Genomic DNA, 97,121 nt, shown 5'->3' with positions numbered 1-97,121 from the left:
GTCTCGCGAACCAGCTCGATGGCCCGCCCCAGGGTCGCCAGCCTGTCGTTCATCGTGTCCCCCGCGGGATACAGCCGAACCGTGTCGACCCCGGCGTCGCGCCAGACCGCGAGCCGTGCCCGGATCATCTCCTCGGTTCCGATCAGCGTGGTGGCCAGCACCATCTCGTCGGTCACCACCCCGGCGGCGCCGTCGCGGTCGCCCCGCTGCCAGCGCTCCCGGACCTCGGCCGCGGCCTCGGCCCAGCCTTGCCGGCTGTACGCCTGGTTGTAGAAGTTCGTGCTCGACGACCCCATGCCGCCGAGGCTGAACGCGAGCTCCTTCTTGCGGCCCGCGACCATGCCGCGCAGCTCGTCCTCGTCGGCGGCGAAGGCGACCTCGGCGCCCTGGCAGATGTCGATGTCGGAGCGGGCGCGACCGGCGGCCGCCAGTCCCTCGTCGAGGTGGGAGAAGAACGCGTCGCCCGCGCCCTCCGGAACGAAGCTGGTGCCCAGCCAGCCGTCGGCGATGCGCCCGGTCAACCGCAGCATGGCCGGTGACAGCGCCGCGAGGTAGATCGGAATGGTGTGTTCGGCCCGGGTCGACAATCGCATGGGCACGGCCTCGCCGCCGGCTCGGGGAATCTGAAATTCCTTGCCGGAGTGCGAGATTTTGCCACCCGCGAACACCTGCCGCACAATGTCGACCGTCTCGGCCATCCGGGCCAGCGGCCGGCCGAACGAGACGCCGTGCAAGCCCTCGATGACTTGCGGGCCCGACGCCCCCAGCCCGAGCAGGAACCGCCCGCCCGACAGGTTCGACAACGTGATCGCGGTCTGGGCGACCAGGACGGGCGATCGGGTGCCGACTTGCAGGACGCCGGAACCGAGCAGCATCTTCCCGGTCCGCGCCGCGATGAAGCCGAGCGCCGAGGGCGCGTCGGCGCCCCACGCCTCGGCGACCCAGCACACGTCGAGACCCAGCTTCTCCGCCTCGACCACAAACTCGGCGACTCCGCTTGCGGCGCTGGATAATTCGACCGTCGTCGCGGTGCGCATCAGCGCACTCCGCGTTCGGCCAGCCTCTTGATCGCGGCGAGCGTCTTGCCGATCGCGGCCTCGAACTCCCGCATCCGCACGAATACAATCTTTTCTTCTTTGTCGGGCATCGAGTCGATGGCCACCGACAGCCCCGAGCGTCCCGGTCCCATCTGCATCCAGAAGCTCAGCAGGGTGCCGCCGTCGCGGGGCGTCAGGCGGAACCGCCAGGTCGCGGAGGGGTGGTCGGGTTCGCCGACCGCCCAGGCGAATTCGCGCGGCGCATCGCAGGCGACGATCTGCGAGGTGCTGGTCCACTGACCGAACGCGTCATGCTCGTTGTGTCCGACGAACCGGGCACCGACGCGGGGCCGGTCCGAGCCATCGGCCCATTGCACCGCCTTCAGCTCATTGCTGAATGTCGGCATCAGCTCGATGTCGGAGACCAGATCCCAGACCCGCTCGGGGCGGGCGTCGATCCACGCCGACACCTCCACCGTCGGGGTATCCGCGTAGCGCGCGCCGGTCCATTCCACGCACCTCATTGTCCCCCCGAACGGTCCCGAGGCAATGCCTCGGGACCGAAGCGGGACTCATACGTTATGCGGCGACCGGAACCCGATCGGCGGGCCGGTTGCCACCGGGTTTCGGCAGCAAGGAGTCCGGGAAGGTCAGCTTGACGATCTTGCGCACGACCGTGCCGAACTGGCGCATCAGCGGCCCGCGGTTGTAGGGGATGCCGTAGCGCTGGCAGATCTCCTGCACCTCGGGCGCGATGTCGGCGTACCGGCGCGCCGGCATGTCCGGGAACAGGTGGTGCTCGATCTGGTGCGACAGGTTGCCGGACAGCAGGTGAAAGAGCTTGCCCCCGGTCAGGTTTGCCGATCCCAGCACCTGGCGGAAGTACCACATGCCGCGGGATTCGTCCTTGGTCTCCTCGACGGTGAATTCCTGGGTGCCGTCCGGGAAGTGCCCGCAGAAGATGATCATGTACGACCACACGTTGCGCATCAGGTTGGCGGAGAGGTTCCCCGCGAAGACGAACGGCGCGAACGGCCCGGCCAGCAGCGGGAAGGCGACGTAGTCCTTGAGCGTCTGGCGCCGGGTCTTCTTCCAGATGTCCCGCAGCACCTCACGCTTGTCGCGCAGCCGGATCTCGCCCGAGCGGATGCGCTCGGTTTCCAGTTCGTGCAGCGCGACGCCGTACTGGAACAGCACCATCAGCAGGAACGCGTAGACCGGGTTGCCCAGATAGTAGGGGTGCCAGCGCTGGTCTTCGCTCATCCGCAGGATGCCGTAGCCGATGTCGCGGTCCATCCCCACGATGTTGGTGTGGGTGTGGTGCATGTAGTTGTGCGAGTGCCGCCATTGATCGGCGGGGCAGGCCGTATCCCACTCGAACGTGCGACCCGAGATCGCCGGGTCGCGCATCCAGTCGTACTGACCGTGCATGATGTTGTGCCCGATCTCCATGTTGTCCAGGATTTTCGACACGCCCAGCAGCACGGTGCCCAGCGGCCACGCCGGCGGCAGGAACAACAGAGCGCGCCCGCCGACCTCCAGCGCACGCTGGGTCTTGATGACGCGGCGGATGTAGTCGGCGTCCTCTTCGCCCAGGTCCGCCATCACGCGCTCCTTGATGGCGTCGAGTTCGCGGCCGAACGCCTCGGCCTGCTCGGGTGTCAGGGTGATCGTGTTGTGTGTCATGGCTTCTCCTTTCAAGTCCATTGATTTTCGAAAAGCTAGAGCGACAGGCCGACGTCGCCCACTGGGACGGACACGCAGATCTGCACGTCCTCGTCGGGCTGGGTCGACACCGCGCCGGTGACCAGGTTGCGCACGGTTCCGGCGGTCTTTCGCCGCGTGCAGGTGTGGCAGATGCCCATCCGGCAACCGTTCTGCGGCGTGAGCCCGGCCGACTCGGCCTGCTCCAGCAGCGATCGGCCATCGTCAACGACGTCGATGCCGCTGTCCGCGAACGTTATTCGCCCGCCCGACGGATTCGCCGGTACATCGAAGACCGGCGGCACGAAGCTTTCGGTGGACACGTTGTCGCAGTGTTCCCGCACGGCCTCGACCAAAGTCGTCGGCCCGCAGACGAACACGGCGTCCGGGTTGGGCATCGCGGCGGCCAGGTGCTCCGGCCCGAAGCGTCCGACGAGCTCGCCGGCGTCCGAGCGGGTATAGCCGTGCAGGACGCGGACGCCGGGCCGATCGTTATGGGCGGCGAGTTCCTCGCGGTAGCACGCCTCGGCGGGGGTGCGGGCGTAGTGCACAAACGCGACCTCGCCCCAATGGCCCTCGGCGATCAGCGTGCGCAGCATCGCCATCACCGGGGTGACGCCGCTTCCGCCGGAGACGAACAGGATGCGCCGCGGGCGCGCCGCGGGCAACACGAAGTCGCCGCCGATCCCGGCCAGGCCGACCACCATGCCACGGCGGGCCCGCTCGTACAGATAGCTCGACACCAGCCCGCCGTCGTGGTGCCCGATCGTCAGCTCGAGGGTCGCGCTGCCTTCGGCGCCGGCCGGTGAGTAGCAGCGGGTGTGCCGGCGACCGTCGATGTCGACGGTGAGGTTGACGTACTGGCCGGCCTTCAGGGTGTGCGCGGACAGGAAGGCGTCGTTGGGGGCGAGCGTGAGGGTGACGCTGCGCGGCGCTGCGCGGCGCACGTCGATGACCTTCGCGCGGGCCTCGCCGAGCGTCCAGGTCGGCGCCACCAGCTCGGTGTAGCGGTCTACACCGTGCGGCCCGGTGAGGAGGTTTAACAGGTCTGAGCCCAGGACGCGCTTGCGCAGGGATTGCGCGAGGTTCCGGGTCGAAGTCTGAGTGAACATATGTACACCGTGCGTCCGCGCCCCGCAGGTAGTCAAGGGTTTAGTGCCGGTTTGTGGTAGGGTTCACATAGTGAACAGCCGTACTCCTAGCTCACGTCCGCATCGGTCGGGCCGAGAGCGCTCGCGCGAGAACCCGTCGCGCGAGGAGCGCAAGGAGGCCACGCGCCGCGCCATCATCGCCGCGGCCCTCAAGCTGCTGCAGGACCGCAGCTTTTCCAGCCTGAGCCTGCGCGAGGTGACCCGGGAGGTCGGGATCGTGCCCGCGGCCTTCTACCGTCACTTCGAGTCGATGGAGGCCCTCGGGCTGGTGCTGATCGACGAATCGTTTCGCACCCTGCGCGACACGTTGCGGGGGGCGCGGACCGGCCGGCTCGACCCGAACAGGGTGATCGAGTCGTCGGTCGAGACCGTCATCGCCAGCATCACCGATCGCCGCGAGCACTGGCGGTTCATCTATCGGGAGCGCTCGGGCGGAGTCACCGTGCTGCGCTACGCCATCCGCACCGAGCTGCGGCTGATCACCTCCGAACTGGCCACCGACCTGGCCCGCTTCAACAGGCTCAACGAGTGGAGCACCGAGGACCTCAACGTTCTGGCGACCCTGTTCGTGAACTCGATGATCGTCATCGCCGAGGCGATCGAGGACGCCCAGACCACCGAGGCCCTGGAAGACATTCGACGGCTCGCCGTCAAACAGCTGCGGATGATCACCATCGGCATAGCCGGCTGGCGAAGCGCTCCGTAGGTTACTTCGTCGCCGGAGTGAACAACCGAGCACTGATTTCGGTCTACTCGTCGACGACCTCGTAGAGCGAATCGCCGTCTTCGGGTGCGCCGTCGACCTGGCCGCGGTGGGCGCGCCGGGGTCCGTCGTCGGTCGCGTCGAGCGTCTGACCGGATACATCCGGCTCCTCCTCGGACAGCCGGTCGTCGAGGGATTCGCCCTGCCGCTCCTCGCGCGCCGTCATCCCGAACCGGTCGGCTTCGCTCCAGCCCTCGGGTGGGTCGACGACATCCCAAGTCGGCGTCGTCGCTTGCGCAGCTCATCGGAGTCGGTGCTTTCGCTGGGGTTGAGGGTGTCGCCCGGGCCGCCTTCCGCCGGGAAGTCGCCGTTGTCGTTAGCCATGCAGATCGGTTGCCCCGGGCCCCGGCGATTAAACTTTCCCAATTCCCCATGTGACTCGCCCCTTTGCCGCATACGCTGCGATCTTCGGGCAACTTCACAGAGCGAGAGAGTCTCGGCACATGTTCTTCCGCGCATCTCCCGTCGCGGCCGCCATCTTGGCCGCCGGGTCGCTGATCGGCGGGGTCGGGTTGGCGCCGACGGCGCAGGCGGACGTCGCCGACGACTCCTTCCTCCAGGCCCTCGATGGCAACGGCATCCCGTACGGCACCGTCGACAACGCGATGTTCGTGGCCAGGGCCTACGTTTGCGACCAGTTCACCGCCAACCCGGGCGAACCGATGAACGACGTCGTTGCCGGCGTGGCCGGTTATACCAACTGGTCGAACTCCGACAGCGCGTTCTTCACCGCGTCGGCCATCACCGCATATTGCCCGCAGTACCAATACATGGCCAGTGGGCCGACCAACGTGCCGATTTCTTAGGGACCTACCGCGGGTCCCGCCACATCGCCCACAGCGTCGGGCCGCCGTCGGGCAACGTGATCTCTCGGGTGACGGTGAACCCGAAACGTTCGTAATACGGGACGTTTTCGGGCTTGCTCGACTCGAGATACGCCGGGCAATATTCGGCATCGCAGCGATCCAGCCGCGACCGCATCAGGGCCTGGCCGAAGCCCTGGCCGCGGACCGCCGGATCGCTCCCGAGCACGGCCAGATACCAGTGCGGTTCTTCGGGGTGTTCGGTCTTCATGAATTCCTGCACCGTGCGCGCCCGCGCCGAATGCAGGCCGAACACCCGGATGAAGTTCGGCATCATCGCCAGCTCTTCCCGGCGTGAATGCCGCCACCGATTCGGCGGATCCCAAAGCGCCGCGGCACCGATGCCCGGCCCGTCGCAGGCCACCTCCACGCCGCCGCCGGCCAGATGGTGGCGGCGCGTCATCGTTGCGAACAGCCGGATCAGCTGTGCTGGCCGCGCGTCGTCGTCGGGCAGCATCCACGTGGTGACCGGATCGTCGTAGAACGCCCGGGCCAGGGTGCGTGACAGCTCGCGAATGTCGGCTTTGCGCGCCGGACGCGCCTGCGGGGCCACCCACGCCACGTTAGTGGGTGTGACGCGCCCCGTGAGGGGTATGCCGATCCGGTGACCGGCATCTCGCGGCGAAAGCTCGGGCGGATGGCGGCCGGTGCGGGCGTGCTCGGCGCGGTCGCGCTACCGCAGGGCTGCGACAAGCCGCGGGCCGACCACAACAAACCGACCGGTCCGCCGCCGGCGGCGGGTAAGGGCGTGGGGGTCGTGCTCTCGCACGAGCAGTTCCGCACCGACCAGCTGGTCGCGCAGGCCCAGGCGGCCGAGCAAGCCGGCTTTCAGTACGTGTGGGCCAGCGATCACATCCAGCCGTGGCAGGACGACGAGGGCCATTCGATGTTCCCATGGCTGACCCTGGCCCTGGTCGGCAATGCCACCAGCCGCATCTCGTTCGGCAGCGGGGTGACCTGCCCGACCTATCGCTATCACCCCGCCACCGTGGCCCAAGCGTTCGCCTCGTTGGCGATCCTCAATCCGGGCCGGGTGTTTCTCGGATTGGGCACCGGCGAACGGCTCAACGAACAGGCGACCACAAATGCGTTCGGCAACTACGCCGAGCGCCACGACCGACTCATCGAGGCGATCGGACTGATCCGCCAACTCTGGAGCGGTTCGCGAATCTCGTTCCCCGGCCGGTACTTTCAGACCAACGCATTGAAGCTCTACGACACGCCCGCTACGCCGCCACCGATTTTCGTCGCCGCCGGCGGGCCCAGGAGCGCACGGCTGGCCGGTCAGTACGGCGACGGCTGGATCACCCAGGCTCGCGACGTGAGCGACGCGAAGCTGCTCGCCGCATTCAGCGCGGGGGCGCAGGCCGCCGGGCGGGACGCCGCAGCATTGGGGAAGCGCGCCGAACTTTTCGCGGTCGTCGGCAGCAACGACGTGGCCGCCCGCGCAGCCACCCTCTGGCGCTTTACCGCCGGCGCTGTCGACCAGCCCAATCCCGTCGACATCCAACGCGCCGCGGAGTCCAATCCCATCGACAAGGTGCTGGCGAACTGGGCGGTCGGCACCGATCCCGCCGCCCACGTCAACGCCGTGCAAAAGGTTCTCGACGCCGGGGCGATCCCCTTCCTGCACTTCCCCCAGGACGACCCCGTGACCGCGATCAACTTCTACGGCGGCAACGTCTTGCCCAAGCTGCGCTGAACCGGCCCGGGTAAGTTCGGGCGACGGCGGGTACCCGAGGGGTTGCGGACAAGCCGCAACCGCACACCATGGACCCTTCACACACAGCCTCCAACCACGAGCTGGCCGTGCGTATGGCCGAGCTCGCTCGTGAGATCTTCGCCCCCCGCGCGCTCGAGCAGGTGCTCGCCGATGTGACCGCCACGGCGGTGCAGCTCGTACCGGGAGCCGACGTCGCGGGCGTGCTGCTCGTGAAACAGGGCGGCGACTTCGAGTCGCTCGCCGACACCGCCGACGTGGCCGGACAGCTCGACAAGCTGCAACACGATTTCGGCGAAGGGCCCTGCGCCGACGCCGCTCTCAAGCAAACGGTGGTGCGGACCGATGACCTCCGCAACGAGCCGCGCTGGCCGCGATACGCCCCGGCGGCGGTGCGGCTGGGCGTGCTCAGCAGCCTCTCGTTCAAGCTGTACACCGCCGACCGCACAGCCGGCGCGCTGAACTTGTTCAGCTACCAGGCCGGCGCCTGGGATACCGAGGCCGAAACCATCGGGTCGGTGTTCGCCGCGCACGCAGCCGCGGCGATCATGGCCGGGCGCCACGGTGAGCAGATGGAATCGGCGCTGTCGAGCCGAGACCGCATCGGCCAGGCCAAGGGCATCATCATGGAACGTTATGGCGTGGACGAAGTTCGGGCCTTCGAGATGCTGCGAGCGCTGTCGCAGGAGAGCCAGGCGAAGCTCGTCGACATCGCCCGGCGCGTCATCGAGACCCGCGGCGACACCTGACCCCCCGCCGCGGCGATCTAGGATGGGGTGGCTTATCAACGAGTCCGGTGCGGCGCTGCGCCGGGGAACGGTTGGCCACGGTGTGGGACTTCGAAACTGACCCGGAATACCAGGCAAAGCTGGACTGGGTCGAAAAGTTCATGGTCGACGAGCTGGAACCGCTCGATCTGGTCGCGCTCGACCCGTATGACAAGAAGAACGCCGAGATGATGGCGATCCTGCGGCCGCTGCAGCAGCAGGTGAAGGACCAGGGACTGTGGGCGGCGCATCTGCGGCCCGAGCTCGGCGGTCAGGGCTTCGGTCAGGTCAAGCTCGCGCTGCTCAACGAGATCCTCGGGCGGTCCCGCTGGGCACCCTCGGTCTTCGGCTGCCAGGCGCCCGACTCGGGCAACGCCGAGATTCTCGCGCTGTTCGGCACCGACGAACAGAAGGCCCGCTACCTGCAGCCGCTGCTGGATGGCGAGATCACCTCGTGCTATTCGATGACCGAACCGCAGGGCGGTTCGGATCCCGGGATGTTCGTGACGGGCGCGACCCGCGATGGTGACGACTGGGTCATCAACGGCGAGAAATGGTTTTCCAGCAACGCCCGGCACGCGTCGTTCTTCATCGTCATGGCGGTCACCAAACCCGACGCCCGCACGTACGACAAGATGTCGCTGTTCATCGTTCCGGGCGAGACACCGGGCATCGAGATCATCCGCAATGTCGGGGTCGGAGGCGAGTCGGGCAAGCACGGCTCGCACGGCTACGTCCGGTACAACGACGTGCGGGTGCCGGCCGATCACGTGCTGGGCGGCGAGGGTCAGGCGTTCATGATCGCGCAGACCCGACTCGGCGGCGGCCGCATCCACCATGCGATGCGCACGATCGCGTTGGCGCGCAAGGCATTCGACATGATGTGCGAGAGGGCGGTGTCGCGCAAGACCCGACACGGCCATCTGTCGGACTTCCAGATGACCCAGGAGAAGATCGCCGACAGCTGGATCCAGATCGAGCAGTTCCGGCTCCTGGTGCTGCGGACGGCGTGGCTGATCGACAAGCACCACGACTACCAGAAGGTGCGCCGCGACATCGCGGCGGTGAAGGTGGCCATGCCGCAGGTGCTGCACGACGTCGCGCAACGGGCCATGCACCTGCACGGCGCGCTCGGCGTGTCCGACGAGATGCCGTTCGTCAAGATGATGGTGGCGGCGGAGTCGCTGGGCATCGCCGACGGCGCCACCGAGCTGCACAAGATGACGGTGGCCCGACGGACGCTGCGCGAATACCAGCCGGTGACAACGCCGTTCCCGTCCGCGCACATACCGACGCGGCGAGCCGAGGCCGAGGCCAGACTGGCCGAGCGCCTGGAACACTCGATCGCCGAGTTCTAGCCGAGCAGACGCAGAATCGCACTCGCCAGGCGAATGCGATGCGATTCTGCGTCTGCTCGCCAACTTTCAGGAGATGTAGCGAACGATGCTTTCGGCCACGCACGCCGGCTTGGGAGAACCCTCGATCTCGACGGTGGTCGACACGGTCGCCTGCGCGGTGCCGTCGCCGAGGTCGTCGACGCTAACCAACGAGCTCTGGGCGCGAACCCGCGAGCCGACCGGGACCGGGGCGGGAAAGCGAACCTTGTTGAGGCCGTAGTTGATTGCCAGCTTGATGCCGTTCACGGTGTACATCTGGTGCTGCAGGCGCGGCAACAGCGAAAGGGTCATGAAACCGTGGGCGATGGTCGTGCCGAACGGGCCGGCCGCCGCCCGCTCCGGGTCGACGTGGATCCACTGGTGATCGCCGGTCGCGTCGGCGAACATGTTGACGTCTTCCTGGGTGATGGTCACCCAGTCGCTCTGCCCGATGGTCTCGCCCGCCGCGGCAGCGAGGTCGGCCACTGAATCGAAGGTGCGCATTGGTTCTCCTCGGGATGCTGACGATGCCCGCATGCACCCTATCCGAGCCGATCATGGCCGTTTCGCGCGACGCTGCGTGGGAAACCCGGATCCATGCCGGAAAACAAGGGCCACAGGGCCGAGGAAGACGTAGAACCCGAAGTGCACGAGGCTCGATCGCGGGCCGCCGAAGGGGACGACGACGGGTCGTATGTGGGGGCGGCGGGTTCCGACGACACCTTCGACGCGGGCGAGACGGGCGCCGAGGCGCGCAGTCAGGACGGCCGGCGGTAGCGCAAGATGGCGGCGTGAGGCTGCTGCTGATCGCCGACACCCACGTGCCACGGCGCGCCCGCGACCTGCCCGCCCGGGTATGGGACGAGGTCGCGCGGGCCGATGTGGTGGTGCACGCCGGCGACTGGGTATCGACCGACTTGCTGGACGCGCTGGAAACCAGGGCCGCGCGGCTGATCGCGTGCTGGGGAAACAACGACGGGCCGGCGTTGCGGGCGCGGCTGTCTGAACGCGCCGGCGCCACGCTGGACGGGCTGCGCCTGACCGTGGTCCACGAGACCGGCGCCACCGCCGGCCGGGACGCGCGCATGTCGCGGCTCTACCCGGACACCGACGTGCTGGTGTTCGGCCACAGCCACATTCCGTGGGACACGACGACAAAGACCGGATTGCGCCTGCTCAACCCGGGATCGCCGACGGATCGTCGGCGGCAACCGTTCTGCAGCTACATGACCGCCGGCATCGACAACGGTGAGTTGACCGACGTGGCCCTGCATCTGCTCGAAAAGTAGCTGGGAGCTAGCCCACACACAGCTCACACCCACATTTAGCTCGTAAACAGAGGTATATGGCCGCTCTGACGTCCAGCACCGATGTGGTCGCCGAGCTGTTCGGCGTCGTCGGCAGGTTTCGCCGGCAACTTCGCCGGTCGGCCGGTGGCGGGCTCGATTCCGCGCGGCTGTCCGAGGCCCAGGCGGAGCTGTTGTGGCTGGTCGGACGGCGACCCGGAATCTCGGTCAGCGCCGCCGCCGCTGAGCTCGGACTGGTGCCCAACACCGCATCCACCCTCGTGTCCAAGCTCGCCGGCAAGGGCTTGCTGATCCGGACCGTCGGCGAGTCGGACCGCCGCGTTGGCGAGCTGCGACTCGCCGAGCCCACCCAGCAGCTCGTCGACGCGTCTCGGGCCGCGCGCCGGGCGCTGGTTTCCGACGTGCTCTGCGAACTCGACGACGACCAAATCGAGTCCCTGACAAAGGGATTGGAGGTACTCGACACGATGACACGACGACTGCAGGAGCGGCGATCATGAGCGAACGACTGCCGATGGCGATCGACTGCCGGAACCTGACCTACCGCTACGGCCAGTTCACCGCGGTCAACGACGTGACGTTGCAGGTGCGGCCGGGCGAGACCATGGGCCTGCTGGGACCCAACGGAGCCGGAAAGACGACGCTGGTCCGCATGCTCACCACGTTGACGCCGGTGCAGCGCGGCGAGTTGCGCATTTTCGGCATGGACGCCCGCGAGCAGACGATCGACATCCGCAGCAACATCGGCTATGTGCCACAACAACTTTCCGTCGAGCCCGCGTTAACCGGGCGCCAGAACGTGCAGTGGTTCGCGCGGCTCTACGGGGTGCCCCGCGCCCACCGGGCCGAGCGGGTGGAACAGGCGCTGGGCGCCATGCAGCTGCTCGACGTGGCCGACCGGCGGGCGGGCGCCTACTCCGGCGGCATGGTGCGCCGCCTGGAAGTGGCGCAGGCGCTGGTCAACCGCCCGTCGTTGCTGGTGCTCGACGAGCCGACGGTCGGGCTGGACCCGATCGCCCGAGACGGTGTCTGGCAGCAGGTGCAGAGCATGCAGGCCCAGTTCGGCATGACGGTGCTGCTCACCACCCACTACATGGAAGAGGCCGACGCGCTGTGTGATCGGGTCGCGCTCATGAACCGCGGTCAATTGCGGGCCGTAGGAACGCCCGCCAAGCTCAAATCGACCGTGTCGCCCGGCGCCACGCTCGAGGACGTGTTCCGCCACTACGCGGCCGAGGACCTGTCCGGCCAGACGGAATCGCCGGGCTCGTTCCGCGAGATCCGTTCCAGCAGAAAGGTTGCCAGCCGTGCCAGTTGACATCGCCCCCGACTCCCCGGCGGCCACCCTGGTTCGCGCCCCGCGCGGGTGGCAACGGGTCCAGGCAACACTTGCGCGGGTCGGTGCGTTCGCGATCGTCGAACTGCAGAAGCTGCGGCACGACCGGACCGAGCTCGTCACCCGGATGGTGCAGCCCGCGCTGTGGCTGCTGATCTTCGGCACCACGTTTTCCAAGTTGCACGTCATCCACACCGGGTCGGTGTCCTATCTCGCCTTCCTGGCGCCCGGGATCATCGCGCAGTCGGCGCTGTTCATCTCGATCTTCTATGGCATACAGATCATTTGGGACCGGGACGCCGGCGTGCTGGCCAAGCTCATGGTGACGCCGGCGCCCGCGTCGGCGCTGATCACCGGCAAGGCGTTCGCGGCCGGCGTGCGGTCGGTCGCCCAGGTCGTCGGCGTGATGGCGTTGGCATACCTGATGAACGTCGGCCTGACGGTCAACCCGCTGCGGATACTGGCGGCGATGGCCGTCGTCATGCTCGGCGCGGCGTTCTTCGCCTGCCTGTCGATGACGCTGGCCGGCCTGGTTCTCAGCCGTGATCGCCTGATGGGGATCGGCCAGGCCATCACGATGCCGTTGTTCTTCGCGTCCAACGCGCTCTACCCCGTCGACGTGATGCCCGCGTGGCTGCACGCGCTGAGCAAGGTCAACCCGCTCAGTTACGAGGTGGACGCGCTGCGGGCGCTGTTGATAGGCAGCCCGTTCAACCCGGCCGACTTCATCGTGCTGGTGGTATCCGCTTTGATCGGAATCGCCATGGCCTCAACACTTTTGCGCCGACTCGTCGCGTAGGCCGCTGAATCGCAATAGCTGCGTGAGCCATTCGTGACCCGAATGTGACGATTCCTGGCTGACTCCCAATCGTTAGCCAACCGCGATCTCCCACCTCGGCCGTGACAGCCCAATTACGCCCTCCCCCTGTGTTTCACTGCGCAGGCGAACAGATTCGACCGTAGTCGTGCGGCATCGAACAAGCGATGAAAGTTGGGATGGGTAGGGAGCTATGTCGTTCTTCGAAGAGGTGCGGAAGGTGAGTGGCGTTGCAGCGAGGATGCCGCGCCGGCTGGCCATCGCGGCTGTGGGCGCTGCCCTGTTATCCGGTCTGGTCGGCGCCGTCGGCGGTGCGGCTACCGCGGGCGCGTTCTCGAAGCCGGGACTCCCGGTCGAATACCTGGAGGTGCCATCGCCGTCGATGGGCCGCAACATCAAGGTGCAGTTCCAGCCCGGTGGACAGCACGCGGTCTATTTGCTCGATGGCCTGCGGGCACAGGACGATTACAACGGCTGGGACATCAACACCCCGGCCTTCGAGGAGTTCTACCAGTCCGGCCTGTCGGTGATCATGCCGGTCGGCGGCCAATCCAGCTTCTACAGCAACTGGTACCAGCCGTCGTCCGGCAACGGACAGAACTACACCTACAAGTGGGAGACGTTCCTGACCCAGGAAATGCCCGGCTGGCTGCAGGCCAACAAACAGGTGTCGCCGTTCGGCAACGCCGCCGTGGGCCTGTCGATGTCTGGCGGTTCGGCAATGATCATGGCCGCCTACTACCCGCAGCAATTCCCCTATGCCGCTTCGCTATCCGGCTTCCTCAACCCGTCCGAGGGCTGGTGGCCGACCCTGATCGGTTTGGCGATGAACGACTCCGGTGGCTACAACGCCAACAGCATGTGGGGCCCGTCCAGCGACCCGGCGTGGAAGCGCAACGACCCGATGGTCCAGATTCCGCGGCTGGTCGCCAACAACACGCGAATCTGGGTCTACTGCGGTAACGGCACCCCCAGCGACCTCGGCGGCGACAACATGCCGGCGAAGTTCCTGGAAGGCCTCACGCTGCGGACCAACGAAACCTTCCAGAACAACTACGTGGCCGCGGGCGGACGCAACGGGGTGTTCAACTTCCCGACCAATGGCACGCACTCGTGGCCCTACTGGAACCAGCAGCTGGTCGCCATGAAGCCCGACATCATCCAGGTGCTCAACAGCATCAACACCACTGCTCAGCCGGCACAACCAGCACCACCAGCCGCCTGAGCCCCTCCCAAGACGGCATGGGCAGCAGCGCACCGGTCAGCGCTGCTGCCCATGCTTTTTGTCCGACCTGTCCTCCAGCAGCGCGCGCCGGTCGGAGTGGAAGTACGTGTACCCGGTCGTCAACGCACACACGGACGTGGCGACCACCAGCATCCACGTGCCGTTGACGACCAGGCTGATGCAGCCGCCCACCACGGCGCCCAAGACGAAACTGCTGAACAGCAGGAAGTAGCCAAGCCAGTCCGCCGCGGTGCCGCCGGCGATGTGACGCTCGATGCCCTGGCCCATCTTGACCAGCGTGCCGGTCACGTAGCTCAGGGGCACGGACACCTCGCCGTCCTTGACGAACGACGTGTTCAACGCGCCAATGGCGAAGGCGACCAACATGATTGGCGCGAAATCCAGGAGGTTTTCTTCCCATCCCTCGTCGAGCACGTCCACCACGGTGGCGGCCAGCAGGCTGAAGGTGGTGAGCACGGTGGGGCCGTGCGGATGCGCGACCCAGAAATGCCTGCGGCACACCGATGCGATCACCACGCCGGCGACGAAGCACACGATCAGCAGCGCCGCCGACACCGACAGCACGATGTCGCCGCGGAAAAAACCCAGCGCGCCGCGCTGGGCATTGCCGGTCATGAAGGTGACGAAGTACCCGGCCGAGTGCGTGAATGCCGTGGCGCCCAGCACGCCGGCCAGCCCGGCCAGCACCCACGACAACCTCGCCTCGCTGTTGAAGGTCTCTCTCCCCACGCGGGACATGCTTTCAGACACGGCCCGTCGGCGCAGCCGCACCTAGGCGGCCGTCAGTCGGGCGATGGATCGCAGCGGGATCGGCAGCCAGCTCGGCCGGTGTCGCGCCTCGTAACCGGCCTCGTAGACCGCCTTGTCCAGCTCGTAGGCGGCCAGCAGCTCCGCCGAATCGCGTGGGTCGGTGCCGGACACCGCGGTGTAGCCGTCGCAGAACGCGGCGCAGTTGCGCTCGACCCATTCCCGGGCGCGGGCGGCCAGCTGCTTGTCGGCGCCCTGGTCGATCAGCGGCCCGTAGGCGGCGTACTCGAACGAGCGCAGCACGCCGGCCACGTCGCGCAACGGCGAATCGGGCGCGCGCCGCTCGTCGAGCGGCTGTCCCGGTTCGCCTTCGAAGTCGATCAGCAGCCAGCTCTCCGGCGTCCGCAGCACTTGGCCCAGATGCAGGTCGCCGTGCACCCGCTGCATGGTGATCGTCTCGCCCGCGAGCTTTTGGAAGCGCTCCTCGATGGTCGCCGCGTACTCCTCGAGCTCCGGAACCTTGGCGACGGTCGACGCCAGCCGGGCCAGCACGGTTTCGACCGGGAACGTGGCCTCCGCCGTGCCGAGGCACTCCGCCAGGGTGGCGTGCACGGATGCCACGGCCTCGCCGAGCCGGCCGGATTCGGCGGCGAAGTCGCCGCCGACCTCGTACGCGTACAGGTCGCCCTCCGCGAACAGGTCGCGCACGCTGGCGGTGGCCATGGCCCAGCCCTCGGCGGCGTTGGACGCGAACTCGGTCACCATGCCCAGGGGCCACGGGTCGCCGTCCGGCGGGAGCATCTCGTAGGTGCCGAGCAACCGCGCCACGTGCGGGTTGCCGGCGCGGGCGAGCGCCCGGTTCAGTTCGATGTCGGGGTTGATCCCGCTGCTGACCCGCCGAAAGACCTTGAACATGGCGTCTCGATCGAAGATCACACTAGTGTTGCTCTGCTCGGCGTCGGAGACGTGCGGCAACGCGTCCAACGGCAGCTCGACGTCCGGCTCCTTGGTAAACGTCACCTCGTCGCCGGACGAGCCGCGCACGGCGCCCGCGTCGATGAGCGAGAGCAGAAACCGCGGCGCGTCGGTGTCATACAGGGCGTCGAACCCGGTGCGGTCGTCGGCCGCCCCGATGGTCGCTACGGTGCTGTACTCGGACACGGGCGCCGAGTCCCACCTGATGATCACCTGGTAGCGCTCCGACGAGCCGTCGGTGTAGCGGGCATCGACGAGGACCAGGTCAAGGTCCTCGCGCAGCGGCACGACGACGCCGGGCTCGGCGCCTGACAGCTCGCGGTTGCGTCCCGCGTACCACCGTTGCTGGGGGAGCCACTCAGACCACGGCAGCTTGCCTGGGTGGGTCATGAATTCTCCTCACATCCGGTCAACTGGAACCAGTAGAACCCGTGTCCCGGCAGTGTCAGCAGGTAGGGCAGGTGACCGATGCGCGGAAACTCCACGTGACCGGTCAGCTCCACCGGCGTGCAACCACTCCATTGCTGGAGGTTCAGTTCGATGGGCTGGGGGAACCGCGACAGGTTGTTGACGCACAGCACGGTGTCCCCGTCGTCCGCCGAGTGCCGCACGAACGCCAGGACCGACGGGTTCGACCCGCCCAGTTCCTCGAATCTTCCGATCGCGAAAGCCTTGTGTCGGCCTCGCACCGCCAGCATCACCCGGGTGAAGTTGAGCAGGGACGTCGAGGTGTCGCGTTGCGCCTCCACGTTGACGGCCTGGTACCCGTACACCGAGTCCTGGCTGGGCGGCAGGTACAGCCGGCCCGGGTTGGCTTTGGAGAAGCCGGCGTTGCGGTCCGGCGTCCACTGCATCGGGGTGCGCACCCCGTCGCGGTCCCCCAACCAGATCACGTCGCCCATGCCGATCTCGTCACCGTAGTAGAGGACCGGCGAGCCGGGCAGCGACATCAGCAGCGCGGTGAACAACTCGATCTGATTGCGGTCGTTGTCCAGCAGCGGCGCCAGGCGGCGGCGGATCCCGACGTTCGCCTTCATCCGCGGATCCTTGGCGTACTCCGCGTACATGTAGTCGCGCTCTTCGTCGCTGACCATCTCCAGCGTCAGCTCGTCGTGGTTGCGCAGGAAGATGCCCCACTGCGCCATGTCCGGGATCGCCGGCGTCTGCGCGAGGATCTCGGAGATCGGGAACCGCGATTCCCGGCGGACCGCCATGAAGATGCGCGGCATCAGCGGGAAATGGAAGGCCATGTGGCACTCGTCGCCGCCGGTGCTGGGATCCCCGAAGTACTCCACGACGTCGCCCGGCCACTGGTTGGCCTCGGCCAGCAGCACCCGGCCGGGGAACTCGTCGTCGACGACCTTGCGGACCCGCCTGAGGAACGCGTGCGTCTCGGGCAGGTTCTCGCAGTTGGTGCCCTCGCGTTCGAACAGGTAGGGCACGGCGTCCAGGCGAAACCCGTCGATCCCCAATCCCAGCCAGAAGCGGATGACGTCGATCATCGCCTCCTGAACGGCCGGGTTCTCGTAGTTCAGGTCGGGCTGGTGGGAGAAGAACCGGTGCCAGTAGAACTGGCGGCGGACCGGGTCGAAGGTCCAGTTCGATTCCTCGGTGTCGACGAAGATGATGCGGGCGTCGGTGTACTTCTCGCTGGTGTCGCTCCACACGTAGTAGTCGCCGTATGGCCCGTCGGGATCGTGCCGAGACTCCTGAAACCACGGGTGTGACTCGGAGGTGTGGTTCATCACCAGGTCGGTGATCACCCGGATTCCCCGCTCGTGGGCGGCGTCCAGCAACGCGACGAAGTCGTCGACCGTCCCGAACTCGGGCAGCACCTTGTAGAAGTCCCGGATGTCATAGCCGCCGTCCCGCAGCGGCGAGTCGTAAAAAGGGGGCAGCCAGATGCAGTCGATGCCGAGCCACTGCAGGTAGTCCAGGCGTTCCATCAGCCCGCGCAGGTCACCGGACCCGTCGGCGTTGGCGTCGAAGAACGCCCGGACCAGCACCTCGTAGAAGACCGCGTGTTTGAACCAGGTCGGGTCGGCGGGCAGCGCGGCGGCATTGTCGAAATCCTCGGCGTTTGGATGCTCGACCACGCCGCCCTCGACGTGGCTGCCCCCCGCGGGATCGTGTTCGACTGCGTCTCTTGCGTCGTTCATCAATTCCACGATGCCACGGGTACCCGACCGGGCGCATCCGGAATCACGGCCGCGATCGGACGGCCAATCGCGATGTGCCGCAAGCGGATCCGACCGGAGGCGGGCATTATCCGCGCGGCATCAGGCCGGCGGCCCGTCCGCCAGCGTCACCGGTCCGCTGCGATCTCCGTCACCTTTGGCGCGCCAGTGCAGGGTGATGGTGTCGCCGGGGTGATGCGGGACGAGCACATCCGTCATCGACGTGGCTCCGGTGATCGGGACGTTGTCGACCCCGGTGATCACGTCGCCGGCCGAGATTCCTGCCGACGCCGCGGGACCGCTGCCGACGACGCGTTCGACGCGGGCGCCGTTGCCGCCGTTGTCCGTCACGCCCAGGCCCAGGAAGGCCGTCGGCCCGATGTGCACCGTGTTCGACGCGGCGCCGGAGCGGATCTGTCCGGCGACCCCCATCGCCGTGCCGATCGGAATGGCGAAACCCTGCCCGCCGGACATCTTGTAGCTGTCGGTGGCGGCGGTGTTCATTCCGATCACCTGGCCGGCCTGGTTCACCATGGGGCCGCCCGAGTCACCGGGCCGGATCGCGGCGTCGGCCTGGATCAGCCCGCCGAGGTTCTCCTCCGCGCCGGTCAGGGTGTCGGTCGCCGAGACGCTCTGGTTGAGTCCGACGACCTTGCCGGCGACCGCGCTGGGCGTCCCGCCCTGACCACCGGCGTTGCCCAGCGCCACGATCGGCTCGCCGATCGAGACCCCGCCCCCGATGTTGGCGGCCGGCAGGCCGCCCCCTCCGCGAAGCTGCAGGACCGCCACGTCCGCCGTCCGGTCGTAGCCGATGACGTCGACGGCGTAGGTCTGGCCGTTGCCGACGGCGAACGCGCTGATGTCGGTGGCCCCCGAGATCACGTGGTTGTTGGTCAGGATGACACCGCCCGGATCGATGACGATGCCGGTTCCCGCCCCCACCGCGTTGTTGTAACCGAACTTGGTGCTGATGTCGACGACCTGCGGCCCGACCTTGCCGACGATGCCCGACGGGTCCAGCGGTGCCAGGGGCCGGTCGTATGCCGGCGACGCGGATGCCGGCGCCGCGGCCATGCCGAGGCCCAGCCCCACCGCGGCCAGCACGCCGACCACCCCTGACCACCGGACGGAGCGGTGGTGCGATTTGCTCATCCCGTCACCTCCTGCGACGCAGTAAGAACCAGAATTCGGCCCAGCCTCCCGGTCTGGGTAACACGACTCGATGGGTATAACCGTAATGCAGATAGCTATTCACAACAGTGGTCAGGCCCCTTGGGCCGGCGCGACGGGATGGGCCAGGTGCTGGCTGACGTCGCCGACCATGTCGATGAGCGTGAGATCGCGGTAGCAAAACCGCCACCGACCGTCGACGCATTCGAATCGGTCGTGATAGCGACCCGTGACGATGGTCTGTAGTGGCAGCTCGTCGGTCTGCTGCAGCACCGTGTAGTAACTGCGGCAGGACGCGGTGCCGGCCTGCTCATCGACCTCGATGATCGGATTGGTCGTCACGTGCTTGGTTCGCGGCGTCCCGTCCGCGTGGAGCACGATCAGCGATTTCCAGATCCCCAGCAGCCGGGCCGAGTCGACGGTGTCCGGGTCGGCCGCCGAGCCGCCGATGCGGATACGAGCGTGTTGGAAGAGCTCCGCAGCACCCGCCAGATCACCGGCGTCGATGCATTCGGCGTAGCGATACAGGAGGTTGGCGATCTGGGTCTCAGCCGGCATGCGGTTAACCTAGCGCGGCGACGATGCCGACCGGAACGGTCGGAGGAGGAGGCGGGCAATTCAACCTAGCGCGGCGCCGGCCCTAGTCTGAGGCAGTGGGCGAATTCGACCCGAAGGCCAGATTCTCACAGTCCCCGATAGCCCGCCTGGCCACCGCCACGCCCGATGGCGCGCCGCACCTGGTGCCGGTGGTCTTCGCCGTCGGCGCGAATGACGTCGTCTACACGGCCGTCGACGCGAAACCCAAGACGACGCGACGGCTGCGGCGCCTGGCCAACATCGAACGCAACCCACAGGTCAGCCTGCTCGTCGACCACTACGACGACGACTGGGCGCGGTTGTGGTGGGTCCGCGCCGACGGTCTCGCCTCCATCCACACCGACGGCGAGGCGCTGGAGAGCGGCTCGCGGCTGCTGCGCGCCAAATACCGCCAGTATCAATCGGTTTCGCTGGATGGCCCGGTCATCGCGGTTGCCGTGCGGCGCTGGTCGAGCTGGCACGCCTGACCGGGCGGGCGACGGCATCGATCCGGCGGGGACAACCCGCCCGCAATTGTGGCCGGCCGGTGGCCTTGTGTTGGGCGGCAGTTGGGGGAAAAGTTGCCTACAGGCGTCCTGTGGTCTGCAACACACCGCGCTACAGCGCGCCGCGGCGCTGCGGAACTGGAGGAAAGTCATGGCGGACAAGGCGAACGCTTCCCTGGGCGCGGCGGCCGCTCCCACCGCAAACGGTCCCGGCGATGTTCGCAACGTGGTCCTGGTCGGGCCCTCCGGTGGCGGCAAGACCACCCTGGTCGAGGCGCTGCTGGTCGCCGCGGGCGTGCTGACCCGGCCCGGCTCGGTCACCGACGGCAGCACCATCTGCGACTACGACGAGGCGGAGATCCGCCAACAACGCTCCGTCGGGGTCGCGGTGGCATCCCTGTCGCACGACGGCGTCAAGATCAACCTGGTCGACACGCCCGGGTACGCCGACTTCGTCGGCGAGCTGCGCGCCGGGTTGCGCGCCGCGGACTGCGCGCTGTTCGTGATCGCCGCGAACGAGGGCGTCGACGAACCGACCAAGTCGCTCTGGCAGGAGTGCAGCCAGGTCGGCATGCCCCGCGCCGTGGTGATCACCAAGCTCGACCATGCGCGCGCGAACTATCAGGAGGCGCTGGCCGCCGCCCAGAACGCGTTCGGCGACAAGGTGTTACCGCTTTACCTGCCGCTCGAGGGCGGCCTGATCGGCTTGCTGTCACAGAAGCGCTACCAGTATTCCGGCGGCAAGCGGACCATCGATCCGCCCGACCCGGCGGACGCCGACCGGATCGAGGAGGCGCGCGGCAGCCTGATCGAGGGCATCATCGAGGAATCCGAGGACGAGTCCCTGATGGAGCGCTATCTGGGCGGCGAATCGATCGACGAGTCGGTGCTCATCGAGGACCTGGAGAAGGCCGTCGCCCGGGGCTCGTTCTTCCCCGTGATCCCGGTCTGCAGCGGCACCGGCGTCGGCACCCTGGAATTGCTGGAGATCGCCACCCGCGGCTTCCCGTCCCCGATGGAACACCCGCTGCCGGAGGTCTTCACGCCGAACGGTGCGACGCACGCGACGCTGGCGTGTGACGCCGATGCGCCGCTGCTCGCGGAGGTGGTGAAGACGACGTCGGACCCCTACGTCGGCCGGGTGAGCCTGGTCCGGGTGTTCTCCGGCACCATCAGGCCCGACACGACGGTTCATGTGTCGGGCCATTTTGCGTCGTTCTTCGGCGAGGGCTCGAATGGGAGCGGACATTCGCACCCCGATCACGACGAGGACGAACGCATCGGCGTCCTGTCCTTCCCGCTCGGCAAGCAGCAGCGCCCGGCGGCCGCCGCGGTGGCGGGCGACATCTGCGCCATCGGCAAGCTGAGCCGCGCCGAAACCGGCGACACCCTCTCGGACAAGTCCGAACCGCTGGTCCTGCGGCCGTGGACGATGCCCGAACCGCTGCTGCCGGTGGCCATTCAGGCGCACGCCAAGACCGACGAAGACAAACTGTCGGTCGGCTTGGGCCGGCTGGCGGCCGAAGACCCGACGCTGCGGATCGAGCAGAACCAGGAAACGCACCAGATCGTGCTGTGGTGCATGGGCGAGGCCCATGCCGGCGTGGTCCTCGACGCCCTGGCCAACCGGTACGGCGTCACCGTGGACACGGTCGAGCTGCGCGTCCCGCTGCGAGAAACGTTCGGCGGCAAGGCCAAAGGACACGGCCGCCACATCAAGCAGTCCGGCGGGCACGGCCAGTACGCGGTGTGCGACATCGAGGTGGAGCCGCTGCCGGAGGGCTCCGGGTTCGAATTCGTCGACAAGGTGGTCGGCGGGGCGGTGCCACGGAACTTCATCCCGAGTGTGGAGAAGGGTGTCCGCGCGCAGATGGAGAAGGGTGTGCACGCGGGTTACCCGGTGGTCGACATCCGCGTCACGTTGTTCGACGGCAAGGCCCACAGCGTCGACTCATCGGACTTCGCGTTCCAGGCCGCCGGTGCGTTGGCGCTGCGGGAGGCGGCTGCGGCGACGAAGGTCACCCTGCTCGAGCCGATCGACGAGATCTCGGTGCTGGTGCCCGACGATTTCGTCGGCGCGGTGATGGGCGACCTGTCGGGGCGGCGCGGACGCGTGCTCGGCACCGAGGCCGCGGGGAACGAACGCACGCTGGTCAGAGCCGAGGTGCCCCAGGTCGAGCTGACGCGCTATGCGATCGACCTGCGTTCGCTGGCGCATGGCGCCGCGTCGTTCACCCGCTCTTTCGCCCGCTACGAACCCATGCCCGAGTCGGCGGCGGCCCGGATGAAGACCACGGCGTGACGCCTCACGGCACTCTCGGCGCGCATCTCAGGGTTGATTCGCGCGCCCGAATTTCTCGGCCACGGCGCGGCGGTCCAGCGAGCCCTTCGCGGTGTGCGGCAGGGCGCCGGCTTCGGTGAAGGTGGCCGGCACCTCGAAGGCCGCCAGCCGCTCGCGACACAACACCGCCAGCTCGGCGGTTGTCGGCGCGGGCGATTCGCGGGGCACGATCACCGCGGCCACCGTCTCCCCGTACATCTTGTCCGGCCGGCCGAACACGGCCACCTCGAGCACGTTGGGATGGGTGGCCAGGACGCCCTCGACGCGCTCCGGCGAAATCTTCTCGCCGCCCCGGTTGATGAGCTCCTTGATCCGGCCCCGGATCGTCAAATCGCCGGCGGCCGAGAGCGATCCCAGGTCGCCGGTGCGCAGCCATCCGTCGGTGAAGTTCGCGGCGGTTATCGCCGGGTCGCCAAGGTAGCCGCGCACCACGGTGGTGCCGTGCAGCCAGACCTCCCCGACGGCCCCCGCGGGCAGGGGCTGGCCGTCGGGGCCCGCGATCCGGATTTCGGGCCCGGTGGACCGGCCGACGAGACCCGGTGTGGCGGCCGGGTTTTCGCTCTGACCGGCTCCGGTGGTGGCAACTTGGTGAGTGGCCTCGGTCATGCCGAAGGCGCACACCACCGGCGCCGAAAACGTCTCCTGCAGCGCCTGGGCGGTCTCCGCGGTGAGCGGGGCGCTGCAACTGCGGATGAAGCGCAGCGCGGCCCGCTTGTCGCCCGCCTGCTCGGTCTTGTTGCGCTCCAACAGGATCTGATGAATCGTCGGGACCGCGGTGTACCAGGTGGCCCGCACGGCGTCGATGTCGTCCCAGAACGTGTGCGCGGAGAACCGCCCGCCCGCCGGCAGGAGCGCCGTGCCCCCGGAGGCCAGCGTCGAGAGCAACGCGGCGATCAGCCCGTGACCGTGGTAGAGCGGCATCACCGCGACCGTCGCATCCTGTGGGCCCAGCCCGTAACCGGCGACGACCGCGCGCACCGAGTCGGCGATGTTCTGGTTGGTCCAGGGCACCATCTTGGGCACGCCCGTGGTTCCGCCGGTGAACATGATCATCGCGTCGTCGTCGGAAAGCCCCTGCGGCGCCGAAACGTCCTGCCCCGGCGGCGTCGCGGCGTCCAGTTGTACCGCCGGCGTGCCCTGCCCGGGGCCGACGGTCACGGCGATCGGCCACCGGCGCAAGTCCGCCTCCCGGTCGTCGCCGGGAGCCACGCCGTCGACCAGCACGGCCCGCGCCCCCACCGCCTCGCTTCGGGTGCGCTGCTCGCCGGCGGGCAAGGCCGGGTCCAATGGAACCGCGATCAGGCCGGCCCGCAGCACCGCCAACAACCCGACGACGAACTCCGCGTTGCTGCCCGCGCGGAGCGCCACGCGATCACCGGCCCCCAGCCCGTTCCGCCTCAGTTGTCCCGCCAGGTCGTCGGCGAGGCGCACCAGGTCGCGGTAGCTGACCGGGGTGCGATCGGAGCCGACGACGAGCGCCGGCGCGTCCGGCCGCCGGCTCGCCGCCACCTCGACCAGATCGGCGACCGTGTGATTGCCTGTCTTCATCGCCAAACGCCTTTCGTTGAATGTGCGAGCTCCTGCTCGAACCATGCCGCGAGACCTCGGTGTACGTCCAATACCGATCCGCTCACTATCGATAACCGCGCGCTATCGATAGACGGCGTGAATCGCTGCATAGCGGCTTAGTCTTGGACACCTGCGCGCACCGAGACGACAGTGATGACTGACCTTAGGTAGCTCACGAGGAGGCCGCCACCATGACAGGTTTGACCGACGGCTTTCACCTCGTCGTCGATGCCCTGAAGGCGAACGACGTCGACACCATCTACGGGATCGTCGGCATCCCGATAACCGACCTCGCCCGCACCGCGCAGGCAGCGGGCATCCGCTACATCGGCTTTCGGCAGGAGGCCTCGGCCGGCAATGCCGCCGCCGCGGCCGGGTTCCTCACCCGCCGCCCGGGCGTGTGCCTGACCACGTCCGGTCCGGGGTTCCTCAACGCCTTGCCCGCGCTGGCCAACGCCACCACGAACTGTTTCCCGATGATCCAGATCTCGGGTTCCAGCAATCGCGCGATGGTCGACCTGCAGCGCGGTGACTACCAGGACCTCGACCAGCTCGACGCCGCAAGGCCTTTCGCGAAGGCCGCATACCGGATCGGCCGCATCGAGGACATCGGGCGCGGCGTGGCGCGCGCGATGCGCACCGCCGTCTCCGGGCGCCCCGGCGGCGTCTATCTCGACATCCCCGCCGATGTTCTGGGTCAGGCCATGGAGGCGTCCGCCGCGTCCGCCACCGTTTGGCGGGTCGTCGACGCGGCTCCGCGGCAGTTGCCGGCGCCGGAGTCGGTCGATCGCGCGCTGCAGGTGCTCAGGCAGGCGCGCCGGCCGCTGATCGTGCTCGGCAAGGGCGCCGCGTACGCCCAGGCCGACGGCGCGATCCGGAAATTTGTGGAGGACACCGGAATTCCGTTCCTGCCGATGTCGATGGCCAAAGGGCTGCTGCCCGACTCGCACCCCCAGTCGGCCGCGGCCGCGCGTTCGCTGGCGATCGCCCGCGCCGACGCCGTCTTGCTGGTCGGCGCCCGGCTGAACTGGCTGCTCGGCCACGGGGAGGCGCCGCAATGGTCCCGCGACGCCAAGTTCGTCCAGATCGACATCGCGGCGTCCGAATTCGACAGCAACCGGCCGATCCAGGCACCGCTGGCCGGCGACGTCGGCTCGGTGATGTCAGCGCTATGTGACGCGGTGGCCGCGGATCCCGTCGCCGCGCCCACCGAATGGGTCGACGAGCTGGCCGAGCGCAGGGCCCGTAACGAGGCCAAGATGCTCGAGCGACTCGCCGACGACCCGCACCCCATGCGGTTTTACAACGCGCTGGGCGCCATTCGCTCTGTGCTGCAAGAAAACCCGGGAGTATACGTGGTCAACGAGGGCGCCAACGCGCTCGATCTCGCCCGCAACGTCATCGACATGGAGTCGCCGCGGCACCGGCTGGACACCGGCACGTGGGGCGTGATGGGCATCGGCATGGGATACGCCATCGCCGCGGCGGTGGAGACCGGCGACCCCGTCGTCGCGATCGAGGGCGACAGCGCGTTCGGTTTCTCCGGCATGGAAGTCGAGACGATCTGCCGCTACCGGCTGCCGGTGACCGTCGTCATCCTCAACAACGGCGGCGTTTACCGCGGCGACGAAGCTCCGGCCGGCTCGGCCCCTCAGAGGGAGGACCCCGCGCCGACCGTGCTGAACGCGCGGGCGCGTCACGAGCTGATCGCAGAGGCGTTCGGGGGCAAGGGATATCACGTCACCACGCCCTCCGCGCTGCGCTCAGCGCTGGCCGAGGCGATCGCCGGCAAGGGGCCGTCGGTCATCGACTGCGAGCTCGACCCGGCCGCCGGTGTGGAAAGCGGACATCTGGCGGGGCTCAACCCGAGCAGCGCGGCGACAGCACCGCCGGTGGTCAGCGCCGGCGCGTGATGCCCAGCAGTTGCGCGTCGAAGAACTCGTTGAGCTGCAACTGTTGCGCGGACGCGGTCAGCGCACGAGCGACCGGCGAGCCCGGCCCGGAGGAGTTTGTCACCAGCGCGATCTCGGCCTTCAGCGCCGGGTCGACCATCTCGACCGCGCGGACATCCGTTCCGAGCGGCGACGTCCACAGCCAGGTGTGCGGGACGATGCAGGCCCAGTTGCCCGTGGCCACCTGCGCCAATAGCGAAGCGACGGAGTCCGTTTCGACCTGTGGGGTGGCGGTGATGCCGTGACCGGCGAAGGCCTCGTCGATGATCTGACGATCCCGCATGTCGGCGGTGAGCAGCGCCAGCGGCAGCTGCGCCGCCTCGGGCCACGTCAGCGTCGACGTGCCGGCGGGCAACATGCTGGCCGTCGACAGCAGCACGTAGTGCTCTTCGTAGAGCGGCACCAGGTTTGCGTCGTGGGCGTCGTCGGTGGCGGTGTGCACGATGGCGGCATCCAGCTCGAACTCGCGTACGCGCCGGTACAGCTCGGTGGCCGCCAGCCGGGAGAGGATCTGCACCTTCACCAGCGGATGCTCCGAACAGAACGCCGAGAGCACCAGCGACGCCGTCGTGGAGGCGGTGGGCACCGTGCCCAGCCGTAGCGTTCCCGCGATGCCGGATCGCACGGCGTGCACCTCGGCCTTGAACGCGTCATGTTCGGCGAGAATCCGTTTGGCCCACACGACCAGTCGCTCGCCCTCGGGCGTGAGGCCCTCGAAGCTGTGTCCACGGTTGATCAGCGTGACGTTGAGCTCGCGTTCGAGCTTGCCGATCGCCGCGGAGAGCGCGGGTTGCGAGACGTAGCACTTCTCGGCCGCCCTGGCGAAGTGGCGTTCCTGGGCGACCGCAACGAAGTACTCCAGTTGACGGAAAAGCACCCGCGCCCTCCTTGGTGTTCGGGCTAGGCCTTCGGGCACCGGCCTGGCTGAGGCTAACACGGCTTTGCTGCCGCGAAAGCCGTTGTGCTGCCACCGGTTTTGCGCGGCCGCCGACGGTTCAACGCTTTTCGGGCGTGGGCGGCGCCGCCACCCGTGCCACGGGCCGGCCCGAGCGGCGGTGGGCACGGGGTACAGCGAACATGTCAATGTTTGCTGAAAACCGGAATGCGCCGACAACCAGTAGAATATCGTTGTGTCCGTCCAACCATCGCAAAGGGTAAGCGCAATGCGTCGAGCGGTTCGTTATCTATTCGTTATGGTAGCGATCATCGGCATGGGCGCGTTGGGCAGCGGCGCCCGCACCCTGGCCGCCGTCCCACTGCCCGAGCCGGTCCCCGGAGTTGCCGCCGTTTTGCCCGCTAACGGAGCCCTGGTGGGGGTGGCGCACCCCGTCGTGGTCACGTTCACCGCGCCGGTCGCCGACCGTCCCGCCGCCGAACGGACCATCCACGTCACGTCGCCGAACGACATGCCCGGCCATTTCGAGTGGGTCGAGAACAATGTGGTCCAGTGGGTTCCGAACCACTACTGGCCCACCCACACACATGTCTCGGTGGGGGTGCAGGCCCTGACGACGGGTTTTGACACCGGTGACGAGTTGCTCGGGGTTGCCAGCCTGTCCGGGCACACCTTTACCGTCAGTCGCAACGGCGAAGTGCTGCGCACGATGCCGGCATCGATGGGCAAGCCCAGCCGTCCCACCCCGATCGGCAACTTCACCGCCCTGGAAAAGGAGCGCAGCGTCGTGATGGACTCGCGGACCATCGGCATCCCGCTGAGTTCGCCCGAGGGCTACAAGATCACCGCGCAGTACGCGGTGCGGGTCACGTGGGGCGGCGTGTATGTGCACTCGGCACCGTGGTCAGTCGACTCGCAGGGCCACGCCAACGTCAGTCACGGATGCATCAACCTGAGCCCGGATAACGCGGCCTGGTACTTCAACCAGGTCAACGTCGGCGATCCCATCCAGGTCGTGTCCTGACCGACCGGCCGAAACCAGTGCGCACCAAGGACATTCCGCGCCCCTGTGACTGCGGCCCGTCGGGCTAGGCGGGCAAGGCGCCCTTGATGGCCGCGTCCTGCTTGCGGCCGATGTCCATCGCCACGCCCGGATCGATGGGATCGTTGGGCGCGCTGTCGAATTCGAGGTTGACGAGCGCCTTGCCCTCGTTGAAGAGCAGCACCGTGATCGCCTGGGAATTGCCGGGGCTGCTACCGGAAATGATGGCCCCGTTGGTTCCGATGTCGACGGGCTGCCACGTTCCGCTGACCTTGCCCGCGTAGTTCGCCTTGGTGTTCTCGATTCCCGCCGCGGCGACCTTCGGGTCGGCGACGATCAGAATCGTGTCCCCGATCCGGCGGCTATTGTCGGCATTGGCGAAAAGCTGCGCGACGCCCGCGGCGTTGTTCGGGTTCAGCACGGGTGGCTGGGGCGTGGTGAAGTCGCCGCCGATGTCGCCGGCCTTGATGAGCAAGTTGCTGTAATCGGTCTGCTGCCCCGGGGAAGGGCTCGTCACCGCGCTCGAACCGGTGGACGACGCGGCCCCGGTCGGCAGCGACGCGGAGGGGGACGAATGGTGGTAGTCGCCGCAGCCGGTGGTCGCGGCGCCGACTGCCCCGGCGACCGCCCAGCCGGCGACGGTGATCCGAGCGCGCTTCATGGGTTCCCTCCGTGTCCATCCCTGTCCCGTCCGCGGCGCCTGACGCTACTGCGAAATGTGGACGGTAACAAGGGGACGGCACACGCCTATGCTGGCCGGAGGCGGAGCCTATTCGTGGGGCAAGGGGGACAGATGGCGGCTGGGGTGGCGCGAGCGGTTCGATTCGACCGCTATGGGGGTCGCGACGTGTTGTACGTGGCGGATGTGGACATGCCGTCGCCCGGCCCGGACGAGCTGGTGGTCGAGGTTCGCGCCGCCGGGATCAACCCCGGCGAGGCGGCCATCCGAAGCGGGGCGCTGCACGACATGTTCCCCGCCACCTTTCCGTCGGGTGAGGGCAGCGACCTCGCCGGCGTGGTGACCGCCGTGGGATCTGGGGTCACCGGGTTTGCCGTCGGCGACGAGGTCCTCGGCTTCAGCTTCCGGCGGTCCAGCCACGCCACGCACACCGCCGTCCCGGAAAACCAACTCATTCGCAAGCCCCCCGAATTGAGTTGGGAGGTCGCGGGTTCGCTGTACGTGGTCGGTGTGACGGCCTATGCCGCGGTTCGCGCCGTCGACCCCCAACCGGGCGAAACGATCGCCGTTTCGGCGGCCGCCGGCGGAGTCGGCGGCCTCGTCGTGCAGCTGTTGGCCCTGCGCAAGTCGGTGGTGCTCGGCATCGCCGGCCCCGGCAACGCCGACTGGCTGCGCGCACACGGCGTCACCCCCGTCGAATACGGGGAGGGCCTGGCCGACCGGCTGCGAGAGGCCGCGCCCGACGGGATCGACGCGTTCATCGACCTGTTCGGCCCCGACTACATCCAGCTCGCATTGGACCTCGGCGTCGCACCCGAGCGGATCGAGACCATCATCTCGTTCGAGAAGGCCGGCGAGGTCGGCGCCAAAGCAGAGGGCAGTGTGGACGCGTCGACGCCGGAAGTGCTCGCCGAGATGGCCGACCTGATCGCCACGGGCGCCATCGATTTCGAGGTCGCCGGAACCTACTCGCTGGACCGCGTCGCCGATGCCTTCGAGGAACTGGAAAAGCGGCACACCCGCGGCAAAATCGTTCTGCTGCCGAACGGTTCACAATGACGTGGCCGGACCGATTATTCCGGCCTGCACGATCTTGATGATCACGAACACGACGGCCACCACCAGATAGCCGCGCAGGGTAAGCAACCCGGCCCGCCGGATCGGTGACATGATCGGCCGGTCGAGCATGGCGACGTTGGGGGTTTGCCAGTGCGCCCGGTCCTGTCGGCGCACGGCCCGCCGTTCGGCGCGCGTGAGGAGCGGTGCGTCGTCGAGCTCGTCGACCTCATTGGGATCCAGGCCGCCGCCGAGCGCCCCCGCGATCGCTTCCGCGTCCCGCAGGTCGCGGTAGCGCCGGCCGGCGATGATCGCGACGGCTCCGCCCACGATGCCGATCGCGGCGCCGGCCGCGAGTCCGGCCTCGATGGTGGCCGTGGATAGGCCAGGGAAGAACGTCGTCGCCGTCAGGGCCAGCGACAAGACCACCAGGCACCACACGACGGTCCACGCGATGATGTTCTGCCGCACCGTGTTTACCCAGGGCCCGAGCACCGCGCGGTCGTTGCACAGCAGCACCAGGAACACCGTCGCCGACGGCAGCAGGACACCCGCGAGGGCCTGCACGCCCTGGGTCACCAGGCCAAGAATGTGGTCCGGGCTGAACGCGACCCCGGCGGACACCGCGAGCAGCACGGCGTACCCCCCGTAGAACAGTGGGGCCTCGCTGATCTTCCAATGCAGCGAGTGCCGCTTGCCCAAGGCGTCACCGACGGCATACGTGGTGGCCAGCCCGATCGCATTGGCGCCGATCAAAGACGCGTCCAGCAGGATGATCGCGAACAACGTGCCCACCGTGCCGCTGAGGTGCCTGGACAAGCCCGAGGCGACCGCACCCGCGTCGGTGAAGCCACCGACGTCGGCGGTGCCGGCCAACCCGAATGCGGTCACCGCCATCAAGGCCGTCGCGCCGGCCATGACGACGACGATTCCGATGACCAAATCGGCTCGGGCGTAGGCGATCCAGCGGGTCGTGATGCGCTTGTCCACCACGTTGGACTGCTGGAAGAACAGCTGCCACGGCGCGACGGTGGTGCCCACTATCGCGACGACGAGCAGCAGCACGGTGGAGTTGAGCCCGCCCGGGAATTGCGGCACCAGTCCGCCCGCCGTTGCTTTCAGCGCGGGGTGCGCCATCAACACCATGGGAATAATCAGCACGTTCACCGCGATCAGCAGGAACATCAGGCCCTCCCAGCGGCGGAACGAACCCCCGGCCACCACCGCGAACAACAACACCGCGGCGGCCGGGATCGCGATCGCCCTGGGGCAGCCCAAGAACCCGAGCGCCAGTGATACGCCGATGAATTCGGTGACGATCGTCAGCGCGTTGAGGATCAGCAGATCACCGACGCTGAAGGCGCCCCAGAACTTCCCGAAGCGCTCGAAGATCAGCCGCGCGTGGCCGACCCGGGTGACCGCGCCCAGCCGCAGCACCATCTCCTGATTCACATACAGCACCGGGATCAGCAGTGCCAGCGTCCACAGCAGGCCCATGCCGTAGTTCTGCCCCGCCTGCGCGTACGTCGCCACGCCGCCGGCGTCGTTGTCGCCGACCATCACGATGAGCCCGGGGCCGGTGATGACCATCAGTGTCCGCAGCCGCCGCCAGCGGCCAGCGGTGCCCGCGCCGTCGCGGCGGATGCGGCCGAACGCGCCGACGATGTCGCCGGCGTGCGCCGAATCCAGCACTGCCTGGGCCGGCCCCTCGGAGGCACGCAGGCCCTCGACCTCCGCGGAAATCGACGTCATCGAATTCTCGCTATCTCAAACAAGTTCGGGCTCGGATCGGCGAATCACCGACGGGCGCTGTCCGACGGATGCGCGCCCAGCGAGGCCGAGATGACCGCAATCGGCATCCGCGACACGTAGAGGTTGGCCCGTTCCTGCGGGGTCAGCGCGCTGCGCGTGTGCAGCTTGTCGAGCAGGAGTCGGCCGATACGCAGCATCGATCGGCCGCGTCCCCTCTCAGGACCGGTAAGACGGTGTGTAACAACAAAAGCCATGATCGTCTCCTATCGGGAGGTCCGATCGGCTCGCGGCATACGCTCACCGCCCGCAAAATGCTTGACGCGCAGCGTTATCGAGCACCCGAGAAATCAGGCGGCGGAAAGAATGCCGGAACCGGACCGGGACAAGACGGAATTGGGATACGGACTGTCGCCGGGACTCATCTCGCCCTCACCTCCTCACGGCCAGGACACACGCGGGTGTCGTCACATTCACCTGAACGGGAGGAGGCGAAATGACCGGCGCAAACCGCCGGTCGCACCCCTCTCGTCGGAGCTTCGGCACTGCACGGCGTATCCGAACATCGTCCGGAAGCCACTTGGGCTCAACCCTTGGGTCCGGGAAGAGCTGTCCTGACCCGGGGCGTCTCTCGACGTTCGGGGTCAGTGGCCTGTATCCGTGCAGACGCCTCACCTACCGAGGTGCTTGCCCGTCCATCTTGCACCGCGCCCCAATGCGCGTCAAATTACTTTACGCAACCCTTACGTTGGTTTCTGTTAACCAACGGGCACATCTACCGCCGCGGCTACTCTCGAAACATGGCTAATACTTTGCAGGCGCCCAGGGTCGCGACGGTGCTCGACCGGATGTACACCGAGACGAAGAACCAGATGTCGAGGTTGCGCGAAAGGGTTGGTGATTTCGACCGGCCGATGAGCGCGCAGCAGCGCGCCGATGCCATGAGCGAGTTCTACATTCCCGTGACGCCGGAAGCGGGTCGCCTGCTCTACGCGCTGGTGCGCGCGACCCGGCCGACGACCATCGTCGAATTCGGCATGTCCTTCGGAATCTCCGCGGTGCACCTGGCCTCTGCGGTTCGCGACAACGGCGCCGGCCGGGTGGTCACCACCGAGCTCAGCGCCCCCAAGATCGCCGCGGCCAGGCAGACGTTCGCCGAGACCGGCTTGGACGACGTGATCACCATCCTCGAGGGCGACGCGCTGACCACGCTGGAACACCTCGACGGACCCGTTGAATTCGTCCTGCTCGACGGGTGGAAGGACCTCTACCTGCCGGTGCTCGAGCTGCTCGAACCGCGCCTTACGACAGGGGCGCTGATCGTCGCCGACAACGCCAGTGCCGCAGACATGCGGCCCTACCTCGACCGCGTGCGTGATCCAGACAACGGGTACGTCAGCTTCAACTTCCTCGTCCGGGAGAGCGACAGCATGGAAATCAGCTGCCGCACGGGCGATTAACGGCTATCTCAAGGATTCCTCGAGCCAGGGCGTCAGCCATTTCACCCCTTCGGGGGTGAGGTGGACGCCGTCGCTGCGCACCTTGATGCCGTCGACCTTGGCCGTGTAAACCCCGTCCGGGCATAGCTTTTTGTTCAGGTCCAGGATCTGCACGCCGCCGCGCTGGGCAACCGTTTTGCGCAGCATGGCATTCCACAGGTTGACGCGATCGGGCTGGTCCTCCGGATACAGCCGACCGTCCGGCTTCTCGCCGCCCCGGCTGTACGGCACGGTCGCCACCACCAGGCGAACGCCGTTGGCGCTCAGGATGTTCAGCGCCCGCTGCAACTCCCCGTTGAGGTAGGCGTCGAAGGTCGGATCGCCGATATGGGTCCACTGCCCCTCGTTCACGCGATCGACGGTCTCCCAGCGGCCGATGATCAACAGCGCCACGTCCGGCTGATCCTGGCCGAGCTGCGCCGACCACCGGATGGGCCAGCCGTCGCATTCCGGTCTCTGCTCAAGGGTTTGGCCGATGTAGCGATACGGCGTGCCGCGCACCAGGCTGCAGCCGATGACGGTGTGGTCGAGGAACGCGAACCCGGGCGTCGGCGGGAGGTAGTGCATCCAGGTCCACCCGATCGAATCGCCGAACACCGAAACGGTGAAGGGCCGGTGGGGATCGCGGGGTGCGGGCCGGCCGGCACCGGGCGGGGACGGCGACACCGCGGCCACCGCCGAGACCCCCGGCGGCAGGCCTTCGCGCAACCCGGGCCCGGTTCCCACCGGGATCACCAGCAGCGTCACCGCGGCGGCGCTGGCCACGGTGGCCGCCGCGAGCGGCAGTAGCGGCACGCGGGCCGGCCGCCACCGCCGGATCGGTTGTTCGATCAGCCACCACGACGCGGCGGCGACCACCACCGTGGCGGCACACCGCGCGGCGAACAGCGGTAGCCCGGACCATCCGGTGCGTTCACCGTTGAGGGCCAGAAAGATTGGCCAGTGCCACAGGTATACGCCGTAGGAGATGGTGCCCAGCCACACCAGGGGGCGCAGGGCCAGGATGCGGGCGACGGCACCGCGCTGCTCCATCGCCACCGGGGCGACCACGACGACGGATGCGATCGCGACCCCGATCAGCAGGCCGTGACGAAACTCGCCGGCGCGGCCCGACGCGAAGTGGGTCGCCGCCGCCAGCCCCGCCAGACCGAGTAGCGGCAGAAAACGGGCGACCCGCCGCCCCCACCGGCTCCGGATGAGGCACCAGCCGCGGTTCATCGACGGCCAATCCCTAACCAGCAGAGCCGCCGCCGCCGCGCCGGTGAGCAACGCCTCCGCGCGGGTGTCGGTGCCGAAATATATCCGGTCCCGCGTGGAGTCGGAGGCCAGGACGATGGCGAGCGCCGCGGAAGCGAGCGCGCCGGCGGTGGCGATCAGGAAGGTGGCGAACCGCACCCCGCCGACGGTGGCGCGCCTGAAGTAGCGCCTGGCCCGCGCGGCCAGCAGCAGGGTCACCGCGATGAGCAGCACCGGCCAGATGAAGTAGTACTGCTCCTCCACCCCGAGCGACCAGGTGTGCTGCAGCGGCGACGGCGGCGCGCCCTGGGTGAAATAGTCGGTCTTTTGGGCCACGAACCGCCAATTCGCGACCCAGAGGAACGCGGCGATCGCGTCGTCGCGCAACCCGGTGAGCGACTGGCTCGGGAGGAGTTCGCGGGCCGCCCCGACGGTGAGCACCATCAACACCAGGGCCGGCAGCAACCGTCGCGCCCGCCGGATCCAAAAGCCGGTCAGCCCAATGCGACCGGTGCGCTGCAGCTCGTCGAGCAGCAGCGAGGTGATCAGGAATCCGCTGAGGACGAAGAAGACGTCCACGCCGATGAAGCCGCCGCCCACGCCGGGGATGCCGCCGTGGCCGACCAGCACCAGCGTGACCGCGATCGCGCGAAGCCCGTCCAGCGCCGGAATGCCGCTGCGCCGTTCCGGTTGATCCCAGATCGCGAGCCGGCCCACCCGGCGCACCGGGGCCACCCATCGCGGGCGCCGATCAGAACGCGCCGGTGCGGGGTACCTCCCGCCCGGCTCAGCGTCCGCGGTTAACGCGCCCTGGCCACTCTGTCGCCCGGCGCCAAGATTGATGCCGATACGTCGCTGCCCCTCCTCTTGACCGCAGCCAGCCTAATTGCGCGTCAGCCCGGATACGCGGAAGACACGCGCGCCCGAAGCCGCATCAGAGGGGAAATCGGTTGCGGATCCCGTCGAAGCGTTCCCACATCAATGCGGTGCGTTCGGCGCTCGTGACGCGCGCGGTTTCCGGCGGCAACACGTGCGCGAGGTCGGCGTGTTTGGCGAGCCGGGTCATCAGCGCGGCGGGCTGACCCGCGAGCATGTGGCGGTAGGTGAGGTTCCCGCGTTCGAATCCCTGGGTATCGATCCAGTTGCGGAAGCCCGGGTCCCGGTGGGCCAGAATCAGTCTGACTTTGCCGTCGTCGTCGACCGATGCGCGGCTCGGGGTGTAGCTGACCGGCCGGTAGAGAAAGTCCATGCTGGTGAAGTAGGCCCCCATGTTCGTGATCATCCACAAGCCCTCGTGGGCAGCGAACTCCACGATGAGGGCCTCGTCGGGGCCCAGTTCCCAGTACATGTTGGCGGCGGTTCGGCCGCGTTTGCCGTCCGCATCGGAGGCGTCCGGGCGCGGGAACCGGTTCGGACGTTCGTGGTCGACGCCGCCGTGGGTGAACGGGAACTCGGGCCAGTCGCTCATCAGCCCGGTGACGAAATCACCGGCCCAGCGCATGGCCTCGACCACCGTGTCGGGAGTGGGCAGCGGCTTCGGCGAGGTCATGTCGACCCGCTCGATGCGCATCCGGGCGGGGCGCTCGTCCCAGCCGTCGAAGCCCTGGCGGATGAACAGCTTGCGCGAATCCGCGGTGGTCGGTAGCCAGTTGGGGCCGCGCTCACGACCACCGACGTAGAGCTCGAAGGTGCCGTCCGGCTCGACGCGGAGTTGGTGACCGAACAGGTTCACCTCCGGCACGTCGCCGAACGGCTCGTGCAGGACATCCGGGCCACCCGGACGTGCGCCCTGCACGGTGATGTTGAAAAAGGGGGCGGTGCCGCGGGTTCCGGTGATCCGGTAGCTCGATTCGCCGTCGATCCACGCCTGCTGGTAGGTGAAATCGGCGCAGTCTCCGCCCAGCTTTCGGGTCGGGTTGCAAAACGCGTGCAGCACCGGATAGCGGGTGTCGCGGGTTTCCAGGGCCAGGTCGAAGGCCTGCCCCAGGTTCTGGGTCAGGAAGCGGAACGCATCCGCGCGCTGCAAACCGGAGGCCGCGTTGAGATCCTTGAACGCCTGCTTGCCGGCGGCTCGCAATCGCTCGCAGAACTCGCCCCACGCTCGGTCGAGTGCCGCATCGTCGGGTCCATCACCGAAAGCCACTGCGCCCCTGCCTTTCTCGGCTTCTCAGCCGCCGAGCCTGTCGAGCATCGCGCTGACCGTCGCGCACGCCCGCGCGGCCGCCGCCAACCTGCCCTCCGCATCGATGCGCGGGCCGAGCAGTTCCAGGTCGAAACCGAACCGATAGCCCTCGGCCACCGCCTGAGCCACGAAAGGTTCGATCGGGATCGCGCCGTCGCCGGGTACCGCGCGGGCCGGCAGGGCCCGGTCCCCCAGCACGTAGTCGCTCAATTGGATCAGTTGCGTGCGGGGCAGCGCCCGACGTAGCAGGCCCGTGAGGTCGGCTTCGGCCCAGCAGTGAAACAGGTCGATGCAGATGCCGAGCCCCGCCAGCTCGGCGAGGGCGATCGTGTCACGCAGGCTGTGCGCGACATGGATATCGGCGTAGAGGCTCGACGCATTCTCGATGGCCAGGCCGACGCCGGCCTGCTCCGCCTGTCGCACGCACGGCTCGACAGCGCGACAAAACCGCTCCGCCGCCCGCTCCCAGGTGAGCCCGCCCCGCCCGCCGGTGAGCATGTAGATACACCGCGCACCCGTGGCCGCGGCGGCATCGATCAGCCGGGACAACTCCGCGCCGCCGCCGAACAGGTGGTAGACCGCCTCGACCGCGTACCCTTCGGATCGAATCAGGCGAACAAACGCGGGTTCGAGCAGTTGCGCGTCGAGGACGCTCAGCTGTCGCAAGCCAAGGGCCGTCCAATTCTGGTGTAGCTCGGCGGTATCCGCCCCGAGGAACGTCACGTTGTGGACCGACAGTGCGCGCATGCGCGTCTCAATCGCGCTTTTCGATGCTGACCCCGAACCGCTGCCGGAACGGCGCGAATTCGGCGTGCAGGTCTTCGAGGTTCTCACCGATGTCGGTCAGCAAGGTGGTGGAGTACCGGAACTTCCCGTAGCGGTCGCCGCGGTTGTGGGCCAGGTAATCACGCATCGCCGCCTCGGCCTCGCCGGTGAGGGCGCGCCCGCAAAAGGCGTAGTAGCGGCCGACGGTCCCGACCGGGTCCGCGATGAAGTCGCTGTACGGGACGTGCAGGATCCGCGGGTCGGCCACCATCGGGTTGGACATGGTGTTGGCGATGCTGGCGCGGGTCATCTCGAGGTGCTTCTTCGCCTCGACCGCGAGATCGATTGGACCGACGATGCCGTCGAGGATGTCGGCCATCATCATGGTGCGCGACGCCGCCACCTGGACCGGGTCGCGATGCAACCACAGCAGGTTCGCGTCGGGATAAGCATCGAAGAACTCCTCGAGGCGAAAGCCGTGGAATCCCTTCAGCACCCAGTACTTTCGGGGCCGGCTGTACTGGAACTGTTGCAGCATCGCCTTGTGCAGGCGGTATTGCGCGGCCGGGTCCGTCGGCAGGCCGCCGACGAGAGTCTGCATCGGCACCCGCCACCACGCGGTCGGAGTCATTACCCGAAAGTCGAAGGCCCAGGTGCGCTCGTCTTCGGGGAGGCCGTCGCCGAGCATGTCGTTGTACGGGTGGCTGAGCAGCCACTTGGGCATCTTCGCGTTGATCTCGCGCCAGTCGGCGTCAGCCCGGGCCCGACGGGGGTCGTCCGGGCCGGCGAGGCCCGGCGGCGGCGACGGGTACATCACCTCCCAGAAGCGCAGCGCGCGTGCATGCGGGTCCACCGCCATCAGGGCGTGCACGAGCGTGGTCCCCGAGCGCGGCTCCCCCGTCACGAACATCGGGTGATCGACCACCTCGGCGGGGATCGGGTAGCGGTTGCGATCCTCGATCAGCTCGAGCCGCGACGTCAGCAGCCAATGACAGACACCTTTCGCCTGCTCGATGCCGTTGGCGCCCATGTCGATACCGCTCAGGTGGTCGACGGCCAACCGGAATCGCTCCGGCAGTGTCGGGTCGCCGTAGTCATCGAGTCCCGTCTCGGCCTGCGCGCGGGCGAGCATCGCGTTGGCATCGAGTCGGGCCGTCATGGTTGGCCTCCACACAATGCCAACAGTTCGTCTTCCGTGTTGCGGACGTTGGCCGCCGACGCGGCGCTGAACTCCAGTCCGGCCATCGCCCCGTAATCCAGGACCTTGGGAACGCGGAGCCCGGCGTCCACATAGGACTTGATGATCCGGGCAACTTGTCGGGGCGTGCCGTGCGGCACGACCGCCCGGATCGCTTCGGGCTTGACCCGGCCCAGGAAGTCGATGATCCGTTCACGCGTCAGCGTCGTGGGGTCGATGTCGTGGAACCCGCCCCAGTCGTCGCCCATCGGATGGTCGAAGCCGAAGCGGCGCAGCACGTCCGCCGATACTTGCAGCAGGAACGCGGCCACCAGCGGGGCGCGGACGATCCGCTCGATCGCGTCGTCGTCTTCGCCGATCAGGCAAACCTGCACGTAGCACGGTGTGATCGCCATCGGGTCGCGGCCGGCCCGTTCGGCCGATTGTCTTACCGCGCCGAGCATCTCGGCGTAGTGCTCGGGGGTCCATGCCCCGGCCGGCCACCAACCGTCGGCGTAACGCCCGACGATGTCGAGCATCCGGGGTCCGCTGGCGCCGATCCAGATCGGCGGGAAGCGCCCGTCGTACGGCTCGGTGTCCAGCCGGGCGTGGCTCAGCCGGTAGAAGCGCCCCTCGAAGTCCACCGGCGCGTCGCTGTCCCAAAGCAGGCGGATGACTTTCAGCGCCTCCTCGAAGCGGCTGACGGGCCGGGCGAAGTCGAAACCGTAGGGCAGGATGTTTTCGCTCTCACCGCTGCCGAGGCCCAGGATGAATCGCCCCCGCGACAGATGGTCGATTGTCAGCGCGCTCTGCGCCAGCATCGCGGGATGGCGGCGCACCGTGTCCACGACGCTGGTCGCCAGCGGCACGGTGTCGGTCAGCACGGCCGCGGCCGCGGCGACGGCCATGCCGTCGAGGTGGCGATGCGGGGACGGCGATGCCGTCGCGAGGTCGGTGAACTCGGGGGTCCACAGCGCATCGGGCCAGAAGCTCACCATGTGATCGGGGAGCCAAATCGAGTGGTACCGACCGGTATCCAGCTCGGCCAGGCCGGACAGGTCCAGCGGGAGGGTGGTGCGCACGAACGCGGCGGGCGAAACCTTCACCGCGCGACCCACTCCGAGTTCAGCGCGAAGTCCGACATGTACCTGGTCGAGCTCCAGCCGCCGTCGACGACGATCGTCTGCCCGTTGATGAAGCTCCCGCCCGGCGAGCACAGGAACGCGACGGTGCTGGCGATGTCGTCGACGGTGCCCAGCCGCTGATGCGGCGTCAGCTCGGTGTTGATCTTGCGGAATCGCTCGTCCTGCAGGCGCTTCTCGACCATCGGCGTTACCGTCACGCCGGGCGCAACCGCGTTGCAGCGAATGCCGGCGGGGCCGTACTGGCAGGCGATGTGCGTGGTCAGCGCGGTCAGCCCGCCCTTGGCGGCGGAGTAGGCGCCGCCGCGAAGCCCGCCCACGACGGCGAAGGTCGACGTGATGTTGATGATCGCCGACCCGGGCCCCATGTGCGGCAGGGTCTCACGCGTGAGCCGAAACGGCGCCCGCAGCATCAAACCCAGGAAGTAGTCCAGTGTTTCGTCGTCCGTTTCGTGTACCGGCTTGGGGTTGCCGACCCCGGCGTTGTTGATCAGGAAGTCGATGTGGCCCCAGCGCTCGACGGCGGCCTCGACGATGCGCCGCGGCGCGTCGTCATGGGTCAGGTCGACGGCGACGGTCGCGACCCGCGCCGGGTCGGCGATGGACTCTTGCAATTGGGCCAGTCGATCCTCGTCGCGGCCCGTGCCCAGGACCGCCATTCCCATGTCGGCCAGTTTCTGTGCGCAGCCCAAGCCGATGCCGCTGGTTGCGCCCGTGACGATTGCGACCTGCATCTCACCCATCCCGTGTTAGAGCCGCCCGGATCTGATGTTTGAGGATCTTGCCCGCGTCGTTCTTGGGCAGCGCATCCCAGATGACCACCTGTTCCGGGGCCTTGAATTTCGCGACGCCCTTGCTTTGCAGCAGCGCGAGCAGGTCGGCGACGCCCGGCTTTGACCCACCCGGCTCACCCGCGGGCACGATCACCGCGCACGCCCGTTCCCCGGTTCGATCGTCGGGCACACCGACGATCGCGATTTCGGCGATGCCGGGGTGGTCGGCCAGCAGGTCCTCGACTTCCGTGGCCGAGATGTTCTCGCCGTTGCGGATGATGACGTCCTTGGCCCGGCCGGTCACGACGAGGTATTGGGCTTTCAAACCAGCTGAGACCCAGCGCCCGAGGTCCCCGGTGCGGAAAAACCCTGCGGCATCGAACGAATCGACGTCGTCCTGCCGGTGCCGGTAGCCCAGCAGCATCTGCGGGCCGCGGACGCAGATCTCCCCGTCGCCGTCCGGAGCGGAGTCATGCGCGACGAGTTTGATCTCGGCGATCCCGGCCCGCCCGTCGGTGTCCGCGGCTCGGTCGGTCTCGTCTCGCCGGGGCGCGCCGACGGTCGCGACGGGCACCTCCGTGCAGCCATACACCCGGGTGACGACCGCTCGGTCGAAATATTCGGTGGCGCGCCGGATCAGCGACGGCGACACCGAGGCGCCGCCGCAGATGAATACCTTCAGGTCGGGCAGGCGATCCTCGGCGCGTTCGGCGGCGGCCAGCAGCTGCCGCAAAAACGGTGTCGCCCCGGCCATGTGGGTGCAGTGTTCACCGTTCATCAGCGCCACGGCCGCCGCCGGGTCCCACCGGTCCATGAGCACCGCCGTCGTGCCTAGCAGCAGCGGACATTCGAACGCGTAGATCGACCCGCCGATGTGGGCGACGGGCGAGGGGACCAGGAAGGTGTCACCCGGCTCGACATTCCAGTGGTCACGGATCTGACGGATCAGCGCGTGTATCGAATTGTGACTGTGCAGAACGCCTTTCGGGCGGCCGGTGGTGCCCGAGGTGTACAGGACCATCCGCACGGCGTCGGGATCCAGGGCCGGCAGCGGCGCCGGATCCGGCCGCTCCTGCAGCAGGGCCGGGTACGGCGTGTGCGGGCCGGCTTCGGTGCCACGCAGCACCACCACTTCGGGGGCGGGGCTCATCGCGGCGGTCACGCGTTCGAGCATCGCGGCGTAGTCGTGACCGCCGAACAGGTGCGGGACGAAGATCATCGCGGATTCGACGTCCTCGAGGATGAAACGCAACTCGTGGTCGCGTAGCGACGGCAGGATCGGGTTCACCACCATCCCGGCCACGGTCGCGGCCAGGTAGACGACCGCGGCCTCGTGCCAGTTCGGCAGTATGAACGACACCGCGCTGCCGGTCGGCATGCGCTCCAGCAGGGCGTTGGCCAACCGGGTCGCCTGGCTGTACAGCGCGGCGCAGTCGAGCCGAGTGTCCCCGTCCACCAACACGGTTCGCTGCGGTGAGGCCTCCGCGGCCGCGCGCAGCGCGTCGGCGAGCGTGGTCGTCACCCACAGCCCGCGCCGGTAGGCCTCCGCCGCGCGTGCCGCGTCTATCAGTGCACCCGCCCTAATCATTGACGCGGCGCATCGTCATGGCGTACCGGAAGCTCGACGACAGGTGGGTGTTGACCGTTACCTGAGCGACCTCGCCGTCGGACGTCGTGTAGGTGCGCCGCATCTCCAGCGCCGCCGTGCCCGCCACGACCCCCAGGCCGTCGGCCAGCCCGGGCGGCAGCAGCACCGCGGCGATCTCCTGCCGCAACTCGGCGATGCTCACCCCGAACAGGTCCTCGATCAACGGAAAGATCGGGCCGGTGTGGCGTTGCAGCAGCCGGCCGACGGCGGCGAAATCGCGGTTGATGTAGTACTCCGTACGGCAGAGGGGCGCCGACGCGCCGTCGGCCCGCCGGTAGCCGCGCACGGACAGCCACTGCGTGCCGACGGGCAGCCCGGTCTGTGCGGCGAGTTCGTCGTCGATCGTCACCATCTCGTTGGACTCGATGTTCAGCCGCGCTCCGGACGCGAACGCGAGCAGGTCGTCAATCGACATCGTGTCCTGCGCATAGGAACTCGACGCCGGCCGGGGAACCACCCGGGTCCCCGCACGGGGCCGCGACGCGACCAGGTTGTCCTCGCGCAGCCGGCGCAGCGCTTCGCGGACGGTGTAGCGGCTGACCGCGAAGCGCTCGCACAACTGGTGTTCGGTCGGCAACTGCGAACCCACCGGGTAGACGCCGTCGACGATCTCTTTGCGCAGCGTTCGCGCGATCTGCAGATAGCGGTGCTCGCTCGAGATGGCCTGGGACATCAGCGGCCGTCCCGCAGTCGGCGCAATGCCAGGACGCTGCCGTCCCCGTCGGCGGAGACATAGAGCGTCCCGTCGGCCGCGGCCGCGATCCCGGCGAAGGGGCCCTGCGGGCCGGAGAACGGCGGCATGCCCTTCAGCGGCTTGGGCACCACACCCGCCGGGGGGCCGACGGGTAAACCCGACGCGATGGTCCGCCGAACCCCGGTGGTCGCATCGAACGCGACCAACTCCTTGGCACCGGCGTCGACGACGTAGAGCACCCCGTCGTGCACGCAAATGCCTTGGGGTCGTTGCAGATCGGCGACCACAGTGTCGATCCGCGACCCATTCACTCCGACCACCCGTCCGGCGCCGGCCTCCGCGACCAGGCACGCCCCGTCCGCGCCGATCGCGACGCCGACCGGTTCGCGCAGGTCGCTGGCCAGCACGTCGATACCGCCCCTCCGCAACGACAGCACCCGCCCGGTGCCCAACTCGGCGAAGACCACGCCCCCCGGCCCGACCGCAACTCCGTAGAGCTGGTCGAAACCGTCGGCCAGCACCTCGGTTTCGCTCGCCGTCGGCCGATAACGGCCGACCTGGCCGCCAGAGGTCGTGACGACGAACTCGCCGGGCCCGCTCGACGCGAGGCCGCGCAAAAAGCCGGGGTAGCCGGGACTGAACAACATCCCCACGGTCTGCAACGACCCGTCGGGCGCGGCGGCATAGAAGTATGTGCCGTCGGCGATGTAGAGCCGCCCGTCGTGGCCCACCGCCAGGTCCAGCGGCCAGTTCAGCCCACCCGGCAGCACCGTTCGCGTCGCGCCGTCCGGTGATATCTCGGTGATCTCGCCGGTGAAGTTGGACACCAGCACCCGGTCGCCGACGAGGGTGCAGTTGTCCAGGCCCGGACTGAGCTGGGCGAGCAGCCGCCGGTCGCCGCTGCGCGGATCGATGCGCAGCACCTGCCCGCTGGCCACCTGGGTCGAGACGATGTAGCCCTGCGAGTCGAACTTGACCGAGTCGGGAACGCCGAGATCGCCCGCGACGCACTGTGTTTCGCCGCCGTCGGGATCGACGCGCCAGATCTCGTTGGCGCCCATCACCGGGAAATAGAGCAGCCCGTCCGGGCCGACCTCCATCGCGTTCGGGGAGGGCACGCCGTCCAACATGACCCGCGGCGGCCCGCCGTTCAGGTTCAACTCCAGCAGGCGCCCGCCCTCGCGGCATTCGCCGATGAACAAGCGGTCCCGGTGAACGGTGATGCCGTTGGCCGACGGAACGTCGTCGCGCAGCACCCGGGTCCGACCGGCGTTGTCGCGCACGCTGACCCGGCCGTCCATCACCTCGGTGGCGTACAGGTTGCCGCGCGCGTCGAACGCGACGTCGTCGGGGGCCACGATCTCGCCGCCCCTGGCACTCACGACCGCCAGCTCCCCGGTGCGGTGATCCAGCGCGCTGATCTGGCTGCCGGTCACCTGCGCGATGTACACGCGCCCGTCCGGACCGGTGCGCAGGCCGTTGGCGCCGAACAGGCGGCTTGCCGCGGTGACCCGCTCGAGCCGCCAGTCGTCGGCGACGTCGATCGACTGCGGGACCGCATACCGGGATGGCCGCGTTGCAACGCCCCGTGAAATGGACATGCCGTGCCGAGGTCCTTCCGCCAGCCGTTTGAGCTGGACGCTATCAACTCCGCTTAGTCCAGACAATAGCCTCCGGAGCAGGCGGTCTCGGTCTTGACAGCCCAGTCCACCGATGGGAATAGTGTTCTCCAAAGGACAGAACGCAGTATTTTGTCCGGACAAGCAGTGCCGTGGATCCCGTGGGCGGCGGGGGAAAGCAGGTCATGGACGATCGCGAGGATCTGCTGGCGCTCGACGGTCGCATCGTCGTGGTGTCCGGTGCCGGTGGCGGCGGCATCGGCACGACCGTGACGGCCATGGCCGCCCGCGCGGGGGCCACCGTGATCGCGGTGAGCCGGTCGAAGGAAAACCTCGACGAGCACGTCGCCCCGCTGGCTCAACAAGGCCTGGCAGTGGTGCCCGTCGCGGCCGACGCGTCGACCGACGAGGGCATCGCCGCGGTGATCGACCACGCACGGCGCGCCGACGGGAGCCTCTACGGTCTGGTGAACGTCGCGGGCGGCGCCGAGCCGTCGACGTGGATGCCGTCGACACGGGTGACGCGCGACGACTGGCGCAAGATCTTCACCGACAATCTCGAAACCGCGTTCTTCATGAGCCGGGCCGTCGCGGCCGAACTCGTCGCGCAGCAGCGGCCCGGGTCGATCGTGTCGATCTCGTCGATCAGCGGCATGAACACCGCGCCGTTTCACATCGCCTACGGGACCGCCAAGGCCGCGATCACGGCGATGACCCGCACGATGGCGCTCGAGTTGGCTTTGTCCGGGGTCCGGGTGAATGCGGTGGCGCCGGGCGTCACCGAGACCGCGGCCTCGCGCACCTACGTGGACGAGGACCCGGACCGGGATCGGCAGGCGATCGCGATGGGCCGGCGCGGCCGGCCCGAGGAGCAGGCCGGCGCCATCCTATTCCTGCTCTCGGACCTGTCGAGCTACATCACCGGCCAGACGCTGCTCGTCGACGGGGGCCTCGACCTCAAGTGGAGCCATCTCGGCGCCGACAACACCTCGCTGTTCCTCAAAGACGAATCCTTCCGCGCGGCCATTAGGAGGATGTCGTGACTGACACGGAAGTCCAAGCGACCGAAGAACTTTCGAAACCCATGACGATCGGCGTCGAGGCCTACATCAGCGAGGACTACGCCCGCGCCGAGCGCGACAAGCTGTGGCGAAAGGTCTGGCAGCAGGTCGGCCGCGTCGAAGAGCTGCCCGAGGTGGGCAGCTACCTGACCTACGACATCCTCGACGACTCGATCATCGTTGTTCGCAGCGCAGACAACGAATTTCGCGCGCACCACAACGTCTGCATGCACCGGGGCCGCCGGTTGATCGACACGCCGCAGGGCGCGAAGAACGCCTGCGGCCGCGCCCGCAAGTCGTTCGTGTGCGGCTTCCACGGCTGGACCTACGGCCTGGACGGTGCGTGCACCCACATCCGCGAGCAACAGGACTGGCAGGATGCGCTGACCCCGGAGAACACCCACCTTCGGCCGGTCAAGGTCGACACGTGGGGCGGCTGGTTGTGGATCAACATGGACCCTGACTGCGAGCCGCTGGCCGACTATCTGTTTCCCGCCGCCAAGATCCTCGATCCGTTCGGGTGTGAGAACATGCGCTACAAGTGGCGCAAATGGCTGTATTTTGACTGCAACTGGAAGGTCGCGCTGGAGGCGTTCAACGAGACCTACCACGTCTACACAACCCATCCGGAGTTCAACAAGTTCGGCGAATTCAAGGGGTGGGCCAAGGCGCAGGGCAAGCACAGCAACATCGGCTATGACGCCCCGGACGATCTCGCGGCGACCAAGTCCAAGATCCGCCTCGGCACCGGCGCCGATCCGCGGGTGTCGACCGCCCAGATGCAGATCTACACGATGGAGGAAACCAACACCTCGACCACCGAGACGCTGGTGAACGCCGCCAAACGGCTGGTCGACGAACTGCCGGAGGGCACACCGGCGGACAAGGTCCTCGAGCACTGGCTGGCGTCCGCGCGCCGCGACGACGAGGCCCGCGGCGTGATCTGGCCGACGATTCCGCCCGACATCCTCGGGCAGGCCGGCACCGCGTGGCAGATCTTCCCGAACTTCCAGATCGGTCAGGGTCTGACTGTTGCGCTGTGCTACGGCGCCCGGCCCGACCCGAGCTACAACCCCGACAAGTGCATATTCGAGGTATCGGTCTTCGAATTGTTTCCCAAAGGCGAAGAGCCGCAGACGGAGTGGGAGTACACGCCGGTCGGTGATCCCAGGTGGCGCTCGGTTCTGCCGCAGGACTTCTCCAACATGGCCGCAGTGCAGCAGGGCATGAAGTCGCTGGGCTTTCCAGGCACCAAGCCCAATCCCTATCGGGAGCGCAGCACCGTCAACCTGCACTACCAGCTGTCGAAGTACATGGGTACCGGTGCGCCGGAAGAGATTCGATGACGAACTTCGACACCTGTGGGCCGACCGACACCCCACAAGACATCGACATCGACGCGCTTCGCGAGAAGTACCTGCACGAGCGCGACAAGCGGCTGCGCCCCGAGGGATCGAAACAGTATCTGGAACTCGCCGGCGATTTCGCCGAGTTCGCCGAAGTCGATCCGCACACGCCGGTGACTGTCCGCGCGCCGATCGCCGAGGACATCGAGGTAGCGGTCCTCGGAGGTGGTATCGCCGGCCTGCTGGCGGGCGCCTACCTCAAGAAGTCCGGTGTCGACGACGTCCACGTCATCGAGATGGGCGGGGACTTCGGCGGCGTCTGGTATTGGAACCGCTTCCCCGGAATCCAGTGTGACAACGACGCCTACTGCTACATCCCGATGCTCGAAGAGCTCGACTTCATGCCGAGCAAGAAGTTCGCCGACGGGGCGGAGATCTACGAGCACTGCCGCCGCATCGCCAAGCATTTCGGGCTGTACGACGGGGCGATCTTCTCCACCCAGGTGCGCACGGTGCGCTGGTACGACTCGACCCAACGCTGGCGGCTGCGGACGAATCGCGGTGACGACATCCGCGCCCGCTTCGTCGTGATGACGCAGGGCTCCTACAACCGGCCGAAGTTGCCCGGCATCCCCGGCCTCAAGGACTTCAAGGGCCACGTCTTCCATTCCGCTCGCTGGGATTACGACTACACCGGCGGCGACGCGAGCGGCGGCCTGCATAGGCTCGCCGACAAGCGGGTCGCCCTCGTCGGCACCGGGGCGACCGGTGTTCAACTGGTTCCCCACCTGGGCCGGGATGCCCAGCACCTCTACGTGTTCCAACGGACACCATCGTCGGTGGACGAGCGCGGAAACGAGCCCACGAATCCGGCATGGGTGGAATCGCTGCAGCCCGGGTGGCAGGCGGAGCGCAAGCGCAATTTCCATCGGTGGTCGCCGTTCGAGGGCGTGGTGTTCGACGCGGCGGATCAGGTTTGCGACTTCTGGACCGAGCTGGGACGCAACATGACCGCGCGAATCGCCGCCAGCGAGGACCCCGCGTCGCTGAGCGTCGAGCAGATCATGGCGATCCGCGAGGAGGAAGACTTCAAGATCATGGAGCGGCTGCGACGCCGGATCGCCGACATCGTCGACGACCCGGATACCGCCGAGGCGCTCAAGCCGTATTACCGGTTCCTCTGCAAGCGGCCGTGTTCGAGTGACGAATACCTGCCCACTTTCAACAATCCCAACGTCACGTTGATCGACGTGTCGGAGTCCAAGGGTGTGGAACGGCTCACGGAGAACGGCATAGTCGCCAATGGCGTTGAGTACGAGGTCGATTGCGTGATCTTCGCCAGCGGCTTCGAGATCTCTACCGAGATCAGCCGCCGCTATGCGATGGAAGCGATCGAGGGCCGCGACGGCCTGTCGCTCTTCGATCACTGGCGTGACAGCTATAAGACGCTGCACGGCATGACCACTCGCGGTTTCCCGAACCAGTTCCACACCGGCTTCCTCCAGGGGGGCGTTTCGGCCAACACCACGGCGATGTTCGAGCAGCAGGCCGAACACATCGCCTACCTCATTTCCGAAGCCATCAAGCGCGGCGCGACCACGGTCGAACCGAGTCAGGAGGGTCAGGACGACTGGGTCACCACGATCCGGGACCTCGCGATCGACAACTCGGCGTTCGAAGTGGCCTGCACGCCAGGCTATTACAACAACGAGGGCGGCGGAGGCGGAGAGGGTATCCGCTCGTTTCTCGGGGAGCCTTACTCGCCGGGCTTCTACGCGTTCGACGACCTGCTCAAACAATGGCGCGCAAGAGGCGACCTCGCCGGTCTGGTCCTTGGAACATAGATGGCCGACTTGAGATTCGACGGCAGGGTGGCGATCGTCACCGGGGGTGGTCGAGGGCTCGGCCGCGCCTACGCCACGCTGCTCGCGTCGTTGGGGGCGAAGGTCGTCGTCAACGATCCGGGGGGCGGCCTCACCGGCGAGGGCACCGACGCCGGTCCGGCCGACGATGTGGTGCGCGAGATCGTCGCTGCCGGGGGTGAAGCCGTCGCCAGCACCGATTCGGTCGCCACCGCGGCCGGCGGCAAGGCGATCATCGAGGCGGCGCTCGACACGTACGGCCGCCTCGACGTCCTCATCCACAACGCCGGCAACGTCCGGCACGGCTCGCTGAAGGAGATGAGCTACGAAGATTTCGACGCGGTGCTCGACGTGCACCTGCGTGGCGCGTTCCACGTTGTGCGCCCGGCATTTCCGGTGATGTGCGCGGCCGGATACGGGCGCATCGTGTTGACGTCCTCGATCGGCGGTCTGTACGGAAACCACGGCGTGGCCAACTACGCGGCGGCCAAGGCCGGCGTGCTCGGGCTGGCGAACGTCGCCGCCCTCGAAGGCGCGGCCGAGGGCGTGCGGTGCAACGTGATCGTCCCCGCCGCGGTGACGCGGATGGCCGACGGCATCGACACCTCGGCCTACCCGCCCATGGGCCCGGAGCTCGTCGCGCCCGTGGTGGCCTGGCTGGCCCACGAAAGCTGTTCGGTGACCGCCGAGATGTTCATCGCGCTGGCGGGCCGGGTGGCGCGGGCGGTCATCGCCGAGAGCCCCGGCGTGCATCGGCCGGCCTGGACGGTCGAGGACGTCGGGGCGCATCTCGACGCGATCCGAAACGTCGAAGCGCCGTTGGTCTTTCCGGTGGCGCCCGACGGTCATGGACAGCACATCCGCTACAGCTTCGACCTCGCGCACCGTTCCAGCGATCGCGGAGTGCTGCATGGCTAGCCGGACGAGCGCGGGGCCCCTGGCCGGTGTGCGGGTGATCGACCTCACGGCGATGGTGATGGGGCCGTACTGCACACAGATCATGGCCGACATGGGCGCCGACGTGATCAAAGTCGAACCCCCACAGGGTGATAACACCCGGTACATCTCGGTCGGCCCCGCGCCCGGGATGAGCGGCGTCTTCGTCAACGTGAACCGCGGCAAGCGCAGCGTCGTGCTCGACCTTCGGACGGACGCCGGAGCGCGGGCGCTGCGCAGCCTCGTCGAGACCGCGGACGTGTTCATCCACTCGATGCGCGCCAAGGCGATCGCCAAGCTCGGCTTCGCCTACGACGACGTCGCCGCGATCAACCCGGCGATCGTCTACACCAACTGCTACGGGTACGGGCGCCGCGGACCCGAACGGGACCGGCCCGCCTACGACGACACCATCCAGGCCGAATGCGGGCTGCCCGCGGTGCAACAGCAACTGACCGGCGAGGCCGACTACGTCGGAACGATCATGGCCGACAAGGTCGCCGGGCTGACCGCGCTGTACGCGACGACCATGGCGTTGTTCCACCGCGAGCGCACCGGCGAGGGGCAGGAAGTCGAGGTCGCCATGTTCGAGACCATGGCCTCGTTCATGCTCGTCGAACACGCCAACGGCGCATTGTTCGACCCTCCCCTGGGGCCGGCCGTGTATCCGCGCACCGTGGCGCCCAACCGCCGTCCCTACCGCACCAGCGACGGCCACATCGCCGCGCTGATCTACAACGACAAGCACTGGAACGCGTTCATCGACGCCGTGCAGCCACCGTGGGCCGGCGAGCTGTATTCGACGCTGGAACAGCGCGCACGCGAGATCGACACTGTCTACGGACTGTTGGCCGAGACGATGAAGCAGCGCACCACCCAGGAGTGGCTCGCTCTGTTCCGCGAACTCGAGATACCCGCCGCGCCCCTGAACACGCCCGGCGCGCTGTTCGACGATCCGCACCTCAACGCCGTCGGCATGTTCCAGACCGTCGACACCCCGCACGGACCGGTGCGCTTCCCCGGCGTACCCACCTGGTTCTCCCGGACACCGGGTCGCGTCGCGGGGCCCGCGCCCGAGCTGGGCGCCGACACCGCAGACGTGCTGGCCGAAATCGGTGCGGGCTGGGGGCATCTCGCTCGCGACGGAAAGGAACTTTGACCATGGCCGTGCCCGTCTACCAGCGCATCCTCGACCTGTTCGAGGCCGAGGGCGTGAACACGCTGTTCGGTATCCCGGACCCGAACTTCGTGCACATGTTCACCGAGGCCGACGCCCGCGGGTGGTCCGTCGTCGCGCCGCATCACGAACTGAGCGCGGGATTCATGGCCGAGGCGGCGTCGCGGATGACGGGTAAGCCCGGCCTGTGCATCGGCACGCTCGGCCCCGGCGTGGCCAACATCTCCGGCGCGATGATGTGTGCCCTCGTGGAGAACTCGCCGGTGATCTTCCTCGGCGGCCAGCGCGCCCGCATCACCGAGCGCCGGGTCCGGCGCGGACGCATCCAATTCGTCCAGCAGGAAGGCCTTTTCACGCCGTCGGTCAAATACAGCAGCTCGATCGAGTACGCCGACCAGACCGACGAGATCGTCCACGAGGCGATCCGGCGGGCGATGTCGGGTACGCCCGGACCGGCCTACATCGAGTACCCGTCGCACGTCATCCTCGCCGAGCTCGACGTGGCGGATCCGCTTCCGCCCGAAAGGTATCGGCTCGTCAACCAGACCGCGGGCGAGCACGAGGTGGCCGAAGCGGCGAAGTTGATCCGTGCGGCCCAGAGCCCGATCCTGTTGGTCGGGCACGGGGTCCACACCTCGCGCACCGGCGCGGCGGTCCGAGAGCTGGCCGACCTGATGGCCTGCCCGGTGATCCAGACCTCGGGCGGCACGTCGTTCATCGAGGGTCTCGAGGACCGCACCTTCGCCTACGGATTCTCGCCCGCGGCCGTCGAGGCGGTGGTGAAGTCGGACCTGTGCGTGGCGCTGGGTACGGAGCTGGGCGAACCGAGCCACTACGGCCGGACCCGCCATTGGGCGCAGAACGATGGGGAACGCAAATGGGTTCTGGTCGAACAGGATCCGGTCGCCATCGGCGTCAACCGTCCCATCGACGTCCCCCTGGTCGGTGACCTTCGCGGGGTGGTGCCCCAGCTGGTAAAGGCGCTCGGTGACAGTCCGAGAAAGGCGTCCGTCGACCTCGACCGCTGGATCAGACAGGACGCGGCGGAGCTGGCGCAGCTCGCGGAGAACGCGCCGACGGGCCGGACGCCGATACACCCGGCGCGGTTCGTCGTCGAGGCCACTCGAGCGTTCCCGAAAGACGGCATCCTGGTCCGCGACGGCGGCGCGACCGTCATTTTCCAGTGGACCTACTCACAGGCCAAACCGCGCGACGTCATCTGGAACCAGAACTTCGGCCATCTCGGCACCGGCCTGCCGTACGCGGTCGGGGCGTCGGTCGCCGAGGGCGGCAAGCGCCCGGTGATGCTGCTGACCAGCGATTCGGCGTTCCTGTTCCACATCGCCGAGTTGGAAACCGCGGCGCGGCAAAAGCTTCCGCTGGTGTGCGTGGTGGGTGTCGACCACCAGTGGGGACTCGAGGTGGGCGTCTACAAGCGCACCTTCCCCCAGCCGTCGCCACAACCCGGCGTGCACTGGAGCAAAGACGTCCGCCTCGACAAGGTCGCCGAGGGCTTCGGCTGCCACGGCGAGTACGTCGAGAAGGAGGACGAGATCGGCCCGGCGATCGAGCGGGCCTACGCCAGCGGCAAGCCCGCCGTGGTCCACGTCTGCATCGACCCGAAGGCCAACTCCGAGGAGATGCCCAAATACGACGAATTCCGCACCTGGTACGCGGAAGGCACCCAGTAGGGAGTAAGGAGTAGTCATGCGCGAATACCTGAAGTTCTACATCGACGGCCGCTGGGTCGACCCGGTGCGGCCAAACACGTTCGACGTGGAGAACCCGGCGACCGAACAGGTCTCCGGGAAGATCTCGCTCGGCTCGGCCGCCGACGTCGACGTGGCGGTCAACGCCGCCCGGCGCGCTTTCGACGACTGGTCGCAAAGCAGTCGCGAACAGCGCCTCGAGCTGCTGGAGGCGATCCTTGCCGAATACGGCAAGCGCGCGGGCGATCTCGCCGAGGCGGTCACCGAGGAAATGGGCGCCCCGCCGTCGCTGGCCGCCGGCCCACAGGTCCAACTCGGGCTCGGTCATCTGGTGACGGCGATCGACGTGCTGAAGAACTTCTCGTTCTCCGAACAGCACGGGGCGACGCTGATCGCCAAGGAGCCGATCGGCGTGTGCGGGCTGATCACGCCGTGGAACTGGCCGCTCAACCAGATCGCGGTCAAGGTGTACCCGGCGTTGGCGACCGGATGCACGATGATCCTGAAACCGTCGGAGGTGGCGCCCTTCTCGGCCTACATCTTCACCGAGATCCTCGATGCCGCGGGCGTCCCCGCAGGGGTGTACAACCTGGTCAACGGCGACGGTCCCGGCGTCGGCGTCGCCCTGGCCAGCCACCCCGACATCGACATGGTGTCGTTCACCGGGTCCACGCGCGCCGGTGTCGAGGTGGCCAGGAACGCCGCTACGACCGTGAAGCGGGTGACCCAGGAACTTGGGGGCAAGAGCCCCAACATCGTCCTCGACGACGCGGGCTTTGCCGACAGCGTGCGCGCCGGCGTAGCCAACATGATGCCGAACACCGGGCAGAGTTGTAACGCGCCGTCGCGCATGCTGGTCCCGAATTCGCGGATGGCCGAGGCCATCGACGTCGCGCGCGAGGTCGCCGAGCAGGTGAAAGTCGGCAGCCCTGACGACAAGAGGGCGATCGGGCCGGTGGCCTCGCGGGCGCAATTCGAAAAGGTCCAGGGCCTGATCCAGAAGGGCATCGACGAGGGCGCGACGGTCGTGGCCGGCGGGCCGGGCCGGCCGGCGGGGCTGGAAAAGGGTTACTACGTCAAGCCGACCGTTTTCGCCAACGTCACGAACGACATGACGATCGCGCGCGAGGAGATCTTCGGTCCGGTGCTGTGCATCCTCGGCTACGACGACATCGATCAGGCCGTGCAGATCGCCAACGACACCGATTACGGCCTGGCCGGCTACGTCTCGGGGGCGGACCTCGACAAGGCCCGCGAGGTGGCCCGCAAGATCCGCGCAGGCTGGGTGACGATCAACCACGCGTTCGACATGAACTCGGCGTTCGGCGGCTACAAGCACAGCGGCAACGGTCGGGAGTGGAGCGAGTTCGGGTTCCACGAGTACCTGGAGGTCAAGAGCACCCTGGGCTACGCGCCCCAGTAGGCCGCGCGCCGCCGGGGAGGTTGCCATGAAGTGTCGTGCCGCCGTATTACGCGGGGTCGGCGAGGACTGGGAAGTCCGCGAGATCGTTCTCGACCCGCCGCGCGCCGGTGAAGTCCTGGTGCGGATGGCCGTCGCGGGGATCTGCCATTCGGATGACCACGTGTTCACGGGCGACGTGGTGCCGACGCCCGAGGTGCTGGCCGCGAGCGGCCAGCCCGCGCCGGACTGGTTCCCGCTGCTGGGCGGTCACGAGGGCGCCGGTGTCGTCGCCGAAGCCGGGCCGGGCGTGACGACGGTGCGGCCGGGCGACCACGTCGCGCTCTCGTTCATTCCCGCGTGCGGCAATTGCCGGTTTTGCGTCAACGGTCAAAGCTACATCTGCGACGTCGGCGCGACCCTGTTCGTGAGGGAGATGCCCACGGACGGGACGTGCCGCCGGCACCTCGGCGACGAAAACCTGTTGGCCTATGGGCAACTGGGCACCTTCGCGGAATATGCGGTGCTATCCGAGAGATCCGTCATCAAGATCGACGACGCGATCCCCTTCCACGCCGCGTCACTGGTCTCGTGCGGTGTCAGCACCGGCTGGGGCTCCGCGACGGTCTCGGCGGGCACCGAACCGGGCGACACCGTCGTCGTCATCGGGACCGGCGGTGTCGGAATGAACGCGCTGCAGGGGGCCCGCGCGGTCGGCGCGACCTACGTCGTCGGCGTCGATCCCGTTGAGTCGAAGCGGGATTCGGCCAAGATCTTCGGTGCCACGCACACCGCCACCTCCGCGGAGGAGGCGATACCGCTGGTGAAAGACATCACGGCCGGCGTCATGGCCGACCGCGTCATCGTCACTCCCGGCGTCGTGCGCGTGGACTTGATCCCGCTGGCGATGACGCTGCTGCGCAAGGGCGGGGTATGCGTGCTCACCGGGATCACCCCGTATACCGAGCCGCCGGTTCCGTTGGTGCTTCAGGAGATGACTCTGTCGGCCAAACAACTCAGGGGCGCGCTCTACGGAGGCATGAATCCACGCACGAGCGTTCCAATGCTGTTGTCGCTTTACCAGGCGGGCGCGTTGAAACTGGACGAGCTGGTCACCCGCCACTACGGGCTCGACGAAATCAACGAGGCGTTCGCGGACCTGCGCGAGGGGCGCAACATCCGCGGAATCATCGATTTCGCCGGCCCGTAGAACGCCGCCCCGTTCACGCGGATTCGAAGTGGCGCCGGATCCCGGCCAGCATCTCGATGTGGGCCTTGACGGCCTCGCGCGTCGTCATCGCGGCGAGCGGCCGGGGCGCGGCGATCCGGATCCGCTCGGTGATGCGGGTGCCGCCGTCGATCGGCGCGAAGGCGACCGTGCCGCGCAGCCGCACCCCCGGGGACTGGTCGGCCTCGGTGTCCACCTCGCCGTCGGCCCGGACGTGCAGCCGCGCGTGATAGGTGATCCGCATGCGCAGCGGCCCCAACGGAATCCGGTCCACCACCCGGTAGCTCTGCAGGTACCCTTCCGGCGTTTCGGTGCGCGACGTGGCCTGCACCGACACGATCAGCGGATGCACGATCTTGATGTTGTCCAGATCCACGTAGAAATCGCGGACGTCGCCGGGCGCAGCGGGCACATCTTCGGACAGCTCTGTTTCGGCGTGCGCCGTCCACCAGCTCACAGATACAGCTCCGCGGTGAGAACACCTGTGCGCCACCAGATCAACGCCGCGAACACACCCGATACCAGGACCGTCACCGAGGCCTGGATCAGGTTGCGGCGTTCCCTCGACGCGTAAACGTAAGCCGCGGCGACCAATCCGCCGGTGACCAGCCCGCCCACGTGTCCCTGCCAGCTGATCCGTTGGGAACTCACGGCCGGAGCGACGAACGTGTAGAGCAGATTGATCGCGATAACGGCAACAACCCAGCGCAGGTCCAGGTTGAGCCGCTTCGCCACCACGAAGGTGGCGCCGAAAAGGCCGAACACCGCGCCCGATGCGCCCGCTGTCGCCGTGCTCAGCGTGATCAGGTAAACCAGCACCGACCCACCCAGCAGGCTCAGCGCGTACAGTGCGCCGAAGCGCAGCCGGCCGAGCAGCACCTCGAGCGGTGGGCCCACGACGTACAGCGCCCACATATTCAGCAACAGGTGAGTGGCGCCGTAGTGCACGAACGCCGACGTCACCAGTCGGTACAGCTGGCCGTCGGCGACGGCGGGCGGCCACAGGACGAGCTGACTTTGCAAGCCCCGCACCGACATCTGCAGTGCGAACACCAGGACGTTGATCGCGATCAGCGCGTAGGTGACCACCGGCGTGGCCGTCCGCTCCCGGCCGCCGAATTGCGTCCGGGGCTGACGAATGCTTCGGGCACCCTCCTCCACGCATTCCACGCACTGGTGACCGACCGCGGCCGCGCGCATGCAGTCCGGGCAGATATAGCGTTCGCAGCGGTTGCAGCTCAAGTAGGTCGGACGGCCAGGGTGCCGATAGCAGACGCCCGCCGACTGCCACTGTGGTTCGCTGGGGCCGGTCACGGCACCAATCTTGCCTGTTCCCTCGTCCGTTGAGTTGTCTTACTGTGATTTCCGTGGAGTCGGGGTCGGGCGCCGTCGAGCGCTACCTGGAATGCCTGGCCGCCCACGATTGGGACGGCCTGGCCACCACCATCGCCGAGGACGGGCTGACCCGGGAGGGCCCGTTCTGCGATGTCGTCGAGGGCAAGCAGCACTATGTCGCCTACCTGCGCAAGGTGTGTACCACCCTCAAGGGCCACAAGCTGGAAGTGCAGCGGGTCTCGCACGTCGACGATCGCCTGTCCTACGTCGAGCTGACCGAGACGTTCGAGATCGACGGCGTCGGCGCGACGTGGCCCGAATGCATTCTGTTCGAGCGGGGCGACGATGGGCTGATCTCTCGCGTCAGCGTGTTCTTCAAACAGCGACAAGCCGACACCACCTAGCGGTCTATTCCCTCGCTCGGGGAATTGACCTACCGTGGACGGATGGAGGCAGATGGAACCCCGGAGTCGGTGGCGGTCGAGAAATTGCACTCGGGCGACCCGATCACCGATTGTGGTCAGCGGTACATAGTTCTCGAATCCAAAGCCGTCGGCGACAGCTGCGTGGTTCTCGAGCTGGAGTCCAGAGTGGACCATCAGCTGCAGGTCATCGAGAAGTCCTTCCCGGCCGGGTACCAGGTCGGCCGGGCGAACCACCGGATCCTGTAGACGGAATCTTCCATCCGAATATGCGCGAGTAGCCGTTCGACGGCTACCGCGCATTTGTGCTTTTCGGCCTTGCCTATTCGCCCGTCGTTCGAAATAACGCCTCCGCCAATGCGGTTCGGCGTCGCGACACTGCAAGCGCCGGCGTGGTAAAGGTTTCGCCGCGCGCGTGTTCTCCCAGGTTTGGTGTGTCGCGAACCCGGTAATGTTCCTGCCAGGAAGCGATTGCACCCCCTGGTAACCGAGCGAGTCCGACGCGCCCACTCGCTGGTGTTTTCGCTCGGCCGTCCATCCGGCCCATATGTGGACAGGCCACAGGCACGCCAGGATCATTAGGCGCGGATAGACGGGTTTGAAGGGTGACGGAATGAGGATTCCGGGTGTAGCCAGCGTCGTCGCTGGCGTGACCGGCGGAGCCGCGCAGGTGGTGCGGGCCGGCGTCTCCACGGCGGCCGGCGCCGCGGGCGCGGTGCAGATGTTCGCCAGCCCGGTGATGGAGCTGGCCGGCCCGGTGGTGACCTCGGTGGCCCACACGACGGGGCGGGCGATCGGCATCGGCTCCCCGTCCGGCGGCTCCCCCGACGCCGTCGTCCCGCCGGTGCGCTGGCGTAGCGGGCGCCGGGTGCATCTGGACCTGGACCCGCTGCTGCCGTTCCCCAGCTGGCACGAGCACGCGGCGGTGGTGGAGGAACCGGTTCGCAGGATCGCCGGGGTGGCCACCGCCCACGTCGAGGGCGCGCTGGGCCGGCTCGTGGTCGAACTCGACGGCGACGCCGACGCCGACCACGTCCTCGACGAGGTCCGGGAAACGGTCTGCGCCGTGGCCGCCGATCTCGCTTTCACCGGGCCCAAGGCGGTGAGCCGCACCGCGCCGTTCGCCGACCCGGGTAACCCGCTGGCGATTCTGGTCCCGTTCACCGCGGCGGCGATGGACGTCGCGGCGATCGGGGCCGCGGTGACCGGCTGGCTGGGCCGCCTGCCCGTCGCGCCGCGCAGCGCGCGCGCCGCGGCCGCCCTGCTCAATCACCAGCCGCGGGTGGTGGCCGTCCTGGAGTCGCGGCTGGGCCGCGTCGGCACCGACATCGCGCTCAGCGCCTCGACGGCGTTGGCCAACGGGCTGACCCAGGCGGTGGGCACACCGATGTTGGACCTGGCGCAACGCAGCCTGCAGATCTCGGAGGCCTCGGCCCATCGTCAGCGATGGCGGGAGCGGGAGCCGCAGCTGGCCTCGCCCGATCGGCCACAGGCGCCGGTGGTGCCCGTCATCTCGTCGGCCGGACCCAGCTCGCAGGCCCCGCGGCACAACTGGGCCGCGGCCGCCGCCGGCGAGGTATCCCACGTCGTGGTCGGTGGCGCGATCGACGCCGCCATCGACACCGCGAAGGGTTCCATGGCCGGGCCGGTCGAGGAGTACGCCGACCAGGCCGCGAACGCGTCGCTGATCGCCGCGGCCGGCGCGCTGCTGGCCGGCGGTGGCACCGAAGACGCGGCCGGGGCGCTGCTGGCCGGCGTGCCGCGGGCCGCGCATACCGGCCGCCAGACCTTCGCCGCCGTGCTGGGGCGCGGGCTGGCCAATGCCGGACAACTGATCCTGGACCCCGGCGCCCTGCGCCGGCTGGACCGGGTCAAGGTGGTCGTCATCGACGGGGCGGCGCTGCGCGGCGACAACCGCGCGGTGCTTCAGGCACGCGGCGACATCCCCGGTTGGGATGAGGACCGGGTCTACGAGGTCGCCGACGCGCTGCTGCATGGTGAAGAGGCGCCCGACCCCGACCCCGACGAATTGCCCGCCACCGGAGCCCGCCTGCGATGGCTTCGGGCCCAGGAGCCGTCGGCGACGCCCGCCCAGGGCCTCGAGCACGCCGACCTCATCGTCGACGGTGAACGCGTCGGCGGCGTCGACGTGGGGTGGGAGGTCGACCCGTTCGCGATCCCGCTGTTGCAGACGGCCCACCGGACCGGGGCGCGGGTGGTGCTGCGCCACGTCGCCGGCACCGAGGACCTGACGGCCAGCGTCGCCGTCAGCCATCCGGCGGGCACGCCGCTGCTGCAGTTGGTCCGCGATCTGCGGACCGACCGGGGGCCGGTCTTGCTGATCACCGCCGTGCACCGGGACTTCGCTTCCACCGACACGTTGGCGGCGCTCGCCGTCGCCGACGTCGGCGTGGCGCTCGACGATCCACAGGCCGCGACGCCGTGGACCGCCGACATCATCACCGGCACCGACCTCGCCGCGGCGGTTCGGATCCTCTCGACGCTGCCGGTGGCCCGGGAGGCCACGGAATCGTCGGTGCGACTGGCCAAGGGCGGCAGCACGCTGGCCGGCTTGTTGCTGGTCACCGGCGAGCCCGGCACCACCAACCCGTTGGCCGTACAGCGCTGGCTCAATCCCGTCAACGCGGCCGCCGCGGCCGCGTTGGTGTCGGGCGTCTTCTCGGCCACCCGGGCGCTGCGGTTGCCGGATCCCACGCCGCAGCCGCTGACCGCCTGGCACGCCCTGGACCCCGAAATCGTCTACTCGCGGCTGGCCAGCCGGACGCGGCCGCTGGCCGTCGAGCCCGGCGAGGCGCCCTGGCGCCAGGTCCTCGACGACCTCTCCTACAACCCGCTCGTCGCGCCGCTGCGGGGCCCGGCCACCCGGGTGGGGCGGCTGCTGTCCGCGACGCGGGCCGAGCTGGCCGATCCGCTCACCCCGATCCTGGCGGTGGGCGCGGCGGCCTCGGCGATCGTCGGCAGCAACGTCGACGCGCTGCTGGTCGCGGGCGTGATGACGGCCAACGCGATCGCGGGCGGGGTGCAACGCCTGCGGGCCGAGGCGGCGGTCGCCGAGCTGTTCGCCGAGCAGGACCGGCACGCGCGGCGCGTGGTGCTGCCGACCGTTGCGACCGCGCGCCGCCGGCTCGAGGCGGCCCGCTCCACCGAACGAACGGTGACCGTGAGCGCCAAGTCGCTGCGCCCGGGCGACATCATCGACCTGGCCGCCCCGGAGGTGGTGCCCGCGGACGCCCGCCTGCTGGTGGCCGACGACCTGGAGGTCGACGAGTCCTTCCTCACCGGTGAGTCGCTGCCGGTGGACAAGCAGGTCGATCCCGTCGCCGTCGCGGACTCCGACCGGGCCAGCATGCTTTTCGAGGGCAGCACCATCGTCGCCGGCCGCGCCCGGGCGATCGTGGTGGCCACCGGCGCCGGCACCGCCGCGCAACGGGCGATGTCGGCGATCGCCGACGTCGAGTCGGCCGCCGGGGTGCAGGCGCGACTGCGGGAATTGACCAGCAAGGTGCTCCCGCTGACGCTGGCCGGCGGCGCGGCGGTGACCGGATTGGCCCTGGCACACCAGGGTTCGCTGCGCCAGGCGGTCGCCGACGGTGTCGCGATCGCGGTGGCCGCCGTCCCGGAGGGCCTCCCGCTGGTGGCCACCCTGGCCCAGCTCGCCGCCGCCCAGCGGCTGTCGCGGCGCGGCGTGCTGGTGCGCACCCCACGCGCCGTCGAAGCGCTGGGCCGGGTCCAGACCGTGTGTTTCGACAAGACCGGCACCCTCACCGAGAACCGCCTGCGCCTCGTGCGCGTGGTGCCGAAGGGGGCCAGCGCCGACGCGCCGTTCCCGGATCCGAGCGACCCGCGCGCTGCCGAAGTGCTGCGCATCGCCGCGCGCGCGTGCACCCAGCCGCACAACGGGCAGGGGCACGCGCACGCCACCGACGAGGCCATCCTGACGGCCGCCAATTCCCTTGACGGTCGGGACGATTCGGAGTGGACGGTGCTCGCGGAGGTGCCGTTCGAGTCCAGTCGCGGCTACTCCGCCTCGATCGTCACCGCGACCGCCGCGACGGCGGATCCGATGCTGAAGGTCAAGGGCGCCCCCGAGGAGATCCTGCCGCGGTGCCGGTTCGCCGACCGGGACGGCGGCCAAGACCATGCCGAGTCTTTGGTGTCGGCGCTCGCCGGTCAGGGCCTGCGCGTGCTGGCGGTGGCGCGGCGCCAGTGGGACCGGGGAACCGCCGAGGAGGACACGGACGCGGACAACGTCGACGCGGCCGCGCACGACCTGGAGTTGGTCGGCTTTGTCGGATTGGCGGACACCGCGCGCCCGTCGGCGCGGCCACTGATCGAGGCGCTGGTGGAAGCCGGGCGCAGGGTCGTGCTGATCACCGGCGACCACCCGATCACCGCCCGGGCGATCGCGCGTCAACTGGGGCTGCCGGCGGATGCGCGCGAGGCCACCGGGGCCGAACTGGCCGCCCTCGATGAGGACGCCCGCGCCAGGCTCGCCGCGGACGTGCAGGTCTTCGCGCGCGTCAGCCCCGAGCAAAAGGTGCAGATCGTCGCCGCGCTGCAGCGCAGCGGGCAGGCGGTCGCGATGGTCGGCGACGGGGCCAACGACGCCGCCGCGATCCGCATGGCCGACGTCGGCATCGGCGTCAGCGGCCGGGGTTCGTCGGCGGCCCGCGGGGCGGCCGACATCGTCTTGACCGACAACGACCTCGGCGTCCTGCTCGACGCGCTGGTCGAGGGCCGCGGCATGTGGGGCGGCGTGCGGGACGCGGTCAGCATCCTGGTCGGCGGCAACGTGGGTGAGGTGCTCTTCACGATCATCGGGACCGCGTTGGGCACCGGTCGCGCGCCGGTGGGCACGCGCCAATTGCTGCTGGTGAACCTGCTCACCGACATGTTTCCCGCGCTCGCGGTCGCCGTCACCCCGCAGTACCCGCAGCCGGATGAGGACGAGGACGACTCCGACCGCGACGCCGAGGAGATGCAGCGGGCCTTGCAGTTGGCGGCGCTGTCGGAACCCTCGCCGTCGCTTGACGCGCCGCTCATGCGCCAGATCGTCACCCGGGGTGCCGTCACCGCGGCCGGCGCGACGGCGGCCTGGGCCATCGGGCGTTGGACGCCGGGCACCGAACGCCGCACGGCGACAATGGGTCTCACCGCGCTGGTGAGCACGCAGCTCGCGCAGACCCTGCTGACCCGCCGCCACAGCCCGCTGGTGTTGGCCACCGCCCTGGGCAGCGCGGGTGTGCTGGTCGCCATCGTCCAGACCCCCGGTGTCAGCCAGTTCTTCGGCTGCACACCCCTGGGGCCGGTCGCCTGGTCCGGGGTGATCGGCTCGACGGCGGGCGCCACCGCCGTGTCGGTGCTGGCGCCCAACTGGCTGGCCAACCGGGTCGCCGCGCTGGAGCCGAAAAAGGACTGAGCAATAGCCGACCTCTAGCTCGACAACTCCTTGCGCACCACCTTGCCCGCGGGATTGCGCGGGATGCTGTCGACGATGTTGATGTCCCGCGGCTGCTCGAAGCGGGAAACCCTGCCCCTCAAGTAATCCCGCAGCACCTCCGGGTCGAGGCTGCGCCCGGGCTGTGCGACCACGAAGGCCGCCAGCCGATGCCCGAACTGCTCGTCGGGAACGCCGATGACCGCGTTGTCCGCGATGTCGGGGTGTTCGGCGAGCGCGTTCTCGACCGCGCGGGGGTAGACGTTCTCGCCCCCGGAGATGATCATGTCGTCCTCGCGGCCGACGATGTAGAGCCGGCCCGAGTTGTCGAGATAGCCCATGTCGCCCGTGCTGGTCATGGTGCCCACGACCGCCTTGGCTCCGCCGTCCGTGTAGCCCTCGCTCGCCAGCTCGCCACCGACGAAGATGCGGCCGGTGACGCGCGGACCGACAGGCCGGTCGTTCTTGTCGAAGATGCGCACCGGGCAGCCGGCGACGGGTTTTCCGACCGTCTCGGGGGCGTCCCGCAGGTCGGCCGGCGTGGCCAGCGCGCCGATGCCGACTTCGGTTGAGCCGTAGCCGTTGTAGAGGATGTCGCCGTAGGCGTCCATGAACCGCTGCCCGAGGTTGGGATCGAGCCGGTCCCCGCTGGACAGCACCACCCGCAGGTAGGGCAACGGGTTTCGCGCCCGCACCCGTTGCGGCAGGTCCAGGATGCGCGCGAGCACGATCGGCACCGCGGTGAAGGCGTCGGCGCGATGCAGCGATGCCTGCGCGAGCGCGGCTTCGGCGTCGAAGTGGCGATTCGTCAGGACGGTCCCGCCGAGGGCGACGGTCAGCATCAGCATGCCCAGCCCCAAACCGTGGAACATCGGCATTGCCACCGAGATCCGCGACCCGGTCCGCAACCCGGTGCGATCGAGGATCGTCACCCAGACGCCCACCGCCGAACGCAGTTGCGGGGTGCGTGGCACCCCTTTGGGCTTGCCCGTCGTACCCGACGTCAGCAGGACGATCCGGCCGGGCGTCGCCACGGCGGGTCTCGAATTGCGCCGGCCTTCGTCGCGCGCACCGACCGGCGCCGGGTCGACGAGCGCGACCGATTGATCGGCGGCGCGCACCCGGTCCGCGAACTCGTCGTCGGCGACCATCGTCGTGATCCGGTGCGCGCTCAGCGCGGCGGCCAGCGCGTCGGTGCGGAAATCCGTATTGACGAGCACGACGTCGGCGCCGATCAGCGCGGCGGCGAAGAAGCCCTCGACGAATCCCCGTCCGTTGCGGCACATCACCCCGACGGCCTGACCGGAACCGGCCCCGGCGCCGGACAACGCGCGGGCCAGGGATTCCGTTTCCGAGCGCAGCTCGCGGTAGGTGAGGGCGCCGTCGTCGTCGACGATTGCGGCGCGGTCGGGCCAGCGGGCCGCCGTGACGGCCAACAGTGTGTAGGGATTGGTGCCGCCGCGGCGTGCCTCGCGAATGAGCCGGACCCCGGCCACCGGGGAAGGCGGACTGAGCAGTCGGGAGCGCAGCAGCGCGCGCAGCGCGGTGGCGACCACGCCGTCCGTCATCGTCGGGCCTCTTGCGCTTCGGCGTCGGCGAAGAAGCGCCGGTGCCACAACCGCGCCGCGCGATCGGCCGGCCCGGCCAGCAGCACCGAGGCCAGCTCCGCCGGCCACACCCAGGGCGGTTCGTTGGTGCGGGGCCGCTCGATCACCGCCTTGGCGATCGCGTCGGCGGCCTCGTCCGGGGACAGGCCGGGAAGCCGGCCCAGGATCGGTGTGGGCGCGATCATCCGGGTCCGCACCAGCGCGAAGTAGACCGCCGTGACGTCCACCCCGTCGGCGTGCAATTCCGGTGCCACGCTGCGCAGCCAGCGGTCGAAGGCGCCCTTGGAGGCCTGGTAGGCGCCCCATTGGGGGCCGGGCACGACGCGCACCCCGACGCTCGACACGTTCACGATGTGCCCGCCGCCGCGCTCGCGCATAGCCGGAAGCAGGCCCAGCAGCAGCCAGATCGGTCCGAGGTAGTTGACGTCAATGGTGCGCTGGAAGTCGTGGGGGCGGTCGTACTGCTGGTGCAGGGAGCGGCGCAACGACTTGCCGGCGTTGCTCACCACGATGTCCACCGCGCCGTGGTCCTCGGTGACCCGCTTCGTCAGCTCGCTGACCGCGGACTCGTCGGTGAGGTCGGTCGGATAGGCGACCGCGCGGCCGCCGCCGGCGTTGATGGCCGCCGCGACGTCCTCGAGCTTTTCCGCCGACCTGGCGACGATCAGCACGGTCGCTCCCGCGGCGGCCATCTTGCGGGCCGTGGCTTCGCCGATTCCGTACGACGCACCAGTCACCAACACGGTCTTGCCGGAAACGGCGCCGCGCAGCCTGTCGGGATCCGCGACCCGCGCCGGATTCGCCAGGCGATCGGTGGCCGCCGCCAAGGTTTTCGCTATCACGTTCACGTTCACTGCCGCATCACTCCGAATTGCGCGCGAGGGGCGGCGCTGGCTTGACCGTATGCCTCGACTCGGACTACCGCTAGCAGACCACACCGAAACACCGGCCCGCGCTGCGGCCCGCGTTCAGCATCTCGAGCGGCCTGTCGCGGATCCGTCGCCGGCGCGCCGCGGCGCGTCCGACGCACGTTTTACGAATCTGAAATAATTCGCTGGAAGATCACTGTTTAGGCAGGCGTTCAGATGGGCACAATTGCGGCATGATTGCACGTCACCTCCCTCGTTTCCTTGGTCCAGCGGTAGTCGCGGGGGCGGGGCTCAGCGCCTCCGTCTTTGCCCCTGCCCTCCCCTCCGCAGTCGCCCAGCCGTGCCCAGACGTGCAGGTGGTGTTCGCCCGCGGTACCGACGAGCCGCCCGGCCTCGGCGCGACCGGGCAGGCGTTCGCCGACACCCTCCGCTCGCGCGTCGGCGCAAGGTCGTTCGACGTCTATCCGGTGAACTATCCCGCCAGCCACGAGTGGGAAACGGGCCTCGACGGCATCCGGGACGCGGGCGCGCACGTCGTTTCCATGGCGCACGACTGCCCCAACACCAAGATGGTGCTCGGCGGCTTCTCGCAGGGCGCGGCCGTGATGGGGTTCGTCACCTCGTCCGCCGTGCCGGATGGGGTCGATCCCGCCACCGTGCCGAAACCCCTGGGTCCCGACGTGGCCAACCACGTCTCCTCGGTGGTGCTCTTCGGTACGCCGAACGTTCGGGCGATGAACTTCCTCAACCAGCCCCCGGTCTCGATCGGTCCGCTGTATCAGGGCAAGACCATCAAGGTGTGCGCCCCCGAGGACCCGGTGTGCTCGGACGGCATGAACTTCGCCGCCCACGACGCCTACGCCGACGACGGGGCGATGATCGACAAGGGCGTTGCCTTCGCGCTGAGCCGTCTTGGCGAGGGCCCCGCCGGCCCGGTGGGCCCCGCGGGGCCGACCACGGTCGTCGCGTCACCGAATGGCGGGGGCTTCGGCAGCTAGGGCCTACCCGCTGACGAACCCCTTGTTGCGCATCAGGAAGTCCGGCAGGAACCCGTCGTGCGGGATTTCGGGTGCCGTGTGGAAGGTCGGGTGGGGTCCGAAGTAGACGTTGGCGACGGTCGGTTCGGCGAGCAGGTCGTCGACGAGGCGCTCGTCGCCGGTGATGGCGGTGACCACGAGTGAATGCCGCAGCGGTTCGACCCCCGCGGCGCGCGACCACGGCGCCACCCACACGCACGGAAACGGCAACTCGGTGTTGAGCGGGTCGGTGAGCCGGCCGGAGCCGGGTTCGTCCAGCAGGTGCACCGCCGGTCGCAGCGCCGCGCAGCCGTCGCCGATCGGGGCGACCACCTGGTCGGCGCCCAGCAGCGGCGTGCTCCCGGCGGCCTTGGCGGCCAGGTAGGCCGCCAGCGCCCGCGCCCTGTCGAGGGGCTGGGTGGGCAGGATCGCGCGCTCGTCCTCGCCGGGCAGCGGCTCGATGTCGGCCAACCGCTGCGCGATCGCGCGAGCCAACGGGGCGGGGTCGCCCTCGTAGAGCACCGCGGTGGCGTTGACGCACGCCATCCCGCCCAGGTTGGCGATCGAGTCGACGACGACGTCGACGTGGTCGCGCCAGTCCCGGTCGGCGGTGATGAGGATCTTGGTGCGCCCGGGGCCGTTCACCATCACCGCGGGGTCATCGGCGTACTTGTCCACCACGTCCTGGCCGCCGTACACCATGGCAACGTCGGCCGAGCGGATGATCTCGTCGGCGCCGCCGTGGTCGGTGGGCAGATACACCGCGTCTTCGGGCCGAAATCCCGCCTGGCGCAGCGCATTTACCAGTCGGTGGCCGGTCAGCGGCTCGCGGCGCGATGGGCGCACCGCCACCCGGTATCCCAGCGCGAGCGCCTGGGGCCACAGGGCGTGCACGCCCGGGCCGTTTCCGGCCGCGTGGACGGCGAACACCTCGCCGCGCCGCGCCCACACCGCACCGCCGCGACGGATGCGCTCGTCGCGCCAGTCGAACGCCGCGCCGGCGGGCCGAGCCGGTCGGACCGCATCGAACGCCGAGGCGACGGCGTCGGCTACGCCACGCGCGCCGGCCCGGGCGACCGCGATCGGCAGCCCGGAAATGCCGCTGGCCAGCCGCACGTACTCCTCGAAGTCGAGGCCGCCGATCACCGCGGAGCCGAAGAGCTCGGCCGCGCCGGCCAGCGCGGCTTCGCGCCGCTCGACGGGCAGCGGCCCGGTCTTCCGCTGCGCGCCGATGGTGCGCGAAACATACAGCGGCGGAACGATACTCAGCTCGGCAACCGCGGCGCCGGCGGTGCTCGTGATGACCTCGCGGTTGCGGGTGCGATACTCGCCGCCCGCACCGAGCGCGTCGATGCGCACCAAATCGGTTGTCGGGAACGGCTGTTGGCTTCCCACGGTCAGTAGACGCCTTCGATCACGGCCTCGCCCTCGAAGGTCGTTACGGGTCGAACCTCGCTGACGGAATCGCTGAGTGGGCCGGCCGGCCCGGGCATCCGGATGGCCAGGTCCCGCTCCAGGTTGTTGGGGATGAACATGCCCTTGCTGATGTGGTTCATCACCACCTGGCCGCGTTGCCCGTACGGCACTTGCTCTCCGGTGTCGGGGTCGACGACCCAGAAGACGACGTATGGTGTCCGCGGGTCGAAGACGAACGAGTCGCCGTCGACGGTTCGGGTGACCGCTTGCGAAAGCACCATGGTGCTGCCGAAGGCCATGGTGATCGTCGTGTCCGGGAAGATGTCGCGCAGCAGGTCGAGCGTGTCGGCGTCCACGTGGGCGCCGCTGAGCAACAGGTAGCGGACCTTGTCGTTGACCAGGTCGACCACCCGGTCGTTTCGGGCGATGGCCGCGAGCAGCGGCGGGGTGGTGTGCAGGTTGGCGACGTTCTGGGTCTGCAGCACGAACACCGCCTGCTCGACGACGTGGTCGATGTAGGCGGCCACCTCGCCGGCCGCCTTGCGGGCCGCGAGTTTCTTCACCCAGCGGGGGTCGATGTCGATCGCATGGAAGACCGCGCCGAGACGCTCGGAGACCAAACGGGAGAAGTAGCCGACGCCGTGCGGCCCGCTCGGCATCAGGCACAAAAAGCCCCGGTCCCGGACAAAGCCGCCCCCGGCGAAGTCCTCGGTTTGCCATTCGACGACCTGCGCGATCCAATCCGGCATCTGCACAGTGCGTTTCGGGGCGCCGGTGGTACCGCCGGATTCGAAAATCTGGGGCAGCGGCGGGGGCGATCCATAACCACGCGGAATCAGGTCCTCGACCGGCGCGCCGCGCAATTCGTTGACGAGGTTGGGGAACAGGCGCAGCTCCGCAAAGCTGTTGACGTCGGTCAGCGGGTCGAAGTTGAGCGTCTGTGCGGTGCGCAACCAGAACGGGGACCCGGTGTCCGCACCGAAGTGCCACGCCATGGCGGCACGCAGGTACGCCTCGGGGTCCGCGATCCGAATCGATCGGGGAACGTCCAACAGCGAAAAGTCGCCCATGGCATCGATCCTGTCGCATCCGCGAGCGGCCCGACAACCGCGCGGGGACGGGCCGGGCATACGGGCGCTGAACGTTGCCCCATGCCCCGGCGAACTCTTTGTGGCCGGCCGGTTTTCAGCCGCTGCGCGATTGGGCGAAAGCCGCTGTGATCGCCTCGTTGAAGGCGGGATAGAAGTCGTGGTAAATGCCGTCGCGTTCGGCGAACCGGAACGGCCTGACGGGCTCCACGATGATCTCGTCGGCCTCCGGTTGCGTCTGCAACAGGCTCATCGTCTCGGCGATATACTCGTCCAACGGCATCGCCCTGGGATCCTCAATGTCGAATCCCCGCCCACGCTGCAGCTCCGTCTGCACGTGCGGCGGGATTATCTCGATCACCTGGACCGCGGTTCCGCGGAGCTGGAAGCGCAGCGACTCGGTGTAGGAATGCAGCGCCGCTTTGGTGGCGCAATACGTCGGCGTGAGGGCGCTGGGCACGAACGCGAGGCCGGACGTGACGTTGAGGATCGCGGCCCGCGGCTTCTTCAGCAGCGACGGCAGCAACGCGGCCGTCAGCCGGATCGGGCCCAGCAAATTGATGGCGACCGTCAGCTCGGCCACGCTGGGGCCGGTCGTGGTGAGGTCCTCGAAGCGCTGGACGCCGGCGTTGTTGACGATGACGTTGACGTCCCGATAGTGGTCGGTCAGCTCGGTGGCGAAGCGGCGGATGTCGGCGGGATCGCCCTGATCCAGCGACAGCGTCCGAATGCCCGGGTTGGCCTGCGCGACGTCCTGCAGCAGATTACGCCGACGGCCGGCGATGACAACCGTGTTGCCGAGTCGATGAAACGCCTCAGCGAGGCCGCGACCGATTCCGCTGCCGCCTCCGGTTACCAACACCGTATTGCCCGTCATCTGCATGGCCGCTCCCCTCCTTCGGTTTCGCCTACCCCCTCACTTTCGTGCTTTCGGCGACCGATGGGTAGACCCCAGGGCGGATTGACGCGCAGACCGCGCAATACTGCACGTCACGCGCTCACCACGGATAAGGGAGACCGATGCGCTGACGTCCAGGTCCTGTCCCTGACCTCCCGGGGTTTGCAGGTCGACATCGACGCCGAGAAGGCGCGCACCAACGCCCGGCTCGCCAACGACTACCTGGCGAAAATCATTGCCCAGCATCCCGATCGGTTCCGTGGGTTCGCCGAGTCCTCGCGCGAGGCGGTCGAGGGCTTCGAGCGGACGACGCTGTCCGCGCCCGACCGGGCGAAGATCGCGCACGGCAACGCCGAACGGCTGCTGCGCATCGGTTAAGCCGCGCGGTTGTGCAGCTTGCGCGGGTCGACGCCCGCGCGGCGCCACGCCGCGGCCGCCCACGGCAGGTAGATGAACGACACGGGCAGCCGATTGATCAGCGGATTGAGCGCGCGCACCGCGGCGGCGAACCGCTGGAATCGCTTCTCCTTCTTGGCATCCCACTGCAGCTGGCACACCTCGCGCATCTGCGGTGGCAGGGTACCGACGAGCACCAGCCGGGTGTAGGCGTTGAGCGGCGCGGACACGATCTTCCAGATCGGCCCGGGAATCCAGCGCGGGCCCGGTATCCCCTTGCGGATGTAGCCCGTGCCGTACAGGACGGTCTTGTGCGGGACGAACCGCTCGAGCATCCCGTCCCAGTACGCGACGAACTCGTCGTAGGTCTGCGGCTGGCCGCGGTCGCTGACCCCGTACAGGCCGTACCAGATCTTGCCCTCGTTGAAGATCTGTTCCTTTTCGGCGCGGGACAACCGGCGGATGAACGTGTCGGTCGTGTAGATGACCTGATCGACGAAGGTGGCGTGCGCCCAGTAGAACAATTCCGGATTCAGCGCGTGATACCTGGAGCCGTCGCTGATGGTGCCCTTGATCGGCTTGTGGAAATCGCGGACCTTGCGGCCCCACTCGTGCGGGTCGGCGGAATAGACGGTCTTCATCAGGGGCGGACCGGTTCGTTTGGCCCGGCCCAGCGTGTCGCTGAAGATCACCGAGTGATCGAGCACGCCCTGCGCGAGCTGTTCGATGCAGTTCTCCACGCCGGCGGTGCGCTGAAACCCGAAGAACTGGGTCCGGTGATCCCCGTAGAACTTCCACGTCAACGAGTCGGGCCCGAGCCGTGGCGACGCGACGGCGATTTCGTCGTCGACCGGCATGGGGACGGCTTCGCGAACACCGGTGTCGAAATCCTGGCCGGCCCGTTGTGCCGTCATCGCATCCTCCTGCCCGACACGCTGAGTATGAAACAGAGAAACAAACACGTATCTTTGTGTCACAGTAACAGGGTCGCGTCGAGATTGCCGGGAGGGTGGTGATCCATGCAGAACCGCAGCGCTGGCGGCAATCTCGCCGAAGCGAACGACGTCGACCGCGCCATCCTGGACACCGCGCGAACGGTCTTCGAGACCTACGGCGTGCGCCGCGCGAACATCGAAGACGTCGCGGCCCGGGCCGGCGTCAGCCGCAGCACCATCTATCGGCGTTTTCCGTCCAAGGACGACCTGTTCGAGCAGGTGGTGCGCAGGGAAGCAGAACTCTTCTTCAGAACGCTCGACCAGGCGACCGCGGGCTGTGACCCAAAACAGGCCGTGATCGAGGCCTTCGCGCTCGGCGTGCGCCTGGTCCAGGATTCGCCCCTGTATTCCCGGATTGCCGAAAGCGAGCCCGAACTGTTGGGGATGTTTTCCCGATCGCGGGCCTTTCCGATCGGCCAGTTCGCCGAGGGGATCGCCCACACCCTGCGGCGGTGCGGGGCCGGGGCATCAGAACCCGACCTGGCCAACATCGCCGACATCCTGCTGCGCGTGGCCCTCGGCATCATCGTGTTCCCCACCGACCGACTCGACACCTCGAACCAAGCGGCGGTGCGGGACTATGCGGCCCGCTACCTGGTCCCGATCATCGGCGCCTAGTCGAGGTGGAAGTGCGGCCCGACGTCTTGGGCAGGCCAGGGCAGAACGGGGTTCACGTTGTAACACTCCTCACGAGGCGGGCCTTGAGTCACGACACGGCCGTCATCGATCGTGTCTCCGGGCGCCTCGTGACAGCGCTGCCAGGTTCCGTTGGGCTGGATCGGAAAGTCGCAGTACGACTCGAAAGGGGCGGTGGTCTGACATCCCGCCGATGCCGAGGGCGCCAGCCCAACGCCCACGCTCACGAGTCCACCGACCATTGCCGATGCCGCAAGTCCCGCGATCACGTTTTTCATTAGTGGAGGCTACGACACTGGTTGCCCGCTACTCAACATGCGTCCGAAAGGTGGCACGGCCGCCGGAGACGCGGCTTCGACTTGTCGGGGCCCTGAATTAGCCTGATACCCGTGGCTGGGTTTTCTGGCACACCTCGCACCCGATACGCCAGTTGCGGCGACACCGACATCGCCTACCAGGTGTTCGGCGATGGACCGATCGACCTGATACTGCTTCCGGGGCCCTCGATTCCGATCGACTCGGTCGACGCCGAGCCATCGATGTACCGGTTCCATCGGCGGCTGGCGTCATTCGCCCGGGTGGTCCGGCTCGACCAGCGCGGGATCGGGCTGTCGTCGCGCGTCCCCTCGATCGACCTGATCGGGCCGCAGTTCTGGGCGAAGGACGTCGTCTCGGTGATGAACGCGGTGGGCTGCGAGCGGGCCACGATCGTGGCGCCGGGCTTCACCTCGATGACCGCGCTCACGCTGGCGGCCGAGTACCCGGAACGGGTGAGCAGCCTGGTCATCATCAACGGCGCGGCCCGCACCCTGTACGCCCCCGACTACCCGATGGGCGCCAAGATCGAGACCCTCGACCCGTACACGACCGTCGCAATCGACCCTGACGCCGTCGAGCAGGGCTTCGACATGCTCGGCATGATCGCGCCGAGCGTCGCCCGCGACGACGCCTTCCGCGCCTGGTGGGACGCGGCCGGTAACCGCGCCGCCTCGCCCAGCATGGCGCGCGCGATGATCCTGACCATCCGGCAGGCCGACGTGCGCGACACCCTGCCGCGCGTCACCGCGCCGACGCTGATCCTCCATCGCGCCGGCTCCGAATTCACCCCGGTCGAGCACGGCCGGTACCTGGCCGAGAACATCGCGGGATCGCGTTTCGTGGCGCTGCCGGGCGACGACACCCTGTACTGGGTGGGCAACACCGCGCCGATGCTCGACGAGATCGAGGAGTTCATCACCGGCATGCGCGGCGGCTCGGACGCGGAGCGCCTGCTCACCACGATCGTGTTCACCGACATCGTCGGTTCGACCGAGCGGGCGGCCGAACTCGGCGACGGGCGGTGGCGCGACCTGCTGGACAACCACGACACCATCATTCGGCACGAACTGCAGCGGTTCGGCGGGCGTGAAGTCAACACCGCCGGGGACGGGTTCGTCGCCACCTTCTCCAGCCCCAGCGCCGCGCTCGCGTGCGCCGACGACATCGTCGACGCCGTGCGGGTGCTGGGCATCGAGGTTCGGGTCGGCGTTCACGCCGGCGAGGTCGAGGTGCGCGGGGCCTTGAAAAACGATATCGCCGGCATGGCCGTGCACATCGGTGCGCGCGTGGCGGCGCTCGCCGACGCCAGCGAGGTGCTGGTGTCCTCGACGGTGCGCGACATCGTCACCGGCTCGCGCCACAGGTTCGCCGACCGCGGCGAAAGCGAGCTCAAAGGCGTGCCGGGTCAGTGGCAGCTCTGCGCCCTGGTGCGCGAGCGCGCCGCCGTGCGGCGGTAACGAACGAGTCGGCGTAGGCTGCCGGCAGGGGTATGTCGGAGCCGGAGCTCACGAGGCGCCCACCTCGATTCCTGCTGCACCACTTGATTTTTGATCGAAGGAGTACGCGTGACCGACGTGCATGTCTCGCTGCCACCCGCGCTGCGCCGAGCGCTGGACCTACTTGCCGATCCGCCGGCGGATCCGGACGTGAGCAAGGGCTATCTGGATCTGCTCGGCGCCGGATCGGCCGAGGACGACGGCGTCCCGAAGAACACCGGTCCGATACAGGCGGCGTGGGCATCACCGATCGGGTCGATGTTGTACGACAACGCCCAGGCCCTGTCGCGGCGGCTGATCAGCGCGTGGCAACTGCCCATCGAGTGGCTGAGCATCCCGCCGGGCGGCGTGGCGCTGGACGTCGGCTCGGGCCCGGGCAACGTCACCGCGTCGCTGGCACGCGCGGCCGGTTCCGACGGGCTGGCCCTTGGCGTCGACATCTCCGAGCCGATGCTGGCCCGCGCCGTCCGCAATGAATCCGGGCCGCAGGTCGGCTTCATCAAGGCCGACGCGCAGCGACTTCCGCTGCGCGACAACACCGTTGACGCGGTGGTCTCGACGGCCGTGCTGCAGCTGGTTCCCAATCCCGCCGCGGCACTGGCCGAGATGGCCCGGGTGTTGCGGCCGGGTGGCCGGCTGGCGATCATGGTGCCCACCGTCGGGCAGGCCGCCAGGTTTTGGCAAAAGCTGCCGAACGTGGGGGCGCACGTATTCGGCGACGACGAAATCGGCGACATCCTGGAAGACAACGGATTCGTCAGCGTCCGGGTCAAGAACTACGGCACGTTCCAGTGGGTGCGCGGCAAGAACGGCTGAGAGTTTCAGTCGTGCTTGAAGGCGGGGTGACCCCGCCTGAGTACTCCTAACAGCAGCTCGGGAGGCGCGACCCGGAAGAAGGCGGACGCCACCCGGTTGACGCGGCCGGGCACGACGACGGCCTTGCCGGCCGCCAGCCCGTCGATTCCGGCCTGGGCGACCTTGGCGGCGGGCACCCACATCACTTGGGGCAGGGCCGATTCGGCCTCCTCCTTGGAAAAACCGGCCGCCTCGCCGAATCCGGTGTCCACCGGCCCCGGGCAAAGCGCCGTCGCCCCGACCCCGGTGCCGCGCAGCTCACCCCGCAGGCTGTGGGTGTAGGACAACACGAACGCCTTGGCGGCGCCGTACGCCGCCTGGCCCGGCAGGGGTCCGAATCCGGCCACCGATGCCACGTTCAGCACGGCGCCCCGACGGCGTTCGACCATTCCGGGCAGAAAGCGGCTGCACAGGTCCACCACCGCGGCCACATCCACCTCGACAAGGTTGAGTTCTTGCTCCGGAACGGATTTCGCGACCAGGCCGAGCGTCGAAAGGCCGGCGTTGTTGACCAGGATGTCCGGAACCAGGCCGAGGGCCGCGACGCGGTCCGGCAGTCCCGCCCGCGCGCTCCGGTCGGACAGGTCGGCCGGCAGCGGGTGCGCGTGGGGACCCAGCCCCGCGGCCAGCGTTTCGAGACGGCCGGCGCTGCGGGCCACCAGCACCACCTGATAGCCGCGCCGCGCGAGTATCTCGGCGAACTGTTCGCCGATTCCTGACGAGGCGCCGGTGACGATGGCGGCGCGGTCGGCGCCCGGCGGTGGCAGGGCCATGTCAGCTGTCGCGTGCCTGGGCGAGTGTGGCGAGCCGGTCGATCGACTCGCGCAGCATGTCCGACGTCGTCGAGGCAGCTCTGGCCAGCCGGGTGCTGTCGTTCAGCTCCGTCCAGTCGTACGTGTGGGTCACGCTGGTCAGGGTCGCGTTGATCGGTTGCAGTTCCCAGCGCCACAGGTGGCCGGGCGGCAGCTTCTTGGGCTCTGCCGGGCGCCACGCGATTTTGGTGCCTTCGATGAATTCCACGACGTGGTTCTCCCGCACGGCACCGTTGGTCAGCGTCGTCTTGAACACTTCACCGACCCGGTGCACCCGCTGGCCCGGGGCGGCCGAGGCGAGGTTGCCGTTACCGTCCCAGCTCGGCTGCTGGGCGGGATCGGCGATCAATTCGAAGATCCGCTCGGCGCTCGCCGAGATGACGCGGGTCGCGCTCACGATGCGTTCGGGTTCCATGTCGCCATCCAAACATGCCCGCGGGGCGGCGCGGATGTGACTTTCGGCCGGCGGTCTTCGGGACCTTCGGCCGTCGTGGCGCTCGCGGTTGGGCTGGCATCGTGATCGGTGCCGGGACAACCCGGTGGCCTGTCCGAAGAGTAGTAAGCCCATTTTTGGGTGAGGCCCCCACGGCCTGCTTGACCCACCGTCACAAGACGGGGATCTGCCTTCGGACAGGCCATTTACGTCGCGTGCCCGTTAACCCGCGCGGAGCGCCTCGACCGGTCCGGACAGCGCGGCCTTGATGTGCCGGGTGTCGTCGTCCGCCAACACCTCCGCGTCGCCCCGCTCGATGCCGTCGACGATCTGCCGCGCAACCTCGCGCGGGTCGTTCTTCGGCACGTCGAAGCCGCTCGTCATGTCGGTCTCGGTGAAGCTCAGGTGCACGCCGGTGACCAGGGTGCCCTGCTTTTCCAGCTCGATACGCAGCGAGTTCGTCGCCGCCCATAAGGCCGCCTTCGAGTCGCCGTAGCCGCCGAAGCCGGCCACCCAGGACAGGATCGAAAGGGTGTTGACCAGGGCTCCGCCGCCGTTGTCGGCCAGGATCGGGGCGAACGCCTTGGCGACCCGGAGCGCGCCGAAGTAGTTCGTCTCGAACACCTCACGCACCTCCTCGATGTCGCTGCCGAGCAGCTTCGGCGCACCGATGATGCCGGCATTGTTGATGACGATGTCGGCGTCGGAGGCCGTAGCGGCCAGCGCCGCAACGGAATCCGGCTTGGTGACGTCCAGCTCGAGGGCGACCACCCGCGGGTCCTCGCTGGGCTTGGGCGCCCGCGCGGTGGCGTACACCTTCGCCGCGCCCCGCCGCAGGAACTCCTCGACGATGGCCTTGCCAAGCCCGCGCTGTCCGCCGGTTACCACGACCGTCGCGCCTTCGATGTTAACCATGATATGTGCTCCTTGACGTAGCTAAAAGCGTTTTGACTATGTCACCATAGTTGACACTGACGACATAGGCAAGTATCTTTTGGCTATGTCTTTGGAATGGTTTGCGTCACAGCGCTACGAGCTGGCGCCGGCCCCCGGTGGCCTCGGCCTGGTCCAGGACTTCCTCAACACGGCGGGTATCGAGGGATACGGCCCGGACCTGCTGGCCGACGCGGCCGCCGCGGGCGACTGGGCGGCCGCCGCGGTGCGGGCCTGGTCGACCGCACGCGGGCTGGACGTGCAGGCGCCGCCGCTCGGCGACGCGGACGTGGCGAAGCTTCGCGCCCTGCGCGACACGATCGCGGGACTGGTAGCGGGGGAATCGCAGGCGGGACGAGGAACGGGCGCCGCCTCGGCGTCCCTGACGCTGTCGGAGGCCGGCGAGGTACGGCTCGAACCCGCCGGAACCGGCTGGCGCTGGCTGGCGTCGGCGCTGTGGGGAGAGGTTCTGCTCAGCCAGCGGGACGGTACCTGGCGACGGATCAAGCGGTGTCACAACCCCCAGTGCGCGTCGACGTTCTACGACCGTTCGAAGAACAACAGCGGGGTGTGGCACGACGTGAAGACGTGCGGGAACGCCGCGAATTTGCGGGCGTCGCGCGCCCGCCGACGCGAACGCGACCGCGCGGGGAGCTAGTCCGGGCCCCCGGCCCTCAGCAGCGCTCGACCCCCTTCGGCATGATCCGCGGGCGGGAACCCGATTGGCGCGGAGCGCTTCTCAGCACCGCCTGCAGGGCGTCGCACGCCCGTGCCTTGATCGGTGTGACGATGTCGAGGCTGGTCGGGCTCTGGCGCATCCAGTGCTGCGGTGTTGGCACAGTTGCCGTCCTTGTCCGTCCCTTGTCCATTCGGCGGTTCGCCGACTCATTGAATTGCATCCCAGGGGTTTTACGGGCGCGCCGCGCCGCGGTAAACGTCGCGAAAAGCCCTTTTGTGGCGTCAGGCACATTCGCGGCGGCGCGACGGACCCGTCACACCCCGGCCCGGAACCGTCGCAGATAACCGAACAGCCGGTGCGCCGGTATGGCCTTCGGCCAGTCGTCGGCGCGGAAGTACGCGTCGGTCCCGCCGTCGACGAAAATAACACTGCCACAAAGGAAGTCGGCGGAGTCCGACAGCATGAAACGCATCCATTCGGCCAGTTGTCCGGCGTCGCCGAAACCGCCGACCGGCACCGGGAACGATCGAACCGCTTTCGCCTGCCGCGGGTCCGACAGCTGCTCTTGCAGCATCGGCGTCATGATGGCGCCCGGCGCCAGGGCGTTGAGGCGCACACCCGAGCCGGCCCACTCCGGTTGCACCGCATGCCGGCGCACCCAACGGGCCACGGCGATTTTCGAGGCCGCATACATCATCGTCGGCGCGGCCGGCCCGAACGGCCGCACGGATCGCACCGCCCTGTCGGCGTCGTGCGCGAGCAACGCCCGCACGGTCCGCCCGGGCACCGCGGGCACGGTCGTCGTGGAATTGCTGGAGACGACGACGACTTTCGCGCCGTCAACCGCGGCCAGCGCCGGTCGCAAGGCGACGAGCAGCTCGACCACGCCGAGGTAATTGACCTGAGCGATCAGTCGGGCCCGGTCCCGGCCCCGACTAGGGCCCAGGCCGGCGGCCAGCACGGCACCCTCGAGCCTGCCGCCGCAGGCCGCCAGGATGCCGTCGGCGGCCGCCTTGCGGCCGTGTGGCGTCGACAGGTCGGCGACCACGTCGGCATCCTTCACGTCGACACCGATCACGGTGTGTCCGTCGGCCCGGAGCCGCTGCGCGGCCTCGCGGCCCATCCCGGACGCGGACCCACTGATCGCGTACGTGCCCATTCAGATCTCCGTTGCTCGCCCGTCAGGTTGTGGTGGCGGCGCGCTCGACGTCGAGCAGCTGCTCGCCCCGGCGCTCCTCGTCGTACGCCTTGCGGCCGCCCCGCAGCCCGAACAGCCGTTTCGATATCAGCAGGTAGATGACGGCGGCCACATTGATCGTGAAGGTGACCAAGCGGGTCATCGTGATGCCCTTGGCGAGGTCATGGACTTCCAGCGGCAGGAAGACCGACGTGGCCACCACCGCGAAGTACTCGCCCCAGCGCTTCAGCAACCACAGGCCGACGGCCTCGATGACCTCGATCAGCGCGTAGCCGACCAGCATCAAGGTCAGCAGGGCCAGTGTGGATGGCTTGGCCGCGAGCGCCTTTTCCAGCTCGTGCACGATCGTCATCTGATCGACCTTGAACCCGGCGGCGCGGAAGATCGGCAGGTCACGGTCCAGGGTGGCCTGGATGGCCCCGCGTGCCCCGCGGAATTTCCAGACGGCGTACGCCGCGAGGGCAATCACGATCGCCCGAAACAGCCGTTCGACCGCGAGCGCACGAATGATGATGGCCTGGCGTAAAGCCTTGCCGCGCATGATCATCGGTGCGTCGTCGGAATGGCCACGCCCATGCGGTGCACCGACGGTGAACTCCCCGCAACGCAGGCAGCGCCAGACTTCGCCCAGACCGGTGGTGCCGCTGAGCCGCTCAGCGAGCGCCTTATCGTCCGGCGCGTACGTCACATGCCCCGCCAGCGCGCAGGTGACCAGTTCCCACCGGTTGATGCCGCGATCTTTGCGCATGGCCGATCATTCAACGCCCGGCGCGAACGACGCAAGGGGGCGGGGTCAGAAGCGCACCCTGGTGCGGCGACGTCGGGCCCTCGGGCTGACCGCGCCGAGCAGCGCGGCGAACTCGGCGACTGGGATCTCGTCCAGATGATCGACGGCGGCGACGATGTCGTCGCGCAGCGCCTCGTCGCAGAACGGCTCGGCGAGCCAGCCGAGCTTGTCGACGACGCGCTGCCAGGACATCGGCCGGGTGGGCGATCCCTCGTAATCGCTCTGCTCGCGGCTGAATTCCCGCCCGTCGCGCGTGAGCACGTGCACGCGGGCCGCGGTGCGTCGGGGGTAGGCCGCGGTCAGGTCGGGCGCGGCCCTGACGTCGACCCGGGCCAGCAGGTCCTGAACGTCGCCGCGCAACAGGCGTTCCGACTCGATCTGGCCGGGACCGACGCCCCCGTCGAGCAGCGCCACCGCGCTTAGATATTTCAGGTTGTAGTCGGCCTGCTCCTTGGTCAGCGGGTGGTCCTTCCCGCCGTACGCTCCCCCGCCGGCGAAGTCATAGGCGCCCTGGAACACCTCGAGCCTCACCCGCGCGACGTCTTCGGCGCGCAGCCTGTTGTCGCCGCGGATCGCCAAGATCGCATCAATGATGGCCTGTCCGTGGATAAGTGAGCAGTACTGCTTCAGGTAGGTCTGCTCGACGCAGGCGAGCGTCCGGTCTGCGGTGTGGAAGTCAATCGGCCGATCGAAGAGCTGCACCAGGCCGTGCGGGCCTTCGAACAGCGCCTTGGGCCCGGTGATGCCGCGGCCGGCCAGCATCGTCGCGTACACCGCGCGCATGCCGGTGATCGCGGGCGAGATGCCCTTCCAGTTCGAGACCGGTTCGGCGTGCACGGCCGCGAGTGACACGTTGTCGGCGCTGGCGGCGGCAATCGCGTTGGCGGTTTGCTCGGCCTCGAGCCCCAACAGTTTCGCCGATCCCGCCGCGACCGACATCGCCAGTTGCAGTGCGTGATTGAGCCCGCGCGCCATCACGGGAACCTGGGCGCTGAACCGGCACTGGATCTCGTAGGCGACCGCGAGCGCCAGCAGGAAATCCGCACCGGTGGCGTTGACATGCTCGGCCACCGCCAGGATCGCACCGAAGTTGTCGGCGGGATGGCACAGTCCCCCGGCCGTCAGATAGGTGTCGAGCAGATCGGGGTAGCGCACCAGGACCGCGTTGAAGAACGCCGCCTGATCGACCGAGGCCCGGCCACCCCCGACGAGCGTCGCGGTGGGGACGCCGCTGAACTGGTCGGCGTGTTCGCGAATCGTGGCGATCAGCTCACCGTCCAGCGAACCGACGGCGCAGGCAACGCTGTCCAGCACGTTGCGTTTCAGCAAGGCCCGGGGTTGTCCGCTCAGGTCCTCCTGCCGGGCGCCGACGACGAAGCCGGCAAGCTCGTCGACAACATAGTTATGTGCCATGGGGTTTCGTCCTCCCGTCGTTGCCTCCACTGAAGCGCGGCACCGACACGGAAGTCCAGGATCGATCTCTTACCAGTGCTCGACCGGAGTTCCTACCGCAGTTCGGCGCCCGAGGCGAGGGCGTCGCGGTGCGGGTCGTCGGCTGGAGCCCACCACCGGTCGGTGGGAGGGGCGAGCCAGCCGCGGCCGCGCGCTGTCGTCAGCAGCGCCTCCACCAGCCCACGCACACCGGCCCGATCATCGTCTTGGCGGTGCAACAACGACCATGTCCACAGGGGTGTCGGCGCGGCGACGGGCCGCTGGCCCAGGCTGGGTGGAATGACCGCGGTATGTCGCTTCGGTGAAGCCAGCACGGGGGCGCCGATCCTGCGCACGTGGGCGTAGAAGGCGTCACCGGTGACGCCGCCGTCGTCGATCCTGACTATCCGCGCACCCGTGTGGGCCGCGAACTCGCCGGCGAACCGATTCCACGACGACCATGCCGACTCGTCGGCGTCGACGAGGACCTTGACCCGTTGCGCGGCAATCGGTTCCGGTGATCCGACGCCGGGAAGCACGGCCTGCAGGGGTTCTGCACGCAGCAGGTGCGCCGTCAACCCGCGTTGCTTGACCTGCTCGCCGGTCACCCACGCCAGCGCGACATCGAGCGTGCCCTCCGCCACGCGGTCGGCCTGCGCGTGCGACGGCAGCACCCATTCGTCGACTCGCAGCGCCACCTCGGGCCCAAGCAGGCTGGTGATGTCGTCGGGCAGCCAGCTGACGTAGCCCAGCCGCACCGGCGTGCTCTCGGCCGCCGCCAGCTGCAGTCGATGCTTGGCGTCGTCGGCCAGGCCCAATATTCTCCGCGCGTCCGGCAGCAGGGTGCGCCCGGCTTCCGTCAGCCGGACGCTGCGCCGGTCTCGTGCGAACAGCTCGACGCCCAACTCGCGTTCGAGGGCGATGATCTGTTGGGAGAGAGCCGGTCCCGAAATATGCTTCCGCTTGGCAGCACGGCCGAAGTGCAACTCCTCGGCAACCGCCACGAAGTAGCCCAGCTGCCGTAGTTCCATCAGATGAGCTTAAGTGGCCCTACCTGCGGTAGGAAGCGTGACTTAGCACTGGTCGAAAGCCAGTCGTGGACGCGCCGACGTTCCGGGGGTTGGCTGGGCTAAACCAACCGCGATCACCCGAGGAGGGGCCGGTGCGACTCCCCCTGTTGCCACCGAGTGGTTTGACCGCCGCACAACAAGACCTGTACGCCGACATGCGTGCCGTAATCGACAGCGGCTTCGGTGAACTCGTGGCATACCGCGGCGACGGCGCGCTGGTCGGGCCGTTCAACGGTTGGCTCCATTTTCCCCAATTCGGTTCGCCGGCTTGGGCGCTCAACAGATCGCTGTGGGAGCATGCCGTACTGCCCGGCAACGTCCATCAATTGGTCATTCTGGTCACCGCCGCGAAGTTCGGGGCGCGCTACGAGATCTACGGGCATGAGTACTTCGCACGCCGCGCGGGGCTGTCCGACGACAAGATCGCCACCACCGCCGCCGGTGAGCGCCCCGCCGACTTGACCGACGACGAACGCGTCGCGTACGACATGGCGGCCGCGCTCAACCGCGGCGGCGTGCTTCCCGAAACCACCTATCGAGCCGTCGTAACTCGGCTCGGCGAGCAAGGGGCTGCCGAGATCGTGTTTCTGGTCGGCTGCTTTTCGATGGTCGCCGTGACACTCAACGCATTCGACGCCGGAGTGCCCGGCCGCGAGGAGACGTAGCGCCCCTACCCGGTCAGGATCCGATACTGCGCGGCCAATTGGTGCTGCGCGCTATCGAGCTGGCGTGCAATCGTTTTAATGGTGTATCGCCCCGACGCGGCCAAGCACCAATAACGCGGCACCAGCCCGCTGGCCCCGGCGACACGGGTGCAGCGGCTCCGGGGCAGGCCAGCCACCGGCGAAGAAGCCTGTGCCGCTGGGGTTTTGACCAGGATGTCACTGTAGGCGTCGGCAAGCGTCTGGGCGCCGGCGGGGTCCTTTGCTTGGTACAGGGTGGCGAGGTTGACCGACACGTAGTCCACACCCGCCGCGGTCAGCGCCGGGCCGGCCTGGACCGGGTCGTCTTCCAGGTGCAGCGCGCCCGCCGTCTCGTAGGCGGCCCCGGACATCGGGGTGGTCTGGTCGGCGGGCAACGGCAGGGTGCGGGCGACGAGACCGGTGGGGTCCAGGGGGAGCGCGGGGAACTGGTTGGCGTCGGTGGGCCGAAACGTGTCGATCAGCGGTATTTGAAGGTCGATCGCGCGGGCGGCCAGCGGTGCTTCGCAATCCGGTCCGGTGGCGCAGCGCGCGACCTGGACGAGGACATAGGGACCGTGGGCGGTGAACACCGACAATTCACGCACCGTCTGGGCGCCGTCCTGGTAAGTCAGCAGTGCCGCCGCGGCGTCGGGGTGGCCCGGGATGGGGACGGCTTGCTCGGGCTCGGTGACGATGGGCGTGGCGCTGGGAAGGCGTGGCATGGCCATCGCCCTGGCGTGCATGCCGTGGGCCGCCGAGGTCGCGGTGCCGGGGTTGGCGAAGCGCAGGACGGCATTGCGCAGCGACATCTGGTGGTCGGGCCCGGGCGTTTGTCGCTCCGACATGAATCCGACCACGAAGGGAAGAGTGAAGGCGCCGCCCGTGATTGGCGTCCAGACAACTTGGGAGAGTTGGTCGAAGTTTTTGATCACGGTCGCCGAGCTGTTGGAACCCGGCGCGGTCAGGGAGGGGTCGGCCTGCCAGGGCCCGACGACAAAGGCGGCCATGCGGCGGCCCTCGACAAGGCGACCGGCTTCCTCGGATCCGGCGTTACCGAGTGGGGGCAAAGGGTCGGTCGGGTAGTTGCCCGGATCGAGCAATGAGGGGTTCACCGAAGACGACGGATTTGACCCCGGCTGGGATGCCTGCCGCGCGGAGCCCGCGGTGGTGTGGTGGCAAGCCACCAGAACGGCGGCGAGCAGCGCTGCGCGCATCGCCTTCTTCGCCCGTGCCACTGGACTTTTCACGGTTTGCAGATCTTCCAGCCGTCTTCGAGTTTCAGCGGCAAGCTCACCGACCGCGACCCCAGGGCCTCGTTTTGCGCGTCCATTGTTGCGGTGGCGGTATCGCCGGTGATCGCGACCGAGGTGATCTTGACGGTGGTGAGGCCGTTCTGGGCGCGGCTCTTCTTGAGATAATCCATTACGGAACCCGTGAATTCGACGCGCATCGCCGAGCACATCAGTTCGGTGTAGGCGTCCCAATTCTGGGTGTTGTAGGCGTCTTGAAACGCCATCACGGTCTGGCGTATCTGGTCTTCGGCGGACTCGGTCGTCGGAGGTGGCGGCGTAAGCGGGGCATTGGTCGGGCCCGCGACCACCGACGTGGTGTTGTGCGGGAGCACCGGGGTGCCTCCGGTGACGACGGAACAGGCGGCGGTGACGGCGGCGACGCCCAGCGCGGCTCCAGCTTTGGCCCACGCCGACGCCGGCGCGCGCATTGCCCACCTCATTGGCGGGGCACCCTGGCGGACGTCGCGATGACCAGCGCAGCGACGTCGGGGGCGCCGGTTGAGCGGCATTGCCGGATGTCGATGATGACGTTGCCACGCACCTGCATGCCGTGCTGACAGGTGGCGCCGCCCCCGCGCATGGTGGCGGCCAGGACGAGCACACCGGAGGTCGTGGTCGGCTGGGCGAAGTCCCACGCCTGGCCGGCCGTGCCCGGCGCGGTCACCGTGATGGCCTTGCCCCCGCACAGGGCCCACTGCCCGCGCTGGTTTACGTACGAAGGTCCCGCCTTGTCCGGGGGAAACGCGATGACCGCCTGGGTGACACTGTCCTGCCACGCCGTTTCGTTCAGGGCGCGCAGGACCTGCACCGCCACGCCGGTGTAACCGCTCGCCCCGTACGCCGATTGCTGTGCCGGTGCCCACGCCCCGGCGCACTGCGGGTTGTCGAGGGTCGCGGAGTCGTCCGACAAAGTGGCGCCGTCATGTTCGAGAACCAGGGGGCCTCCGTTCGTTCCGCTCGGAATCTGTGCGGCCGTCAGCAGGATCGAGCGCAGCTGGGCGGCAGCGACATTGGTGGCCGGTGGGCCCTGCGCCGACGCCGAGACCGACCCCGGCGCCGTGCCGGGGTCGGTGCCTGGGCCCCCGCGCCCGCGATCAGGCCAGACCAGCACGGTGACCGCCGCGGCCGTAACCAACCCGGCGGCGGCCACCGCGGCGCCGATCACGCCCCATCGGCGCCGGCGCGGTGGCGTTCGCGGGCGCGGATCCGGTGCCATGGTGCGCTGTCCGCTGTGCTGCCACCAGGCCGGCGCCGGGGACTGCACGGGATAGGGGCCGACCTGCCCGCTCGGTATGGGCGGCAGCGGCGCTCGGCGCGTGGAATCGCGCAGCGCGCTTTCCGCCGCGGCGGCAAGCTCGCCCGCCGAACCGAATCGGGCCGCCGGGTCCTTGGCCATCGCGATGGCGATCACCCGGTCCAGCGCGTCGGGCAGCGACGGTACCGCGTTTGTCACCTGCGGCGGTGGGCTGAACAGGTGCGCCATCATCACCGCGGCCGCGCCGTTTGTGGCCGGGAATGGCGTCTGGCCCGTCAGCAGCCGAAACAGGGCGCAACCCAGCGAGTAGATGTCGACGCGGCCGTCGATCGGCGCGTTGGACAGCACCTCGGGTGCCGCGTAGGCGACGGTGGCCATCACCGAGCCGGTCGCGGTCAGCCCGACATCGTCGAAGGCGCGAGCAATTCCGAAGTCACCCAGCAGGACTCGCTCCTCTGGACCTGTCGGGCCGGACAGCAGGAAGTTGCCCGGCTTGATGTCGCGGTGCACCACGTTGTGGGCGTGGGCGAAGTCAAGCGCCTTGGCGACCTCGGCGACGATGTGCACGGCGCGCTGCGGGGCCATCGTCCCCTCGCGCAGCGCCGCGTCGGCGTCGGTGCCGTCTACGAATTGCATCGCGATCCACAGCTGGCCGTCTTCGGTCTGCCCGCGGTTGTAGACCGACACGATCTGGGGGTGCTCGAGCGAGGCGGCCGTGTCGGCCTCACGAATGAACCGGGCCCGAAAATCGGGATCGCGCGACAGCTCGGAGGAGAGCACTTTCAGCGCGGTCTGGCGAGGCAGGCTCGGGTCGGCCGCCAGGTAGACCGTGCCCATCCCGCCGGCGCCCAGCACCCGCTCGATGCGGTACCCGCACACCACTGACCCGCTTGTCAGCACCCGAACACCCTACGGTCACCCCCTGTCCGTACGGCTAACTTAGACGGTTCGATCCACCGCATGCCGTTGCGATCGGGTGATCGCCGCCGTTTCGTCGGCGAGCTTCTCGCCGATGAGCCGGATCTGCCTCGCGCTGAGCGGGCACAGCGGATGCACGGCCAGCATCAGGGCCGCCTGTCCACGATGGTCGAAAACCGGTGCGGCGATGGTGACCACGGGTTGCTTGCGCCGACCGGGATTGTCGTCGGAGAGGAAGCCGATGGTGGTGAACTCCGCGAGCAGCTGATCCAGGATGTGGCGTACGGGAGTCGGCATCTCGTGGTGATCCAGGCCGACGACCGCTTGGACGGCCTGCGCCAGCGCGGGGGTTGTCCAGTCGACGTCGAACCCCCGTTCCCGGGTGTGCTCCAGGACGCGTTCGAGGCGCTCGACGCGATCGGTGTTGTCGCCGGCGCCGCGACGGATCCACGCCCGTTGTTCCTCCTCGGCGTCCCAGGCGGCGAGGGCGACGCCGAAGGGCGGGGCGTAGGGAATGCGATCGCCCGGGATGCCCGCCGGCTGCGTCGCGGCGTCGCCCTCGAAGGCGGTCACCACCAGCGAATCGCCGAACCGCTCGACCACCGATCCGGCGTAGCCGACGTCGCGGGAGAGTCGCAGCGCCGCGGTACGGGCGGCATGCGTAAGGGGGCGGGCGGTGTCGGTGCGCGCGGCCACCACGGCGAGCGCGGGGCCCAGGATGAACGTCTTCGCGACGGGATCGCGGCTGACCCAGCCCCGGTCGCACAGCGTCTTGAGGATCGCGTGGGCCGTCGCCTGGGTGAGATCGAGTTCGCGCGCGACGTCGGAGAAGCGCAGCGGCGCATCCGGGGACCGGGCCAGGAGCTCGACGACGTCGAGCACCCGGGCGGTCGGTGCCGACGGCGATCCGCGAATGTCTTGACTCCTTTGGGGCGGGGTTCATATGGTTACTCCGAGCATTCGAGATCTTATATCGAGTATTCGAGAAGACAAACGAGGCTGGTACGGAACCCTCGACGCCATCGCGTCGGGACGGCTCGATCCGCTACCGAGCGTCGGCAAGGTCATCGGGCTCGACGAGGTGCCCGGCGCGCTCGAGTTGGCCCGCCGCTCAGACGGCCCACCACGCATCGTGGTCCACCCGAATGGAGACGTCACGTGAGCGAAAACGACGACCGGCAACAAATCTCGGATCTGCTCGTTCGCTACGCGACCGGGATCGACCGGCGCGACTGGCCGCTGTTTCGAACGGTATTCACCGAGGACTGCGAACTCGACTACGGCGAGATCGGCGCGTGGAGCGGCGTCGACGCCGTCACCGACTTCATGGACAAGACGCACGCCCTGGCGGGCCATACGCTGCACCGCTTGACCAACCAGGTCATCACGATAAACGGCGAAAAGGCCACGGCGCGCACCTACGTCGACGCCCTGATCATGTTCGCCGACAACCAATCCGGTGCCAACGGGATCGGCTATTACGACGACGACATCGTCCGCACCGCCGACGGTTGGCGCATCGCGCGGCGGCGCTTCACCGTCGTGCGCGTGAGCACAGTTGGGAGCCCTAGGTGACGTTCGCATCCAAGTACGGGCCGTGGGCGCTGGTCGCAGGCGCGTCCGACGGCCTGGGCGCCGCGTTCGCCGCGGGGCTCGCCGAGCGCGGCGTCAACGTGGTGCTGCTGGCCCGCCGCCAATCGGCGCTGGACGCCGTCGCCGCCGAGATCGGTTCCCGCAGCGGGGTCGAAACACGCACTCTCGCTATCGATCTCGCGCAGCCGGGCGCCTCATCGTCGATCGCCGCCGCCACTAGCGATCTGGAGATCGGCTTTCTCGTGTGCTGCGCGGGCGCCGACCCGAATTATGAGCCGTTCCTTGCCAACCCGATCGAGGCCGCCGAGGCGATGGTGCAACGCAACTGCATGGTGCCGATGCAGTTGTGCCACCACTTCGCGCCCGCCATGGTCGAGCGGGGCAGCGGCGGCATCGTCATCTTCGGGTCAGGCGCCGGGTTGGCCGGGGGGCCCAACATGGTGGCCTACGGGGCATCCAAGGCGTTCGACATGGTCTTCGCCGAGGCGTTGTGGGCCGAGTTGCACGACAAAGGCGTCGACGTCGTGGGCCTGATCCTCGGCAAGACCGACACGCCCGCGCTGCGCCGGCTCGAACACAGTCGCGGCCAGATAAGTTCGCCCGACGACACACCACCGGGCTGCGCCGCCGTGGACGATGTGATCGCGGAGGCCTTCGAAAACCTCGCCAACGGCCCGACCTGGTTCGTCGGCGACGTCATGCGCGCCGCCGAGCAGCTGACGAGTTCACTGACCCGCAATCAGACCGTCGAACTCTTCGCACAGGCCGCGGCCGCGGCGATGGGTCCGCCGGGTTAACCGTTCCCCGGGGGAACCCGGAGCTGTGGCGGCGCGTCGAAGTTAATCGAGCTATCTGTGCGCCCGTCGATCCATCGGTGGCGCAAAACGCGCCGGGCCGCGGTGCGGTCGGCTCAAAACGCCACGGCAGGGCCACGAAAGGTTTGCCAAAGTTTCGGATCAGCCAGCCCGAACTTTCCGTCCCGGCCAGGGTGGCCAGCGAAGACGGAACGCGTCCGGCCGCCACATCGGCTCTCGGATCGCGTTGCTGGGTCACGATTTCGCGGGTAGGTTTGGGTGCAGTTCGCCACGGCATGCGAGCCAACGCAATCACCAATGATCGGCACCCCTCTTCGAGTTGAAGGATGACGATGCCGGCCACCGACAGGTCCGCTGCCACCGTCGCGACGACATCGCGCGCGCGGCGATTCACCTTGATCCGCTCGACGCTCATCACCGCGATCTTCATCGCCCCGGCGGTGGTCACCCGAATCGCCGGCCTGCACCTGGACCCCGTCGCCGCCCTCCTGATCTACGGGGCCGCGGTGGTCGCGGCCAGCTTTCTGCTGGCGTGGGCCGCCGAGGCCGGGCAGATCGACGTCTCCGGCGGGCTGGCGATCGCGGTGCTCGCGCTGGTGGCCGTGCTGCCCGAATACGCCGTGGACCTCTACTACGCCTATGTGTCCGGCCACGATCCGGATTACACCCAGTACGCCGCCGCGAACATGACCGGGTCCAACCGGCTGCTGATGGGGCTGGGCTGGCCCGTCGTGGTGCTGGTCAGCATCGTCGTCGCGCGACGGGCGGGTTCGGGCAAATCCGCTCCCAAATCCGCCGCGGTCGAATTGGAGCCCGCCAATCGCGTCGAACTCGGCTTCCTGCTGATCGCCGGCATCGCCGCATTCGTCATGCCGGCGACCGGACAGATCCACATGGCGCTGGGGTTGGCGCTGCTGGCCTGGTTCGGCTTCTACCTTTACAAGATCGGCCACGGCGACGTGGAGGAACCGGACCTCGTCGGCACCGCGGCCGCGCTCGGGGAGCTGCCCGATCGCGTTCGGCGCGTCGCGGTCATCGGTCTCTTCGCGACATCGGGCGCCGTGATTCTGCTGTGCGCCAAGCCGTTCGCCGACAACCTCGTCGCGGCGGGCACCGAGCTCGGCATCGACCGATTCCTGCTCGTCCAGTGGCTCGCGCCGCTGGCATCGGAGGCGCCCGAGTTCATCATCGCGGTCATCTTCGCCTCCCGCGGCAAGGGCACGGCGGCGATCGCCACGCTGATCTCCTCCAAGGTCAACCAGTGGACGCTGCTGATCGGATCGCTGCCCGTGGCACACGTCCTCGGCGGCGGCGGATTCTCGCTGGCGCTGGACTCCCGCCAGGTCGAGGAGGTGCTACTCACGGCCACTCAGACGCTGATGGGCGTCGCGTTGATCCTGGGGCTGCGTTTCTCCCGGGTCGCGGCGTGCGCGTTGCTGACGTTGTTCTTCGTCCAGTTCCCGCTCGTCTCGACGCGGGAGCGGCTGCTGTTGTGCGGTGTCTACGTCGCGGTGGCCGTGGTGGGCCTGGTCATCAACCGCCGCCAGCTCGTCGCCACGTTCCGGGCACCGTTCGTCGGCAGGGCGATCCGCCACACTGGCCGCCCCCATCACGACGCGGAGAGCCCGTCGCTCCCGAGGTAGGGCACCCGTATACGGTCCACGTATGAAACGAGTGTCGGTGATCACCGGCGGCGCCGGCGGCATGGGTCTGGCCACGGCCAAAGTCGTTGGCCGCGACCACACCGTGGTCCTCTGCGACGTGCGGCAGGACCGCCTGGACAGCGCGGCCGCAACCCTGCAAGGCCTCGGGATGACTCCGACGGCCGTCAACTGTGACGTCACCGACCGCGATGCCGTCGCGGACCTGCTCGACACCGCAACCCGGCTCGGGACGGTCGCTTCGGTCATCCACACCGCCGGCGTCAGTCCGAGCATGGGTCCCGCCGACTACGTCATGCGGACCAATGCGGTCGGCACCATCAACGTCGATGAGGCGTTTTACGAGATCGCCGGTGAGGGCGCGGTGGTCGTCAACGTGGCGTCCATGTCGGCCTACATGCTCCCCGCGGAAATCGTTCCGACACACCAATTTCCGCTGGCCTTTGAAGACCTCGAGGCCTTCATGGAGGCCATGCTGAAGGCGTGCGACATCGCGCCCGAGGAGGCCCGGTCGGGCCTCGCCTACGCGCTGAGCAAGACCTTCGTCAAGTGGTACAGCCAGGCGCAGGCGGAGCGATTCAACGCACGCGGGCTGCGCATCGTCTCCGTTTCGCCGGGGTCGACCGACACCGAGATGGGCCGGCTGGAGGAGCAGGCCGGGGCCGGCGCGATGGTCGCCGACGCCGCCGTCCCGCGTTGGGGAAAGCCCGAGGAGATGGCCGAGCTACTCGCGTTCTGCGCCAGCGACAAAGCTGGTTACCTGACCGGCACCGACATCCTCAACGACGGCGGGGTGATCGCGTCGATGACGGAGCGGGCCAGGGCGGCCGCCGCGAATCAGACGAGGTAGTAGAGCTCGGCGTCTTCAGCCTGAAGGTAAGTAGGAAGCGCGCACGATATCTATGCTGAGCGGATGCCGCAACGGGCGTTGCGTGACCGCCTGATCGAACTGGAAGTACCGGGCGAGGATGTGGCGCGCGGTCGGGCGCTGCGCAAGACCGTCCCCAGGCGCGCGCTCGCGCAGCTGACGCCCGCGAACCGCTCGGCCACGGAAATCCTCGTGGCCCAAAACGACGGGCGGCTAAGCGAACTCGTCCCGCTGCGGTTCGCCCGCATGCTCGCCGACCCGTTCTCGTTCTACCGCGGGTCAGCGGCGGTCATGGCCGCCGACCTGGCCGCCAGCCCTACCAGCGGGATCGAAGTCATGTGCTGCGGCGACGCGCACGTGTCGAACTTCGGCATGTACGCCGCGCCGGACCGCTCAATCGTGTTCGACCTGAACGACTTCGACGAGGCCGCCGTGGCGCCCGGGGAGTGGGACGTCAAGCGCCTGGTCACCAGCGCGATCGTCGGGGGCCGCCACGCGGGGTATCCGGCCAAAGCCATCCGCGGCTGCGTCGAACAGGCGCTGGTGGGCTACCAGACCAGCCTGGAGGCGATGCTCGAGGAAATGAACGTGCTGGACCGCTACTACCTGCGCGTGGAACCCGAGCACTACAGCGGGAAGGTGTCCAAGGGCCTGCAGGCGGTGATTGAGAAGACGATATCTCAGGCGCGCACCCGAACGTCGGCGCGAGTCTTCCGGCGGATCACGGAGATTGGCCCCGACGGGACCCCTCGGCTGCGGGAGGCGCCCCCGGTCTTGCAGCACGTCGACGAGGAGACCGAAGCGCCGCTGCTGGAGGCGGTCCGGGAGTATCTGGCCGCGGTGCCGGCCGACGTGGCGCTGCTGCTGTCGCACTTTCGGATCACGGATGTCGCGCTGCGCGTCGTCGGCGTCGGCAGCGTGGGCACCCGGTGTTACCTGGTCATCCTGGTCGGCCCCAACGGAACACCGCTGATCCTGCAGATCAAAGAGGCCACGCGGTCGGTGCTCGAGGAATACGGCGGGTGGGCTCAGCCGGACAGCCTCAACGCGGCCGTCGAAGCCAAGGGCCAGGGGGTGCGCGTCATCGACGGCCAGCAGATCCTGCAGGCGATGTCGGATGTATTTCTCGGGACGACCCGCAAGGACGGGCGCGACTACTACGTCCGCCAATTCCACGACATGAAGGGCAGCATCGACACCGAAGGCATGTCGGCGGCGACCTTCTCCGAATACGTCGTCGCCTGTGCGGTGCTCCTGGCGCGCGCACACTCGCAGAGCGCCAACGCATCGATCCTGCGCGGTTACGTCGGCACCAGCAGCGCGGTGCACGACGCTGTCGCCGAGTGGTCCTACACGTACGCCGACAAGTCACTCGACGATTTTCACCAGCTGCGCGCGGCGGCCGCGGCCGGCGACATCGAGGTGGCCGACGATCCCGCCCGCTGAGAAGCCGCGGCTCACGCGGGCGTCAGGCGGACCGCCAGACGCGTCGGTCCGCGGAGCAAACTATTCGTGGACCATTGCGGCGCCCCGACCACGGAAATTCGGCTCACGTGAGTCACCAATTCACGCAGCACCGCCTGGGCCTCCATGCGCGTCAATTGCGCTCCGATGCACAGGTGCGCGCCGAACCCAAAAGTCATGTGCTGGCCAGGGTTTCGAGTCACCCTGAACGCGTCGGGTTCGTCGAACGCCCGCGGATCCCGATTGGCCGCGCCGATCGACAGCATGATCCGCGCACCCGCCGGGATCGTGGTATCGCCGACGCGGTAGTCGCGCAGGGCGGTGCGATACACGTTCTGCGCCGGTGACAGGTAGCGCAGTAACTCCTCGACCGCCATCGGTATCAGGTCGGGATCGGCGCGCAGCAGGTCATACTGCTCCGGGTTGGCGGCCAGGGTGTCGAACATGCCGCCGAGCAGGTTGGTCGTGGTCTCGTTGCCGGCCAGAAGCAACAGCATCGCGAAGTAGAACAACTCGCGGTCGGGCAGCGAGCCGGCCGCGTTCTCCGCCAACAGCCGTCCCAGGATCGTGTCCGAGCCCTTCAGGCCGCCGACGGCGAACTGCCGCGTGAAATAGCGGTGCATCGCCCACGAACCGCGCACCGAGACCGCGAGCTTGCGGGCACCGCGTGCCGTGAGGTCGATGTCGGTGACCTGTACCGACTCCTCGGACCACCGCCGAAAGTCGTCGACATCGGTGTCGGGAACGCCCAACAACTGGGCGATGAGGCGCACCGGCATCGGTATCGCCAGCCGCTGCACCACGTCGCAACCCGGGTTGGCCACGACGTCGTGGACCGTCTCTGCGGCCAGCCTGTCGATGATCGGGTGCCAGCTGTCGAGCGCGGCCTTGGTGAAGGCCGGCAGTACCTGACGGCGCTGCCGGGCGTGCGCTTCGCCGTCGAGCGAGACCAGGATCGGCGTGCGTATCCGGGTCAGCATGGGTCCGTCGGCACTGGACAGTTTCGCGTCGTCGCGGGCGGCCGCCCGGACATCGTCCAGCCGGCTCAGGACAAACACTCTGCGCCTCGGGTTGTACTGCACCCGGGCGCCGGCGTGCAGGCGGCGATAGGCCTCGTGTGGCTGGGCCGCCGTCGCCGCATCCAGCGGATCGTAGGCGGTGATGTCCGCGTCGAGCGGCAGGCGCCGTCGGGCGCCCGTGGCATTGGCCAGCGCGGCGCCGGCCAGCGTGCGGGCCGCCGAGCCGGTGAAGCGAACCCCGTCAGTGAGCGCCATCGATCACCTAACCTGTACAGTTACGCACTGGACCGTAACGTAAGTTTCCGTAATCGACAAGGGCCGTCGCCGTGGACATGACAATCGACGAACTTGCGCGCCGCGTCGACATGACCGCGCGGAACATTCGTGAGTGGCAGACCAACGGGTTGCTACCACCGCCACAGCGGCGCGGTCGGATCGGGATTTACGGCGACGACCACATCTCGCACATCGAGCGGATCAAATCGCTTCGAGCGCAAGGCTTTCCGCTCGACATCATCCGGCGTGTCCTGGATCAGTCCGGTGAGTCGGCGCCCGAGGTACGTCGGATGGCCTCGGAATTGCTGAGCCCCGCCAACCTCACGGGATCGGTGGAGATGAAACGGGTCGACCTGGTCCGCCAGTTCGGCCCCGACGCGGAGCGGTACTTCACGGACTGCGGGCTGGTCGACATCCTCAACGACGAGCTGCTCGTTGTCACCGACACGGCAACGTTCGACTACGTCGAGAAGCTGATCGCCGTCGGCCTGCCGTTGGATAAGGTGGCCCGGGCCTTGATCCTCATGACCGATCATCAGATTGCGAGCATGCAACCACTCGTCGAGCTCTATCGCGATGAAGTCTGGGAGCCGTTCCTAGGCGCCGGGCTACCCGCCGATGACTGGCCCGAGATCGCTGAGAAGACCGTCCAATTACGTTCCCTGGGAATCGGTCTCGGCATGCAGGCGTTCCGCAGGGCGATAGACGACGTGGCGGGCAGGATCGCCACCGAGGAAGCCGCCAAGATGGATGTGCCGAGGACGCCCCGAAAGCGGCGCCGCACCCGTTGAGTGGTGCGACCAATCCCGCGGCCGCAGCCGCCAGGTTCGGCGGGCGTAGTCCAATTCGGTGTAGGGCCACTGGGTCACAATGCGGCCGCTGGGTGACCGGAAGTAGCTGTCGCACTGGGTCCAGACAGTGCGTTCGAGGTCCGCGGAAAGCTGGTCGTTGTAGCGCCTTTCGGCCTCCGGACGGACATCCACGTAGCCGCCCCGCCGCGCCACCCGGCTGACGGCGCTGGCCACCAGCCGCGCACCCGCCTCCAAGATGTAGACGATCGAGTTGCCGCCCTGGTTGGTGTTGGGGCCGTAGAGCATGAAGAAATTCGGGAAGCCGGCGACCGCCACCCCCAGGTAGGCGCTCGGGTCGGCGCCCCAGCGCTCGTGCAGGCGCTGACCGCCGATGCCGACAACGTCGATGCCCGACAGGTAGCGCGACGTCTCGAACCCGGTCGCCAGCACGATCGTGTCGGCGTCGACGACCTGGCCGGCCTTGGTCACCACCGACGCCTCGCCGACCCGTGCTATGGGGTCGGTGACCAGATCGACGTTGTCCGCCTGCAACGCCCGGTAATAGTCGTCCCCCAGCAACACCCGCTTGCAGCGGAACGGATAGTCCGGCGTCAGCGCGCGGCGGAGCCGCCCGTCGGCCACGGTGCGCTCCAAGAAAGACGTCGCGACGTGCGTGCGCGCTGCGACCACCGGGTCGTCGGCGAAAGTGGCCGTGTTGTCGTGCTGGAATTTCCAGATCTGCCAACGCGCGCGGCGCGCCGCCAGGGGATCGCGCCGAAAGCGCTCCAATTCCGCTGCACTGTACGGTCGGTCGTCCTTGGGCACCATCCACGGCGGCGTCCGCTGGAACACCGTCACGCGTTCCGCGGTCTTCGCGAGCTCGGGGACCACCTGCACCCCGCTGGCGCCGGTGCCGATCACCGCTACCTTCCTGCCGGCCAGCTCGATGTCCTTATCCCACTGGGCGGTGTGCATGAGCGTGCCGCCGAACTCACTCAACCCCGCGATCTCGGGACGCTTCGGCGACCCGAACAATCCGACGGCGCAGACGACGACGTCGGCCGTCAGCGTCTCGGCCTGCCCGGCGCGGTCCAATTCGCAGTCCCAGCACCGCGCGTCGGAATTCCAGCGGACCGATCGCACTTTGGTGCCGAGCATAAGATGGCGCCGCAGGTCGAAGTCGTCTGCCACGGACTCGAGGTAGGCCAGGATCTCGGGCTGACGGGCGTAAGTGCGGCTCCAGGACTTGTTGGGCGCGAAGGAAAACGAGTAAAGGTGGCTCTGGATGTCGCAGGCGGCGCCGGGATAGGTGTTGCGGCGCCAGGTGCCGCCGACCCCGTCGTCGGCCTCGATGATGACCAGGTCGTCGAGACCGGCGCGGCGTAGCGACACCGCCGCGCCGAGGCCGCCGAAGCCGGCGCCGATGATCGCCACCCTCGGGGGGCGCCGCCGGCGCGTCGCCGCCCGCAGCCGGCCGACCGCATAGCGCCGACGGGCCAGCCGGCTCGTCACGGGGCGGCCTTTCCGCCGCGAACCTCATACCCGTCCAGGTCGCCCTTCGCCCGCCACGTGTCCAGCATGTCCGCGTATTCCGTGGGCGCACCTATGAAGAAGCTGCCCTGCCGAGTCTTGGCGTCCGCCTTGCCTTCCCGGTTGTAGTAGCCGGGGGTGCAGGTGCTGGCCCGCTCGGCGGTCGCGGTGGAGCGGGCCACCACCAGGTCGACCCAGGCGGACTCGGCCTCGCATGACGCCTCGATTTCGCTGACGCCGCGCTCCAGCGCCCAGGCGATCATCCACGCGGCATGGCTGGCCTGCACGTCCAACAGGTATGGAAAGTTCACCGTCAGCCCCGCCTGGGCGATGCTTTCGATGAAGCAGTTCGGGAAGCCGTTGGCACACAAGCCCTGGTACGTGCGCACGCCGTCGCGCCACCGGTCGGTCAGCGTCACGCCGTCGCGGCCGATCAGCTCGAACCCGGTGCGCCGGCAGTAGTCGGTGCCGACCTCGAAACCCGTTGCGAAGATTAGGCAGTCGAGTTCGTAGGTCGCCCCGTCGACGACGACGCCGGCCTCGGTGATGCGCTCGACCCCGCGACCGCGCGTGTCGACGAGCGTGACGTTGTCGCGGTTGAAGGTCTGCAGGTAGTCGTCGTGGAAACACGGCCGCTTGCAGAAGTAGCCGTACCACGGTTTGAGCGCCTCGGCGGTCGCGGGGTCGGCCACGATGTCGTCGACGCGCGCGCGAATCTCCTCCATCTTGGCGAAGTCGGCCAGTTCGATGTTGGGGGCCGCGCCGGCACCGTCCTGGCGCATGACGGGAAGTTTGCGGGTGATGCTGGTCCAGGCATCGGCGACCAGATCCTCCTCGGCCTGACCGCCGGCCGTCAGGATCTGGAAGTTCCGGATGCGTTCGGACTGCCAGCCCGGCTGTAATGTGCTGGCCCACTGCGGATCCGTGGGCCGGTTGGCCCGCACGTCGACCGATGACGGCGTGCGCTGGAAGACGTAGAGCTGCCGCGCCGCCGCGGCGAGGTGCGGCACGCACTGGATCGCCGTGGCGCCGGTGCCGATGATGCCGACGCGCTTTGTCGCCAGGTTCTCCAGCTTTTCGCCGGTGTAGCCGTAGTCCCACCGGCTGGTGTGGAAGGTCGGGCCGCGAAAACTGCCGAGGCCGGCGATCCCGGGCAGCTTGGGCTTGGCCTGGTAACCGTTGGCCATGGAGACGAACTTGGCCCGCATCTCGTCGCCGTGGTTGGTCCGGATGATCCAGCGGGAAGCATTTGGATCCCAACGGATCTCATGCACGTCGGTTTGCAGACACGCGTCGCGATAGAGATCGTAGTGCTCGGCGATGCGCTGGCAGTGGGCGAAGATCTCCGATCCCCTGGCGTACTTGTCCGCCGGGATGTAGCCGAGCTCCTCCAACAGCGGCATATAGACATAGGATTCGACGTCGCACGCGATCCCCGGATACCGGTTCCAATACCAGGTGCCACCCACGTCGGCCGCCCGGTCGATCAGGCGCACGCTTTCGACACCGAGCTCGCGCAGCCGCGCGCCGGTCAGCAGCCCGCCGAATCCGGCGCCGATGACCGCGACGTCGACCTCGTCGGTCAGTGGCGCGCGGGTGAACGTTCCGTCCACCCAAGGGTCTTCGGCGAATCGCGCGAAGGCACCCGCCGTCTCGACGTACTGCGCGATGCCGTCCTGGCGCAGTCGCCGGGCCCGTTCATCGGCGTACTTGCGGCGCAGCGCGTCGACGTCGAACCCCACGCCAACGGTCGCAGGTCTTGGCATCGGCTTCCTCATCGTGATCCCCGCCCGACTATATAATCAATCAGTTGATCATATCAATGCCCCGGCGA

Annotated in this window: 89 protein-coding genes, 3 pseudogenes and 1 riboswitch; of the genes and pseudogenes, 42 read left to right on the top strand and 50 right to left on the bottom strand. The window is 68.4% G+C overall.

Annotated features, from left to right (window positions below):
* The 4 genes from AC5Y2S_RS27685 to AC5Y2S_RS27670 all read right to left on the bottom strand — a co-directional run.
* Positions 1–1,037 (bottom strand): LLM class flavin-dependent oxidoreductase (locus AC5Y2S_RS27685; protein ID WP_499959716.1); only part of this gene is annotated, 1,037 nt, incomplete at its 3' end.
* Complete coding sequence (locus tag AC5Y2S_RS27680; protein WP_499959715.1) at positions 1,037–1,561, bottom strand: SRPBCC family protein; 525 nt, start codon at positions 1,559–1,561, stop codon at positions 1,037–1,039. The genes AC5Y2S_RS27680 and AC5Y2S_RS27685, both read right to left, overlap by 1 nt.
* Before the next feature lie 55 nt (positions 1,562–1,616).
* On the bottom strand, positions 1,617–2,723 hold the full coding sequence (locus tag AC5Y2S_RS27675) for a fatty acid desaturase family protein (RefSeq protein WP_499959713.1): 1,107 nt from the start codon (positions 2,721–2,723) through the stop codon (positions 1,617–1,619).
* Between the two features lie 35 nt (positions 2,724–2,758).
* Positions 2,759–3,853 carry a ferredoxin reductase gene (locus AC5Y2S_RS27670; protein WP_499959712.1) on the bottom strand — a complete coding sequence of 365 codons (1,095 nt, stop codon included), beginning with the start codon at positions 3,851–3,853 and terminating at the stop codon, positions 2,759–2,761.
* Between the two features lie 70 nt (positions 3,854–3,923).
* Between AC5Y2S_RS27670 and AC5Y2S_RS27665 the strand changes: the two genes are divergently transcribed.
* A complete protein-coding gene (locus tag AC5Y2S_RS27665; RefSeq protein WP_499959710.1) occupies positions 3,924–4,598 on the top strand; it encodes a TetR family transcriptional regulator in 675 nt (224 codons plus the stop codon).
* A gap of 43 nt (positions 4,599–4,641) precedes the next feature.
* Here the strand turns inward: AC5Y2S_RS27665 and AC5Y2S_RS27660 are convergent.
* A pseudogene (locus AC5Y2S_RS27660) lies at positions 4,642–4,979 on the bottom strand (hypothetical protein).
* Positions 4,980–5,098: 119 nt separating this feature from the next.
* On the opposite strand from AC5Y2S_RS27660, the gene AC5Y2S_RS27655 reads away from it, so the two are divergent.
* Positions 5,099–5,461 carry a DUF732 domain-containing protein gene (locus AC5Y2S_RS27655; RefSeq protein ID WP_499959709.1) on the top strand — a complete coding sequence of 121 codons (363 nt, stop codon included), beginning with the start codon at positions 5,099–5,101 and terminating at the stop codon, positions 5,459–5,461.
* A gap of 4 nt (positions 5,462–5,465) precedes the next feature.
* Here the strand turns inward: AC5Y2S_RS27655 and AC5Y2S_RS27650 are convergent, their stop codons facing one another.
* Positions 5,466–6,071 (bottom strand): GNAT family N-acetyltransferase, encoded by a 606-nt coding sequence (locus AC5Y2S_RS27650; RefSeq protein WP_499959708.1) that lies wholly within the window; start codon positions 6,069–6,071, stop codon positions 5,466–5,468.
* 51 nt (positions 6,072–6,122) lie between these two features.
* On the opposite strand from AC5Y2S_RS27650, the gene AC5Y2S_RS27645 reads away from it, so the two are divergent.
* The 3 genes from AC5Y2S_RS27645 to AC5Y2S_RS27635 all read left to right on the top strand — a co-directional run bounded on the left by AC5Y2S_RS27645 (position 6,123) and on the right by AC5Y2S_RS27635 (position 9,363).
* Positions 6,123–7,220, top strand: a complete 1,098-nt coding sequence (locus AC5Y2S_RS27645) for a F420-dependent hydroxymycolic acid dehydrogenase (protein WP_499959707.1) — start codon at positions 6,123–6,125, stop codon at positions 7,218–7,220.
* Positions 7,221–7,288: 68 nt separating this feature from the next.
* Positions 7,289–7,987, top strand: coding sequence for a GAF and ANTAR domain-containing protein (locus tag AC5Y2S_RS27640; protein WP_499959706.1), 699 nt, complete (start codon positions 7,289–7,291; stop codon positions 7,985–7,987).
* Positions 7,988–8,067: 80 nt separating this feature from the next.
* Positions 8,068–9,363 carry an acyl-CoA dehydrogenase family protein gene (locus AC5Y2S_RS27635; RefSeq protein WP_499903262.1) on the top strand — a complete coding sequence of 432 codons (1,296 nt, stop codon included), beginning with the start codon at positions 8,068–8,070 and terminating at the stop codon, positions 9,361–9,363.
* Between the two features lie 66 nt (positions 9,364–9,429).
* Here AC5Y2S_RS27635 and AC5Y2S_RS27630 read toward each other — a convergent pair whose 3' ends face one another.
* Complete coding sequence (locus tag AC5Y2S_RS27630) at positions 9,430–9,885, bottom strand: MaoC family dehydratase (protein ID WP_499959704.1); 456 nt, start codon at positions 9,883–9,885, stop codon at positions 9,430–9,432.
* A 93-nt stretch (positions 9,886–9,978) separates the two neighbouring features.
* On the opposite strand from AC5Y2S_RS27630, the gene AC5Y2S_RS27625 reads away from it, so the two are divergent.
* From AC5Y2S_RS27625 to ag85C, 6 genes are all read left to right on the top strand, one after another.
* Positions 9,979–10,158 (top strand): hypothetical protein, encoded by a 180-nt coding sequence (locus AC5Y2S_RS27625; protein WP_499878464.1) that lies wholly within the window; start codon positions 9,979–9,981, stop codon positions 10,156–10,158.
* 14 nt (positions 10,159–10,172) lie between these two features.
* Positions 10,173–10,670, top strand: coding sequence for a metallophosphoesterase family protein (locus tag AC5Y2S_RS27620; protein WP_499959702.1), 498 nt, complete (start codon positions 10,173–10,175; stop codon positions 10,668–10,670).
* Between the two features lie 56 nt (positions 10,671–10,726).
* Positions 10,727–11,188: a MarR family winged helix-turn-helix transcriptional regulator gene (locus AC5Y2S_RS27615; RefSeq protein ID WP_499959701.1), complete on the top strand. Its 462-nt coding sequence runs from the start codon at positions 10,727–10,729 to the stop codon at positions 11,186–11,188.
* Positions 11,185–12,006, top strand: a complete 822-nt coding sequence (locus AC5Y2S_RS27610; protein WP_499959700.1) for an ATP-binding cassette domain-containing protein — start codon at positions 11,185–11,187, stop codon at positions 12,004–12,006. Before AC5Y2S_RS27615 ends, AC5Y2S_RS27610 begins: the two co-directional genes overlap by 4 nt.
* Positions 11,996–12,823, top strand: coding sequence for an ABC transporter permease (locus AC5Y2S_RS27605; protein WP_499959699.1), 828 nt, complete (start codon positions 11,996–11,998; stop codon positions 12,821–12,823). The genes AC5Y2S_RS27610 and AC5Y2S_RS27605 overlap by 11 nt, the downstream gene beginning before the upstream one ends.
* Positions 12,824–13,034: 211 nt before the next feature.
* Positions 13,035–14,066 (top strand): diacylglycerol acyltransferase/mycolyltransferase Ag85C, encoded by a 1,032-nt coding sequence (ag85C, locus tag AC5Y2S_RS27600; protein WP_499902702.1) that lies wholly within the window; start codon positions 13,035–13,037, stop codon positions 14,064–14,066.
* Between the two features lie 36 nt (positions 14,067–14,102).
* On the opposite strand, the gene AC5Y2S_RS27595 is transcribed toward ag85C, so the two are convergent.
* The 5 genes from AC5Y2S_RS27595 to AC5Y2S_RS27575 all read right to left on the bottom strand — a co-directional run bounded on the left by AC5Y2S_RS27595 (position 14,103) and on the right by AC5Y2S_RS27575 (position 19,714).
* The gene (locus AC5Y2S_RS27595) at positions 14,103–14,825 is read right to left on the bottom strand and encodes a YoaK family protein (RefSeq protein ID WP_499902701.1); all 723 of its coding nucleotides are present in this window, start codon (positions 14,823–14,825) and stop codon (positions 14,103–14,105) included.
* Between the two features lie 33 nt (positions 14,826–14,858).
* Positions 14,859–16,199 carry a maltokinase N-terminal cap-like domain-containing protein gene (locus tag AC5Y2S_RS27590; protein WP_499959698.1) on the bottom strand — a complete coding sequence of 447 codons (1,341 nt, stop codon included), beginning with the start codon at positions 16,197–16,199 and terminating at the stop codon, positions 14,859–14,861.
* The gene (gene treS / locus AC5Y2S_RS27585) at positions 16,196–17,968 is read right to left on the bottom strand and encodes a maltose alpha-D-glucosyltransferase (protein WP_499902699.1); all 1,773 of its coding nucleotides are present in this window, start codon (positions 17,966–17,968) and stop codon (positions 16,196–16,198) included. The genes AC5Y2S_RS27590 and treS overlap by 4 nt, the downstream gene beginning before the upstream one ends.
* A 120-nt stretch (positions 17,969–18,088) precedes the next feature.
* Positions 18,089–19,138 (bottom strand): S1C family serine protease, encoded by a 1,050-nt coding sequence (locus tag AC5Y2S_RS27580; protein ID WP_499959697.1) that lies wholly within the window; start codon positions 19,136–19,138, stop codon positions 18,089–18,091.
* A 111-nt stretch (positions 19,139–19,249) separates the two neighbouring features.
* Positions 19,250–19,714 carry a nuclear transport factor 2 family protein gene (locus AC5Y2S_RS27575; protein ID WP_499902697.1) on the bottom strand — a complete coding sequence of 155 codons (465 nt, stop codon included), beginning with the start codon at positions 19,712–19,714 and terminating at the stop codon, positions 19,250–19,252.
* Positions 19,715–19,809: 95 nt separating this feature from the next.
* Here AC5Y2S_RS27575 and AC5Y2S_RS27570 point away from each other — a divergent pair, with 95 nt between their 5' ends.
* On the top strand, positions 19,810–20,220 hold the full coding sequence (locus tag AC5Y2S_RS27570) for a TIGR03668 family PPOX class F420-dependent oxidoreductase (RefSeq protein ID WP_499902696.1): 411 nt from the start codon (positions 19,810–19,812) through the stop codon (positions 20,218–20,220).
* Between the two features lie 169 nt (positions 20,221–20,389).
* Positions 20,390–22,540 carry an elongation factor G-like protein EF-G2 gene (locus AC5Y2S_RS27565; protein WP_499959696.1) on the top strand — a complete coding sequence of 717 codons (2,151 nt, stop codon included), beginning with the start codon at positions 20,390–20,392 and terminating at the stop codon, positions 22,538–22,540.
* Between the two features lie 27 nt (positions 22,541–22,567).
* Here the strand turns inward: AC5Y2S_RS27565 and AC5Y2S_RS27560 are convergent, their stop codons facing one another.
* A complete protein-coding gene (locus tag AC5Y2S_RS27560) occupies positions 22,568–24,127 on the bottom strand; it encodes a FadD7 family fatty acid--CoA ligase (RefSeq protein WP_499959695.1) in 1,560 nt (519 codons plus the stop codon).
* 212 nt (positions 24,128–24,339) lie between these two features.
* Between AC5Y2S_RS27560 and oxc the strand changes: the two genes are divergently transcribed.
* On the top strand, positions 24,340–26,061 hold the full coding sequence (oxc, locus tag AC5Y2S_RS27555) for an oxalyl-CoA decarboxylase (protein ID WP_499959694.1): 1,722 nt from the start codon (positions 24,340–24,342) through the stop codon (positions 26,059–26,061).
* On the opposite strand, the gene AC5Y2S_RS27550 is transcribed toward oxc, so the two are convergent.
* The gene (locus AC5Y2S_RS27550) at positions 26,045–26,977 is read right to left on the bottom strand and encodes a LysR family transcriptional regulator (protein WP_499959693.1); all 933 of its coding nucleotides are present in this window, start codon (positions 26,975–26,977) and stop codon (positions 26,045–26,047) included. The genes oxc and AC5Y2S_RS27550 overlap by 17 nt on opposite strands.
* Positions 26,978–27,263: 286 nt before the next feature.
* Here AC5Y2S_RS27550 and AC5Y2S_RS27545 point away from each other — a divergent pair, with 286 nt between their 5' ends.
* The gene (locus AC5Y2S_RS27545; RefSeq protein ID WP_499959691.1) at positions 27,264–28,019 is read left to right on the top strand and encodes a L,D-transpeptidase; all 756 of its coding nucleotides are present in this window, start codon (positions 27,264–27,266) and stop codon (positions 28,017–28,019) included.
* Positions 28,020–28,083: 64 nt separating this feature from the next.
* On the opposite strand, the gene AC5Y2S_RS27540 is transcribed toward AC5Y2S_RS27545, so the two are convergent.
* Positions 28,084–28,698: a hypothetical protein gene (locus AC5Y2S_RS27540; protein WP_499959689.1), complete on the bottom strand. Its 615-nt coding sequence runs from the start codon at positions 28,696–28,698 to the stop codon at positions 28,084–28,086.
* Between the two features lie 132 nt (positions 28,699–28,830).
* On the opposite strand from AC5Y2S_RS27540, the gene AC5Y2S_RS27535 reads away from it, so the two are divergent.
* On the top strand, positions 28,831–29,775 hold the full coding sequence (locus AC5Y2S_RS27535) for an NADP-dependent oxidoreductase (protein WP_499959688.1): 945 nt from the start codon (positions 28,831–28,833) through the stop codon (positions 29,773–29,775).
* Here AC5Y2S_RS27535 and AC5Y2S_RS27530 read toward each other — a convergent pair.
* Together AC5Y2S_RS27530 and AC5Y2S_RS27525 are read right to left on the bottom strand one after the other, a co-directional pair.
* Positions 29,767–31,524, bottom strand: a complete 1,758-nt coding sequence (locus tag AC5Y2S_RS27530; RefSeq protein WP_499959686.1) for an NRAMP family divalent metal transporter — start codon at positions 31,522–31,524, stop codon at positions 29,767–29,769. The genes AC5Y2S_RS27535 and AC5Y2S_RS27530 overlap by 9 nt on opposite strands.
* Before the next feature lie 44 nt (positions 31,525–31,568).
* Positions 31,569–31,721: a hypothetical protein gene (locus AC5Y2S_RS27525; RefSeq protein ID WP_499902687.1), complete on the bottom strand. Its 153-nt coding sequence runs from the start codon at positions 31,719–31,721 to the stop codon at positions 31,569–31,571.
* Positions 31,722–32,037: 316 nt separating this feature from the next.
* A riboswitch (M-box (ykoK) riboswitch) is annotated at positions 32,038–32,211 on the bottom strand.
* A 110-nt stretch (positions 32,212–32,321) separates the two neighbouring features.
* Between AC5Y2S_RS27525 and AC5Y2S_RS27520 the strand changes: the two genes are divergently transcribed.
* Positions 32,322–32,981 carry an O-methyltransferase gene (locus AC5Y2S_RS27520; protein WP_499959685.1) on the top strand — a complete coding sequence of 220 codons (660 nt, stop codon included), beginning with the start codon at positions 32,322–32,324 and terminating at the stop codon, positions 32,979–32,981.
* 3 nt (positions 32,982–32,984) lie between these two features.
* Here AC5Y2S_RS27520 and AC5Y2S_RS27515 read toward each other — a convergent pair whose 3' ends face one another.
* From AC5Y2S_RS27515 to AC5Y2S_RS27475, 9 genes are all read right to left on the bottom strand, one after another.
* Entirely contained in the window at positions 32,985–34,982 is a 1,998-nt protein-coding gene (locus AC5Y2S_RS27515; RefSeq protein ID WP_499959683.1) for an acyltransferase family protein, read from the bottom strand.
* A gap of 208 nt (positions 34,983–35,190) precedes the next feature.
* Positions 35,191–36,399, bottom strand: coding sequence for a DUF1214 domain-containing protein (locus AC5Y2S_RS27510; RefSeq protein WP_499959681.1), 1,209 nt, complete (start codon positions 36,397–36,399; stop codon positions 35,191–35,193).
* Between the two features lie 24 nt (positions 36,400–36,423).
* On the bottom strand, positions 36,424–37,185 hold the full coding sequence (locus AC5Y2S_RS27505) for a sugar phosphate isomerase/epimerase family protein (RefSeq protein ID WP_499959679.1): 762 nt from the start codon (positions 37,183–37,185) through the stop codon (positions 36,424–36,426).
* A gap of 7 nt (positions 37,186–37,192) precedes the next feature.
* Complete coding sequence (locus AC5Y2S_RS27500; protein WP_499959677.1) at positions 37,193–38,362, bottom strand: sulfotransferase family protein; 1,170 nt, start codon at positions 38,360–38,362, stop codon at positions 37,193–37,195.
* On the bottom strand, positions 38,359–39,486 hold the full coding sequence (locus AC5Y2S_RS27495) for an LLM class flavin-dependent oxidoreductase (protein WP_499959675.1): 1,128 nt from the start codon (positions 39,484–39,486) through the stop codon (positions 38,359–38,361). Before AC5Y2S_RS27495 ends, AC5Y2S_RS27500 begins: the two co-directional genes overlap by 4 nt.
* Positions 39,483–40,265, bottom strand: coding sequence for an SDR family NAD(P)-dependent oxidoreductase (locus AC5Y2S_RS27490; RefSeq protein WP_499959673.1), 783 nt, complete (start codon positions 40,263–40,265; stop codon positions 39,483–39,485). The genes AC5Y2S_RS27495 and AC5Y2S_RS27490 overlap by 4 nt, the downstream gene beginning before the upstream one ends.
* Positions 40,258–41,883 carry an AMP-binding protein gene (locus AC5Y2S_RS27485; protein WP_499959672.1) on the bottom strand — a complete coding sequence of 542 codons (1,626 nt, stop codon included), beginning with the start codon at positions 41,881–41,883 and terminating at the stop codon, positions 40,258–40,260. The genes AC5Y2S_RS27490 and AC5Y2S_RS27485 overlap by 8 nt, the downstream gene beginning before the upstream one ends.
* Positions 41,876–42,616 carry a GntR family transcriptional regulator gene (locus tag AC5Y2S_RS27480; RefSeq protein WP_499959671.1) on the bottom strand — a complete coding sequence of 247 codons (741 nt, stop codon included), beginning with the start codon at positions 42,614–42,616 and terminating at the stop codon, positions 41,876–41,878. Before AC5Y2S_RS27480 ends, AC5Y2S_RS27485 begins: the two co-directional genes overlap by 8 nt.
* Complete coding sequence (locus AC5Y2S_RS27475) at positions 42,616–44,238, bottom strand: SMP-30/gluconolactonase/LRE family protein (protein WP_499959669.1); 1,623 nt, start codon at positions 44,236–44,238, stop codon at positions 42,616–42,618. The genes AC5Y2S_RS27480 and AC5Y2S_RS27475 overlap by 1 nt, the downstream gene beginning before the upstream one ends.
* Positions 44,239–44,441: 203 nt before the next feature.
* On the opposite strand from AC5Y2S_RS27475, the gene AC5Y2S_RS27470 reads away from it, so the two are divergent.
* Genes AC5Y2S_RS27470 through AC5Y2S_RS27435 form a run of 8 tightly spaced genes read left to right on the top strand, consistent with a single transcriptional unit; the run spans position 44,442 to position 54,956 of the window.
* Positions 44,442–45,299: an SDR family NAD(P)-dependent oxidoreductase gene (locus tag AC5Y2S_RS27470; protein ID WP_499959720.1), complete on the top strand. Its 858-nt coding sequence runs from the start codon at positions 44,442–44,444 to the stop codon at positions 45,297–45,299.
* A gap of 41 nt (positions 45,300–45,340) precedes the next feature.
* The gene (locus tag AC5Y2S_RS27465) at positions 45,341–46,663 is read left to right on the top strand and encodes an aromatic ring-hydroxylating oxygenase subunit alpha (protein ID WP_499959718.1); all 1,323 of its coding nucleotides are present in this window, start codon (positions 45,341–45,343) and stop codon (positions 46,661–46,663) included.
* Positions 46,660–48,507: a flavin-containing monooxygenase gene (locus AC5Y2S_RS27460; RefSeq protein ID WP_499959668.1), complete on the top strand. Its 1,848-nt coding sequence runs from the start codon at positions 46,660–46,662 to the stop codon at positions 48,505–48,507. Before AC5Y2S_RS27465 ends, AC5Y2S_RS27460 begins: the two co-directional genes overlap by 4 nt.
* The gene (locus AC5Y2S_RS27455) at positions 48,508–49,443 is read left to right on the top strand and encodes an SDR family NAD(P)-dependent oxidoreductase (protein ID WP_499959667.1); all 936 of its coding nucleotides are present in this window, start codon (positions 48,508–48,510) and stop codon (positions 49,441–49,443) included.
* Positions 49,436–50,620, top strand: coding sequence for a CaiB/BaiF CoA transferase family protein (locus tag AC5Y2S_RS27450; RefSeq protein ID WP_499959666.1), 1,185 nt, complete (start codon positions 49,436–49,438; stop codon positions 50,618–50,620). Before AC5Y2S_RS27455 ends, AC5Y2S_RS27450 begins: the two co-directional genes overlap by 8 nt.
* Before the next feature lie 2 nt (positions 50,621–50,622).
* Positions 50,623–52,329 carry a thiamine pyrophosphate-binding protein gene (locus AC5Y2S_RS27445; protein WP_499959664.1) on the top strand — a complete coding sequence of 569 codons (1,707 nt, stop codon included), beginning with the start codon at positions 50,623–50,625 and terminating at the stop codon, positions 52,327–52,329.
* Positions 52,330–52,345: 16 nt separating this feature from the next.
* Positions 52,346–53,770, top strand: a complete 1,425-nt coding sequence (locus AC5Y2S_RS27440; RefSeq protein WP_499959663.1) for an aldehyde dehydrogenase family protein — start codon at positions 52,346–52,348, stop codon at positions 53,768–53,770.
* A gap of 25 nt (positions 53,771–53,795) precedes the next feature.
* A complete protein-coding gene (locus AC5Y2S_RS27435; RefSeq protein WP_499959662.1) occupies positions 53,796–54,956 on the top strand; it encodes an NDMA-dependent alcohol dehydrogenase in 1,161 nt (386 codons plus the stop codon).
* Between the two features lie 13 nt (positions 54,957–54,969).
* On the opposite strand, the gene AC5Y2S_RS27430 is transcribed toward AC5Y2S_RS27435, so the two are convergent.
* On the bottom strand, positions 54,970–55,431 hold the full coding sequence (locus tag AC5Y2S_RS27430; protein WP_499959661.1) for an SRPBCC family protein: 462 nt from the start codon (positions 55,429–55,431) through the stop codon (positions 54,970–54,972).
* Entirely contained in the window at positions 55,428–56,288 is an 861-nt protein-coding gene (locus tag AC5Y2S_RS27425) for a rhomboid family intramembrane serine protease (protein WP_499959659.1), read from the bottom strand. The genes AC5Y2S_RS27430 and AC5Y2S_RS27425 overlap by 4 nt, the downstream gene beginning before the upstream one ends.
* Positions 56,289–56,341: 53 nt before the next feature.
* On the opposite strand from AC5Y2S_RS27425, the gene AC5Y2S_RS27420 reads away from it, so the two are divergent.
* From AC5Y2S_RS27420 to AC5Y2S_RS27410, 3 genes are all read left to right on the top strand, one after another.
* Positions 56,342–56,713 carry a nuclear transport factor 2 family protein gene (locus AC5Y2S_RS27420; protein ID WP_499959658.1) on the top strand — a complete coding sequence of 124 codons (372 nt, stop codon included), beginning with the start codon at positions 56,342–56,344 and terminating at the stop codon, positions 56,711–56,713.
* Between the two features lie 42 nt (positions 56,714–56,755).
* On the top strand, positions 56,756–56,980 hold the full coding sequence (locus AC5Y2S_RS27415) for a hypothetical protein (protein WP_076061380.1): 225 nt from the start codon (positions 56,756–56,758) through the stop codon (positions 56,978–56,980).
* Between the two features lie 364 nt (positions 56,981–57,344).
* A complete protein-coding gene (locus AC5Y2S_RS27410) occupies positions 57,345–62,171 on the top strand; it encodes a cation-translocating P-type ATPase (protein WP_499959657.1) in 4,827 nt (1,608 codons plus the stop codon).
* A 14-nt stretch (positions 62,172–62,185) separates the two neighbouring features.
* On the opposite strand, the gene AC5Y2S_RS27405 is transcribed toward AC5Y2S_RS27410, so the two are convergent.
* Both AC5Y2S_RS27405 and AC5Y2S_RS27400 read right to left on the bottom strand, forming a co-directional pair.
* Entirely contained in the window at positions 62,186–63,757 is a 1,572-nt protein-coding gene (locus AC5Y2S_RS27405) for an AMP-binding protein (protein ID WP_499959655.1), read from the bottom strand.
* On the bottom strand, positions 63,754–64,644 hold the full coding sequence (locus AC5Y2S_RS27400) for an SDR family NAD(P)-dependent oxidoreductase (protein WP_499959717.1): 891 nt from the start codon (positions 64,642–64,644) through the stop codon (positions 63,754–63,756). Before AC5Y2S_RS27400 ends, AC5Y2S_RS27405 begins: the two co-directional genes overlap by 4 nt.
* 254 nt (positions 64,645–64,898) lie before the next feature.
* Between AC5Y2S_RS27400 and AC5Y2S_RS27395 the strand changes: the two genes are divergently transcribed.
* On the top strand, positions 64,899–65,663 hold the full coding sequence (locus tag AC5Y2S_RS27395) for a cutinase family protein (RefSeq protein ID WP_499959654.1): 765 nt from the start codon (positions 64,899–64,901) through the stop codon (positions 65,661–65,663).
* 3 nt (positions 65,664–65,666) lie between these two features.
* Here AC5Y2S_RS27395 and AC5Y2S_RS27390 read toward each other — a convergent pair whose 3' ends face one another.
* The 3 genes from AC5Y2S_RS27390 to AC5Y2S_RS27380 all read right to left on the bottom strand — a co-directional run bounded on the left by AC5Y2S_RS27390 (position 65,667) and on the right by AC5Y2S_RS27380 (position 69,068).
* Complete coding sequence (locus AC5Y2S_RS27390) at positions 65,667–67,043, bottom strand: aldehyde dehydrogenase family protein (protein ID WP_499903259.1); 1,377 nt, start codon at positions 67,041–67,043, stop codon at positions 65,667–65,669.
* A 35-nt stretch (positions 67,044–67,078) separates the two neighbouring features.
* Positions 67,079–68,167 (bottom strand): phenylacetate--CoA ligase family protein, encoded by a 1,089-nt coding sequence (locus tag AC5Y2S_RS27385; RefSeq protein ID WP_499959653.1) that lies wholly within the window; start codon positions 68,165–68,167, stop codon positions 67,079–67,081.
* A 115-nt stretch (positions 68,168–68,282) separates the two neighbouring features.
* Complete coding sequence (locus tag AC5Y2S_RS27380; RefSeq protein WP_499959652.1) at positions 68,283–69,068, bottom strand: SDR family oxidoreductase; 786 nt, start codon at positions 69,066–69,068, stop codon at positions 68,283–68,285.
* 177 nt (positions 69,069–69,245) lie between these two features.
* Between AC5Y2S_RS27380 and AC5Y2S_RS27375 the strand changes: the two genes are divergently transcribed.
* Positions 69,246–69,461, top strand: a complete 216-nt coding sequence (locus AC5Y2S_RS27375) for a hypothetical protein (protein ID WP_499959651.1) — start codon at positions 69,246–69,248, stop codon at positions 69,459–69,461.
* Here AC5Y2S_RS27375 and AC5Y2S_RS27370 read toward each other — a convergent pair.
* A complete protein-coding gene (locus AC5Y2S_RS27370; RefSeq protein ID WP_499959647.1) occupies positions 69,458–70,393 on the bottom strand; it encodes an oxygenase MpaB family protein in 936 nt (311 codons plus the stop codon). The genes AC5Y2S_RS27375 and AC5Y2S_RS27370 overlap by 4 nt on opposite strands.
* A gap of 105 nt (positions 70,394–70,498) precedes the next feature.
* Between AC5Y2S_RS27370 and AC5Y2S_RS27365 the strand changes: the two genes are divergently transcribed.
* Entirely contained in the window at positions 70,499–71,092 is a 594-nt protein-coding gene (locus AC5Y2S_RS27365) for a TetR/AcrR family transcriptional regulator (RefSeq protein WP_499959646.1), read from the top strand.
* Here the strand turns inward: AC5Y2S_RS27365 and AC5Y2S_RS27360 are convergent.
* The gene (locus AC5Y2S_RS27360) at positions 71,089–71,352 is read right to left on the bottom strand and encodes a CDGP domain-containing protein (RefSeq protein WP_499903258.1); all 264 of its coding nucleotides are present in this window, start codon (positions 71,350–71,352) and stop codon (positions 71,089–71,091) included. The two genes, AC5Y2S_RS27365 and AC5Y2S_RS27360, sit on opposite strands and share 4 nt — an antisense overlap.
* 147 nt (positions 71,353–71,499) lie before the next feature.
* Between AC5Y2S_RS27360 and lipJ the strand changes: the two genes are divergently transcribed.
* Together lipJ and AC5Y2S_RS27350 are read left to right on the top strand one after the other, a co-directional pair.
* Positions 71,500–72,885 (top strand): bifunctional lipase/adenylate cyclase LipJ, encoded by a 1,386-nt coding sequence (lipJ, locus tag AC5Y2S_RS27355; protein WP_499959644.1) that lies wholly within the window; start codon positions 71,500–71,502, stop codon positions 72,883–72,885.
* 108 nt (positions 72,886–72,993) lie between these two features.
* Entirely contained in the window at positions 72,994–73,740 is a 747-nt protein-coding gene (locus AC5Y2S_RS27350; RefSeq protein ID WP_499959642.1) for a class I SAM-dependent methyltransferase, read from the top strand.
* Between the two features lie 5 nt (positions 73,741–73,745).
* On the opposite strand, the gene AC5Y2S_RS27345 is transcribed toward AC5Y2S_RS27350, so the two are convergent.
* The 3 genes from AC5Y2S_RS27345 to AC5Y2S_RS27335 all read right to left on the bottom strand — a co-directional run bounded on the left by AC5Y2S_RS27345 (position 73,746) and on the right by AC5Y2S_RS27335 (position 75,939).
* Positions 73,746–74,552, bottom strand: coding sequence for an SDR family NAD(P)-dependent oxidoreductase (locus tag AC5Y2S_RS27345; protein ID WP_499959641.1), 807 nt, complete (start codon positions 74,550–74,552; stop codon positions 73,746–73,748).
* Between the two features lies 1 nt (position 74,553).
* On the bottom strand, positions 74,554–75,006 hold the full coding sequence (locus AC5Y2S_RS27340) for an SRPBCC family protein (protein ID WP_499959639.1): 453 nt from the start codon (positions 75,004–75,006) through the stop codon (positions 74,554–74,556).
* 240 nt (positions 75,007–75,246) lie between these two features.
* A complete protein-coding gene (locus AC5Y2S_RS27335) occupies positions 75,247–75,939 on the bottom strand; it encodes an SDR family oxidoreductase (protein ID WP_499959638.1) in 693 nt (230 codons plus the stop codon).
* An 85-nt stretch (positions 75,940–76,024) separates the two neighbouring features.
* Here AC5Y2S_RS27335 and AC5Y2S_RS27330 point away from each other — a divergent pair, with 85 nt between their 5' ends.
* Positions 76,025–76,615 (top strand): CGNR zinc finger domain-containing protein, encoded by a 591-nt coding sequence (locus tag AC5Y2S_RS27330; RefSeq protein ID WP_499959636.1) that lies wholly within the window; start codon positions 76,025–76,027, stop codon positions 76,613–76,615.
* A gap of 16 nt (positions 76,616–76,631) precedes the next feature.
* Here AC5Y2S_RS27330 and AC5Y2S_RS27325 read toward each other — a convergent pair whose 3' ends face one another.
* From AC5Y2S_RS27325 to AC5Y2S_RS27305, 5 genes are all read right to left on the bottom strand, one after another.
* Positions 76,632–76,796 carry a hypothetical protein gene (locus AC5Y2S_RS27325; RefSeq protein ID WP_499959635.1) on the bottom strand — a complete coding sequence of 55 codons (165 nt, stop codon included), beginning with the start codon at positions 76,794–76,796 and terminating at the stop codon, positions 76,632–76,634.
* Between the two features lie 153 nt (positions 76,797–76,949).
* The gene (locus AC5Y2S_RS27320) at positions 76,950–77,795 is read right to left on the bottom strand and encodes an SDR family oxidoreductase (RefSeq protein WP_499959634.1); all 846 of its coding nucleotides are present in this window, start codon (positions 77,793–77,795) and stop codon (positions 76,950–76,952) included.
* Between the two features lie 22 nt (positions 77,796–77,817).
* The gene (locus tag AC5Y2S_RS27315) at positions 77,818–78,582 is read right to left on the bottom strand and encodes a DUF2127 domain-containing protein (protein WP_499959633.1); all 765 of its coding nucleotides are present in this window, start codon (positions 78,580–78,582) and stop codon (positions 77,818–77,820) included.
* Positions 78,583–78,627: 45 nt separating this feature from the next.
* On the bottom strand, positions 78,628–80,034 hold the full coding sequence (locus AC5Y2S_RS27310) for an MmgE/PrpD family protein (RefSeq protein ID WP_499959632.1): 1,407 nt from the start codon (positions 80,032–80,034) through the stop codon (positions 78,628–78,630).
* A 92-nt stretch (positions 80,035–80,126) separates the two neighbouring features.
* Positions 80,127–81,083: a LysR family transcriptional regulator gene (locus AC5Y2S_RS27305; protein ID WP_499959630.1), complete on the bottom strand. Its 957-nt coding sequence runs from the start codon at positions 81,081–81,083 to the stop codon at positions 80,127–80,129.
* A 131-nt stretch (positions 81,084–81,214) separates the two neighbouring features.
* Between AC5Y2S_RS27305 and AC5Y2S_RS27300 the strand changes: the two genes are divergently transcribed.
* Complete coding sequence (locus tag AC5Y2S_RS27300; RefSeq protein WP_499959629.1) at positions 81,215–81,787, top strand: carboxymuconolactone decarboxylase family protein; 573 nt, start codon at positions 81,215–81,217, stop codon at positions 81,785–81,787.
* Positions 81,788–81,792: 5 nt separating this feature from the next.
* Here the strand turns inward: AC5Y2S_RS27300 and AC5Y2S_RS27295 are convergent, their stop codons facing one another.
* From AC5Y2S_RS27295 to AC5Y2S_RS27280, 4 genes are read right to left on the bottom strand one after another with little or no spacing between them, the layout of a single operon-like run.
* Positions 81,793–83,052: a DUF7373 family lipoprotein gene (locus AC5Y2S_RS27295; protein WP_499959627.1), complete on the bottom strand. Its 1,260-nt coding sequence runs from the start codon at positions 83,050–83,052 to the stop codon at positions 81,793–81,795.
* Entirely contained in the window at positions 83,049–83,525 is a 477-nt protein-coding gene (locus tag AC5Y2S_RS27290) for an Rv0361 family membrane protein (RefSeq protein ID WP_499959626.1), read from the bottom strand. Before AC5Y2S_RS27290 ends, AC5Y2S_RS27295 begins: the two co-directional genes overlap by 4 nt.
* Positions 83,526–83,533: 8 nt before the next feature.
* Entirely contained in the window at positions 83,534–85,252 is a 1,719-nt protein-coding gene (locus AC5Y2S_RS27285) for a serine/threonine-protein kinase PknH/PknJ (protein WP_499959624.1), read from the bottom strand.
* A 39-nt stretch (positions 85,253–85,291) separates the two neighbouring features.
* Entirely contained in the window at positions 85,292–86,152 is an 861-nt protein-coding gene (locus tag AC5Y2S_RS27280; protein WP_499959623.1) for an IclR family transcriptional regulator, read from the bottom strand.
* A 118-nt stretch (positions 86,153–86,270) separates the two neighbouring features.
* On the opposite strand from AC5Y2S_RS27280, the pseudogene AC5Y2S_RS27275 reads away from it, so the two are divergent.
* The 6 genes and pseudogenes from AC5Y2S_RS27275 to AC5Y2S_RS27250 form a co-directional block, all read left to right on the top strand.
* Positions 86,271–86,432, top strand: a pseudogene (locus AC5Y2S_RS27275) (zinc-binding dehydrogenase); the annotation flags it as partial.
* Positions 86,429–86,845, top strand: coding sequence for a nuclear transport factor 2 family protein (locus tag AC5Y2S_RS27270; protein WP_499959621.1), 417 nt, complete (start codon positions 86,429–86,431; stop codon positions 86,843–86,845). The pseudogene AC5Y2S_RS27275 and the gene AC5Y2S_RS27270, both read left to right, overlap by 4 nt.
* Complete coding sequence (locus AC5Y2S_RS27265; protein ID WP_499959620.1) at positions 86,842–87,660, top strand: SDR family NAD(P)-dependent oxidoreductase; 819 nt, start codon at positions 86,842–86,844, stop codon at positions 87,658–87,660. Before AC5Y2S_RS27270 ends, AC5Y2S_RS27265 begins: the two co-directional genes overlap by 4 nt.
* 344 nt (positions 87,661–88,004) lie before the next feature.
* Positions 88,005–89,321: a calcium:cation antiporter family protein gene (locus AC5Y2S_RS27260; RefSeq protein ID WP_499959619.1), complete on the top strand. Its 1,317-nt coding sequence runs from the start codon at positions 88,005–88,007 to the stop codon at positions 89,319–89,321.
* A gap of 22 nt (positions 89,322–89,343) precedes the next feature.
* Entirely contained in the window at positions 89,344–90,189 is an 846-nt protein-coding gene (locus tag AC5Y2S_RS27255) for an SDR family oxidoreductase (RefSeq protein WP_499959618.1), read from the top strand.
* Between the two features lie 63 nt (positions 90,190–90,252).
* A complete protein-coding gene (locus tag AC5Y2S_RS27250) occupies positions 90,253–91,653 on the top strand; it encodes a DUF2252 domain-containing protein (protein WP_499959617.1) in 1,401 nt (466 codons plus the stop codon).
* Positions 91,654–91,664: 11 nt separating this feature from the next.
* Here the strand turns inward: AC5Y2S_RS27250 and AC5Y2S_RS27245 are convergent, their stop codons facing one another.
* Entirely contained in the window at positions 91,665–92,945 is a 1,281-nt protein-coding gene (locus AC5Y2S_RS27245; protein WP_499959614.1) for a cytochrome P450, read from the bottom strand.
* Positions 92,946–93,022: 77 nt separating this feature from the next.
* Here AC5Y2S_RS27245 and AC5Y2S_RS27240 point away from each other — a divergent pair.
* Positions 93,023–93,214, top strand: a pseudogene (locus tag AC5Y2S_RS27240) (helix-turn-helix domain-containing protein); the annotation flags it as partial.
* A 405-nt stretch (positions 93,215–93,619) separates the two neighbouring features.
* Here AC5Y2S_RS27240 and AC5Y2S_RS27235 read toward each other — a convergent pair.
* The gene (locus AC5Y2S_RS27235) at positions 93,620–95,269 is read right to left on the bottom strand and encodes a flavin-containing monooxygenase (protein ID WP_499959613.1); all 1,650 of its coding nucleotides are present in this window, start codon (positions 95,267–95,269) and stop codon (positions 93,620–93,622) included.
* Positions 95,266–97,053: a flavin-containing monooxygenase gene (locus AC5Y2S_RS27230; protein WP_499959612.1), complete on the bottom strand. Its 1,788-nt coding sequence runs from the start codon at positions 97,051–97,053 to the stop codon at positions 95,266–95,268. The genes AC5Y2S_RS27235 and AC5Y2S_RS27230 overlap by 4 nt, the downstream gene beginning before the upstream one ends.
* Positions 97,054–97,121: the final 68 nt, after the last annotated feature.

This window comes from Mycobacterium sp. NGS69, assembly GCF_059812165.1.
The sequence above is the reverse complement of the archived record's forward strand: the minus strand, read 5'-3'. Positions and strand labels throughout refer to the sequence as shown.

Bases quoted from the DNA above. Each gene is read 5' to 3' on its own strand.
- AC5Y2S_RS27520 (WP_499959685.1), top strand. From the start codon at position 32,322: ATGGCTAATACTTTGCAGGCGCCCAGGGTCGCGACGGTGCTCGACCGG.
- AC5Y2S_RS27415 (WP_076061380.1), top strand. From the start codon at position 56,756: ATGGAGGCAGATGGAACCCCGGAGTCGGTGGCGGTCGAGAAATTGCAC.
- AC5Y2S_RS27500 (WP_499959677.1), bottom strand. From the start codon at position 38,362: ATGACGGCCCGACTCGATGCCAACGCGATGCTCGCCCGCGCGCAGGCC.
- AC5Y2S_RS27675 (WP_499959713.1), bottom strand. From the start codon at position 2,723: ATGACACACAACACGATCACCCTGACACCCGAGCAGGCCGAGGCGTTC.
- AC5Y2S_RS27365 (WP_499959646.1), top strand. From the start codon at position 70,499: ATGCAGAACCGCAGCGCTGGCGGCAATCTCGCCGAAGCGAACGACGTC.
- AC5Y2S_RS27490 (WP_499959673.1), bottom strand. From the start codon at position 40,265: ATGGGTGAGATGCAGGTCGCAATCGTCACGGGCGCAACCAGCGGCATC.
- AC5Y2S_RS27230 (WP_499959612.1), bottom strand. From the start codon at position 97,053: ATGCCAAGACCTGCGACCGTTGGCGTGGGGTTCGACGTCGACGCGCTG.
- AC5Y2S_RS27315 (WP_499959633.1), bottom strand. From the start codon at position 78,582: ATGCGCAAAGATCGCGGCATCAACCGGTGGGAACTGGTCACCTGCGCG.
- ag85C (WP_499902702.1), top strand. From the start codon at position 13,035: ATGTCGTTCTTCGAAGAGGTGCGGAAGGTGAGTGGCGTTGCAGCGAGG.
- AC5Y2S_RS27450 (WP_499959666.1), top strand. From the start codon at position 49,436: ATGGCTAGCCGGACGAGCGCGGGGCCCCTGGCCGGTGTGCGGGTGATC.
- AC5Y2S_RS27670 (WP_499959712.1), bottom strand. From the start codon at position 3,853: ATGTTCACTCAGACTTCGACCCGGAACCTCGCGCAATCCCTGCGCAAG.
- AC5Y2S_RS27405 (WP_499959655.1), bottom strand. From the start codon at position 63,757: ATGACGGACGGCGTGGTCGCCACCGCGCTGCGCGCGCTGCTGCGCTCC.
- AC5Y2S_RS27465 (WP_499959718.1), top strand. From the start codon at position 45,341: ATGACGATCGGCGTCGAGGCCTACATCAGCGAGGACTACGCCCGCGCC.
- AC5Y2S_RS27680 (WP_499959715.1), bottom strand. From the start codon at position 1,561: ATGAGGTGCGTGGAATGGACCGGCGCGCGCTACGCGGATACCCCGACG.
- AC5Y2S_RS27590 (WP_499959698.1), bottom strand. From the start codon at position 16,199: ATGACCCACCCAGGCAAGCTGCCGTGGTCTGAGTGGCTCCCCCAGCAA.
- AC5Y2S_RS27540 (WP_499959689.1), bottom strand. From the start codon at position 28,698: ATGAAGCGCGCTCGGATCACCGTCGCCGGCTGGGCGGTCGCCGGGGCA.
- AC5Y2S_RS27370 (WP_499959647.1), bottom strand. From the start codon at position 70,393: ATGACGGCACAACGGGCCGGCCAGGATTTCGACACCGGTGTTCGCGAA.
- AC5Y2S_RS27345 (WP_499959641.1), bottom strand. From the start codon at position 74,552: ATGGCCCTGCCACCGCCGGGCGCCGACCGCGCCGCCATCGTCACCGGC.
- AC5Y2S_RS27625 (WP_499878464.1), top strand. From the start codon at position 9,979: ATGCCGGAAAACAAGGGCCACAGGGCCGAGGAAGACGTAGAACCCGAA.
- AC5Y2S_RS27640 (WP_499959706.1), top strand. From the start codon at position 7,289: ATGGACCCTTCACACACAGCCTCCAACCACGAGCTGGCCGTGCGTATG.
- AC5Y2S_RS27360 (WP_499903258.1), bottom strand. From the start codon at position 71,352: ATGGTCGGTGGACTCGTGAGCGTGGGCGTTGGGCTGGCGCCCTCGGCA.
- AC5Y2S_RS27310 (WP_499959632.1), bottom strand. From the start codon at position 80,034: ATGGCACATAACTATGTTGTCGACGAGCTTGCCGGCTTCGTCGTCGGC.
- AC5Y2S_RS27580 (WP_499959697.1), bottom strand. From the start codon at position 19,138: ATGAGCAAATCGCACCACCGCTCCGTCCGGTGGTCAGGGGTGGTCGGC.
- AC5Y2S_RS27565 (WP_499959696.1), top strand. From the start codon at position 20,390: ATGGCGGACAAGGCGAACGCTTCCCTGGGCGCGGCGGCCGCTCCCACC.
- AC5Y2S_RS27340 (WP_499959639.1), bottom strand. From the start codon at position 75,006: ATGGAACCCGAACGCATCGTGAGCGCGACCCGCGTCATCTCGGCGAGC.
- AC5Y2S_RS27245 (WP_499959614.1), bottom strand. From the start codon at position 92,945: ATGGCGCTCACTGACGGGGTTCGCTTCACCGGCTCGGCGGCCCGCACG.
- AC5Y2S_RS27410 (WP_499959657.1), top strand. From the start codon at position 57,345: ATGAGGATTCCGGGTGTAGCCAGCGTCGTCGCTGGCGTGACCGGCGGA.
- AC5Y2S_RS27320 (WP_499959634.1), bottom strand. From the start codon at position 77,795: ATGGGCACGTACGCGATCAGTGGGTCCGCGTCCGGGATGGGCCGCGAG.
- AC5Y2S_RS27440 (WP_499959663.1), top strand. From the start codon at position 52,346: ATGCGCGAATACCTGAAGTTCTACATCGACGGCCGCTGGGTCGACCCG.
- AC5Y2S_RS27250 (WP_499959617.1), top strand. From the start codon at position 90,253: ATGCCGCAACGGGCGTTGCGTGACCGCCTGATCGAACTGGAAGTACCG.
- AC5Y2S_RS27505 (WP_499959679.1), bottom strand. From the start codon at position 37,185: ATGCGCGCACTGTCGGTCCACAACGTGACGTTCCTCGGGGCGGATACC.
- AC5Y2S_RS27545 (WP_499959691.1), top strand. From the start codon at position 27,264: ATGCGTCGAGCGGTTCGTTATCTATTCGTTATGGTAGCGATCATCGGC.
- AC5Y2S_RS27335 (WP_499959638.1), bottom strand. From the start codon at position 75,939: ATGGTTAACATCGAAGGCGCGACGGTCGTGGTAACCGGCGGACAGCGC.
- AC5Y2S_RS27560 (WP_499959695.1), bottom strand. From the start codon at position 24,127: ATGAAGACAGGCAATCACACGGTCGCCGATCTGGTCGAGGTGGCGGCG.
- AC5Y2S_RS27260 (WP_499959619.1), top strand. From the start codon at position 88,005: ATGACGATGCCGGCCACCGACAGGTCCGCTGCCACCGTCGCGACGACA.
- AC5Y2S_RS27470 (WP_499959720.1), top strand. From the start codon at position 44,442: ATGGACGATCGCGAGGATCTGCTGGCGCTCGACGGTCGCATCGTCGTG.
- AC5Y2S_RS27485 (WP_499959672.1), bottom strand. From the start codon at position 41,883: ATGATTAGGGCGGGTGCACTGATAGACGCGGCACGCGCGGCGGAGGCC.
- AC5Y2S_RS27460 (WP_499959668.1), top strand. From the start codon at position 46,660: ATGACGAACTTCGACACCTGTGGGCCGACCGACACCCCACAAGACATC.
- oxc (WP_499959694.1), top strand. From the start codon at position 24,340: ATGACAGGTTTGACCGACGGCTTTCACCTCGTCGTCGATGCCCTGAAG.
- AC5Y2S_RS27305 (WP_499959630.1), bottom strand. From the start codon at position 81,083: ATGGAACTACGGCAGCTGGGCTACTTCGTGGCGGTTGCCGAGGAGTTG.
- AC5Y2S_RS27525 (WP_499902687.1), bottom strand. From the start codon at position 31,721: ATGCTGCGTATCGGCCGACTCCTGCTCGACAAGCTGCACACGCGCAGC.
- AC5Y2S_RS27385 (WP_499959653.1), bottom strand. From the start codon at position 68,167: ATGGGCGACTTTTCGCTGTTGGACGTTCCCCGATCGATTCGGATCGCG.
- AC5Y2S_RS27455 (WP_499959667.1), top strand. From the start codon at position 48,508: ATGGCCGACTTGAGATTCGACGGCAGGGTGGCGATCGTCACCGGGGGT.
- AC5Y2S_RS27330 (WP_499959636.1), top strand. From the start codon at position 76,025: ATGTCTTTGGAATGGTTTGCGTCACAGCGCTACGAGCTGGCGCCGGCC.
- AC5Y2S_RS27255 (WP_499959618.1), top strand. From the start codon at position 89,344: ATGAAACGAGTGTCGGTGATCACCGGCGGCGCCGGCGGCATGGGTCTG.
- AC5Y2S_RS27630 (WP_499959704.1), bottom strand. From the start codon at position 9,885: ATGCGCACCTTCGATTCAGTGGCCGACCTCGCTGCCGCGGCGGGCGAG.
- AC5Y2S_RS27595 (WP_499902701.1), bottom strand. From the start codon at position 14,825: ATGTCCCGCGTGGGGAGAGAGACCTTCAACAGCGAGGCGAGGTTGTCG.
- AC5Y2S_RS27530 (WP_499959686.1), bottom strand. From the start codon at position 31,524: ATGACGTCGATTTCCGCGGAGGTCGAGGGCCTGCGTGCCTCCGAGGGG.
- AC5Y2S_RS27535 (WP_499959688.1), top strand. From the start codon at position 28,831: ATGGCGGCTGGGGTGGCGCGAGCGGTTCGATTCGACCGCTATGGGGGT.
- AC5Y2S_RS27395 (WP_499959654.1), top strand. From the start codon at position 64,899: ATGATTGCACGTCACCTCCCTCGTTTCCTTGGTCCAGCGGTAGTCGCG.
- AC5Y2S_RS27575 (WP_499902697.1), bottom strand. From the start codon at position 19,714: ATGCCGGCTGAGACCCAGATCGCCAACCTCCTGTATCGCTACGCCGAA.
- AC5Y2S_RS27475 (WP_499959669.1), bottom strand. From the start codon at position 44,238: ATGTCCATTTCACGGGGCGTTGCAACGCGGCCATCCCGGTATGCGGTC.
- AC5Y2S_RS27380 (WP_499959652.1), bottom strand. From the start codon at position 69,068: ATGCAGATGACGGGCAATACGGTGTTGGTAACCGGAGGCGGCAGCGGA.
- treS (WP_499902699.1), bottom strand. From the start codon at position 17,968: ATGAACGACGCAAGAGACGCAGTCGAACACGATCCCGCGGGGGGCAGC.
- AC5Y2S_RS27655 (WP_499959709.1), top strand. From the start codon at position 5,099: ATGTTCTTCCGCGCATCTCCCGTCGCGGCCGCCATCTTGGCCGCCGGG.
- AC5Y2S_RS27290 (WP_499959626.1), bottom strand. From the start codon at position 83,525: ATGCGCGCGCCGGCGTCGGCGTGGGCCAAAGCTGGAGCCGCGCTGGGC.
- AC5Y2S_RS27610 (WP_499959700.1), top strand. From the start codon at position 11,185: ATGAGCGAACGACTGCCGATGGCGATCGACTGCCGGAACCTGACCTAC.
- AC5Y2S_RS27480 (WP_499959671.1), bottom strand. From the start codon at position 42,616: ATGTCCCAGGCCATCTCGAGCGAGCACCGCTATCTGCAGATCGCGCGA.
- AC5Y2S_RS27435 (WP_499959662.1), top strand. From the start codon at position 53,796: ATGAAGTGTCGTGCCGCCGTATTACGCGGGGTCGGCGAGGACTGGGAA.
- AC5Y2S_RS27445 (WP_499959664.1), top strand. From the start codon at position 50,623: ATGGCCGTGCCCGTCTACCAGCGCATCCTCGACCTGTTCGAGGCCGAG.
- AC5Y2S_RS27615 (WP_499959701.1), top strand. From the start codon at position 10,727: ATGGCCGCTCTGACGTCCAGCACCGATGTGGTCGCCGAGCTGTTCGGC.